The organism is Bradyrhizobium sp. MI1.4 (genome assembly GCF_055811315.1).
This window is the reverse complement of the sequence record NZ_JBVVPP010000003.1, coordinates 176,536-291,878: the sequence shown is the minus strand read 5'-3', so window position 1 is coordinate 291,878 and position 115,343 is coordinate 176,536. Positions and strand designations below refer to the sequence as shown.

Sequence of the window (115,343 nt, the reverse complement as noted above, 5' to 3'; positions counted from 1 at the left end):
TCGCCTGCTGTTTCGGCTGAAGGACAATCACGACCTCATCGAGGTCGCGACCGATCTCGATGTCGCGCAAGTCACGGCCATGGCAAAGGCGGTCTACCGCGACGAGCACAAGATGCATGCCTTCGTGCGCTTCCGCGAGATCGGCAGGGAACGCGAAGCACACTACGTCGCCTGGTTCGAGCCGGAGCATCATATCGTCGAGCTCGCCGCGCCGTTCTTCGCCAAGCGCTTCGCCGATATGCCCTGGTCGATCCTGACGCCGGATTTGTGCGCGCATTGGGATGGCCACGCGCTCTCGTTCACGTCAGGCGTCGGCAAGAGCGAGGCGCCGAGCGAAGACCGGCTGGAGGAAACCTGGCGGCGCTACTATGCCAGCATCTTCAATCCGGCCCGCCTGAAGGTGAAGGCAATGCAGACCGAGATGCCGAAGAAATATTGGAGGAACCTGCCCGAGGCTTCGATCATTAAGCCCCTGATTGAGGACGCCGAGCGCATGACCGGCGCCATGATCGCCAATGCCGCAACCGATCCGCACAAGCCTCAAAAGCGGCCGGAGGCTCCGATGAAACGCAAGACCGCTGCCGACGATCTCGAAGCGCTCCGCGAGGAGGCCGCCCACTGCCGCGCCTGCCATCTCTACAAGGACGCGACCCAGACCGTGTTCGGCGAGGGTCCGAAGTCCGCCAATATCATGCTGGTCGGCGAACAACCTGGCGACAAGGAAGACCTCGCCGGCCATCCCTTCGTCGGTCCAGCCGGCCAGATGCTCGACAAGGCGCTGCAGGAGGCCGGCGTCGACCGCAAGAAGGTCTATGTCACCAACGCGGTGAAACACTTCAAATTCGTGCCGCGCGGCAAGATTCGCCTGCATCAGAAGCCGAATACGCCGGAGATAAAGGCCTGCCGGCAGTGGTATGAGCGGGAGGTCTCCGTCATCCAGCCCGATCTCATCGTCGCGATGGGCGCGACCGCCGCGCAGAGCGTGTTCGGCAAGATCACCCCGATCGGAAAGAACCGCGGCCGGCTCATCGACCTGCCCGACGGTCACAAGGCGCTGGTGACGGTGCACCCGTCCTATCTGCTGCGGCTGCCCGATCCGGAAGCCAAGGTGCTGGAATATCGGCGCTTTGTCGAAGATTTGAAGATCGTCGCCGGGTTGCAGAAGAAAGCCGCGCGCGCCGCCTGAATACGGGCGGGAAAACCCCTTTCATGCCTCGCCTGTCATCCAGCCTTCAAATCCATCGCGGACAATAGCCCCTACAGAAAGTTAAGGGGCCTCCAGACATGACCGATGTTGCATTCGACCGCGCGGTAGCCGATCCCGCGCCGATCCAGCCGGCCTCGCGGCCAAATCTCGACAAGGGCTTCAATCCGCTGACGATGATCCTGTTCTTCGGCATCCTCGCCGCGGGCCTGCTCTATGTGGCCTACAGCATCTATTCGGATGTCGATGCGACCGGCACGCGGGTCACGAGCTATCTGCCCTACATCCTCTTGTTTGTCGCGCTGCTGATCGCGCTCGGCTTCGAATTCGTCAACGGCTTCCACGACACCGCCAACGCGGTAGCGACCGTGATCTACACCCATTCGCTGCCGGCCGAAGTCGCGGTGATGTGGTCGGGTTTCTTCAACTTTCTCGGCGTGCTGCTCTCGTCCGGCGCGGTCGCCTTCGGCATCGTCTCGCTGCTACCGGTCGAGCTGATCCTGCAGGTCGGCTCCAGCGCCGGTTTCGCGATGGTGTTCGCGCTGCTGATCGCCGCGATCCTCTGGAACCTCGGCACCTGGTATTTCGGCCTGCCGGCCTCCTCCTCGCACACGCTGATCGGCTCGATCATCGGCGTCGGCGTTGCGAACGCGCTGATGCGCGGCCGCGACGGCACCTCGGGCGTGGACTGGGGCAAGGCTACGGAGATCGGCTATGCGCTTCTGTTGTCGCCACTGGTCGGCTTCATCTGCGCCGCCGGCCTGCTTCTGCTGCTCAAGCTGATCATCAAGAACCCGGCGCTCTATGCCGCCCCCGAGGGTCACAAAGCCCCGCCGATGTGGATTCGCGGCCTGCTGATCCTGACCTGCACCGGCGTCAGCTTCGCCCATGGTTCGAACGACGGCCAGAAGGGCATGGGCCTGATCATGCTGATCCTGATCGGCACCGTGCCCACAGCCTATGCGCTCAACCGCGCATTGCCGGAGTCGCAGGTCGCCCAGTTCGCGAAGGTCTCGGATGCCGCCTCCAAGGTGGTTGCGGCCAAGGGCGCCGGCCATGCGATCATCGGCGATCCCCGTCCTGCGGTGACGCAGTACGTCACCTCGCATCACATCAGCGAAGGCACCTACCCTTCGCTGTCAGTGCTGGTGAAGGATGTCGGCGAGCAGGTCGCGAAATACGGTTCGCTGAACAAGGTGCCGGCGGAAGTCGTCGGCAACACCCGCAACGACATGTACCTGACTTCGGAAGCGATCCGATTCCTGATGAAGGACAAGGAAAACGACCTCAGCAAGGAAGAGGTCGCGACCTTGAACGCCTACAAAGGCGGGCTAGACAGCGCGACCAAGTTCATCCCGACCTGGGTGAAGGTCGCGGTCGCGATCGCGCTCGGTCTCGGCACCATGATCGGCTGGAAGCGCATCGTCGTCACCGTCGGCGAGAAGATCGGCAAGACCCATCTCACCTACGCGCAGGGTGCCTCCGCCGAGCTCGTCGCCGCCGCCACGATCGGCGCCGCCGACGCGTTCGGCCTGCCGGTCTCGACCACCCACGTGCTGTCGTCCGGCGTCGCCGGCACCATGGCCGCGAACGGTTCGGGCCTCCAGGTCGCCACCATCAGGAACATGGTGATGGCCTGGGTGCTGACCCTGCCCGTCGCCATCCTGTTGTCAGGCACGCTGTACGTGATCTTCTCGCGAATCTTCTGAAGCCGGTCGCATCACTCAAAGACAAAGGGCCCGTGCGATGCGCGGGCCCTTTTCGTTTGTGCCTTCGGCTAGATGTGCGCTTGGCCTTACGATGCCGCGAGCGATTCCTCGACCAGCTTGACCCAATACGACGTGCCGTAAACGATGGCGTCGTCGTCGAAATTGTAGGCGGGGTGATGCAGGCCGGCGCTGTCGCCGTTGCCGCAGAAGATGAAGGCGCCGGGGCGCGCTTCCAGCATATAGGCGAAATCCTCGCCACCCATCAGCGGCGACATCTCGAGCACATTGGCCTCGCCCGCAACTTGCCCGGCGATGCGACGCGCGATCTCGGTCTCCGCGGCGTGATTGTTCACCACGGGATAATTCCGCTTGTAGTGCAGATCGATCTTGGCGCCTGTGATCTGCGCCACGCCCGCCACAACCTCGTGGACGCGCTTCTCCACCAGCTTGCGCACCTCCGGCGACAGCGTGCGGATGGTGCCCCTCAGTGTCGCGGTTTGTGGAATCACGTTACGGGCATTGCCTGCGTGGAACTCGCAGATCGAAATCACGGCCGATTCCAGCGGATCGACGCTGCGCGCAACGATCGACTGCAGCGCCGTGATCACCTGTGCACCGACCAGAACGGAATCCACACATTTGTGCGGCCGCGCGGCATGGCCGCCGAGGCCCTCGATCATGATATCGACCTCATCGGTCGCCGCCATGATCGGACCCGGCCGGATCGCGAACGAGCCCACCGGAATGCCCGGACCGTTGTGCATGCCGTAGACCTGCTCGATGCCGAAGCGCTCCATCATGCCGTCCTTGACCATGGCCAAGCCACCCGCGCCGCCCTCCTCGGCCGGCTGGAAGATCACCACCGCATCGCCGGCGAAGTTGCGGGTCTCGGCGAGATAGCGCGCAGCACCGAGCAGCATCGCGGTGTGGCCGTCATGGCCGCAGGCGTGCATCTTGCCGGGGGTCTTCGAAGCGTAAGGCAAGTTGGTCTGTTCCTCGACCGGCAGGGCATCCATGTCGGCACGCAGGCCGATGGCCTTGAGGCCCTCGCCGGCCGGCTTGCTGCCCTTGATCACGCCGACCACGCCGGTCTGGCCGATGCCCGTCACGACCTCATCGCAGCCGAATTCGCGCAGGCGGTCCGCGACGAATGCTGCGGTGCGGTGGACGTCGTAGAGCAGTTCCGGATGCTGGTGGATGTCCCGGCGCCAGGCCTGAATATCGGGTTGAAGGTCGGCGACGCGGTTCACGATGGGCATGGAGGGTCTCAAGCTTTGTTGAAAATGCAGGCCTGTCTACCATGCAAGCACCAGTCCACCCAACTGGCAGGGATCTGGGTAGCTCTGTCCTCCCGTCATGGCCGGACTTGTCCCGGCCATCCACGTCTGACTATTAGAACGGAAAGTGCGTGGATGCCTGGGACAAGCCTGGGCATAATGCCTATTGGGTGGAAGCAGAATGCCAAGGCGGCTCGAAGGTGAGTTTGACTATATTGTCGTTGGGGCCGGCACGGCGGGCTGCATCGTCGCCAACCGGCTGTCGGCCAATTCCAGCAATCGCGTCCTCCTCCTCGAAGCCGGCGGCGACGACAACTGGATCTGGTTCCACATTCCCGTCGGCTATCTCTTCGCCATCGGCAATCCGCGCTCGGACTGGATGTTCAGGACCGAGGCCGAGCCCGGCCTGAACGGCCGCTCGCTCGCCTATCCCCGTGGCAAGGTGATCGGCGGCTCCTCGGCGATCAACGCCATGATCTCGATGCGTGGACAGGCCGCCGATTACGATCACTGGCGCCAGCTCGGCATGACCGGCTGGGGTTATGACGACGTGCTGCCGCTGTTCAAACGGCTCGAGGATCACTTCCTCGGCGCAAGCGAGCATCACGGCGCCGGCGGCGGCTGGCGCATCGAGGCGCCGCGGCTGTCCTGGGACATACTCGATGCCGTGGGCGATGCGGCCGAGGAGATGGGCATCAAGCGCATCCCGGATTTCAATACCGGCGACAACGAAGGCACCAGCTATTTCCACGTCAATCAGAAGCGCGGCCGGCGCTGGTCGTCGGCGCGCGGCTTTCTCAAGCCGGTATTGAACCGCCCGAACCTGCGGCTCGAAAAGCATGTGCTGGTCGATCGTCTGATCATCGAACAGGGCCGCGCCGTCGGCGTGCGCTTCATCCAGAACGGCGAGATCATCGAGGCGCGTGCTAAACGCGAGGTGGTCCTCTCGGCAGGCGCGATTGGCTCGGTACAGGTGCTGCATCGCTCCGGCATCGGACCTGCCGACTGGCTGTCGCCGCTCGGCATCGACATCGTGATGGACAAGCCCGGCGTCGGCCGCAATCTGCAGGATCATCTGCAGCAGCGCGCGATCTACAAGGTCGAAGGCGTGCGCACACTGAACGAGACCTATTACAACCTGGTTCGACGCGGCCTGATGGGCCTCGACTACGCCTTCCGCCGCCGCGGGCCGTTGACCATGGCGCCGTCGCAGCTCGGCATCTTCACCCGCTCCGATGCGACGCGCGCACGCGCCAACATCCAGTTCCACGTGCAACCGCTGTCGCTCGACAAGTTCGGCGATCCCCTGCACCGCTTTCCCGCGATCACGGTGAGCGCCTGCAATCTCCAGCCGACATCGCGTGGCACCGTACGTCTGCGTTCGGCGGCGCCGGACGAGAAGCCCATCATCGCGCCGAATTATCTTTCAACGGACGACGACCGTCAGGTCGGCGCCGATGCCATCCGCACCACCCGCCGCCTGATGCAGCAGAAGGCCTTGGCAAAATACCGCCCAAGCGAATATCTGCCCGGCCCCGCCGTCGGCGACGACGATGCCTCTCTTGCCAAGGCCGCCGGCGACATCGGCACCACCATCTTCCATCCCGTCGGTACCGCGAAGATGGGCGCAGCAAATGATCCGATGGCGGTGGTCGACGAACGCCTGCGCTTCTACGGTCTCGGCAGCCTTCGCATTGTCGATGCCTCGATCATGCCGACCATCACGTCTGGCAACACCAACACGCCGACCGCGATGATCGCCGAAAAGGGCGCAACAATGATTTTGGAGGATTCGAAGTGAATGCGTAGCCTGATGGGGCGTAGCGAAATCCGGGAGAGGACGCTCGATTGGTCCCGTATTCCGCTACGCTCCATACGGGCTACGCGTCCAACCACCTCACGAAAACGTCATCGCGTCCGGGAATAACACCCCCGCTCCCCCAATCACCTCCCCGAAGCCCAATTCCGGGCGGAGTGGAGCTGCGCGATGAGCGGACACGATCACGGTGAGGACGGCTTAAGCCGCCGCAAGGTGTTGGAATGCATGACCTGGGCGGGCACCGGTGTGCTCTGGACCGTCACCGGTGGCGTCCCGCGCTCGCTCGGCATCATCGATTCCGCGCAGGCTGCGACCGCGGCGGCGCCCGGAATGACCTTCCTCCAGATCAGCGACAGCCATGTCGGCTTCGACAAGCCGGCCAATCCCAACGCGCTCGGCACGCTGGAGGAAGCCGTCAACAAGATCAACGCGATGCCGGTCAAGCCGTCGTTCATGATCCACACTGGCGACATCACGCATCTCTCCAAGGCCGCCGAGTTCGACAATGCCGATCGCATCATCTCGCAGAGCAAGCTCGACGTGCACTACGTGCCCGGCGAGCATGATTTCCTCGACGAGGAGGTGAAGTTTTATCGCGAGCGCTACGGCCGCGGTACCAAGGGCGCAGGCTGGTATTCGTTCGACGCCGGCGGCGTGCACTTCATCGGCCTCGTCAATGTCGTCGACCTCAAGGCCGGCGGCCTCGGCAATCTCGGTGCCGAGCAGCTCGCCTGGCTCGAGGACGATCTGCGCGGCAAGTCGAAATCGACGCCGATCGTGCTGTTCGCCCACATTCCGCTCTGGACCGTCTACCCCGAATGGGGCTGGGGCACCGAGGACGGTGCTCGCGCGCTGGACCAGGTGAAAGGCTTTGGTTCGGTCACCGTGCTGAACGGCCATATTCACCAGGTGATGCAGAAGGTCGAGGGCAACGTCACCTTCCACACCGCACGCTCGACCGCCTTCCCGCAGCCGGCGCCGGGAGCTGCCCCCTCGCCTGGACCGATGAAGGTCGAGGACGCAAAGCTCCGCGCGATGCTTGGCGTTGCCAGCATCAACTTCAAGCAGAACGAGCAGCGGCTCGCGATCATCGACACGCCGCTCCAGGGTTGATGCAAGGCTAACGGAAGCTGACAATGAAGATTCTCAATCGCCGCGACTTCGGTGTCGCCTTCGGTCTCGCTCTGGCCGCGGCCATGCTATTACCCGTCACAACCGCCCGTGCCGAGGACATGGAGGTGCATATCGACAACTTCGTCTTCCAGCCGGCCGAGCTCAGGATCAAGGTCGGCACCACCGTGACCTGGACCAACCGGGACGACATCCCCCACACCGTGGTGTCGGCCGGCAAATTCAGGTCCAAGACCCTGGACACTGACGACAAGTTCTCGTTCACCTTCACCAATGCGGGCGACTACAAATATTTTTGTTCTCTGCACCCGCACATGACGGGGATGATCAAGGTTGAGTAACACCTCGAACCAAGGCATCAACGTCTTGCCCGGCCGGTGGTCCCACACCGGCCGAGCCCGTGTGCCTTCGGTCACACTCAGGGACGAAACGAATAGGGACGAGACGAACAGCGACGAAACCAAGCAACGAGCAGAACAAGAGGCAAAGCGAGGAGCGATGCCCGCCAACGACGATTTGCAGAAGGCGCAACGCTTCCGCGAGGCGGCGCTCCCCCATCTCGACGACGTCTACACGCTCGCGCGCTATCTCTTGCGTGACCCCTCCGATGCCGAGGACGCGGTGCAGGAGTGCTATCTGCGCGCGCTGAAGCATTTCGACAGCTATCGCGGGCCGGCGATAAAGCCTTGGCTATTCGCGATCCTGCGTAACGTCTGCAATGCCGAATATGCACGGCGCGCACACAGGCACAGCGCGATCGAGGATACGCCCGGCGCTGCCGAGCAGACGCCGATCTGGCAGGAGACCGAGGCCAGCCCCGAAACCGAAGTGCTGCGCAGCCGCGATGCGGGCGCGATCCGCAAGCTGATCGACGCGCTCGCCGAGCCGTTCAAGGAAACGTTCGTGCTGCGGGAGATCAACAACCTGTCCTATCGTGAAATCGCCGAGGCCGCCGGCGTGCCCGTCGGCACTGTGATGTCCCGCCTCGCCCGCGCCCGTGCCATGCTGCGCGCGGCCTGGACGGCGGATGAGGAGCAAGCAAGATGACCTGCGACGAAGCAAGAATCCTGCTTCACGCGCTGCTCGACAACGAGCTCGATGCCGGCCACGCGCGCGAGGTCGAAGCCCATATCGCCGGCTGCCCGGCCTGCGCTGCGGAGTTCGCCGCGCAGCGCGAGATGCAGCGCGTGCTCGCAGACGCCGATTTGCGCTACACCGCACCGGCGAGCCTGCGTGCGCGTATCGAGGCCTCGCTGCCGCAGCCGCAGCATCAACAGCCGAGCCGCCGCTCCGTGCTGCGCGGCTTTGCGATGGGCTCGGCAGTCTCCGCGCTCGCCGCCTCCGGCGTCGTCGCATTGGTGCTGCGCCAGGACGACCAGCAGCGCATCCTGTCGGAGGTCGTCTCCGCGCATCTGCGCTCGCTCCAGGCCGGCCACCTCATCGACGTGGTCTCGACCGACCAGCACACGGTGAAGCCGTGGTTCAACGGCAAGCTCGACGTCGCCCCGCCCGTGATCGACCTCACCGCACAAGGCTTTACGCTGGTCGGCGGCAGGCTCGATTATATCGACGCCCGCGCCATCGGTGCGGTCGTCTATAAGCGCCGGCAGCACGTGGTGAATTTGTTCGTATCGCAGACATCGAACGCGGAATACCGCGCACCCAGGACCGAAGCCATGCAGGGCTTCAACTGCCGGCGCTGGGGCAATCGCGGCCTGAACTTCTGGGCCGTCAGCGATCTCGGCGCAGACGAGCTTGCCGAATTCGTCGACAAGTTCGAGGCGGCGATGAACGGTTAGCTTCTGCGCATGCCGTCATTCGAGCGGAGGAAATCGTTCGAAGACGGGCAGTTCGTGAGCCCGCACCATCCAGCCAATCCGCTCGGCGACCTGAATGTGCATCGTCGCCGGAACGGCATCAGGGTCATCATAGGTGCCGCTCTGGATATCGATGATATCGGGCATCAGGTTTTCGTTGATGTAGAACAGCCCCGTGCCGCAATCGGCACAGAAGTGACGTCGTCCATGTTCGGATGATTGATAGATCTTCGGCTGACCGCGCACGACTTTGACCGCCTTGAGCGAATACATCACCCAGCCAACCATCGGTGCCCCGGAGTGACGGCGGCAATCCGCGCAATGGCAGAGCGCATGCACCATCATGTCGCCGTTCACTTCATAGCGGATGGCGCCGCAATGACAGCCGCCAGTCAAAGGCATCGCCCACTCCTCTCCCGGCCAGGTCAATGCCGGGAAATAAGCGTCGATTTGGAATTTCGGGAGACGGACTGCTTCAGCAGGTCGCACGTCGCGACATCAGGCCGCAGCAGAGGCCTTACGCAGACCTTCGCACCGCATTGTCCACCAGCGTCTTGCCGAGCGACCAAATCGCGCCGGGGACCTTGTGGCTGCCGGCGATGACGTCGTCGAAGGCGCGCTCGATCCAGCCGCAATCTTCCTCGGTGATGGTGAGCGGCGGCAGAAGCTTGATGGTGTGGCTGCCATGGCCGGCGACTTGCGTGAGGATCTTGTGGTCCTTGAACAGCGGCACGGTGATGAGCTGGCAGAACAGACCCTTGTTGGCTGCCTCCAGCACGTTCCAGGACGCCCGCAGCCGCAGCGATTTCGGCGGACCGAACTCGACGCCGATCATCAGGCCCTTGCCGCGGACCTCCTTCAACAGCTCGTAGCCGGGCACCATGCGCGTGAGCGCGAGGCGCAGCTCGGCACCGCGCTTGGCGGCGGACTCGATCAGCTTCTCGGACTCCATGATGTCAAGCGTGGCGATGCCCGCAGCCATCGCCAGGTCGTTCTTGGAGAAGGTCGAGCCGTGCACGACGGCGCGGTCCATCTGGTTGAATATCTTGTCGAAGATGCTTTTGCGCGTCAGCACCGCGCCGACCGGCACATGGCCGCCGGACAGCGACTTCGACAGCAGCACCATGTCGGGCTCGACGTTCCAGTGCTCGACCGCGAGGAAGCGGCCGGTGCGGCCCATGCCGGTCTGGATCTCGTCGGCGACGAACAGCGTGCCGTATTTCTTGCAGAGCGCAGCTGCACCCGGCAGGAACTCGTCGGTGGGCATGTTGACGCCCTTGCCCTGGATTGGCTCGACGACGAAGGCCGCCACCTCGCGCGAGGCCAGCGCCTTTTCGAGCGCGGCGAGATCGTTGAACGGGATCGAAGTGCATCCCGGCAGCAGCGGCTCGAAGCCGGTGCGGAAGTTCGAATCACCGGTCAGCGACAGCGCGCCATAGGTCAGGCCGTGATAGCCGTGGGCACAATAGACGATCCCCGGACGACCGGTGGCGCCGCGGGCGAACTTGATCGCCGCTTCGACGCATTCGGCGCCGGAATTGGCGAAGAACGCCTTATCAAGATAGGGGACGTATTTCAGGAGCCGCTCGGCGAGCACGCCGGCGAGCACCGAGACGTCGAACTGGACGAGGTTGGGCAGGTCGGCATCGAGCACGCTCTTGAGCGCCTCGCGCATGACAGGATGATTGCGCCCGATCGCAAACACGCCAAAACCGGACAAGAGGTCGAGATAGCGCGCCCCGTCGCGGTCGTAGAGATACTGTCCCTGCCCCTTCTGGAAGCCGACATCGTAGCCGATGGTCTTCAGAACCCGAACGAACTGCTCGTTCAGATGCCGATTATGCAGGGCGCTGCGCTGGGCCTGGCGGTCCGCGAACAGCTGAGACATGTCTGGATTTGGGCTGTGCATCCGCTACATACTTCGGTTGAGGGCCGTCTCGTCAACTGAAAACGGAACGTCGCTGAAAACGGTCTGTGCGGCCTTTTGCCCTTTTTCGGACCATCTTCGCAAGCAGAGCTTTAGACCATGTTGCACTGCCAAGGAACGATCATGCGTTTAGCCCTTTACACCGGACTAATACTGGCTGGCGGTTACACCTGCCTGAACCCGGCGCTCGCGGCCGATCCGACCGGCGACTGGCGGGTTGCCGACGGCGTCGCCAACATTCGTGTCGCCCAATGCAATGGCAGCATGTGGGGCGCGGTTTCCTGGGAAAAACAGCCCGGGGGCCGCGACGAGAACAATCCGGACGCGTCGAAAAAGACCCGGCCCACGCTGGGCATGGCGACCCTGATCGACATGAAGAAAAAGCCCGGCGCCGATCAATGGGAAGGTCAGGTCTACAATGCCAAGGACGGCCAGCTCTACAGCGCAACCATCACGCCGGTTGGCACCGACCAGCTCGAGATCAAGGGCTGCGTGATGGGGTTCCTGTGCGGTGGCGAGACCTGGACCCGGGTCAGCCCCCCGATTCCCTTGAGCTCCGCCAACGCCATGGCCAAGGGCGCGCCGAAGCCCACCGGCGCGGCGTCGAAAGCCCCGGGAACGACCGGCGCTACGGTGGCGCAGCCTGCGCCCGCAGCCCCGAAGGCCGCCGGCACCGCCAAACCCGGTCAGAAGGGCGCCGCCGACCAGGTCGGCGACATCTGCCTACTCCCTGAGATTGCGGGGTTTGCCCATTAGGGCAGGCTGAAACAGCAGCACGGCGGCGAGCGTCGTCACCAGCGACAACGCCAGCAGCTTGCCCATGCTGGACGTGCCGGGATGGCTCGACAGCCAAAGGCTGCCGAACGCGGTGGCCGTTGTCAGCGCGCTGAAAAAGATCGCGCGCGTCAGGCTGGTCTGGAGCAGGTTTGTCCTGCCCGAGCGCCAGGCCACGACATAGTAGATCTTGAAGGCCACGCCGACGCCGAGCAGCAGCGGGAACGCGACGATATTGGCGAAGTTGAGCGGCAAGCCGATCAGCACGCAGATCTCGAGCGTGACCGCGCCTGCCACCAACAGCGGCACCAGCGTCATCAACACGTCGACGAACCGGCGCAGCGTGATCCACAGTAATAGGCCGATCACCAGCAGCGCATAGATTCCGGCATGGATGAACGCCTTCACCACGGTGTCGCCGGATTTCAGGATCGAGACCGGACCGCCGATCGCGGTCGGCTCGGCAACGAGCACCGCCGCCGCAAATTTGCGTAGCGTGTCGTTGTCGTTGGGATCACCCTTCGGCAGCGCCTCGACGCGGATGATACCGTCCTTGCTCTTCCAGGCGCTGACGAGATCTGCCGGCAATGACTTCAGGGTGACCGGCTCGGCCTGCAACGCGTTCCGGAGCTGGTCGAACACGATCTTCATCGGCGCGACGAACACGTCCTGCGCCTTGTTCCGTGTGGCTTCATCGGCATTGGCGAGCTTTTCCAGCGCATCCGCGAGCCGACGCGAGGCAACCGCACCCGGGCCCTTCGCATCGCCTGCGGTCCGGCGCAGATTGTCGACCGACGATTTCAGCGCATCGACGTTTTCCTTGTCCGACGGCGCGGCGTCGATCTGGTCGGGATTGAGCGCGGGGTTCAGCACCTTGGCGCCCTGCGCGAGCAGCTTCAGCTTCGGCGGCTGGTCTTCAGGAACGAAGCTGTTGAGCGACATCACCCGCAACACCTCCGGCACCTTCTCCAGCTTCGCCTCCACCTGCCTTGCCTGCTCTTCCGACGTGGTCATCACGTTGATGGCATTGGCGCCGGTGTTGGGATCCTTGCGCAAGTCGAGGAAGGTCGCGATCGACTCTGCCTTCGGGTTGCGCAGATTCATCGGGTTGAAGTCGAACTTCATGAAATAGAGCAGCGGCAGGCCGGCGACCGCCAGAAACATGGTGCCACCGACGACCAGCACGCGGTGCTTCTCCAGGAAGTGATCGAGCGGCGCCAGGAAGGCATAGCCGACCGGCTCTTTCTCACCGGGCGGGTTCAACAGCTTCAGCATCGCCGGGAGCACGGTGATGCTAGTGAGGAACGCGACCAGCATGCCGACGCCGGCGATCTGGCCGAGTTCGGCGATACCCTTGTAGTCCGTGGGGATGAAGCAGAGGAAGCCAGCCGCGGTCGCCATTGCCGCCAGCGACAACGGAATTGCCGAGCGCTTGGCGGCCAGGATCAGCGCACCGGAGAGATCGTTGTGCTTGTAGCGCTCGGAGCGATAGCGGACGCTGTACTGGATGCCGAAATCGACGCCGAGGCCGACGAACAGCACGGCGAATGCGATCGACAGCAAATTGAGCGAGCCCACCATCATCAGGCCGGCGGCGGTGGTCAGCGCAAGACCGACGAAGAGATTGACGAACACCGCGAAGATGATCTTCGCCGAATGCAGCGCCAGCCACAGGATGAGCAGCACGACGAGGACCGTGCCGATGCCATTGACGACGGCGCCTTCCTGGACGGTTGCATATTCCTCGTTGGCGATCGGGACCGGCCCGGTCAGCCGGACTCGCGCCTGATATTTGGTGGCAAAATCCAGATCGGCTGCGGCCTTGCGGATCGCGTCGGTTGCGCCCTTGCCGGGCTCAAGCGCGTTGTAGTCGAGGATCGGCTTGAACTCGATGAAGGCGCGCTTGTCCGAATCCGTCAGCGGCTCGTCACTGACGAGCTGGCGCCAGGAGAACGTCGCATTGCCCTTGTTGAGCACGGTCTCGACCGTTTGCGCGATCTGGTTGAAGGGCCGTTCGGTGTTGTCGAGCTTGACCTGCCCGCGCTTGACGCCGGCAAGTCCCGTCTCGAGCGCGCCGGTCAGGCCGCGGATCGAGGGATCGCCCGCCATGATCTCGATCAGGGGTGCTGCGGATTCGAACTGGCCGGTGACCTTGGCAACTTCCTCTGTCGGCAGGAACAACAGACCATTCTTCTCGAAGAACTCGCCGGTGCCGAGCTGCTGCATCGACTGGAATTCGGTCTTGTTGTCCTTCAGCTTGGCATAGAGCGCGTCCGACGCCGCGGTCGCCATCTCCGGCGTCTTGGCTTCGACCACCGCCGTAATCGTCGCATCGCGGTCGAAGGCGCGATCGAACTGCTGGTCGCGTTGGCGCCAGTCCAGATTTTGGGCAATCAGCGAGTTGATGTCGGTGTTGATGGCGAAATGCTGGGACGTGTAATAGCCCGCCCCCACCGCCAGCAGGAGCCCGAGAACGACGACGAGGGAGGCAAACCGGGTGCAGGCCCTGACGATGGCAACGACGACGCTTTGCAGCACTACTTTTCTTTCTGCGGTTAACAGCTTGCCGGAAACGCCCGCTGTTTAACGGAGTTCCCGGCCGAAACCTATTGCTGTTTTGAGTGGTTATCGCCGTCAGAAGCTTCGAGGTAAACGGCGGAAGACCATGGCATTATCATGCGGGCCATCGGTATAGCCGAGGAGTTGAGGCGGGAAAGTGACGAAGCGTGCGCACAAATGTCGCCACGTTGCTGCCACGGGCACCCTCTACTATAATACCGCCAAACTGATCCGGCAGGGAACCAAAGTTCATTCCACCTTTCCTTACTGCCGATTTTTTGACACAAAGTACTGCACCTCCATGCACCGGGGCCCCGGCAGGGGTGGGCGGCTACCGCGTGCGCCGAACCGATGGTGCGGATATTGCAACTCATTGGTTCGTATCGGGGTGTCCCCTGAACTTGAGAGCGGATTGGTGCAACTTGCGTGATGGCCGTCCAATGGAAGTTTATCTGGCGCAACCGCGCGGCTTTTGCGCGGGGGTAGTGCGTGCGATCGAGATCGTGGAACGGGCGCTGGAGAAGTACGGCCCGCCCGTCTACGTGCGCCATGAGATCGTGCACAACAAGTACGTCGTCGAGAGCCTGAAGAACAAGGGCGCGATCTTCGTCGAGGAACTGTCGGAGGTGCCGCCGAAGGCGGTGACGGTCTTCAGCGCTCATGGCGTCGCCCGCAGCGTCGAGGAAGAAGCGGCCGCGCGCGACCTTCCGGTGCTCAATGCCACCTGCCCCTTGGTCACGAAAGTTCACAATCAGGGGAAGCGCTACATCGCCAGGGGCCGCACCCTGATCCTGATCGGCCATGCCGGCCACCCCGAGGTCGAGGGTACGATGGGCCAGGTTCCCGCCCCCGTACTGCTGGTCCAAAGCGTTGAAGAGGTTAAGGCCCTTGAGCTGCCGGCGGATACGCCAGTGGCCTATATCACCCAGACCACCCTGTCGGTGGATGACACAAAGGACATCATTTCGGCCCTGCAGGCCCGCTTTACAGATATTCAAGGCCCGGATATCCGGGATATCTGCTATGCGACACAGAACCGCCAATCTGCGGTAAGGGACTTGAGCAAGCTGGTCGACGTGATCTTGGTGGTGGGCGCTGCCAATAGCTCGAATTCGAACCGGCTCCGCGAAATCGGCACTGAGGCCGGTGTCGCGAGTTATCTGATTGCCGACGGCAGCGCGCTCAATCCGGAGTGGTTGAAAGATGCCAGAACCGTCGGTGTCACGGCTGGCGCTTCGGCGCCCGAGGTACTCGTGGATGACGTGATCGAAGCAATGCGGCGGATCGGACCGGTCAAGGTCTCGGTGCTCCCGGGCCGCGAGGAAAACATCGAATTCCGGCTTCCGGCCGAACTGGCTGCGAGCTGACCCACCCGAATTTCAAGCCCAGAAAGAAACTTGTAATGGCTATCCCCTTCTTCAAGGAAATGCGTATCGGCGGCTATTTGATCAAGCAGAAGCTGCTTGGCCGCAAGCGCTATCCGCTCGTGCTGATGCTGGAACCGCTGTTTCGCTGCAACCTCGCCTGCGTCGGCTGCGGCAAGATCGATTATCCGGATGCGATCCTCAACCGCCGCATGACGGCGCAGGAGTGCTGGGACGCGGCCGACGAGTGCGGTGCGCCTATGGTTGCCATTCCCGGCGGCGAGCCGCTGATCCACAAGGAGATCGGCGAGATCGTGCGCGGCCTCGTCGCGCGCAAGAAGTTCGTCTCGCTCTGCACCAACGCGCTGTTGCTCGAGAAGAAGCTCGATCTGTTCGAGCCCTCGCCCTACCTGTTCTTCTCCGTGCATCTCGACGGCCTGAAGGAGCACCACGACAAGGCCGTGTCGCAGAAGGGCGTGTTCGACCGCGCCGTCTCCGCGATCAAGGCGGCCAAGGCCCGCGGCTTCACCGTCAACGTCAACGCCACCATCTTCGACGGCCACCCGGCCGAAGAGATCGCCAAATTCCTCGACCTGACCGTCGAGCTCGGCGTCGGCGTCTCGATGTCGCCGGGCTACGCCTATGAGCGCGCGCCGGACCAGGAGCACTTCCTCAACCGCACCAAGACCAAGAAGCTGTTCCGCGACGTCTTTGCGATGGGCAAGGGCAAGAAGTGGAATTTCATGCATTCCGGCCTGTTCCTGGACTTCCTCGCCGGCAACCAGGAATACGAGTGCACGCCTTGGGGCATGCCCGCGCGCAACATCTTCGGCTGGCAGAAGCCCTGCTATTTGCTCGGTGAAGGCTATGCAAAAACCTTCAAGGAGCTGATGGACACCACCGACTGGGAGACCTACGGCACCGGCAAGTACGAGAAGTGCGCCGACTGTATGGCCCATTGCGGCTACGAGCCGACGGCGGCGACCGCCGCCATCAACAACCCGCTGAAGGCGATGTGGGTGTCGCTGCGCGGCATCAGGACCACGGGTCCGATGGCGCCGGAGATCGACATGTCCAAGCAGCGTCCTGCGCAGTACATCTTCTCCGCGGAAGTGCAGAAGCGCCTGTCGGAGATCCGCAAGGACGAGGCCGCCGCCGCACAGGAGAAGGCCGCACGGAAGGCGTCGACCGCCGCGTAAGCGCGCTAGTCCCACCAACAAGAAAAGGCCCGATCGCCAATGGCGACCGGGCCTTTTGTTTTTAGTGATCGCAGAACCCGCTCAGGCCGCCTCGGAGACCAGCGCCTCGCTGTCGACCAGTTCGGTGCCGATCAGGAAGTCGCGGCAGCCGCGCAGGCTGCGTAGCGCGCGGTTGAAGTCGAGGCCGGTCGAGACCAGTCCGTGCAGCGCAGTCGGGTTGCGCGCGATGCCGCGCAGCACGGCCAGCACGTCGATCTGGCCATTCGGCTTGATGGCGGCGCGGGCGAGCGCCGGCAGCGCGCGATGGGCGGGATCGCTGATGACGCGGACCGCGGCGAACGGCAAGCCGGCCTCGGCGGCGTAGGCCGCCGCGATGTGGCTTTCCATGTCGACGGCGGCCGCTCCCGTCTCCGAATGCAGCGCCGCCTTGCAGGAGCGCCCCGTGACCACTTCCTCGGCACCCGCGAGGCTGCCGCGCACAACGCGGCGGCGCCCCGACGTCAGGCGGTCGATGAGGTCGTCGCCGAGCGAGAGGCCAGCGGCCCAGCGGGTATCGCCCGCGAGCACCTCGGTCGCCAGCACGACGTCGCCGGAGCGCAGCGTCGGGTCGAGCCCGCCGGCCACGCCGAAGGAGATCACACCGCGAATCGTCTCGGGATCCAGCACCGTCAACAGCGCCCGCAACTGGGTGGGGCTGCTCGACGAACAGATGACCGCCATGCCAGGCCCGGCCGCTATGCGGGCCTCCTGAACCAGTCCAGTCACGATCAATATCGGCCGCGGATCAACGGTTTGACCCGCGGTAAGATAGTCCCCCGTCCCCAAAGTCACATTCCGACCCCTACCACCCTGCTGTTGGTGTTCCGCAAGTTCCGATACCGCGCCAACGCCCACAGCGGGAAGAACTTCGGATAACCATGGTACCGTAGATAGAATACACGGGGAAAGCCCGTGGCGGTGTACCGCTGTTCGTCCCACAGTCCTTTTTCGTTCTGTGTTGCAATCAGGTACTCCACCCCGCGGGCGACGGCCGGGTGATCAACCTCGCCAGCAGCCATCAAGGCAAGCAAGGCCCATGCCGTTTGCGAGGCGGTCGAGGGGGCGGCCTCCCAGCCCCGGTAGTCCAACCGGTAGCTGACGGCATCCTCGCCCCAGCCGCCGTCCTGGTTCTGGATCGAGGCCAGCCAGCCGGCGGCTTTCCGGATCATGGGATCGTCATGGCGGACGCCGGCCATGTTGAGGGCGCACAGCACCGACCAGGTTCCGTAGATGAAGTTCAGGCCCCAGCGGCCGTACCAGGACCCTTCGGAGTGCTGGGTCTTGCGCAGGTAGGCGATCCCGTCCGCGACATGCTTGCTGGTCTCCGCGGTCTCGCCGAGCTGGGCCAGCATCGAGACGCAGCGGGCGGTGACGTCCTCGGTCGGTGGATCGAGCAGTGCGCCATGGTCCGAGAACGGGATGTTGTTCAGGTAATATTCGAGATTGTTGACGTCGAAGGCGGCCCAGCCGCCGTCGTTGCTCTGCATGCCCTCGATCCACTCCCGGGCACGGTCGATCGCGGCGTCATAGCCGGCCGCACCGTGCTCCCGGCGCATCCGGTCCATCGACATCACGACCACCGCGGTGTCGTCGAGATCGGGATAATGGGCATTGTTGTACTGGAAGGCCCAGCCGCCCGGGCGTACGTCGGGCCGCTTCACCGCCCAGTCGCCCTTCACCTCGAGCTCCTGCTTCGGGATCAGCCAGTCGAGACCCTGCTTGGCGGCCGGCACCGCCTTGTCGCCGCCGGCTTCGAGCAGCGCGTGGGCGGTCAGCGTCGTGTCCCACACCGGCGAGACGCAGGGCTGGCAATAGGCTTCGTCGTCCTTGATCACGAGCAGCTTGTCGATGCCCCGGCGCGTGATCGCGCGCGGCGGGAAGTTCTCGTCCTTGCCGAGCGCGTCGTACATCATGACGATGTTGGCCATCGGCGGATAGATCGCGCCCATGCCGTCCTCGCCGTTCAGCCGCTCCTCGGTGAAGGCGAGCGCCGCGTCGATGGCGCGTTTGCGCAGGCTCTTGGGAAACATTGGCTCGACCACGCGCAAAATGCCGTCGAGCGCGCGGAACAGCACGAACCAGGCCATGCTCTGGTGCGGCGCCTTGGCGGTCATGCCGATCGAGCGCGGATCCTGCAGGAACAGCTCGTCGATGCCGACGCCCTTGGGATTCTTCGCCCGTGGCTTCAGCGCGGCGATGACCATCAGCGGCACCATGGTGGTGCGCGCCCAGTAGGAGATCTTGTTGATGTGGAACGGCGACCAGAACGGCAGCAGCACGATCTCGATCGGCAGCACCGGTACCGCGCGCCAGGTCACGACGCCAAACATCGCAAGCATGAAGCGCGTGAAGACATTGCTGTGAATGGCGCCGCCGCGGGAATGGATCGCCTCGCGCGCACGCACCATGTGCGGCGCGTCGATGGAATCCCCGATCATCTTCAGCGCGAAATACGCCTTGACGCTGGCGCTCATGTCGAACTCGCCGTCATGCACCAGCGGCCAGCCGCCATGGGCGCCCTGCACGCGGCGAAGATAATTGGCGATCTTGGCTTCGAGCACGGCATCGACCGGCTCGGCGAGATAATGGCGCAGCAGGACGTATTCGGCCGGAATCGTGCAATCTGCCTCGAGCTCGAACACCCAATGGCCGTCGGGTTGCTGGAAGCCGAGGACGCCTTCGGTGGCCGACGCAATGCTCGATTCCAAGTTCCTGAATTCTTGGGCTTCGCGGCTGGTCGCGTTCACGGAATCCATCTCGCTCGATTGCTCCGATAGTCGATTGAATGGGCCGAAATTGACTGGGACAAATGCCCGTCAGGGCCGCCTGTCACTATCGCTTGGCGGCCAGAACCAGATCGGCGGCGCGATCACCGGATCGGACCGATCCCTCGATGGTTGCAGGCAATCCCGTAGCAGTCCAATCGCCTGCAAGAAACAGGTTTTTCAGCGCAGTGACCGGCCCTGGACGCAGGGCATTCTGCGCCGGCGTCGCCGCAAATGTGGCACGGCGCTCGCGCACGATCTGCCAGGGGGGCAGCTCGCCGGAAACACCGCCCGCCTTGCAGACGTCGTTCCAGATCGCCTGCGCGAGTTCCTCGCGCGGCATGTCGACCAGACGGTCGCCGTTGCTGATGGTGACGGACAGCCGGTTCGGGAACGAAAACAGCCATTCCACGACGCCGCCGATCACGCCGAGGATCGGTGCCGATCCCGCCGGCGGCTCGACGCGGAAATGCGCATTCACGATGGCGCGGAATTCGGTCGGCGTCTTCAGGCCCGGCAGCAGGTTGGAGGCAGCGCGCGGCGGCACCGCCATCACGACGACGTCGCCTTCGCTGATCTGGATCACATCCTCGCCGCCGAAATTCAGCGCGCCGACCTTGCCGTCATGGGTCGCAAACGAGCGCAGCTCATGGCCGAGCTGAACGCTGTGCCCGCGCCCCTGCAGGAACGTCACGGCGGGCTCGATCAGTACCGCGCTGAGCCCGTCGCGCGCGATCAGGGGACGGCAGGCCTGCCCGCCGGCGAGCAGCGTCTCGCGCACGATCGCGCCGGCAAGCCCCGCCGAGCCTTCGGGTGGATCGACGTTGAGGGCCGCGAGCAGCAGAGGCTGCACCAGGCGCTGATAGAGAACGCCTTCGCACGGAATTGACTTGCCGACCAGCGTCTCTTCCGATGCCCAGATCAGCGGCGCCAGCTTCAGATAATCGGTCAGCGCAGTGTCGGGGACGCGGCGGCTCTCGTCGAGCACCCAGGTCGGGAGCCGGCCGTCGCCGAGGTCGATCTGCCAGCGCTGCCCGGTCTTGAGATCGACGAAGGGAAACTGCGCGCGCTCCGGACCGACGAGGCCCGCCTCGGTCCCGATCGAACGCGCATAGGCGCGCGCATGGCTATTGCCGGACAGCAGCAGATGGTTGCCGTTGTCGATGGTGAGATTGGTGGCGCCGTCGAAATAGGAACGGCAACGGCCGCCGGCCTGCTGCGTCGCTTCGTGCACGGCGACCTTGAAGCCGGCATTGGCAAGTCGCACGGCGACGGAGAGGCCGGAGATTCCAGCGCCAATGATGTGAGCTGTTTTTTGCATCAGATGAGAGCGTATCGGAGCAGGATGGCGATACGTGTGATCTTCGACACACGCACCGGCTCGCGCGGCGCGTTGAACCCGCGCGCGATCAGGAGATCCAGAATGGCATGATAGTATTTCGACATCATCCGCGGCGCGCGCACCGCGCGGCGCCGGTTGCGGTTCATGATCTCGTCCGACTTCTCGAAATACACCTTTGCGCGCTGCGCCAGTGGCAGGCAGACCTTCGGCAGCGCGCGCTCGACGATCACGCGGTCCGGATCGTTGGAGGTGATGCCGGCATGCAGCAGCGCTTCGCGCGGCAGATAGAGCCGGCCGAGGCCCGCGTCCTCGTCGATGTCGCGCAGGATGTTGGTGAGCTGGAGCGCGCGGCCGAGATGATGGGCAAGCTCGATGCCGTCTTCTTCTGGCAAGCCGAAGACCCGGACCGACAGCCGCCCTACGGCGCTCGCGACGCGATCGCAGTAGAGATCCAGCGTCGCCATGTCGGGCGCGCGGATGTCCTGCGGCACGTCCATCTCCATGCCGTCGACGATGGCGAGGAAATCCTCGCGCTTGAGGCCGAAGGTCTTCACCGAGGTGACGTAGTCCTTCAGCCGCGGCGGCGGATTGCCCTGGTAGAGCGCATCGATGTCGTTGCGCCACGCCTGAAGGGCGGCGAGCCGTTCGTCGCGCGGGCCATCGGAATCGGCGATGTCGTCGACCTGGCGGCAGAAGCTGTAGATCTGGAACATCGCTTCACGCTGGTCGTGCGGCAGGATGCGCATCGCGGCGTAGAACGAACTGCCGGATGCGGTCGAGCCATAATTGGCGCCGGGCGAGGTCGCCTCAAGCGTCATGTGCAGTCCCCGGTCTGGAAATGGCCTTGCGTCCGACCGTGCGGCGGCCGACTTCGCCGATCATGCCGGCGAGGCTGAAGGTGAGGAGCTCGAGCTTGTTCAGGTGCACGCGCTCGCGCAGGGGATCGCGCACCTTCAACAGGCGCACGATGCGGTCGGCATAGGCCTGGATCACCGAGACCTCGACGCCGAGGCGGAAATCCCGGATCTCCGCAGCTAGCGACCTGCCCTCGGCGAGCAGCGCTTCGTTGCGGACGGCGAGAGCCTGAAGGCAGGCCAGCATCGCCGGTGGCGACTGCGCCAGTCCGAGCTGCTCGACCGAGGCGCCACTCGCGGCCAGCGCATCGCGCGGCAGATAGACGCGGTTGAGCTCGCGGAAATCCTTGCCGCAATCCTGGAGGTGGTTGTTGATCTGCAGCGCTGCGCAGAGCGCATCTGACGCGGCCCAGGTCGAGGTGCTCTCACCATGGACGTCGAGCATGAAGCGGCCGACCGGCATCGCCGAGTAGCGGCAATAATGGATGACCTCGTCCCAATTCTCGTAGCGCAACTTGGTCACGTCCATACGGAACGCGATGAGCACGTCGAGCGCGTGGCGCGACGCCATGCCGCGTTCGGCCAGTGCGTGCCGCAGGCTGACGGCCTCGGCCTGGGTGTCGCCTTTGCCGAGCAATTCCGCCTCGAGCAGGTCGAGATAAGCGAGCTTCTCGTCCGGCGGCAGCGTGGCGTGGTCGGCGATGTCGTCGGCGGTGCGGACGAAATTGTAATACGCCAGGATCAGCGCGCGATGACGCGGATGAATGATCCAGGACGCGACGGGAAAATTCTCGTCGCGCTCACCCTTGCCGGATCGCAATTCGCTCGCAGAGGTCATCGAGGGCTGGTCTACAATCGTTTGGACAGGAAGGGCTTTTTCGCTCGCGCGAGCCCGTGCGGGCGATGCCGCCGCGGCCCCCATATAGGGGAATACGGCCGCAAAACCAATCCTGTCTCTCGATGGCTGCCCTTTGCGGATCAGGTCCGAAAAGGCGGCCCCGGGGCCGCCTTTTGTGGGCCAGTGGCCGAGCTTACTGGTTGTGGTTCTTCAGGACCTGGTCGCAGGCCTGAGAGATCTTGGCCCGGTTCTCCTTGAGGCAGGCCAGGATGGTGAAATCACCCTGGTCGATGACCGGACGGCAGAGCTTCTGCACATCGCGCGAGCAGGCCTTCTGCTCGGCGTCCGTGCCGCGCCCTTGCTGGGCGAACGCTGCGGTCGAGAGGGAGGCCGACAGCAAGGTGAGAGCGACGAGAAGCTTACGCATTGTATTCCTTCATTCTGACGGCAGAATCGCACCAATCCCGGACAGCACAGGGCGACGACCGGAGCGGATTGTTCTGATGGCAAGTCGCCGCGGGAGGAGCGGCCTCGGAGAAGGCACAAGCACTGGCAAATGCGGCCAAATTGGCGCCACGTCCACCAAATCAGGGCTTCCCTGCGTCTTCTCTGGCAAATGTAAGAGACTGATACTACGTCATAATTCAGGTGCGCCGCGTTTTGCTGCGCACCTGTTGCAGAGCTGCATCTCTCGATACCGCCTCGGGACCAAGAAACATGCCGAAATACGACAAATCGAGAGGTGGAAGCATGGCGCAAGGCGTCGTGAACTGCCATCTCTGGCAGTCGGGCATTGAACCTGTCACTGGCTCGGAACACTAAACTTTCGATGTGGCGAGACGTTCTTCGTGAGAAGCGGACGTCGTTCTAAACGGGATATTTTGAGATGAAATTCTTTGGACGGACTGAACTGGCAATCAAGGCGGCCGGCATCGGCGCTGCGCTGCTCTTCTCGGTTTCGACAAGTCAGGCTCAGTCGTCCGGACCGTTTGCAGGTTTCGAGGGCGCATGGACCGGGACGGGTACGGTGTCGCTGTCCGACGGCTCGACCGAGCGCATCCGCTGCAAGGCGGACTACAAGGTTGCCGGCACCGGTCTCAGTCTCAAGCAGGCGTTGCACTGCGCCTCCGACAGCTACAAGTTCGACCTCACCAGCGATGTGACCAGCCAAGGCGAGCGCATCTCCGGCAATTGGAGCGAGACCAACCGCAACATCTTCGGCAATCTCCAAGGCACCGCCGGTGGCGGCCAGATCGAGGTGTTCGTCGAGGCCAACGGATTTGCCGCCAATTTGTCGCTGCGCACCAACGGCACCAAGCAGACGGTGCAGATCTCATCCAAGGGCGAGATTCGCGGCGTCAACATCACGATGACGAAGGGCTGACAGCTCTTACCGCTTCGAAGCGACAAGCCCCGGTTCTCGCGAACCGGGGCTTGTTGTTTTTCGGAGGCGCGGCGCAATCGTCCGGACCGCGCCGATTCCGTGTCCGATGGATGCAGCCGCTCAGATCGCCGGCTTGTCGGTGCCCTGAAGCTTGGCGTGCAGATTGATCAACCACATCGCCGTCGGCCGCAGGATGAAGAGGTCGGCGACGAGCGCCATCACCATCGAGAAGGCGCTGAGCCAGCCGAACAGCCGTAGCGACGGCAGATCGGAGAACACCGTGACGACGAGACCGCAGGCCAGCACCAACGTGGTCAGGATCAACGCCGGGCCGACCAGCACGGTCGCGCGCTCCACTGCGAGCGCCGAGCCGACGCCCGGCTTGCTCTCGAGCCTGAGGCGGTTGAGGAAGTGGATGGTGGCGCTTAAGCCCAGGCCGAACGAAACGGTCAGAGCTACGACACTGGCAAATTGCAGTCCCTCGTCCATCGCCCACAGCACTGTTCCCGACATCACGACGGGGAAGATGCCCGGCAGGATGCAGGCGAACATCACGACCCAGGAACGGAAGGCAAGGCCGATGAAAATCGCGACCAGCGCGAATTCGACGGTGAGCCCGCGGTTGAGCTTCTCGATCATGCCGGCCGAATTGCGCGCGGCAATCGCGGCAAGACCCGTGACCGCCACTTCATAGCCGGGATGCTTCTTGCGGACGGCGTCGAGCTCGGTATCGAGCTTGTCGACGATCGGCAGGAGCTGGCTGGAATCCTTGTCCGGCACGCGACCTGCGACCACGACCGCGTCCTGCTCGGCATCGATGAACCGGCGCACCAGATGCTCCGGAATGACGCTGACATATTCCTTCAGGGTCGCGACGTCGGCGCTGCCGGCCTTGTCCGCGAGCCAGCGGCGCAGGGTCTCGACCGACCAGACATTGCCGACACCGGCGGCCTTCTCCACCGTCGCGTGCACGTCCGCGATGGTCTGCAGCGTCTCCGGCGAATAGAGCGATTCACCCTTGGGGAACTGGATCAGAACGTTGACCGGGTTGGCGCCGGTGAGCTTGGCGTCGAGCCGGTCGCTGGCCGCGACCGCTTGGCGCTTGTCCGGCACCTGGTCGGCGAGCCGGTAGCGCGGCTCCAGATTTGCGTAGATGACGCCGAGGCCCGCCACGAACACCACCGCGATCAGGCTGAACAGGCCGGGACGGCCCACCATGCGCACCGCGATCCAGTAGCAGAAATTACGCAGCGCTTGTACGCCGGCATCCGCGCTCTGGAACTTGGTCGCAAAGACCTTCTCGTTGCGCACGAGCAGCACGCCGAACACCGGCACGAGCGACAACACCGCAACCAGCGCGATGATGGTGGCGGCGAGACCCGCCTCGCCGAACTTGCGGATCAGATCGGAGTCGGAGAACTGGAGCGCGATGAAGGAAATGCCTGCGGTGCCGTGCGTCAGCACGCAGGCCGGTCCCACCACCAGCACCGCGTTCTTGAATGCGGTGAACTTGTCCTGGCCCGCGATCAGCCGGTCGCGGGCGGCGAAGGTGAGCTGCATCGAGTCCGAGAAGCTGATGACCATGATGAGCGGCGTCATCACGTTCAGGAACATGTTGAGATTGAAATTGGCCCAGCCGAGCGCGCCGAGCGCCAGCAGGATCGCGATCATCGGCGGGAACGCCGCCGCCACCATGAACGAGATTTTGCGGAAGAAGATGATGGCGATGACACAGCCGGCGAGAATGCCGAGGATGTTGTAGGTGAGCCCGTCGCGCTCGACCGCGTTGCGGATCTCGAGCTGCATCACCGGCACGCCGGAAAGCTGCACGTTGAGCCCGGTGTCACTGAGGTCTTCCTTTATCAGCGCGCGGATGTCGGCGACGGTCTTGGTCAGCTTGTTGGAGGCGACCACCTCCGGATCGAGCGACAGCACGATCAGCGCCAGCGTGCCGTCCTCGGACAACAGCTTGCCGCGGATGATCTCGTTGGCTTTGACGCCCTCGATGAACTTGTCATAGGCCTCGCCCTCGGGCAGCTCGGGCGGGAACAGTGCGGCGGGAAGCTTGCCCGGAGCGGGCGCCTGACGCGCGGAGAACAGCGAGACCAGTCCGCGCGTACCCTCGACCAGCTGCATGTCGGTGACGAAGTCGCGCAGCTTCTCGAGGTTGTTCCGGGCCAGCAGGGTCTTGCCCTCGACTACGACGAGGACATCGAATTCCTCGGCCGGGAACTTCTTGGTCACCGCTTCGTACTGGCGGAATTCCGGCGTGTTGGACCGGAACAGCTGCGACAGCGAATCGTCGATCTTGATCCGGTGGATGCCAAACACGGCGCCGACGATCAGCACGAGCAGGACGACGCAGGAGACGATGGGCGCCCGGACTGCGATCAGCCCGATGCGCTCCAGCCCGAAGGCGATCGAGGACGCAGGTCCCTGCTCGACCTTGTCGACATGAACCTCACTCTCGCTGTGCTTTTCGAGCATGCCTTGTCCAGTTCCTAAATCGGCTCGGGTCTGTGAGCTTGTCGCGCCCCGCGAACGGCTTGAAAATGCCATACCAATGGGAGGCTTGCCCTTTGAAAATGCGCAGAAAATCGCTGCGAGGGGTTTAGCAGGTCAATCGCCCTTCTCGCAAGCAGGCGGAGTGTGGCCGAATCGATCAAGATGTGGCGATTTTGCCTTAATGCCCTTCATCCGGGCAAAGCCGTGCCAATTCGACGCGGCGCCCGGTCTGCGCTCTCGTCCTTCAGCGCCACACCGCTCACTTCCCGCGCGAGCCCCTCGCGGACCAGCCAGGCGATCTTGAAGGCAGCCTCGTCATAGCTCAACCCGGCCTTGTGGATGTTCGACACGCAATTGCGCTCGGCATCGGTACGGCCCGGCTTCGGGGCGAACGTCAGATAGGCGCCGAGACTGTCGGGCGCCGACAGGCCCGGCCGCTCGCCGATCAGCATCACGACCATGCGCGCGCCGAGAATGGCGCCGATCTCGTCGCCGAGCGCGACGCGCGCGCCTGAGGCGACGACGACATGGCCGATCGCGACACCATCGTCGGCCGCGAGCAACGGCAGCAGGCGCATCACCAGCGCGGCCGCATGGGCGTGGACCGCCGCCGCCGACAGGCCGTCGCCAATCACGAGTGCGAGTTGGCACGGCTCCGAGGCGCTCCGCGCCAAGGACTCGGCTGATCCGGCATCGAGCCGTCTGCCCAGATCGGGCCGCCGCAGATAGTCCCCGCGGTCGACCGCCCGGCTGTTCGCCTCGGTGACGACGAGGCCAAGCGCGCAGAGATCCGCGACCAGCCGCGGCGCATCGAACACGGCGTGTACGGCATCGCGGGCGCGGGCGTGGTCCAGTGTGAAATCGAGCAGTGCCCGCGTCGGCAGGCTCGCGCCGCTGCGCCCCAGCGCCACGCGCGCGGGCGTGAGCGAACGCAGATCGAGGGTCGGACGACGCGGGATGGCCGGATCAGACATGTTGTGTCATTCGGCGGGAACGGAGGCCTCGCGTAGCCGGATCGAATAGTTCGAGGCGTTCTGCTGGCCGGTCGAGGCCGCCCGCGCAAAGGTGATGAGATGGTGCGCGATCAGGGTGCAGCCGATCAGGCCTTCGAGATCGCCGCGCTTGATGCGGCCCAGCGCGAACTTCCAGAACACGCGCTTGTAGTCGCCGAGCACGCCGACCTTCCAGAAGATGTTTCGCAGCATGACGAGGCCGCGCCTGATGTTGGTCCAGGTCTTCATCTCGTCCGGCGTTGGCATCTTGAGGCGGTGCACGTAAACGTGGTCGCATTGATACTGGAAGCGCCCGTAGACCTTCTCGGGCTCGTAGGCGACGGCCATGGCGTGCTTCCAGGACGCAACGACGTCGTCGTAGGGCAACAGGAAGTCAACATTGGAATCGCGCCCGTCGTCCTCGACCAGGCGCCCCTCGCGCTCCAGACGGTCCCACAGCGGCGTCTTCGGCAACGCCTGAAGCAGGTTGATCGTGAGCAGCGGAATTCGGGACTCCTCGACAAAGGCGAGCAGCGCCTCCGAAGTGTTCGGCTTGTCGGTGTCGAGCCCCATGATGATGCCGGACACGACCTCCATGCCGTAGGAGTTGATGGTTTGCACGCCCTCGAGGATCGGGACCATCATGTTGTGGTCCTTGTGCATCGCCTTCAGCGCATCGGGGTCGGGCGTCTCGATGCCGCAGAAGATGGTGACGAAATAGGCCTCGCGCATCTTCTCGAGGATTTCCGGCCGCTTGGCGATGTTGAGCGTCGCCTCGCAGGCGAGCCGCACCATGTAGCCGGTCCTCTTCTGCCATTCGATCAGATGCGGCAGGAGGTCGAGCGCCGCCTTGCGGTTGCCGATGAAATTGTCGTCGACGAAATAGACCGTGTCGGTCATGCCGCATTCCCGCAGGCGGTCGAGTTCGGCGATGATCTGCTCCGGCGACTTGAGGCGCGGGTTGCGGCCATAGAGGCCGGGGATGTCGCAGAACTCGCACTGATACGGACAGCCGCTGGAATACTGGATGCTGCCGAGGAAGTATTTCTTCACGTCGGCGAGCTCGTAGGCCGGGATCGGAAACTCCGTCATCGGCACGCGGTCCTTGGTGGTCAGAACCACCTGGGTCTCGGGACGCGAGATGTCGCGCGACAGTATCTCGAGCAGCTGATTGGTGGCGTCGCCGAGCTCGCCGACATGGAGATAGTCGAAGGATGGATAGTAGTTCGGGCAGGCGCTGACGGAGGGGCCGCCGAGCGCGACCGGCAGATCGAACTCGTGAGCGCGGCGGCAGATATCGTTCATCTGCTGGCGCTGGATGTGCATGCCGCTGACGAAGACCGCCTCGGCCCATTCGAACTCTTCTCTGGTCGTACGGCGAAGGTTCTCGTCGACGAATTTGACCTGCCATTCCTCGGGCAGATAGGCCGCGAGCAGCAAAAGTCCCTGCGGCGGCATGAAGGCGCGGACGCCATCGGTTAGTGGGTAGGAATGCTCGAACGTCCCGAACGACGATGTGTATCGCGGAAACACGCAGAGAATCCGCCGGGACGTCCCGTTACTTTCAGCTCGCATCAAAGCTCCCCCGCCACGCTCGACTTAGCTGCGGAAATTGCCAGACAGCTACATAGCGTAATGCTGCCGCCGGAATTTCTCAATATTGTGGCAGAGCTTAATTCCCTTGGGCACCAATGGTTTCCTCGGGCCACCGGGTGCTTCCGCCACGTCACGCGATCAACCGTGAGGCAAAATCGGGCAGCAGGCCTGCATCGCCGGCAAGACGGAAGTCAGCGCCCGCAATGCCCGACTGCGCCAGCCAGTCGTCGAATTCCGGCGCACGACGCAATCCGAAGACGTCGCGGACATAGAGCGCGTCGTGAAAAGACGTGGATTGATAGTTCAGCATGACGTCATCGGCGCCGGGGACACCCATGATGAAGGTAACGCCGGCGGCAGCGAGCAGCGTCAGCAGATTGTCCATGTCGTCCTGGTCCGCCTCGGCGTGGTTGGTATAGCAGATGTCGATCCCAAGCGGCAGGCCGAGCAGCTTGCCGCAAAAGTGATCCTCCAGCCCGGCCCGGATGATTTCCTTGCCGTAGTAGAGATATTCCGGGCCGATGAAGCCGACCACGCTGTTGACCAGGAGGGGCGCAAAGGCGCGGGCCACCGCATAGGCGCGGGCCTCGCAGGTCTGCTGGTCGACGCCGTGATGGGCATTGGCCGATAGCGCCGAGCCCTGCCCGGTCTCGAAATACATCACGTTCTGCCCGACCGTGCCGCGCTTCTGCGACAGCCCGGCCTCTTGGGCCTCCTTGAGGAGCGCGAGGTTGACGCCGAAACTGCGGTTGGCGGCCTCGGTGCCGGCGACCGACTGGAACACGAGGTCGACCGGCGCCCCCTGCCCGATCAGCGACAATGTCGTGGTGACATGGGTCAGCACGCATCCTTGGGTCGGGATCTTGAGCCGCGCGATGACCTCGTCGAGCAGCCGCAGCAATTGGCCGATCACGGCCGGGTCGTCGCTCGCCGGGTTGATGCCGATGCAGGCATCGCCGGCGCCGAGCAGGATGCCGTCAAGGATGGAGGCGGTGATGCCCCTGGCGTCGTCGAAGGGATGGTTGGGCTGGAGCCGGGTGCTCATCCGGCCTTTCAGGCCGATGGTGTTGCGGAAAGCGGTGGTGACCTCGCATTTCCGCGCCGCCAGGATCAAATCCTGGTTGCGCATCAGCTTCGAGACCGCGGCGGCCATCTCCGGAGTGATGCCGCCGGCCAGCTTGCGCAAGATTTCGGGCGTCGCGGCGTCCGATAGCAGCCAGTCGCGAAAGGCGCCGACCGTCAGCGAAGCCACCGGCGCGAACGCCTTGGCGTCGTGGCTGTCGATAACGAGGCGGGTGACCTCGTCGGTCTCATAGGGGATGACGGCTTCCTGTAAGAACTGCCCGAGAGGGACGTCGGCCAGCGCCATCCGCGCCGCGATCATCTGTTCGGCACTGGCGGCGGCGATCCCGGCCAGCCGGTCGCCGGAGCGCGGCGGCGTCGCCTTGGCGAGCAGATCGCGCAGATCAGGGAATGCGTACGTCGTGGCGTCGATGGTGTGGCGGTAGACCAAGGGTCTCTCCGGGGTTCGTCGGCCAAAGGCCGACTCCAGGGCAATCCCAAGACTATACCTTCAGATCAAGACGCTGAAATATCGACCTTTCTTTCGACCGAGGGCGAAGGAGGCCAAACCCGGCGTTAACGCTGCGTCCATCTTCATTCTGCATAGTTTTGCATCGATTTGTTACGACCGCGCTCTCCGGCCGCTCCCGGCCATTCGGGCCCCTGAAACCATGAAAACCGACCAATCTGGGAATGCCGCCGGCCTCGCCGGCCGCTTCACGCTTGCCAACAAGCTCTACGCGATCTTCGCGCTGTTCGCGCTGCTCACGGCCGCGATCGCGATGCTGTCCGACTACAACAGCCGCCGCGGCGCCGAGCTGACAAGCGCGATCGAGACCGCGAACGCCGCCGCGCTGAACGTCGAGCGGGTCAACTCGCTGGTCTATGCGGTCGTGATGGAATCGCGGGGCGTCTACATGTCGACCGAACCGGCCGTGGTGAAGAAATACGGCGAGGGCCTGCTCAAGTTCAACGCCCAGATCCTCGACGTCGTGAAGCGCTGGGAGACCATCGTCAAGGCTGACGATGCCGAGCAGTTCGCCACCTTCAAGAAGCGCATCGAGCAGTTCGTCGAGTTTCGCAAGGAGCTGGTGCGCCGCGGCGTCGAGATCAATGCGGCCGCGGGCCGCGAATGGGGCGACAACGACGCCAACCGCGCCGTGCGCTCGGCGCTGAACAAGGATCTCGAGGCGCTGTCCAAGGTCTATGCCGAGCGCGCGAGGCAAATCGCGCACGAGACCGAGACCAATCGCATCCTGTCCTTCGTCCTGACCTGCCTCGCCGGCGTGGCGCTCGCCCTCGTCGTGATCGGCATCGTCATCATCGCCCGCTCGATCGCACGCCCGCTCTCCGCCATCACCGCGACCATCAAGCAGGTCGCTGACGGCGCCGAGAACATCGTGGTGCCCCACTCTGACCGCGCCGACGAGATCGGCGCACTGGCGCGCGCGATCCAGATCTTCCAGGACGCAATGGGGCGCAACCGCAACCTCGCCTCGCAGGTCTCGCAGGACTCCGCCGCGCGCGAGGAGCGCGCCCGCCACATCGAGCAATCCGTCGACGCGTTTCGCGAGGCGATCGGCGCGATCATGCGCGGCCTCAGCGACAACGCCTCCGTCATGCGCGAAACGGCGCAGACCATCACCCGCGTTACCGCGGACGCGAGCAGCCGCGCCGGCACGGCGGCGAACGCCACCGAACAGGCATCGCACAACGTCACGGCGGTGGCAGGCGCGGCCGAGGAGCTGTCTGCGTCGGTGGTGGAGATCGGCCGGCAGGTGCGGCAATCCGCCAGCGCGGTCGAGCAGACCGGGCAGCGCACCGAGAAATCGATTGCCGAGATCGAGAGCCTGGCGGCCGCCACGCAACGCATCGACGGCGTGCTCAGCCTGATCCAGGCGATCGCCGAGCAGACCAATCTGCTCGCGCTCAATGCCACCATCGAAGCGGCGCGCGCGGGCGACGCCGGCCGCGGCTTTGCCGTCGTCGCACACGAAGTGAAGGCGCTCGCGGGGCAGACCGCGAAAGCGACCGCCGACATCAGTGAAAACGTCTCGATGATCCAGTCCTCCACCCGCAACGCGGTCGACGCCGTCCGCGAGATCGGCGGCGCGGTGCGCGAGATCAACGACGTCACCTCGGCGATCGCCGGCGCCATCGGCCAGCAAGACGCCGCCACGCGCGAGATCTCGTCCAACGCGCAATCGGCTGCCCAAGGCAACGAGACCCTCGTCGCCAACATCAGCTCGCTCCGCGACGCCATCGGCGAGACCGATACTGCGGCCTCCTCGGTGCTGAGGGCTGCGAGCAGCGTGACCGAGACGGCGGAGACGCTGTCGCGCGAGGTGGAGAAGTTCTTCCAGAACCTGCGCGCAGGCGCGGCGGACGGCCGCATCGCCAAGGCCGGGTAGCCGCACGTCCATCGCCAACAGAGCCGGCGGTGGGGTCGCTCCATCAAAAAACGCGAAAACAACCCCATGCACAGTAGCCGGGGACAGCAATTTCAATGGCTTGGCTACCGCCCCCGTCTTCTGCGGATTTGACGAATCTACTTGCTCCGTCGGGCAAAACAGGAGCATGATGTCAATGTTGGAGCTTTCCGCGCTGGGCCGGCAGGATCTCGAAGCCGATCTTCACAGAGACCGCGCGATGCCTCTCTCCGCAATCCCATCTTCCAGGTCATGATCGCCAATCATGGCGAGTTCACCTGTCTTTCGGGCAGGGAATGCCTGCGAACAGAATGGCGGCAGCTGACGATATCTGTTCAGCCATGGAACCATTGGGTTCCCAGTCTATTGCCTCACTGACACATCACATTTGGGAGAAACACGATGAAATTTTTCACAGCCGCTCTGGCGGCCGCAGCAAGTACCCTTCTCGTGACCGCCGCTGCTGCAGCCCCGCTGTCTCCCACCCTGTCTGTCGCTCCGGACAGCAACATTCAGAACGTGCGCATGGTCTGCAACGAAGACGGTCGTTGCTGGCGTGAGCGCGGCGAACGCCGTGTCATCATCCGCGAAGGGCGCGATTCCTACGGATATGCGCCTCGCGAGCGCTACATCGAGCGGCGCGGCTATGAAGAGCGCAGCGGCATCGGCTTCCGCGCTCCCGGCGTGAGCGTCGGGATCGGCACCGACCGCTACTGAGATACGAATCCTGTGAATGCAAAAGCCGCGGAGCAATCCGCGGCTTTTTTGAACTCACTGGACGTCAACAAACTCGCCGCTTTTCCCGGCCTAGCGAGGAGCTGTGATCAGGCAGCCATTCAAAGCACGAACACCGGAAGAATTGATTTCGCTATTGAGCGCCGTGGCGATGGCCATTCTCGCCGCGATCATTGTCATGGTGCTGTATTATGGTCGCGAGATCATCATCCCCATAGCGCTGGCCGTCTTGCTCAGCTTCGTGCTGGCGCCCCTGGTTCGACTGGTTCAGCGTCTGCGCATTCCACGCAGTTTGGCTGTGGTGAGCGTGGTCGTGATCGCCTTCGCATTCATATTTGCGATGGGCAGTCTCCTTGCTACCCAACTCACGCAGCTGGCTGGCGATTTGCCGCGATATCAGTCCACAATAAGCGAGAAGATCCAATCCTTCCGTGAGACCACCGCTGGTCGAGGCACGCTCGAGCGGGCTTCGAGCATGTTGAAGGACCTCAGCAAAGAACTCGACAAGCCCAAGGAGGCCGCGAATTCGTTGGGGACCATAGCAGCTCCGAAAGCGGCCGCGCCGAGGCCCGTTCCTGTGGAAGTGCTTCAGCCCGATCCCGGCGCGCTGGAGAGCTTGCAAACGCTGATTTCACCCTTGCTTCATCCGCTCGCAACGACCGGGATCATCGTCATATTCGTGATCTTCATTTTGCTTCAACGCGAGGATCTTCGTAATCGTCTGATCAGGCTGGCCGGTTCGGATGACCTGCAGCGCACCACGGCTGCCCTTGATGACGCGGCGAGCCGCCTCAGCCGGCTTTTCCTTATCCAGCTTCTCGTGAACGGCAGCTTCGGCATCGTCATCGGAATGGGTCTCTGGCTGATCGGCGTTCCAAGCGCGATCCTGTGGGGTATTCTGGCAGCAGTGCTGCGCTTCGTGCCCTACATCGGGGCGGTCATCGCCGCCGCCTTTCCTCTCGCTCTCGCGGTCGCGGTCGATCCAACCTGGACGATGCTGCTTTGGACGATCGCGCTGTTCGTGGTGGTGGAGCCCGTCGTCGGCCATGTGCTGGAGCCGATGGTCTATGGACACAGCACGGGACTGTCGCCGGTGGCCGTTGTGGCTTCTGCGACGTTCTGGACGGCGCTCTGGGGTCCGATCGGCCTCGTTCTGGCGACACCACTCACGGTGTGTCTCGTCGTACTGGGCCGCCATGTCGAGCGGCTGGAGTTCCTGGACGTCATGTTTGGAGACCGACCAGCACTCTCTCCGCCTGAGATATTCTATCAGCGGATGCTCGCCGGCGACCCGACAGAAGCATCTGCAAAAGCCGAGGAGTTCTTGAAGGAGCGATCTCTCAGCTCCTATTACGACGAAGTCGCCCTGCGAGGACTGCAACTGGCTCAAGCGGATGCCGAGCGCGGCGCTCTGGATCCCGACCGGCTGACCAAAATCAGGGATGCGGTCCAGGAATTTGCCAATAACATTTCGGAGCAGGATGAGCGTCCGCCGCCGAAGGTCGGCCCGACCACAGATGTCGAAGCTACATCTGCCATAGAGGGCGTGGCTGAGGACGCGCCTTATGAGAGTCTGCGGGTTCTGCGCAAGGAGGACTTGCCCACTGGATGGCAAGGCGAACATCCCGTCCTCTGTGTGGCCGGGCGAAATCCGATCGACGAAGCCGCTGCGATCATGCTGGCTCAACTGACCGGTGCGCATGGCTTGTCGGCACGAGTTGAAGCAGCGGAAGCGCTATCGACGGCGAATATCTTCCGGCTGGAGACCACCGGGGTCGCCATTGTCTGCCTCGTCTATATGGATGCAAGCAGCCCCGCCCACATGCGTTACTCGGTGCGACGCCTTCGCCGTAAATTGCCGAAGGCCACAATCATTCTGGGTTGCTGGATGAAGGACATCGACCCAGCGGCGCTGGAAAGCCTGCGGGAAGGTGCCAAGGCGGATCTGGCTGCTGCAACTCTGGGCGGGGCGCTTAAACTCTGCATAGAGGCGACGGGTGTGGACTCCCTTGGCACTGGAGCCGAAGGCCCGGCTTCGAAGATCACGGCCGCTTAGCAGTTTGTACGCTAGACATGGCTGCTTTCAGCCAACGAGGCGCCGCGTCTCCACGCGTCAGGCGCGCTTCCCGCCGATCGAAACAAACGCCATGAGGCAGGGTTCGGGCAATGGGTTGCGCCAGCGATGGCGCGTTCCGTTTTGCACGATGCAATCACCCTGACGCAAATGGACCTTCTGGCCGTCGTCCAATTCCAGCGTCATCTCGCCGCGAACCACGACTCCGTAGTCTATTGTATCCGATGTGTGCATCCCTGGAGCGCCGCGCTCAAAATGATCTCCCATGCCGGGGATCTTGTCCGACATTTCTCTAAGCCCACTCTCGAACGTGACGCCAGGCGGCGGCTTCCAACCTTCAGGACGCTTCGGCGGATACGAGATCAATCGAAAGATGGTCCCCGCAGGCCCCGGAAACGCCTTCGTTCCTGCCGACATCGGATCCGGCTCCAGGCCAGTCAGTCCTGGCACTCCCTCAGTCATATACAGTTCATAGAAAGTCAGTCCTGGATTGGCATCGATTTCCACCAGCTTTGGAGTCACCTCAAAAGACTTCAACACCGACTTGCCGGCTTCATCGCGGCCGGTCAGTGCACGCCTTGGAGGTGGCAAATCACTGGAGTCTTTTGCTTCGGCGGGGTTTGACATCTCCCCCAACGCGCTGCCGGCGGCGAAGACGGACAGCGCCTGCAGCAGGTGTCGCCGACCCCCGCCTTCGAACTGTTCGGACGAAGGCTCCACCTTGTCCGAAGGAGGCTCCGCACGATCCAGCGATTTGTTCTTGTGCTTTTGCCACAAGGGCCAAGGGAAGCTGCTCATCTGCGTTCTCCGCGGTTGCGTGCAATCGCACACCGCTCCAGTGGCACTGCCTCGCAATGACATCGATACTGGCGAACATGCGTGGGCGTAGAACGCTGATAAAAACCGTCGGAAAAAAGCAAGTTGATGAGACCGCCGGAGCAACGGCTGCCCGCCCCACTTGCCTTTCCATTCTTTCAATCTAGACGCGCAGATTTCACTCCGCTATTCGGCTTTGGTCGAGCATGGAGATATGTCGGTTTTCCCAAACATCCTACCACCGTCGCGCCGGTGGGCAACGCCTCGCCGACCGCATGGAGAGCCATCGAAGCGTTTCGCCTATTGTGGAAGGGCCGTGCTGCGCGACCTCCTGGTGCGACGGTTCAGCCAACCGGTCCGGGGGTCCAGTCGCCGCCGGCAAGCGGTCGGACTTTGACGTCAGGAATGACCCCGCGCTCCAGGCTCGGATCGAAATGGCGCATCGTCCGCTCGTTGAAGTCGATGATGCGGCCAGGCCTTAGCGGTCCCACGTCATTTATCCTGACGATGACCTTCTTGCCGACGGCCTCGACGAGGGCGTATTTCGGCTTCGCGCCAAACTGGACTCCACCGAATTTCTTGCGCAAGCTCGTCTTGATGGCGGCCGACCAGACCGAGGGGTCATAGCGCTCGCCGGAAGCCGTCTTCGGGCCGCCCTCCTCTTTGCCTGGTTTGAACGGATTGTACATGGATGCCGCGCCAACGATCGTTTCCCCGGAAGCGGCGTTGTCGACAGCGCTTGAGTGAACCCCACCAGCTTCACATCGCGCAATAGAAACGGAAACGGCAAGTGCAATCACGGCGCCGCAGATTGCGGCGCTCGATCGGAACCCCATTATATCTCCTGTGATTTTCGATTGTTCGGTTCCGATGCCGCAAATCGTTTTGCGGATCGAGCCAACCCTTGGCTCCGGAACCGTTTGTAGGAACCCCAACAGTTCCAGCACGTGTTTTACTTGTCGCCGTCTAAGACAGACATTGCGTCAACAGCATGACGACGAGTGCGGCAGTGAAATCGCGCGACGGCATGACTCTACGGCGCCACCAATCAGGCCAATCGATGCGCTCGCCTGCCTGACCGTGTTTTCATCCTTATCGGCGTTGGTTTTGGCAGAAGCGATCATTGCTGCGGCGGAGGCAGCCACCTAGCGTGAGAAGGCTTGCTTGCGCGATGTCGCAGAGAGAGAGAGTTTGCGATGTCCTTGCGCAGCGAGGCCCGCTGCTGAACGCGTTCCCGGACAACGAGCCGACGCACAGATCCGATCAGCTTGGCTACTCTATCCAAGGCAGCGGCATGGGACAGCAATGCTGAGCTTGTCTTCCCTCACCTTCAGCGGCCGCAAACGCTCACAGCATTTAACAACGGCTAACGAGCCGTTGGCCAGCTTTTAAGCCATGTTCGAGAGCCAGACGAAGGACTGCCCTGCTCCGCAGGCTCCGATCGCCTGAGGCCAGGAGGCAGTCCCATGCCGGTGCCATACAATTCCGAGAACACCATCGACAGAAGCCGGCGCGCGCTTTTGAGCACGGCAGCGGTTGGAATTGCGGCGGTGATTTCCACGAGCGTGTTTCCGCTGCGTGGAGCGGCGGCCGCGGGCGAAAGCACAATTCGCCCCTTCCACATTGCCGTGCCGGAGGAGGACTTGGTCGAGCTTCGGCGGCGCGTGTTGGCGACGCGATGGCCCGATCGCGAGACTGTTTCCGATCACTCCCAAGGTATCCCGCTGGCGAAGCTCCAGTCCCTCCTCAACTATTGGGGGACGGCCTACGACTGGCGAAAGATCGAAGCGAAGATGAATCGACTTCCGCAGTTCATGACCAACATCGACGGCATCGACATCCACTTCATTCATGTCCGCTCCAAACATCCCAATGCCCTGCCTGTCGTCATAACCCATGGCTGGCCGGGATCGGTATTCGAGCAGCTCAAGCTGATCGATCCACTCACCGATCCAACGGCCCATGCGGGCCGGCCCGAGGACGCGTTCGACGTCGTGATCCCCTCGATGCCCGGCTATGGCTTCTCCGGCAAGCCGGTCGATACCGGTTGGGGTCCCGACCACACAGCGCGCATCTGGGCGGAACTGATGAAGCGCCTGGGCTACACCCACTATGTCGCGCAGGGCGGCGACTGGGGCTCGCCGGTCTCGAGTGCGATGGCACGGCTGGCGCCGGCAGGCTTGCTCGGCATCCATATCAACTTGCCGGCGATCGTCCCGCCCGCTATCGCCGCGATCCTCGCGGCCGGCGGGCCTGCTCCGGCAGACCTCTCCGCCAAGGAACGCGCGGCGTTCGATGCATTCAGTGCGGCCGGCAAGATGGGCAACCGGTCCTACGCGCTGATGATGGGAACGAGGCCGCAAACGATCGGCTACGGCTTGACGGATTCTCCCGCGGGCCTGGCAGCCTGGATGCTCGGACATCCCGGCTTCTCGCATTGGAAGTTCGACGACACCGACTCCGAAAAATCCCGCGACGAGGTGCTGGACGACATCACGCTGTACTGGTTGACGAACAGCGCCACCTCCTCGGCGCGACTTTACTGGGAATATAGCGGGCGCAGTCCCGCCCTTGCAGGTCCGGAGAAGACTGCGGAGATCTCACTGCCGGTGGCCATCACGGTCTTCCCGGGCGAGAGCTATCAAGCCCCGGAGACGTGGGCCCGGCGCGCCTATCGCAACCTGACCTACTTCCACGAGGTCGACAAAGGCGGTCATTTTGCTGCCTGGGAGCAGCCTGCGCTTTTCTCCGCCGAGCTGCGCGCCGCATTCAGGCCCCTTCGGCCCGCACATCTGGTCCAGTGACGGTGGTCAAGGCGCCGCCGGCAAGGTGTTCATGCCGCCTTGCTTTGCGCGGGAAAGAAGAAATGGGGCCGTCAGTGATGGCGTTTGCTAGCCCATCACCCCGCCACGCTTGATCAGCTCCTTCCCCACCGCGGCCAGATGCACCTGATCCGGTCCGTCGCCGATGCGGATGAAGCGGGCGTAGACGTAAGCACGCGCCAGGAACGTGTCCTGCGAGACGCCGGCAGCGCCGTGGATCTGGATGGCGCGGTCGATAACGCGGGCGGCCATGCTGGGCACCACGATCTTGGCGGCCGCAATCAGGTCGCGCGCGATCTTGTTGCCCTCGCGGTCCATCCTGTCGGCGGCTTGCAGCGTCAAGAGCCGCGCCTGCGCGATCTCGCAGAATGAGTGCGCGATGTCCTCACGCACCGAGCCCTGTTCTGCGAGCGGCTTGCCGAAGGCCGTGCGGGAGACCGCGCGCTGACACATCAATTCGAGCGCGCGCTGGGCGCAGCCGATCAGCCGCATACAATGGTGGATACGGCCGGGGCCGAGCCTGCCTTGCGCGATCTCGAAGCCGCGGCCCTCGCCGAGCAGGATGTTCTCCGCGGGCACGCGAACGTTCTCGTAGACGATCTCGGGATGGCCGACCGGCGCGTCGTCATAGCCGTAGGTCAGCATGTCGCGGACGATGCGCACGCCAGGCGTCGCTCTCGGCACCAGGATCATGGATTGCTGGCGGTGGCGATCGGGATCGTCGGGCGCGGTCTTGCCCATCACGATCAGGATCTCGCAATCCTCGTTCATCGCGCCCGAGGTGAACCATTTGCGGCCGTTGATGACGTAGTCGCCGCCGTCGCGCCTGATCTCGCACTGGATGTTGGTGGCATCGCTGGAGGCAACCTGCGGCTCCGTCATCGAGAAGCCGGAGCGCATGCGCCCTTCCAGCAGTGGCTTCAGCCAGCGCTCCTGCTGCGCCGGCGTACCGTAATTGGCCAGCACCTCCATGTTGCCGACGTCGGGCGCCGAGCAATTGAACACCTCCGGCGCCCAGAGGATGCGGCCCATGATCTCCTTCACCGGCGCGTATTCGAGATTGGTCAAGCCAGTGGTGTTGGGATCCTGGCCGTGCTCGCCGGAGAGGAACAGATTCCAAAGCCCCTGCTCGCGCGCCAGCCGCTTCAGGTCCTGAAGGATCTGCGGCGTCCTGTAGCGTGTCGCTTCCGGCTTCACCTGCTCGTAGTAGAGCTCCTCGACCGGCTCGACATGCGTCCGCATGAACCGGCGGACCCGCTCCTGCAGCTCCAGCGAACGTTCGGAGTGTTGAAAATCCATGGGGTCCTCCTGTTCCCTTCTCCCCTTGTGGCAGAAGGTGGCGCGAAGCGCCGGATGAGGGGTTGTATCCGCGAGTTCAAATGTAGAGACGACTCGCGGAGAGATACCCCTCACCCGGCTCGCCGCTTCGCGGCGATCCACCCTCTCCCGCAAGGGGAGAGGGTGCACTGTCTATGCTGCCGCTCGCGTGCCCCTCACGTGCCGCGCAGCAGCTCGCTGGCGACGATCCAGTCGTTGCCGTTGAACTGGAGCATATAGCCGTCCTTGATCGGGCGGAAATCCTGCGGCGTGGTGTTGAGGGTGATGCCGGGCATCAGTAGCGATAGCGGCACGTTCTTCAAATTGGCCGCCTGCGCCATGATGTTCTCGCGCGTCAGATTGTCCTTGCACTGCTTCAGCAAGACCACCAATGCCTCGGCGACGGTGTAGCCGTAGAGACCCGCGACGTTGTTGACGTCGGCATTGGGCAGGCGCTTCTTCATGAAATCGATATAGGCCGTCATCGCCGGATCGTCCTTCGGCGCCTCGACGAACGGCTTGAGCGAGCCGAGCGAGAGCACGCCCTTGCCGGCATCGAGGCCGGCCGGGACCATCACGGTCGCCTTGTTGGCACAGCCCGAGGCGAGGAAGCGCGTCGCCTGCCAGCCGACCTCATGCGCTTTCCGAATCGCCTGGGCGCAGGCGCGCGGCGTCACCGAATAGATCATGAACACGTCGGCCTTGGTGTTGGCGAGCGTCAGCACCTGGGAATCGACGGTGGGGTCGGCGACCTCGAAGCTCGACGCCATCGCGATCGCCTTGTCGGCGTCGGCACCAAGCGCTTCCTTGACGCCGCGCAGATATTCCTTGCCGGCGTCGTCGTTCTGATAGAGCACCGCGAAGCGCGCGTTCGGGTTCTTGGCGCGGGCATAGGCGACGTCGATGGCGGCCTCGCTGGTGTAGTTCGGCGCCCATGGCAGTGCCATCGACCAGGGCATGTTGGCGGGATCGTTCCACTTCGAGGCCGAGCTGATCAGAAACAGCTGCGGCACCTTGTTGCTGTTGAGATATTTCGCGATCGCCGAGCTCGGCGCCGTGCCCATGGTCGCGAAGATGAAGGCGACGCCGTCGCCCTCGACCAGCCGCCGCGCCGCTTCCATGGTCTTCGGCGGCGAGAAGGCGTCGTCGAGCGACAGGAGATTGAGCTTGCGGCCGTTGATCCCGCCCTTCTCATTGACCTCGTCGAAATACGCCGAGATCACCCTGCCGGTGATACCGAGGGGCGAAGCGGGACCGCTATAGGGCATGGTGTTGCCGATCTTGATCTCGGTGTCGCTGATGCCGGGACCGTAGGATTTCTGCGCGGAGACAGGCGTGGACAGGCAGGCAGCCAAGGCTGCAGCCAGGACCAAAGCGGCTTTCATGGTTTCTCCCCGGTGATGATCGCCGCGCGACTCGGAAGGCGCGCGGCGTGCTGCTTTTTGCCAGCACGTCAGATCAGCGGAGTTCCGCAAGGCGGTCTTGCGTCGAGTTGCTGATCAGCCGGTGCACAGCCGCCCTCGCGGGCAGCACCATTGACGCAAATCGAGACCGGATGCGCGCCTCAGCCGCGTGTCCGCTCCATCTCCAGCTCGGCCTTGAGATTGTCGAGATCCCTATAAATTGAAGCAACCGCAAGAACGCGGTCGCCCTTGCTATACTTCAGCAGGCTGTCCTTGCCGGAAATGCTACCGTCGATCGCGATGTCGTCGAAGCTCTCGGCGTGGCCGACATAGTTGATCGGCACGTCATAGTGCTGCGACCAGAAGAACGGCACGGCCTCGAAGCGCTCGCGCTTGCCGAGCATGTTGCGCGCCGCGGTCTGGCCCTGCCGCTCCGCCACCACCCAATGCTCGACGCGGATGGTTTGCCGCGAATGCGGATCGGGCCAGCGCGCGATGTCGCCGGCCGCGAAAATGCCGGATACGCTGGTCTCCAGATATTCGCTCACGCTGACGCCCCGATCGGCCGCAAGCCCCGCCTGCTCGGCAAGCGCAAGGCGCGGCTTGACGCCGATGCCGACCACGACCAGGTCGGCCTCGATCACGCCGCCGCTCTTCAACGTGGCGCGCGTGCCGTCCAGCTTTTCCACGGTGTCCTCGAGATGGAAGTTGACGCCGTTCTCCTCATGCAGCGCGCGCACGAAGTCGCCCATCTCGGGACCGAGCACCTTCTGCATCGGCCGTTCGTCCGGCGCGACCACGTGCACCTCGATCTTGCGTGCCCGCAAAGAGGCCGCAACTTCGAGGCCGATGAAGCTGGCGCCAATCACCAGCGCCCGCTTGGCGCTGCCCGCCGCCTTGATGATGGCGCGGCTGTCGGCGACCGAGCGCAGGGTGTAGACATGGGGCTGGTCGGCACCCGGAATCTGCAATCGGACCGGCTCGGCGCCGGTCGCGAGTAGCAGCCGGTCGAACGGCAGCCTGTCGCCGTTGCCCAGCGTCACGCTGCGCGTCTTCGCCTCGATCGCGGTGACATTCGTGTTGAGCCTGAGATCGATGCCGGCGTCCTGATAATAGTCCTCGCCCCGCAGCGGCAGCCAATCCTCCGGCGCGTTGCCCGCGAGGTAATCCTTGGAAAGATTGGGCCGGTCGACCGGCATCGCGCTGTCATTGCTGAGCATGGTGATGGCGCCGGCAAAGCCCTCGCGACGGAGCGTCTCCGCCGCCGCGAAACCCGCCGCGCCGCCACCGATGATGACGAATTTTTCCGACGCTGGCGCTGTCCGGTGAGGTGCCGGAGGCTTCGGCATCTCGCGCTTGCGCTGGACGACGATCTTGTCCTGATCGCGCGAGACCTCCCACACCGCCAGCGCATTCAGCGCCGGCGGACGGGTCGCCTCGCCTGACCGCAAGGAGAAGCAGGCGTGATGCCAGGGACAGCGGATGGTGTCGCCAACCACCAGTCCTTCTGCGAGCGGACCGTGATAGTGGCTGCAGGCCGGCTCGATCGCGAAGATCTCGCTGCCGGCCTGCACCAGCAGGACGTCTTCCTCGCCGACATGGCCGAGCAATTTGCCGTCCTTGAATTCGGCGAGCGTCACGCCTCGGCTCAGGTCGGGCCCGCTTGGCTTCTTGTCTTCGGTCATGGCGTTGCCTCCTTGAGCCGTCGCGGATCAATCGTCCGAATTGGCCAGCCCCAGCAGTTCCTGGCGTGTCAACGCATTGTCGCGGAACACGCCGAGCATGCGGCTGGTGACGAGATCTGTCCCGGGCTTATGTGCGCCACGCGTGGTCATGCAGTGATGCGTCGCCTTGATGATGACCCCGACGCCTTCGGGCCTCAGCACGTCGTTGATCGTGTTGGCGATCTGCGCGGTCATCTTCTCCTGGATCTGAAGCCGCTTGGCGTAGATGTCGACGAGACGCGCGAGCTTGGAGATGCCGACGACGCGCCCTTGCGGGATATAAGCGACCCAGGCGCGGCCGACGATCGGTGCCATGTGGTGCTCGCAATGGCTTTCGAAGCGAACGCCGCGCAGGACGATCATCTCGTCATAGCCTTCGATCTCCTCAAAGGTCTTTTGCAGGATTTCGGTCGGATCCTGCGCATAGCCGGAGAAATACTCCTCGAAGGCGCGCGCGACCCGGTCCGGCGTATCGCGCAGACCGTCGCGCGCGGGATCGTCGCCGGCCCAGCGGATCATGGTCCGGATCGCCTGCTCGACCTCCGCCCTCTCAGGCCGCTCGCTCGGCGCCTGCGCGACCGCGACACGTTCCAGCCTGCGCGTTTGCGTCTTCATCGAAAACTCCCCTGCAACGAACCGCATACAGAAGGCGGCCCACAGCTTGGACGGCTGCGATCGGAAAAGGTTCCCAGGAAAAATTGGAAGCTGTGAGAGCGGCAAGACAGCGGGACGAGAAATCCGGCGCTATGAGGCCGCTTTCCGTACATCGAGCACGGCCTGGGCCCATTCGGCCGGCCGCTCCTGCGGTAAATTGTGGCCGGCCCCTGTAAAGACGCGCCGCTCGAAAAAGCCCACGAATTTGCCTGCGTGGTGAGCGGTGCCGGAATTGACGCCGTCGCTGTCACCGTCGATCGCGATGGTCGGTACCCGAACCGGGGGCTGGGCGGCGAGCTTCGCCTCGATCGCGGCATAGGCGGGATCGCCCGCGACCAGCGCGTAACGATGTCGATAGGAGTGGATCACGACATCGACGAAATCAGGATTTTCGAACGACATGGCGCTGGTCTCGAACGTCGCGTCGTCGAAGGCCCATCTCGGCGACCACATCGACCAGAGCTGGCGCGCAAAACCGCGCCGGTTGCGCTCCAGCGCGCGGCGGCCGCGTTCGTTGTGGAAGAGATATTGATACCAGAGCGCCGCCTCCTCCGGTGGCGAAGCCGGCTCCATCGAGCGCGCGATGTTCTGGATGTTGTAGGAATTGCCCGAGAGGAGGCCGATCACGCGCTCCGGATGCAGCACCGAGACCACGCAGGCTGCGCGCCCGCCCCAGTCGTAACCGCCGACGACCGCGCGCGCAATTCCAAGCGCATCCATGAAGGCCAGCAGATCGGCGCCCAGCGCCGCCTGCTCGCCGGAGCGCAACGTCGCAGCGGAGCGGAATCGCGTCGGCCCGTAGCCGCGCAGCCAGGGCACCAGCACCCGGGCGCCCGCTTGCGCCATGATCGGCGCGGTCTCGGCATAGGCGTTCACGTCGTAGGGAAAGCCGTGACCCATGATGCAGGGCCAGCCGTCCGGCGCGCCGTATTCGCGATAGGCGATGTCGAGAATATTGGTGGCGACCGTTTTTTGTTGCATTAGAAAGCGGAGCTATTTTTGCGGCCCGGACAACGTGATGTCACGCTCGGCGCGGAACACGTTGCTGTAGAGGTTGGCGATCCACTGCCGACCGATCTCGGTCTTGTTGAGGTAGCCGATCTCGGTCTGGATGTGCGGCGCGACGCTGTTCCAATAGAATTGCGGATAGCGGTTCACGATGTCGGCAGGCGAATCGTAGCCGAGCTGGCGGTTGATGCCGACTTCCTCGAACTCGTAGTAGAGCGCATTGGCCTTGCGCAGATAATTGGGGTCGCCGAGCTGGCCGATGAAGTCGGCCGCGCGCAGGATCGAGGCCTCGTCGTCATAGTCCTGGCCTTCCCGGGCCGGAAACCGGGTGCCCTCGATGGCGCGGGCGATGCGCTCCGGATCGAGCCCCGGAATGTGTCGCAGCCGCCGCGAGACATAAAGCTTGGAACGGTCGACATGATACATCATCAGGCTTGCATCCGAGGCGCCGCGCGGCAGTGACACCTTGGTGCCGGCTGCATCGATGACGAAGCCATCGGTGTCATCCTCCTCGAACAGGCCGCGCACATAGCCGATGTCATGGGCCAGGCAGGCGATCAGGACATGGACATAGTCTTCCGCCGACAGATGGGCGTGAAGATATCGGCCGCTGAGGATGGAGTGACCCGCCAGCGTCACCAGCATCGTATGCTCGATATTGTGATAGAGCGCGTCGCTATTGCCGATGCATTCCATCGCCGTGCGGGTTGCGCTCTCGACGATGCGCGCAGAGGGCTCGTCGAACCGGCGACGCATGAACGAGCCCAGCAATTTTTCAAGGGAGTCCGCCGCCAGTTTCGGTAACGTCATCATGGATGCAGCCCCGTCTGTCGGTGGTTTTCCACGCCAATTCCCGACGTCTCATTCTCGTCCTCGAGCAGGCGCCAGCATAGCCCATCTTGGCCGACTGGCCAAACCCGGGGGCGCAAACTCGGAAATATGTTGCGGTTTGTGCCCCGCGATATCGCGGTTGCGGTGCAGACCCGCCACACCCGGGATGGGTGTCGCGGGCAGGACCCGCAATCATTCCACCAACAGCACGTCGACGGCGACGTCGAGCTTCTGCTTCGGCGAGCCGACGATGATGCCGTCGACCGGCGAAACGTCGGAGAAGTCGCGGCCGACTGCGAGCACGATATGGTCGCCAGCAACCATAAGATCGTTGGTCGGGTCGAAATCGACCCAGCCAAGCTCGTCCCCGCACCACAGCGACACCCAGGCATGGGTGGCGTCGGCGCCCTGCAGGGGCGGCTGGCCCGCCGGCGGAATGGTGCGCAAATATCCGCTGACATAGGCCGCGGGCAGGCCCAGCCCGCGCAAGCCCGCAATCATGACATGGGCAAAATCCTGACAGACGCCATGGCGCTTGACGAAGACCTCGTTGAGCGGCGTCGAGATCACCGTCGCCTTGGGGTCGTAGCGAAATTCGGTGCGGATGCGATGCATCAGATCGACCGCCCCGGCAAGGATGCCCGCGCCGGGCGCAAAGCTTTCCGCCGCATAGGCGCTGACCGGTCCCAGCACCGGCACTAGCGGGCTCGCAAAGACATAGCCGACCGGCGAGGACGGCCCGAGGCTCGTCGCCTCGAAGGCGATGTCGCGAATGTTCTCCCAGGCCGGGCTGACAGCGGCGCGCGCCGGCGGCTGGCGCGACACCTTCACGCGAGAGCGGGAATCGATGCGCAGGGTGCGATGCGCGGCCTCGATCACGACACTCTCGGTCAACGTGCCGAAGAAATCGCGCCGGACGCTACGCTCCGCAGGGCGCGGACGGATCTCGACCTTATGCGAAATCAGCTCCTGGCCATTGCCGCTCCTCGGCTCCAGCCGCAGCGTGCAGCGCGCGAAGCTAACCGGGCTCTCGTATTCGTAGGTGGTGACGTGACGGATATCGTAGATCACGCCAGCCCCGTCAGCTTTTCCGGCCGGCTCGCATTGGGACCGTGCGGGAAATAGTGCTGCCCGACCGCCTCGGCGAGGCTGAGCAGATCCTGCTCCAGGGCGAACAGCGTCTTGACCTCGAGCTTTTCGGCCTGCGCGGTCGCGAGCATCGCCTGCAGCGCGACCGCAAGCCGCTGCGGCTTCTCGATCAGGCCGTGCTCCTTCAGGCTCGGCAGTGCGGCGATGTGTTCGTTCAGCGTCGTCACCTGGAACGCCACGGAACGCGGATTGTAATTGTCGAGCACGGCGAGGTCTCGCACCGGCGCCAGGATCGGCGCCAGCAGATAGCGCGAGCGGTAGGTGATTTGGCAATCCACCAGCGTCAGCAGGATATCGAGATCCTCGTCGCCGGCCTCGTCATAGGCAAACTGCCGGGCAAAGCGCGTGGTGTTGATGGCGCGCTCGGTGCGCCGACCGATATCGAGGAAGCGCCAGCCGGCGGCGCGGTTCATGTTCTCATGCGCAAGGCCGGCAAAGCTCGCGAGCTCCTGCAAGGTCAACTCGGCCGCGCTCAGCACGCTGTCGTCGTCCTCGACCTCGACGGCCAGCCGCTCGACCATCTCCGTGATGACTTGCCAGGCATCGGGCGACAGCCGCTCGCGCAAGGAGGTCGCCGTGCGCTGGGCCGCGCGGACCAGCGACAGTGCCGAGCCGAAACGCTCCGGGCTCTGCAGCGCTTCGGCAACGATGCGGCCGGGCGCCGCGCGCGAGGTCTGCGAGATCGCGCCCCAAGTCACCAGCAGGCGCTGGATACGTTCCGCCGATTGCAGTGAGGCCGCGGTGCCCTTGTTGGGCCCGCTCGGCGAGCCCAGCGCCCGCACCAGCCGCAGCGTCGCCTCGGCGCGTTCGAGATAGCGGCCGAGCCAGAACAGATTGTCGGCGGCGCGGCTCGGCAGCACGCCGGCGATACGGCGGATGCGCACCTTGTCGATCGCAGGCAGCAGCGTCGCGGTCGAGACCTGCTTGTCCGAGACCACCCAGACGTCGGCGGAGCGCGCGCCGTCGCCCATCGACACCGCGCGCGCATCCGGCTGCTCGGCGATCCGGCAGAAGCCGCCGGGCATGATGGCCCAGCCGTCCGGCGTCGCGGCTGCGAACACGCGCAGCACGAAGGGACGCGGCGTGATTTGCCCCTGTTCCCACACCGGCATGGTCGAGAGCCGCACCACCTCCTGGCCGACATAGTCCATGCCGCGCGCAGCGATGGCGTCGCTCAGGCGCCGGCGCCCGGCGGCGTCGAGTTCGCTCGCGAGCACCGGACCGTTGCTGTCGAAACCGGGAACGCCGCGCCGATACGCGCCTTCGATCGCGACCTCGTCGAGCCGCGACAACACTTCGTCGCGCGCCGAGCGCTGGCCGCACCACCAGGTCGCGATGTGCGGCATCTTCAGCTCTTCGCCGAGCAGCCGGCGGCTGAGCGCCGGCAGGAAGCCGAGCATCGCGCGCGCCTCGAGGACACCCGAGCCCGGCATGTTGGCGACGACGACGCCGTCCTTGCGCAGCACGTCGATCAGGCCGGGGACGCCCAGCCGTGACGAGGCATCGAGCTCGAGCGGATCGAGCGAATTGGAATCGACACGGCGCAGCAGCACGTCGAGGCGCTTGAGGCCTGCAACCGTGCGGATGTGGATATGATTGTCGCTGACGGCGAGATCGTCGCCCTCGACCAGCAGGAAGCCGAGATAGCGCGCCAACGTCGCGTGCTCGAAATAGGTCTCGCTGAAGCTGCCCGGCGTGAGCACGCCAATCCGCGGCTCGTCGCGGTCGGCGCGCGCCCGAAGACTGTCGCGAAACGCCTCGAAGAACGGCGCGACGCGCGGCACGTTCATCGACTTGTAGAGGTCCGAGAAGGCGCGCGAGAGCACCAGGCGGTTCTCCAGCGCATAGCCCGCACCCGACGGCGCCTGCGTGCGATCGCCGAGCACCCACCAGCGTCCGTCGGGCCCGCGGCCGACATCGGCGGCATAGAGCGAGAGATAGCGCCCGCCCGGCGGCGGCACGCCGCAGGCGGGACGGAGATATTCGGGGCTCCCCGCGATCGCGGCCGCCGGCAGCGCGCCTTCGGCGACGAGGCGGCCCTCGCCATAGATGTCACGCAGCACGAGCTCGAGCAACTCGGCGCGCTGGGTGATGCCGTCGGACAGCTGCTTCCAGTCGGCCTCGTCAATCAGCAGCGGCAGATGGCTGATCGACCAGGGCCGGTCGGCGCTCTCGCCGGGCGCGCGATAGGTGACGCCGGCCTCGCGGAGATGACGGTCGGCCATGCCAAACCGCCGCTCAACCTCATCGGGCGCGAGCGCACCGAAGGCATCGAAGAAGCGGCTCCAGACCGCGCGGGGCTTGCCGTCCGGGCCGAGAAACTCGTCGGGGATGTCGGGCAGGCGCCTGTAGTCGCGGACCCATTGCGCGAAGCGGCGCTGGCCTTCGCGCTGGCCATCACGTTGACCTTGCGCCTGACCCGCCCTGTCGTCCTCTTCGGCTGCGCCCTCGGCCATGCGCCACTCCCTGCCCCGGCATCATACTCATTGCAGGAGCGGGGTCCGCAAGTCGAGGGTCAGCGGAAACTCATTTGTGCGTTCCTCGGGCGGCGGCTGCATCGGACCCGGCGTATGGCCATGGTCCTGGAAGCGCGCCAGCCGCCGCGCCTCGGCCTCGTAGGTGTTGACGGGCTTGGTGTCGTAGCTGCGGCCGCCCGGATGGGCGACATGATAGACGCAGCCGCCGAGCGAGCGGCCGTTCCAGGTGTCGATGAGGTCAAAGGTCAGGGGCGCATGAACGGGAATGGTCGGGTGCAGGCCTGAGGCCGGCTGCCAGGCCTTGAAGCGGACGCCGGCCACGGCTTCACCAGAGCGGCCGGTGGCGGTCATCGGCAGGCGGCGGCCGTTGCAGGCGACGATATGGCGGCCCGCGACGAAGCCTTCCGCCTTGACCTGAAGCCGCTCGACCGACGAGTCGACATAGCGCACGGTGCCGCCGGCCGAGCCCTCCTCGCCGAGGACGTGCCAAGGCTCCAGCGCCTGCCGCAGCTCCAGCGTCACGCCGCCATGATGGATGCGGCCGAACGCGGGGAAGCGGAATTCGAGCTGGGCCAGATACCATTCAGGCTCGAACGGATACCCGGACTGCTTCAACTCGGTGAGCACTTCGAGGAAATCCTCCCAGATGAAGTGCGGCAGCATGAAGCGGTCGTGCAGCGCGGTGCCCCATCGCACGAACTTGCCTTGTTGCGGCTCGCGCCAGAATTTTGCGATCAGCGCGCGGATCAGTAGCTGCTGCGCCAGCGACATGCGTGGATCCGGCGGCATTTCGAGCGCGCGGAATTCAACGAGACCGAGGCGGCCGGTCGTGCCGTCCGGTGAATAGAGCTTGTCGATGCAGATCTCGGCGCGATGGGTGTTGCCGGTGATGTCGACGAGGAGATGCCGGAACAAGCGATCTACCAGCCACAGCGGCGCCTGAGTGCCCGGCGGCGGCACGTGCGTAAGCGCGACCTCGAGCTCGTAAATGCTGTCGTGGCGGGCTTCGTCGATGCGCGGCGCCTGGCTGGTCGGGCCGATGAACAGGCCGGAGAAGAAATAGGACAGCGACGGATGCCGCTGCCAGTGCAGCACCAGGCTCTTCAACAGATCAGGCCGGCGCAGGAACGGCGAGTCCTGCGGGCTCGAGCCGCCGACCACGACGTGATTGCCGCCGCCGGTGCCGGTGTGGCGACCATCGACCAAGAAGCGATTGGCACCGAGGCGTGTCTTGCCGGCATCCTCATAGAGCCCGACGGTGATGTCGACCGCCTCGCGCCAGTTCTTTGCCGGCTGGACGTTGACCTCGATCACGCCGGGATCGGGCGTCACCTTGATCACGTCGACACGCGGATCGAATGGCGGCGGATAACCCTCGACATGGACCTGGAGCTGCATCTCCTCGGCAGTCGCTTCGAGCGCCGCGATCATCTCGAGATAATCCTCGATCTTCTCGACCGGCGGCATGAAGGCGCAGAGCACGCCGTCGCGGACCTCGACCGACATCGCGGTGCGGACGGGGACCGAGGTGTTGAGCTGTTCGGGCTCGAGCCGCTCCGGCGCGGCCGGACGCGCCGGAAGGCTGAACACCGGCAGTTTGCCGCGGGCCTCCATCGGATCCCGCTCGACGATGTAGGGATATTGATCGGGCGGGACATAGCCGAGCGAGTCCAGCGGCAAGCGCAGGCCGAGCGGCGAATCGCCCGGCATCAGGAACAGATGACTGCGCCGGAGCTGCCAGCGCTCGCTGCGCCAGCGTGGCGCCGCATTCCAGCGCTGCACCGGCAGCACGAAGCCGCGAGGGTTGTTGAGCCCCTGTTCGAACACCCGCGCCATCCGCGCGCGGGCCTCCGGATCGGACAATTTGGAATCGGAAGGATCGACGTTGACGGGAAGCTCGGATTCCTTCTGCAGCCAGTACGCGGTGTCCTCATAGGCTGGCATGATGTAGCCGGGATCGAGCCCGAGCCGCAGCGCCGTGCCCTCCACGAACGCCTGGACGTCCTTGGCCTGCGCCGACCGCGGATTTTCGATGCTGGCGATGAGGTCGGCATTCTTCCAGATCGGCACGCCGTCCTTGCGCCAGTACAGGCCAAACGCCCAACGCGGCAGGCTTTCGCCGGGATACCATTTGCCTTGCCCGAAGTGCAGCAGGCCGCCGGGTCCGAAACGCGCGCGCAGGCGGCGGATCAGATCGTCGGCGAGCCCGCGCTTGGTCGGGCCGACGGCGTCCGTGTTCCACTCGGCGCCTTCGAGATCATCGACGGAGACGAAGGTCGGCTCGCCGCCCATGGTCAGACGCACGTCGTGGGCCGCAAGATCGCCGTCGACCTGCTCGCCGAGATCGTTCAGCCGTATCCAGGATTCGTCGGAGAACGGCTTTGTGATGCGCGGCGCCTCGCGAATGCGCTTGACGCTCATGTCGAAGGCGAATTCGACCTCGGCGAAGCCTGCGCCGCCGGAGATCGGCGCCGCCGAGCGGTAGTGCGGCGTCGCGGCGACCGGGATGTGGCCCTCGCCCGCAAGCATGCCCGAGGTCGCGTCGAAGCCGATCCAGCCCGCGCCCGGCAGGTAGACCTCGGCCCAGGCGTGCAGATCGGTGAAATCGTTCTCGACCTCCGGCGGCCCCTCGATCGGATCGATGTCGGGACGGACCTGGATCAAATAGCCGGAGACGAAACGGGCGGCGAGACCGAGGTGACGGAAGGTCTGGATCAGAAGCCAGGCGGAGTCACGGCATGAGCCGGCCGCGGAGGAGAGCGTCTCCTCCGGCGTCTGCACGCCCGCCTCCATGCGGATGACGTAGCCGATCCTTTTCTGCAACTCCCTGTTGAGATCGACCAGGAAGTTGACGGTGTTCGGGGCTTCGTGCGGGATCGTATCGAGATATTTCGCGAACAGCCGATCGGGCTTGACGGTCTCGAGATAAGGCGCGAGTTCCGTCTTGAGATCTTGCGTATATTCGAACGGAAAGCTGTCGGCATAGGGCTCGACGAAGAAGTCGAACGGATTGACCGTGGTCATCTGCGCCGTGAAATCGACCTCGATCTTGAGCTCGGTCGTCTTCTCCGGGAAGACGTAGCGCGCGATCCAATTGCCTAGCGGATCCTGCTGCCAGTTCACGAAATGATTGGCCGGCGTGACCTTGAGCGAATAGCTCAGGATCGGCGTGCGGGTATGCGGCGCCGGCCGCAGACGGATGGTCTGCGGGCCGAGATCGATCGGGCGGTCGTATTTGTAATGCGTGACGTGGTGTAATGCGACGTAGATCGACACGGGGTGCGGTACTCCAGCAGCTTTTTTGAGCAGAACACCGCTGGTGACCTCGATCAAGCACTAACAACGGGCAGACCGTGCCTACGGCACGGGCTACGCCTTTGCTACATCGTCGCGCCCAGCACCCAGGGCGCGAACTCGGCGCCGCCGAAATCAAAACTCTCGCTCTTGGTCGGCTGTCCGGACGCGGTCTTGAGGATGAGATCGAAAATGCGCTGGCCGCACTGCTGGACGCTCTCCTCGCCTTCGAGGATGGTGCCGCAATTGACGTCCATGTCCTCTTCCATGCGCTTGTACATGGGCGTGTTGGTCGCGAGCTTGATCGAAGGCGCCGGCTTGCACCCGAACACGCTGCCGCGACCCGTGGTGAAGCAGACCAGATTGGCGCCGCCGGCGACCTGCCCGGTCGCGGCAACGGGATCGTAGCCAGGCGTGTCCATGAACACGAAACCCTTCTTGGTGATGGGTTCGGCGTAGCGCAGCACCTCGACGAGATTGGTGGTGCCGGCCTTCGCCATCGCGCCGAGCGACTTCTCCAAAATGGTGGTGAGACCGCCGGCCTTGTTGCCCGGGCTGGGATTGGCGTTCATCTCGGCGCCTTCGCGCGTCGTGTATTCGTCCCACCAGCGCATGAGATCGACCAGCTTCTCGCCGACTTCGCGGCTGACGGCGCGGCGCGTGAGCAGATGCTCGGCGCCATAGGTCTCCGGCGTCTCCGACAGGATCACGGTGCCGCCGTGACGTACGATGAGATCGCTGGCCGCACCCAGCGCCGGATTGGCGGAGACACCGGAATAGCCGTCCGAACCGCCGCATTGCAGCGCCACGGTCAATTCGCTCACCGGAACGGACTCGCGCTTGACCTTGTTGGACTCCGCAAGCGCCTCGCGCACGAAGGCGATGCCGGCTTCCACCGTCTTGCGGGTGCCGCCGACCTCCTGGATGTCCATCGCGCGCAGGCGGCCGGCGAGCTTCTGCTCTTCCATCAGGCCGCCGATCTGGTTCACCTCGCAGCCGAGGCCGAGCACGATGACGTGGGAGAAGTTCACGTGCCGCGCATAGCCACCGAGCGTGCGGCGGAGCAGCGCTAAGGGCTCGTTCTGCGTCATGCCGCAGCCGGTCTTGTGGGTCAGCGCAACCACGCCGTCGACATTGGGGAAGTCGGCCAGCGGATTATCGCCGGTGAAGGGATTCTTCTTGAAGACGTCGGCGACGAGGCTTGCGACATGCGCGCTGCAATTCACCGAGGTGAGGATGCCGATATAGTTGCGCGTGGCGACGCGGCCGTCCGGGCGGCGGATGCCTTCGAAGCTCGCCGGCAGATCGAAATTCGGCGTCGGCTTGACGTCGGCGCAATAGGCATAGTCCTTGGCGAAATCGCCCATGCCGCAGTTCTGCACGTGCACGTGCTGGCCCGGCGCGATCGGCACCGTCGCAAAGCCGATGATCTGGCCGTAGCGTATCACCGGCTCGCCCAATGCGATCGGCTTGATCGCGACCTTGTGGCCGGAAGGAATGCGCTCGACCGTCGTCACGCCGTCGGCCACCAATGTTCCCGGCGGCAAGCTCGCGCGCGCGATCAGCACGCCATCATCGGGATGCAGGCGAATGACGGGGCTGATGGTCATGGGAGGTCTCCTTCAGACGAATAGTGAGTAGCGAGTGGCGAATGGAAAAGGGGAGCAGCTCATTCGCTACTCCCCATCGCCATTCGCGAGTTCTCAGGCCTTGCCGCCGGAATCCTTCCGGGTGGCGTTGACCTGCATCTTGGCGTAGGTCGTCATCAGGCCGACCTCGTTCGAGAGCGTCACCAGCTTGAAGCCCATGTTGATGGCGCGCGCGGCACCTTCGGCGCCGCTGCAATGGATGCCCGGATTGAGGCCGCGCTTGCCGCACTCCTTGATGATCTTCTCGTAGATCGCAAGGATCTCGGGCTCGGTGCGATCGAGCTTCGGTTCGAGGCCGTAGGAGAAGCCGAGGTCGGACGGGCCGATATAGACGCCGTCGATGCCTTCGACGTCGAAGATCGCTTCCATGTTCTCGACCGCGGTTTTGGTCTCCATCATCGGCAGCAGCACGATGTCGTCGTTGGCCGTCTTCTGGTAGGAGCCCGCGGTGCCGTACATGCCGGCGCGGATCGGGCCGTTGGAGCGGACGCCCTTCGGCGGGTACTTGGCATAGGAGACGAGGTTCCTGGCTTCCTGCGGCGTGTTGACCATCGGGCAGATCACGCCATAGGCGCCGCCATCGAGCACCTTGCCGATGATGCCGGGCTCGTTCCAGGGCACGCGGACCATCGGCGTGATCGGATGCTTGTCCATCGCCTGGAAGCACTGCACCATCGACAGATAATCCTGCACGCCGTGCTGCATGTCGACGGTGACGCTGTCGAAGCCGCATTGCGCGATCATCTCGGCCGAGAAGCCGGAGGGAATCGCGAGCCACGCGTTGACCACGGCCTTGCCCGACTTCCAGATTTCCTTGACCTTGTTCGCCACGTTGCCTTCCTTCTTTGTTTTGGACCTTCGTCACCATGACGAGCGCCGCGACAGCACGATGCCGTTATTAGCGCGAACCCGACCGCCGCGCTACGCTCGCGATGACGCAAGCTGTCACTGGCAAAGGCGGCGCAATCCGTCCCGGCGCGCCGATTTTTGCGCATCGGCTGCGGGGCACTTTGAGCGAAAAAATGCGGCGATGTCCATGATTGTTGCCGCGCGCTCGCGCATATCTGCTTTCACTCCTCGGCACTTGCCTCCTCGCCCGCGCCGAGCCCTGCGAGACTTTGTTCGAGCTCGCTGAGCATCTCCTGCAATTCGACGAGCTTGCGTGCGCCAAAGCGGCGCGTGATTTCGGCATAAATCGCTTCGGAGGACGGCGCGACGGAAGCCATCAGCTTCACGCCCTTTTCCGAGATCGAGACCATGCTGCGGCGCTGGTCCGCCTTGGCGGTCTTGCGCTCGATCAGATTGCGCGCCTCGAGATCACGCAGGATGCGCGACAGGCTCGGGCCGAGCAGGAACGCGGTGCGCGCGAGTTCCGTGACCTCGACCGTGTCGATCGCCGCGAGCGCGCGCAGGATGCGCCATTGCTGCTCGGTCAGGCCATGCGTGCGCAGCGAGGGACGGAATTGCCGCATCACCGCCTCGCGTGCCCGCAGCAACGACATCGGCAGCGAACGCGAGAAGTCGCGCATCGGCACCTGCCGCACGGCGGGCTCACTTCCGTTCGCAGGATCAGCCGGTCTCTTCGTCATGACGCCCTTTCAAGCCGCGAAACGTTTGCAGTGCAGCAAGCCAATTTGCGATTGACGCATTCACTTAACATGTTAAGCATCTTCCGGCACGACGATTTGTAAGATTACACATGGCGCTTTCAAACGACGATATCCGAGCTTGCGCGAACCGTCTGCACCAGGCGGAAAAGACCCGTACGCAGATCCGGCAGCTCTCGCAGGACTTTCCCGACATCAGCATCGCTGACGCCTACGCGATTCAGAAGGCCTGGGTCGACGTCAAGGTCGCCGAGGGGCGCATCGTCCGGGGACACAAGATCGGCCTGACCTCGAAGGCGATGCAGAGCGCGCTTGGCATCAACGAGCCGGATTCCGGCGTATTGCTCGACGACATGTTCTTCGCCGATGGTGGCCTCGTCCCGACGGAGCGCTTCATCGCGACGCGCGTGGAAGCCGAGCTCGCCTTCGTCATGAGCAAGCGCCTCGCGGGCCCCGACTGCACGCTGTTCGACGTGCTCAACGCCACCGACTTCGTCGTGCCGGCGCTGGAGATTCTGGACACGCGCATCGAGCGCGTCGATCCCCAGACCAAGGCGACCCGAAAGATCTTCGACACCATTGCCGACAACGCGGCCAATGCCGGCATCGTGCTCGGCGGACGGCCGATCCGCCCGCTGGACGCGGACCTGCGCTGGATCGGCGCGCTCTGTTTCAAGAACGGCCAGCTGGAAGAGACCGGCCTTGCCGCCGGCGTGCTCAATCATCCCGCGACTGCAGTCGCCTGGCTCACCAACAAGATCGCACCGCTCGGCCTTGCGCTCGAGCCCGGGCAAATCGTGCTCGCCGGCTCCTTCATCCGTCCGATCGAGACCCGCAAGGGCGACACAATTCAAGCCGATTATGGCGCCTACGGCTCGGTGAGCTGCTACTTCGCTTAGACGACCAAAAAGACAGGGAGTGAAACCGCGATGCCGCATTTCACGATCGAATATTCGGCCAATCTCGACGACCGCCTCGACATTGGCGCGGCGTGCGAGGTGGTGCGCAAGGCGGCGGTCGAGACCGGCATCTTCCCGCTCGGCGGCATCCGCGTCCGCGCTGTCAAATGCGAGCATTATGCGATTGCGGACGCGCGGCAGGATTACGGCTTTCTCGACATGGTGCTGCGCATCGGCGAAGGCCGCGATCTGCCAACCCGCAAGAAAGCCGGCGAACAAATCTTCCAGGCGCTCTCCCGCCATCTTGATCCCGTCTTCGCAAGCTCGAAATTCGCGCTCTCGTTCGACATGCAGATCAACGACAAGGATACGAGCTGGAAGCGCAACAACATCCACGACGCCCTGAAAGCGGAGGCCGCCTATGGATAAGCCCACGCCGAAAACCGACGTATTCCAGGCCAATCGCGACCGCATCGCACCGCTGCTGAAGACGCTGCGTGCCGACGGTATCGGCCACATGATCGACGGCAAGATCGTGCCGTCGATCTCCGGCGAGACGTTCGAGACGAAATCGCCGGTCGACGGCGCGACGCTGGCGAGCGTCGCCCGCGGCAATGCCGAGGATGTCGATCGCGCCGCCACCGCTGCCGCACTCGCCTTCAAATCCTGGCGCGACATGGGGCCGGCGATGCGGAAGAAGCTGCTGCATCGCGTGGCCGACGCCATCGAGGACAATGCCGAGGACATCGCGGTGCTCGAATGCATCGACACCGGCCAGGCCTATCGCTTCATGGCCAAGGCCGCGATCCGCGCCGCCGAGAATTTCCGCTTCTTCGCCGATCGATGCGGCGAGGCGCGCGACGGCCAGAACACACCGAGCGACGAGCATTGGAACGTCTCGACGCGCGTGCCGATCGGCCCGGTCGGCGTGATCACGCCGTGGAATACGCCGTTCATGCTCTCGACCTGGAAGATCGCCCCTGCCCTCGCGGCCGGCTGCACCGTCGTGCACAAGCCGGCGGAGTGGTCGCCGGTCACGGCGGCTATCCTCGCGAAGCTCGTCAAGGAAGCCGGCGTGCCCGACGGCGTGCTCAACACCGTCCACGGTTTTGGCGAAGAGGCCGGCAAGGCATTGACCGAGCATCCCGCCATCAAGGCGATCGGCTTCGTCGGCGAAAGTTCGACGGGCTCGGCGATCATGGTTCAGGGCGCGCCGACCTTGAAGCGCGTGCATTTCGAACTCGGCGGCAAGAACCCGGTGATCGTGTTCGACGACGCCGATCTCGACCGCGCGCTCGATGCGGTCGTGTTCATGATCTACTCGCTCAACGGCGAGCGCTGCACGTCGTCGAGCCGCTTGCTGATCCAGGCCGGCATCGCCGAAAAATTCGTCGAAAAGCTGACCGCACGGGTGAAAGCGCTGAAGGTCGGCCATCCCCTCGATCCCGCCACCGAGATCGGGCCGCTGATCCACGAACGTCATCTCGCGAAGGTCTGCTCCTATTTCGACGTCGCACGCCAGGACGGCGCGACGATTGCCGTCGGCGGCAAGGCCTATGATGGCCCGGGCGGCGGATATTATGTCGAGCCGACCCTGGTGACCGGCGCACACGGCAAGATGCGCGTGGCGCAGGAAGAGGTGTTCGGCCCCTTCCTCACCGTGCTGCCCTTCAAGGACGAAGCAGACGCGATCGAGATCGCCAACGACATCCGCTACGGCCTGACCGGCTATGTCTGGACCAACGATGTCGGCCGCGCGTTGCGTGTCGCGGATGCGCTGGAAGCCGGCATGATCTGGCTGAACTCGGAAAACGTCCGCCATCTGCCGACGCCGTTCGGCGGCATGAAGGCCTCCGGCATCGGCCGCGACGGCGGCGATTACTCGTTCGATTTCTACATGGAAACCAAGCACGTCTCGCTGGCGCGGGGCACGCATAAGATTCAGAAGCTGGGAATCTAACGCCCGCGGTTCCTCGGCGCGCGGAGCGCCAACGAGGAATGGCTGGGTCTAGAGAGGGGAAACGCAATGCCCGTACCGCAACATATCTTCGAGCCGCCGTTCAACATCATCCGCTCCAGCCACGCCGTGCTGGACGTCACCGACCTGAAGCTCAGCCGCGAGTTCTATGAAAGCGTTGTCGGCCTGCATGTCGAGGACGCCGACGACAAGGTCGTCTACTTGCGCGCCGCCGAGGAGCACCAGCATCACTCGTTGGTGTTGCGCAAGGCGGCGGCGCCTGCCTGCAACCGCCTCGGCTTCAAAGTCGGCAATGACGGGGATCTCGACAAGGCCGCGAAGTTCCTGTCCGAGAACGGCCTTGGCTACGCCTTCGTCGATCAACCGTTCCAGGGCCGCACGCTGCAGTTCACCGACCCCTTCGGCTTCCAGATCGAGCTGTATGCGTCGATGGACCGGCGGCCGCATCTGCTGCGCCGCTACGATCTCTACAGGGGCTGCCACCCGCAGCGGCTCGACCATTTCAACGTGTTCGCCGCCGAGGTGCAGGACACCGTCGAATTCTATGCCCGGCTCGGCTTTCGCCTCACCGAATACGCCGAGGAGGACGGGCCGAACGGGCGCATAGCCGCGGCCTGGATGCATCGCAAGGGCAATGTCCACGATTTCGCCATCACCAACGGCAAGGGCCCGCGGCTGCACCACTTCGCCTACTGGACGCCGACGGCGATGAACATCATCCACCTCTGCGACGTCATGGCCTCGCAGGGCTTCGTGAAGAACATCGAGCGTGGCCCCGGGCGCCACGGCATCTCGAACGCATTCTTTCTCTACGTCCGCGACCCCGATGGACACCGTCTCGAGCTCTACACCAGCGACTATTTCACCGGCGATCACGACCACGAGCCGCTGCGCTGGTCGCTGCGCGATCCGCGCCGCCAGACATTGTGGGGCGCGCCCGCCCCGCGCTCCTGGTTCGAGCAGGGCTCGCCGTTCTCCGGGCAGACCGTGCGTGAACCGAAGTTCGTGGCCGACGTGCTGGTGGCGGATTAAGCAATGAATCTCCCTCGCCTCGCCACCTATTCCGTCAACGGCGCCGTCAGCTACGGCGCCGTCGTCGACGGCGGCATTGTCGATCTCTCCGCGCGCCACGCCAAGGATTATCCGACGCTGCGCGAGGTGATCGCCGCAGGAAAGCTCGCGAGCCTCGCCGAAGAGGCCGCCGGCCGCACGCCCGATCACGCGCTCGGTGACATCATCTGGCTGCCACCGGTGCCCGCGCCGGAAAAGATCATCTGCATCGGCGTCAATTATCCCGACCGCAATGCCGAGTACAAGGACGGCCAGGACGCGCCGAAATATCCGAGCATGTTCATGCGCTCGCCGCGCTCCTTCGTCGGCCACGACACGCCGCTGGTGCGCCCGCGCGCCTCCGCGCAGCTCGACTATGAGGGCGAGATCGTGCTGGTGATTGGCAAGCAAGGCCGGCACATTCCGGAAAGTTCGGCGCTCGATCACGTCGCCGCGCTGACGCTCTGCAATGAAGGCTCGGTGCGCGACTGGCTGCGCCATGCCAAGTTCAACGTCACGCAGGGCAAGAACTTCGATTCCAGCGGCAGCCTCGGCCCGTGGCTGGTGCCCTACACGCAGGAATCGCAGGTCGCCGACATCCGCCTCACCACGCACGTCAATGGCGAGCTGCGGCAGGACGACCGCACCAGCCGATTGATGTTTCCGTTCCGCTATCTCATCAGCTATATCTCGACCTTCGCGACGCTCGTTCCCGGCGATATCATCGTCACGGGCACGCCGACCGGCGCCGGCGCGCGGTTCGATCCGCCGCGCTATCTGAAGCCGGGCGATGTTATCGAAGTCGCGGCCGATGGCATCGGGACCTTGCGAAACGGCGTCGTCAACGAAGCCTGAACACCGATTGAAATGGAATAATGCCATGACCACCCTCACCGGCGGCGAAGCGATCGTAAGCGGCCTTGTCGCTCATGGCGTTGACACCGTGTTCGGCCTGCCCGGCGCGCAGGTCTACGGCCTGTTCGACGCCTTCCACCAGGCCCAGCTCAAGGTGATCGGCGCGCGGCACGAGCAGGCCTGCGGCTACATGGCGTTCGGCTATGCCCGTTCCAGCGGCAGGCCCGGCGTGTTCAGCGTGGTGCCCGGCCCCGGCGTGCTCAACGCCAGCGCCGCGCTGCTCACCGCCTTCGGCTGCAACGAGCCGGTGCTGTGCGTCACCGGCCAGGTGCCGACGCAATTTCTCGGCAAGGGCCGCGGCCATCTGCATGAGATGCCGGACCAGCTCGCGACCTTACGCACCTATGTGAAATGGGCGGACCGGATCGAATATCCCGGCAACGCGCCGACCACCGTCGCGCGCGCCTTCCAGGAGATGACGTCCGGACGGCGTGGCCCCGCTTCGGTCGAGATGCCCTGGGACGTCTTCACCCAGCGCGCCGACACCGCGGCTGCGCAAGTGCTGGAGCCGCTGCCCGCGCCGCAGCCCGACCCTGACATGATCAAGCAAGCGGCCGCGCTGATCAGGAACAGCAAGGCGCCGATGATCTTCGTCGGCAGCGGCGCGATCGAGGCGCGCGAGGAGATTCTCGAACTCGCCGAGATGATCGACGCCCCTGTTGTCGCCTTCCGCAGCGGCCGCGGCATCGTCTCCAACGCGCATGAGCTCGGCCTGACCATGGCGGCAGCTTACAAGCTGTGGCCGACAACCGATTTGATGATCGCAATCGGCACGCGCGCCGAACTGCCGGCATCGGGCTTCCGCTGGCCGTATCAGCCGAAGGGGCTGAAATCCATTCGTGTCGATATCGATCCGGCCGAGATGCGCCGGCTCGCCTCCGATGTCGCTATCGTCGCCGATGCCAAAGCCGGCACCGCCGATCTGGTCGCAGCCGTGAAGAAGGCCGGCTATGCCAGGACCAGCGGCCGGCGGGGAGCGATCCGCGAGGCCACTGCGACAGCGCACGCCGAGATCCAACGCATCCAGCCGCAAATGGCGTATCTCAACATCCTGCGCGAGGTGCTGCCGGCGAACGCGATCGTGACCGATGAATTGTCGCAGTTCGGCTTCGCCTCCTGGTACGGCTTCCCGATCTACGAGCCGCGCACCTTCATCACATCCGGCTATCAGGGCACGCTCGGCTCGGGCTTCCCGACCGCGCTCGGCGCCAAGGTCGCCAATCCCGACAAGCCGGTGGTGGCGATCACTGGCGACGGCGGCTTCATGTTCGGCGTGCAGGAGCTCGCCACCGCCGTGCAGTTCAACATCGGCGTGGTGACGCTGGTGTTCAACAACAACGCCTATGGCAATGTCCGCCGCGACCAGCGCGAGCGCTTCGACGGCCGCGTGGTGGCGTCCGATCTGGTCAATCCGGATTTCGTCAAGCTGGCGGAGTCCTTTGGCGTCGCATCCGCGCGCGTCACCGCGCCTGACCAGTTCAAGGCGGCGATGGAGAAGGCGCTCGCCCATGGCGGGCCGTATCTGATCTCGGTGGAAGTGACGCGGGATTCGGAAGTGAGCCCGTGGGCATTCATCCACCCGCCGAAGCCGTAAACGAAGCATCGTCGTTCCGGAACTCTTTCCTTCTCCCCTTGCGGGAGAAGGTGGATCGCTGACGCGCAGCGGCGGCGAGACGGATGAGGGGCTGTCTCCGCGGATGGAGACCCCTCATCCGCCTTCCCTTTCGGGAAGGCACCTTCTCCCAAAAGGGGAGAAGGAAGATCAGCGCGTCCTGCGAAACGTCAGATTGATCCGCTTAGGCCCGAGCAACGCATGTTCACCATCGGCGAGCGGCGCGACGCCATGATAGGCGAGCCTGCTAGCCCCGCCCCAGACCACGACATCGCCATGGACGAGCCGGAACCGGCGCGGCTTGTCGTTGCGTGCCAGGCCGCCGAACAGGAAGGTCGCAGGTAGCCCAAGCGAGACCGAGACGATCGGCGCCGAATAATCCAGCTCGTCCTTGTCCTGATGCAGCGACAGCCGCGTGCCAGGCTCATAGCGGTTGACGAGGCAGGCATCGGGCGCAAAGCCAGTAAAGCCGCCCTGGTCCGCCGCGCGGCGGGCGAGATCGCGGAGCACGGGTGGCATCGCCGGCCACGGCGCCCCGGTCCGCGGGTCGATGGGATCATAGCGATAGCCGGTATGATCGGTGATCCAGCCGCGCTCGCCGCAATTGGTCATGGCGACCGACATCAGATGCCCGCCGGGCGTGGTCATGCGCCGGAACGGCGACTGCGCCACGATGGCGCGCACCGCATCGATCAACTCGCTTTCGATCGGCTTGACGAAGCCGCGCAGCAGCACGGCGCCGTCGGCGATCTTCTCGCGCGACGGCTGAGCTTCGGCGACATTATCGAACAAATCCCCCATCAGCGGCAGCGTTTATTTCGCATCGTGAAAGATCACACCCAGCGTGTAGCGCTGGCCAGAGCGAATCCGGCTGACGCCATGGCGGAGATTAACGCGGTAGGTGCCGCGTGTCCCCTGCACTGGACGATGATGCACAGCGAAGGCAACGGCGTCGCCCTGCGCGAGCGGAACCACTTCGGCGCGGGACTGCATGCGCGGGCGTTGCTCGGTCAGCACGAACTCGCCGCCGGTGAAATCGCGTCCCGGCTCGGACAAGAGGATCGCGACCTGGAGCGGGAACACGTGCTCGCCATAGAGATCCTGATGCAGGCAGTTGAAATCGCCGGCCTCATATTGCAACAGCAGCGGCGTCGGCCGCGTTTGGCCTGCCTCGTGGCATCGTTTCAGGAACGCGGCGTGAGTGGCGGGATAGCGAATGTCGATCCCCATCGCCTCGTTCCAGCGATTGGCGACGCCCTGGAGATGCGCGTAGAGCGCCGGGCGCAACTGCGCGATCAGATCGGGCAGCGGATAGGAGAAATATTTGTATTCGCCGCGGCCAAAGCCGTGGCGGCCCATGACGATACGGCTGCGGAAGTTGGTGTCGTCGGGATAGAGCGCGGCGACGGCGCGGCACTGCTCCGGCGTGAGCAGGCCCTTCAGGACGGCGGAGCCGTGGGTGTCGAGCTCGCCGGTGATTTGCGGCCAGTCGAGGGCATCGACATGGGCGGCAGTATCCGCTGACGGGGATTGAGGCGATTTGCGTGCTGTTGCTGTCATGGCTCTCTGACCTTCGCAGGACCGCCCCGTCCTCTACCACCCGATTTCCGTCTCTCTCCCCGTCATTGCGAGCGGAGCAAAGCAATCCAGAATTCCTCCGCGGAACCAGTCTGGATTGCTTTGTCGCAAGAGCTCCTCGCAATGACGAAGGAGAGACTTTAGCCCCGCACCGGCAGCGTCACCACGTCATAGCCGTGCTTGATCGTGCGCTTCAGCACGGGGTCCTCCAGCTCGAAATCGAAGCGATCGGCGGGACGGATGCCGCCCTTCGCCGCAAACGTACCGCCGAACATGGCGCAGCCGTCGGGGAATTTCCCACCGTCGAAGCCACGCGCGATGAGGTCGACGACCGGCAGCATCGCGTCGAGCGTGCCCTCCTGGTAGAGCACGCGCTCGCCCTTGATCGTGGCCCAGGAGCGCAGGATCATCCTGTCCCAATGGCCGATGACGTCCTCGAGCTCCCACACGGTGGATGCGATCGGCTTGTCGCACATCTGCTTGGACACCGTGACGTTGTAGGCTTCGACCTTGCGGTCGGTGTGGTCGGAACCGCAGCCGACGAAAATGCGACCCTGCCAGCCGATCAGCACGAACTCGACCTCGCCGGAGGAATCGCCGCCGGTGCATTCGATGCTGTCCTCCTGCGTCAGCCGCCGCGCCGAGGCACGGTAGTAGATCGGCGTCGAGGCCGGCGGCGCGATACCCATCTCCTGCAGCTCGGCAATGTGCTTGTCGCGCGCGACCGGATCGCGGCCGGTCCAGCCGGCGATGACCATCTGGTCGATCGCCAGCGTCAGCGGCGTGGTGGTGTCCTGGGTGTCAACGGTGAAGGTCAGGTCAAACACGAATTACGGCCTCCATGCCGGCAGCAAGCTCGAAGATACAGCGGTCCGATCCGCCCGCGCCCGCCAGCATCAGGCCGACGGGAATTTCGCCCTCGCGATGCGCCGGCAGCGAGATGGCGCAACCGTCGATCATGTTGATCAGGGTGCAATTGCGGAGCGCCCGCAGGTTTTCCCTGGTGAACTCCTTGTCGTCGGCGAGATCGGCGATTTTCGGCGGCGTGTTGGCGGTGGTCGGCAGCACCAGCGCGTCATAGGGCGCGATCCGCGCATTGACGCGGGCGATCAGCGAGCGGCGCTCGTGGAGAAGATCGATGTAGTCCGCCGCGCTCTGCGCCTCGCCGCGCATGATGCGCACGGAGACTCGGGGATCGTAGACGTCACCCTTGGATGTGAGGAGGTAGCGGTGCCAGGCGTAGCTTTCGGAAGCCGCAAAGCCGCCCTTGGCGTTCATCGGTCCGATGTCGTGGAATTCGGCCATCTCCATGCGCTCGATGATCGCGCCGTGATCGGCAAGGCTCTTGAGCGCACGCTCGAATGTCCCGGCCACAGCCGCGTCGAGGTCATCGAGCGCGATCGTGGTCGGCACCGCCAGCCGCATGCCCTTGACAGGTCGCGGCTTCAGCGGGCCGATCAGCTCGTTGGCGAGCACGGCATCGAGAATGGCACAGCAACTGACCGATCGTGCCAGCGGCCCGATGCTGTCGAGCGAGAACGACAGCGGCACAGCCCCGTCGAGCGGCACGCGCCGCTGCGTCGGCTTGTAGCCGACGATGCCGTTATAGGCCGCCGGAATCCGGCAGGAGCCGCCGGTGTCGGTGCCGAGCGCGCCATGCGCCATGCCGTCGAGCACGGACACCGCGGCACCCGAGGACGAACCGCCGGGCACGTGGCCCTCGGCCCGGTTCCAGGCGCCCTTTGGCGTGCCGTAATGCGGATTGATGCCGATGCCGGAATAGGCGAACTCGGTCATGTTGGTGCGCCCGATCACGACGAAGCCGGCCTTGCGCAGCCGCGCTACCGTGGGGGCATCCTGCTCGGCCGGCGAGGAATCATCGAGCGCGCGGGAGCCGGCGCGCGTCACCTGGCCCTTGATGTCGAAGAGATCCTTGATCGAGACCGGGATACCGGCGTAGCGCGACGGCGCCGCCTTCACCTTGCGCAAACCGTCCATCGCATCCGCCGCCACAAGCGCGGCGTCCCTGTCCACATGGATGAAGGTACGCTGCCCCTCGCCGGCCGGATCGGCGATTTTGGCGATGCAAGCCTCGACCAGCTTGCGGGAGCTGGTGCGGCCGCTTTCGAGGTCTTCGGCGAGCTTCTTCAGTGTCGAAAAATCGGGCATGTCTGTCTCACGGAATATTTGCGCGCAATGTATAGCGCTGCCTCACTTCGACACAAGCATTGTGCGCATGATGGCATGCATGCGCATTGCTGGACCGTTGACGCGCCATGGTCGATTGTCGCATCAAGATCGCAACAGCTGGGCTTCGCTTGGCCTTGGGAGGACCTGCCGAGATGGCCGAACCGCATCGCGCGCGACCGAAACCGACGCCGGAGACCCAGCATTTCTGGGACGGCACCAAGGCGGGCGAGTTGCGCCTGCAGCGCTGCGACGCCTGTGCGCATGTCTATTTCCCGCCGCGCCCGTTCTGCCCGTCCTGCGCCTCGCGCAAGGTCAGCATCTTCAAGGCGAGCGGCAAGGGCTTTCTCTACAGCTACGTGATCAACCACCGTCCCGCCGCGCCCGGCTTCACGCCGCCTTACGCGATTGCGGTAGTCGAGCTCGAAGAGGGACCGCGGATGATGAGCAACATCATCGACTGCCCGCAGACACCGGAGGCGCTCGAACTCGACATGAAGCTCGAGGTGGCCTTCGAGGCGCTCGACGACAAGATCACCCTTCCCGTATTCCGTCCGGCGAAGGGGTAAGCCCATGCGCAGCAATCAGGTTGCCGTCGTCGGCGCGGCCGAGACCACCGAGCTCGGTGTCATCCCCAACGCCTCGCAGCTCCAGCTTCACGCGGATGCGGCGCTCAATGCCATTGCCGATGCCGGGCTGAAGCTGTCCGACATCGATGGTTTCGCCACCGCCGTCGAAACGCCGCAGCAGGTCTGCCACTATCTCGGCATCAAGCCGACCTGGGTGGACGGCACCTCGGTCGGCGGCTGCTCCTTCATGCTGCACGTCCGCCATGCCGCCGCAGCGATCGAGGCCGGCCTGTGCAAGACGGTGCTGATCACCCATGCCGAGAGCGGCAAGTCGATGATCGGCAAGGCGCCGCGCTCGATTCCTGCCGACAGCCTGCAAGGCCAGTTCGAGGCGCCGTTCGGTGTCTACGGCCCGCCCAGCATGTTCCCGATCCCCGTGCTTCGCTTCATGAAGACCTATGGCATCACGCACGAGCAGCTCGCCTCGGTCGCAGTGGTGCAGCGGGAGTGGGCGGCGAAGAATCCGCGCGCGATGATGAAGGATCCCATCACGGTCGCGGACGTCCTCAACTCGCGCATGATCGCCTATCCGTTCCGCCTGCTGCAATGCTGCCTCGTCACCGACGGCGGCGGTGCGCTGATCCTGACCTCGGCGGACCGTGCCAGGGATTTTCCGCGCAAGCCCGTCTACATCATGGGCACCGGCGAGAGCGTGGAGACGCCGATGGTCAGCCAGATGGAGACGTTCAACTCCTCGCGCGCGTTCAAGACCGCGGGGCCCCTCGCCTTCAAGGAGGCCGGCATCGCGCATAAGGACGTCGACCATCTCATGATCTACGACGCCTTTGCGCATCTGCCGCTGTTCGGCCTCGGCGACCTCGGCTTCATGCCGCACGAGGAGACCGGAAAGTTCATCGCCGACGGCAACACGCGGCCCGGCGGCAAGCTGCCGCTCAACACCAATGGCGGCGGCCTGAGCTACATGCATTCGGGCATGTACGGCATGTACGCGCTCCAGGAGAGCGTGCGGCAGATGCGCGGTATCGCGCCGGCGCAGGTCGCCAACGCGAAGATTTCGGTGTGTCACGGCGTCGGCGGCATGTTCGCCGCGTCGGGCACGATCGTGTTTACGAACGAGAGGTAATCCACATGACGAAATCACTGCAAGACAAGGTCATCATCGTCACCGGCGCAGGCCGCGGCATCGGGCGCGAAATCGCGCTGCTCTGCGCCGGCGAGGGCGCCAAGGTCGTCGTCAACGATCCCGGCGTCGCCGCGGACGGCGCTGGCACCAGCGCCGCGCCCGCCGAGGAAGTGGTCGAGGAGATCAAGAAGCGCGGCGGCACCGCCGTCGCCAATTTCGAGTCGGTGGCCGAAGCCATCCCCGCCAGCAAGATCGTGAAGACCGCGACCGATCATTTCGGCCGGCTCGACGGCGTGGTCAACAATGCCGGCATCCTGCGCGACATGATCTTCCACAAGATGAGCGTGGAAGCGTTCGAGGCCGTCATCAAGGTGCATTTGATGGGCTCGTTCTACGTCAGCCACGCCGCGGCGCGGATTTTTCGCGAGCAGGAGTCCGGCTCGTTCGTGCACTTCACCTCGACCTCCGGCCTGATCGGCAACTTTGGACAAGCCAATTACGCCGCCGCCAAGCTCGGCATCGTCGGCCTGTCGAAGTCTATTGCGCTCGACATGGGCCGCTTCAACGTTCGCTCCAACTGCGTCTCGCCGTTCGCCTGGACCCGCATGATCGGGACCATCCCGACCGAGACCGAAGCCGAGAAGGCGCGCGTCGAGAAGATCAAGCAGATGGGCCCGGAGAAGATCGCGCCGGTCTGCGCCTATCTGCTCTCCGATGCCGCCAAGGACGTGTCCGGGCAGATCTTCGGCGCGCGCATGAACGAGCTGTTCCTGTTCAGCCAGAACCGTCCGCTGCGCTCGGTGCACCGGAGCGAGGGCTGGACGCCGCAATCGATCGCGGAACACGGCATGCCGGCGCTGAAGGGATCATTCTACAAGCTCGACCGCTCCGCCGACATCTTCCCGTGGGATCCCGTGTAAGGATCCCGTCGAGCCGCACTTCCGGCATTCCTGCTCTGCGATCTCCGGCTGCCTTGTCCGGAGATCGCTCCGCTTTACGCCCGATTGCTGGCGGATCATTTCCTCCCAACACAACTTTGGGAGGAAACCATGACAAGAATGCTGACCGACTCCGACGACACGACTGCAGGCAGCGGCCTCGCCCGCCGCACGCTCCTCAAGGGCGCCGCGACCGTTGCCGCATCCGCCCTGCTCGCCTCACGCGCGGACGCCCGCGACTTCGGCGCCAATGCCGAGCCGCAGCGCTATCCCGATCCTGACATCATTGCCATCGATCCCAAGCGCTTCAAGGCGAAGGTCGGCAACACCGCAATCAAGCGGCTCTATACCGGCTGCCTGTGGGCGGAAGGGCCAGCGTGGAATGCGCAAGGGCAATATCTGGTCTGGAGTGACATCCCCGCCAACCGGCAGCTGCGCTACCTCGATGACGACGGCCACATCTCCGAGCAGTTCCACAAGCCGTCGAACGAGGCCAACGGCAACTCGTTCGACACCGAGGGGCGCCAGCTCAGTGCCGAGCGCACCCGGCTCGTCCGCTACGAGCACGACGGTTCGGTGACGACCCTGGCCGAGCAGGCCGGCGGCAAGCCGCTCAACGGCCCCAACGACATGGTGATGCATCCCAACGACAAGGCGATCTGGTTCACCGATCCCGGCTACGGCGCGATCAGTATCTACGAGGGCAAGCTTGCCAATACCGGCTCGCTGCAGCCCCATCAGAAGGAAGCGGTTTATCGCATTGATCCGCAGAGCGGCCAGGTCGCGAAGGTGGCCGACGAGCCGTTCAAGCCGAACGGCATCGCTTTTAGTCAGGACTACAAGAAGCTCTATGTCTGCGACACCGGCATCACGCATTATCCTGAAGCCAAGAACGTGGTGTGGTCGTACGACATCGATGGGGCGAAGCTTTCGAACCCGAAGAAGCTGATCGACATGACGCTCGACGGCAAATCAGGCTTCCCCGACGGCCTGCGCGTCGACACCGAAGGCAACATCTGGGTCGGCGCCGGCTGGGTCGGCCCCGGCTATGACGGCGTGCAGGTGTTCGCGCCAAACGACGGCGCGCGCATCGGGCAGATCCTGTTGCCCGAGACCTGCGCCAACGTCTGCTTCGGCGGCAAGAAGCGCAACCGCCTGTTCATGACCGCGAGCCAGTCGCTCTATGCGGTGTATGTGGAGACGCAGGGCGCGCATTTCTGTTGAGTGCAGCGAATGGTGAGTGGCGAATCGATTCCACTCGCCACTCACCATGTCTCTACCCCGTATTCCTCAATCCCGCCGAGATCCCGTTGATCGTCAGCTGGATCCCGCGCAGCACCTGCTCGTCCGGGTTCTGCGCGCGGTGCTCTTTCAAGAGTTCGACCTGCACGTGGTTGAGCGGGTCGAGATAGGGGAAGCGGTGGCGCACCGAGCGCTCCAGCAGCGGGTTGCCTTGCAGCAGACGGTCCTGGCCCATGATGTCCAGCAGCGTCTCGATGCAGGAATGCCATTCGCGGCGGATGCGGCCGAAGATTTTTTCGCGGAGCGCCTCGTCGGGCACGAGCTCGGCATAGCGCGAGGCGATCGCGATCGAACTCTTGGCCAGCACCATGTCCATGTTCGACAACAGCATGCGGAAGAACGGCCATTCCTTGTAGAGCTCTTTGAGGAACGGCATGCCCTTGTCGGGATGCTCCGCGATCCACTGCTCGACCGCGCTACCAAAGCCGTACCAGCCGGGCAGCATCAGGCGGCATTGCGCCCAGGAGAACACCCAGGGGATCGCCCGCAAATCCTCGATCGCGCGGGTCTTCTTGCGCGAGGCCGGGCGGCTGCCGATGTTGAGCGTCGCGATCTCGTTGATGACCGTCGAGGCCCAGAAATAATCGACGAAGCCGTCGGTCTCGTAGACGAGGCCCCGATAGGCCTTGAAGGCGAGGCTTGAAAGCTCGTCCATCGCGGTCAGATATTCGCGGCGCGGCGCGCTCTGGCGCGGATGCAACAGGCTCGCCTCCAGCGTTGCGGCTGCCAGGATCTCCAGATTGTTGCGGCCGACTTCGGCGTTGGAGTATTTCGACGAGATGATCTCGCCCTGCTCGGTGATGCGGATCTGGCCGTTCACCGCGCCGCCGGGCTGGGCGATGATGGCATCATAGCTCGGTCCGCCGCCGCGGCCGACCGAACCGCCGCGGCCATGGAACAGGCGTAGGCGCACGCCGTGGCGCTCGAACACGTCGACGAGGCCGATCTCGGCCTTGTAGAGCTCCCAGCCCGAGGTGACGAAGCCGCCATCCTTGTTCGAGTCGGAATAGCCCAGCATGACCTCCTGCACGCTGCCGCGGCTGTCGACCAGCCGGCGGTAATCATGCAGCGAGAGCATGCGGTCCATGATGGTGGAAGACGCCTGCAGATCCTCGATGGTTTCGAACAGCGGCACGATGTTGATCGCGCTGCGCCCGGAGGGATGGACGAGACCGACCTCCTTCAGGAGCACCGCGACCTCGAGCATGTCGGACATGCCCTTGCACATCGAGATGATGCATTGGGGAATGGCGTCCGAGCCGAACTTCGCATGCGCCTCGGCGGCGGCATGGAAGACGTTGAGCTCGCCCATGGTCTCGTCGCTGTATTTGACGAATGGCGACACCAGCGAGCGCGTCGAGCGCAGCTCGTTGGTGAGCAGGGAGATGCGCGCGTCCTCGCCGAGCGCGAGATAGGACATGCCGGGGTTGGCGGCGTCCATCAGCTCGGCGATGGTGCGCTCGTGCACTGCCGAGTTCTGGCGGATGTCGAGCCGGGCCAGATGGAAGCCGAAGCAGTCCACCGCACGGCGCAGCAGCCGCAGCCGGCCGCGGGCGATGACGCCGGCGTTGTTGGAGATCAGAGAGCGGTGCAGCACGTCGAGATCGGCCTTGAGCTCCCCGACGCTGTCATACGGCGCGCCCTTGCCGACCGGCCGGCGCGTGATCTCGACCTGAAGCATTTCGGCCGTTGCAGTCAGGCGCGCATAGATGCCAGAGACCGCAAGACGATACGGCTCGCCGCTCCGGTGCGGCGAGGTATCGGGCGAGCGCTCCGCCAGCGTGCGCAGCTCCTCGGAGACGTCGGCGAGATGGGCCGCGATCGACAATTCCGAGCCGAGCACGTGCAGCTCATTCAGATAGAACTGCATCACCCGGCTCGACTGCAGCCGCAGCGTGCCGCGCATCACGTCGGCGGTGACGAAGGGATTGCCGTCGCGGTCGCCGCCGATCCAGCTGCCCATGCGCAGGAACGAGGCGAGCTCGCCGGCCGCCTGCTCGCCGCCCTCCTCCAGCCGGTCCTCCAGCGCGTTGACCAGCCGCGGCACCTCGCGGAGAAACGTGTAATCATAGAACGACAGGCCGTTGGCGACCTCGTCGAGCACGGTGAGCTTGGTCCGGCGCAGCAGATTGGTCTGCCACAGCGTCAGCACCTCGCGGCGGAGCTGCTCGTCGCTGGCGGCGGCCTCCTCCGCCGTCAGCGCGACGCGCTCGCGACGATCGAGCAGGCTAGCTACCTCCATCTCGCGGTCCATCGTGCTCTTGCGGCGGACCTCGGTCGGATGCGCCGTCAAAACCGGGCTGACCAGCGCGCTCTTGAAGAAGTTGCGCAGGGCATCGGCACCGATGCCCGCAGCCCTCGCATGGGCGAGCGTCTCGGCCAGCACGCCGGAGCCGCCGCCCTTGTTGGCGCGCATCTGGCGGATGTTGTTCTGGTCCTCGGCGATGTTGGCGAGGTGGGAGAAATAGCTGAAGGCGCGGACGATCCGCACCGTCTCGGAGGTCGACATGCTGTCGAGGATCTGCTCGAGCTCGCGGCGGGCGAGCCGGTCCTCGTCGCGGTGGAATCGGATCGAGGTCTGCCGGATGCGCTCGACCAGATCGAACAATTCAGGCCCCTCCTGGTCGCGCACCGTGTCGCCGAGAATGCGCCCGAGCAGGCGGATGTCGTCCCGCATCCGCGCGTCCGCCTCCATCGCCTGGACGTCCTCGGGGCGGTTGGGGCGCTGATCGGCGGTGTCGGATGATATGGTCTGGAGGGACATTGGCTCGCTCCGCTGTTCGAGCTCGCTTGGCTGCCCGGCTCAGCCGAGTGTGCAAGTTTTTTGCCGCAGCGCAAGATGAAGTTGGGGGCGGCGCGGCAACATCACCTATCATGGGAGAAATGCGCCTTGCCGACGGACGCGCGCACACGTCCGCGGTCTCGCGGCGCCGGGCCCGAGTTTTGCTGTCGTTTCGCCCTCATCGATAAAAAAGGGCGCAGGGAAGGCCGGGCGCCGGCTGGCACCCAGGGTCCGCAAGCGAAAGACGCACGCGGGGGTAACCACAGGTGATGCCGGAACATCCCGGCCTTCCCTGCGCAATGGTTTACGGCTTATGGCGCGCTCTCGCCGGGCAGCGATGCACTATTGCCCCCGTCGCCTCGCAGATGATCGATGCGCCCACCCGGTCGGGCCGCACATCACCGCAAGCCTTGACGCACAGACCCCGGGCGTCAGGACCACACGCTTTTGCCGTCCGCGGACGTCCCTCCCCGGACATCCGGAAGCTCGCGCGTGCTCGCCACCGAAGCCGAAAAGAACCGCTGTGACCGCGCCGGGTCGTTCGCGCGGATCGCGATGGCTCACAGGCGTAGCCCGCCCTGCCATCTCGTCACGCGCCGGCGCTGCCGCGTCCATCGCATCCCGGCTCACGTATCGTGACGATCGCGAAACGCCCTTTTTAGCGGGCCGGAATAGTTGCGGTTTACCCGAAGAAGCGAATTCGGTCAATCAGAATATTGGAGAACCGATCGATTGACCTGCATGTGGCGGGTTTTGCCCGTCGGGCAACGCGAGGGATTGTGGGTCGGAAGCATTGAGCGGCCACCCGACTCCAATCTCGGGACAATAGTGACGCTTACCAGTGGCGATGGTGCCGCCAGCCATAGTGATGGCCTCGGCCTCTGCCCCAGCCGTAATGATGACCACGGCCGCCGCGATGACCCCACCCGTGGCCACCGCCATGTCCGTGGCCGCCCTTGACCTCGATGGTGTCAGTCTGAGACGCGCCCAGTGCGTCCGGCTTGGCAACGGGCATCGCCGAAGCAGAAGGTGTGGGTGTTAAAGCAATGGCCCCCGCCACAAAGCCCATCAAGCAAAGCCACTTCATGCAATCGCCTCCCGATAAGAATGAACCAAGGGCCAGCCGCGGCACGTTGCGGCCGCGTTCGCTCCCGCTCGTCAACAATGAAGTCGGGAAAAAGTTGCAATGAAATGTGACGCATTGCGGAGGGGCAGGATACTTATGCCACGTTGAAAGCAGTCGTGGTCCACTTCGAATCAGCGCGCAGGATCGGTTGAGCGCTTGCGAAACCCATCATGCTTCGTCATCAGCGGACGGTTTGATGGGTTTCGCTGGCGCTCTACCCATCCTACGAGTTTGCCTTAAGCCGGCACGATCACCTTGCCGATCGGCCAGAGCGCGATGCCGGCGAGCTTGAGGTGGGCCCAGGCGAAGGGAATGCCGATGATGGTGATCGCGAGGGCCACGGCGGTGAAGAGGTGGCCGAGCGCCAACCACCAGCCGGCGAGCACGAACCAGATGATGTTGCCGATCACCCCGAGCGGGCCGGTGCCGACATCCTCGACACCGGTGACCTCATAGCGGCTGACCGCCCGCGAGCCGAACGGCATCAGCGTGTAGACGGCGATATTGAACGCCGCCCGCGCCCAGGGCAGGCCGATGATGGTGACCGCCATGATGACCGCGGCGACCAGCCAGCCGAGCGCCATCCAGGCGCCGCCAATGAGAATCCAGAGCAGGTTTAGCAGGATGGAAACGGGAGCCATGGGATGATCCGAAGGTCAATGATCCCGTGAGTATAGCACGATGCGCGAGGTTGCGATCGATAAAGCCGCTCACGTATTCGCGTGCTCGTGTAGCCCGGATGAGCGAAGCGACATCCGGGTCTTACTGGTTGTTATCCCGGGTATCGCTTCGCTCACCCGGGCTACGCACCGCTAGATCTTCCGCCCCGCCTGCTCCCAATAGGGATCGCGCAGGCGCCGCTTGAAGATCTTGCCGGAGTCTTCGCGCGGCAGCCCGGTGCGGATCTCGATGTGCTTTGGGACCTTGTAGTCGGCAAGCGAGGCCTTCAGGCGGGTGCGGATTTCGGCGGCACCCAGCGTAACGCCGGCTTGCGGCTCGACCACCGCCATCAGCGCTTCGCCGAACTCGGCATCGGGGATGCCGAACACCGCGCAATCATGCACGCCGGGCACCGCGTGCAGCACGGACTCGATCTCGGCCGGATAGATGTTGACGCCGCCCGAGATCACCATGTCGCGCTTGCGGTCGCAGATGAAGACGTAGCCCTCTTCGTCGATATAGCCGACGTCGCCGGAGGTGATGAAGCCGTCGCGATCGATTTCGGCGCGCTTCTCCGGCTTGTTGTGGTAGGTGAAATCGGCCATCCCGGCCATGCGCGAGTAGATCTCGCCGATCTCGCCTACACCCAGCACGCGTCCGTCCTCACCGATGAAGCGCAGCTCGGCGCCGGGCGAAATCCTGCCGACGGTGCCGGGCTTCCTCAGCGCGTCCTCGGAGGTCGCGAAGGTGACGGCGCTGGATTCGGTCGAGCCGTAGAATTCATAGATCACCGGCCCCCACCATTCGATCATGGCGCGCTTGACGTCCGCCGGACAGGGTGCTGCGGCGTGAATGATGTGGCGGAGCGAGGAGACGTCGTATTGCTTGCGCACCTCCTCCGGCAGCTTCATCAGGCGGATGAACATGGTCGGCACCATGAAGATGGTGTCGATCTTGTAGCGCTCGATCAGCTCGAGCAATTCCTCGGGCTCGAAGCGGGGCATCAGCACCAGTGCGCCGCCGAGTTTTCCCGCGCGAATGCCGAACGAGTTCGGCGCGGAGTGATAGAGCGGGCCCGGCAGGATCGTGCGGGCGCCGGGCTTGAGCCCGTAGATCATCGCGCGCATGCGCTCGCCGGCAGCCGCCTGCTCCGGCGTCGGCGCGTTGCGCCGTACGCCCTTGGGGTGGCCTGTCGTGCCCGAGGTGTAGATCATGTTCATGGGCTGCGGCACGACCGGGCCGTCATAGGGCTGGTGCTCTGCGAGCCAGGATTCGAAATCGATCGCGAAGTCCGGCGTCTTCAGATGATCGGGATCGATCTTGTAGCTGGACAGGATCTCCGGGGGCGTCGGCACGCTGAGCACGGTGACGCCTTGGGGAATCGCATCGCGCAAGGCATGCAGCATGTCGGCATGGCCGATCAGCACGGAGGTGCCGGTGTCGTTCAGGATGTAGTTGATCTCCTCCGGCTTGAAGTGCCAGTTGATCGGCACGCCGTAGGCGCCCAGCCGCATGGCGGCATAGGCGGCTTCGATGAAGGCGATGTCGTTGCGCATCAGCATGCAGACGCAATCGCCCTGCCTGACGCCGATCTGGCTGAGACCGCTCGCGATGCGGTCGGCACGATCAGCGACCTCGGCATGGGAGCGGCTGCGCCCGCCGGAGACGATGCCGAGGAAATTTGAGGTTTCGCTCATTGTTGTTTTTCTTTGTTGTTGAAGTTGCCCCTCATGGTGAGGAGGCGCAAGGCGCCGTCTCGAACCATGAGAGCCCGTGGCCCATCCCTCGAGACGCCGCTTCGCGGCTCCTCGGGATGAGGTCTGCGCTAATCCGCAAACTTCGGCGCGCGCTTCTCGAGATTGGCACGCACCGCCTCGGTCTGGTTCGCGCTGCCGATCAACTTCTGCTGCTCGACGGACTCGGCGAGTAGCGCGGGGCCCGGATCGACCGAGAGATTGTTGAGCATGCGTTTCGCGGCGCGGATCGCATCGGGGCTTTTTCCCGCGATCTCGCGCGCGACGTCGAGCGCGGCAGCGCGCGGGTCGTCGCAGATGCGCGTGGCGAGACCGTAAGCCATCGCCTCCTGCGCGGAGAAGATGCGGCCGGTGTAGGTGAGATCGCGCAAGATGTCGTCGCGCACGAGCGAAGCCAGGATCGGCGTGCCCGCCATGTCGGGTACCAGACCCCATTTGATTTCCATCACCGACATTCGCGCATCGGGCGTGAGGAAGCGCATGTCGGCGCCGAGTGCGAGCTGGAAGCCGCCGCCGAAGGCGACGCCCTGGATCGCCGCGATCACGGGGACCGGAAGCTGGCGCCAGCCCCACACGGCCTGTTGCGCAAAATTCGCCTGGCCGTGCGTGCGTTTGGTGAGGTCGCGATTTTCGCCACCCGGAATTCCATTGCCCCCCTTTTCCTTCATGGCGGCAAAACGCCCCATGTCGAGACCGGCACAGAAGGCGCGGCCCTCGCCGGACATCACCACGACGCGCACGCCTTTTTCCTTCGAAAGCCGATCCGTTGCGGCCACAAGGGCCTCGAACATGGCCTGATCCAGCGCATTCATCTTGTCCGCGCGCACCAGGCGCACGTCGGCGACGCCTTCCGAGATCGAGATCGAGACGCGCTCTTCCATGGATGAATTCTCCCCTGGTTCCCGGCTGTTCTTGTTCGGTGCCGCTTTACAGGAAGCCGGCGGCCGGATTTAGTCAATCGATCAATTAACCGACAATCGCGACGGGGGAAACAGCCATGTTCAAGGAAAATCTTCTGGCGGGGCGGCGCATCCTCGTGACCGGCGGCGGCACCGGGCTCGGCAAGTCGATGGCGGCGCGCTTTCTCCAGCTCGGCGCGGAAGTCCACATCTGCGGCCGGCGCAAGATCGTCTGCGACGAGACCGCGACCGAGCTGATGGCCGAGCATGGCGGCCGCGTCACCAGCCACGGCGTCGACATCCGCAACGCGCTCGCGGTCGAGGAGATGATCGAGACCATCTTTCGCGACGGCCCCCTCACCGACCTCATCAACAACGCCGCCGGCAATTTCATCTCGCGCAGCGAGGAGCTGTCGCCGCGCGGCTTTGACGCCGTCGCCAACATCGTCATGCACGGCACGTTCTACGTGACGCAGGCGGTCGGCAAGCGCTGGATCGCGTTGAAGCAGCCCGGCAACGTCGTCTCGATCACCACGACCTGGGTACGCAACGGATCGCCTTACGTGGTGCCGTCGGCGATGAGCAAGTCGGCGATCCATGCCATGACGATGTCGCTCGCCACCGAATGGGGCCGCTACGGCATCCGGCTGAACACGATCGCGCCGGGTGAGATCCCGACCGAGGGCATGAGCAAGCGCATCAAGCCCGGTGACGAAGCCGGCGCGCGCACCAAGGCGATGAACCCGATGGGCCGCGTCGGCACCATGGAGGAATTGCAGAACGTCGCCGTGTTCCTGATCTCCGGCGGTTGCGACTGGATCAGCGGCGAGACCATCGCCATGGACGGCGCGCAGGCGCTCGCGATGGGCGGCAATTTCTACCAGCTCCGCGACTGGAGCGACGACGACTGGAAAACCGCACGCGAGAGCATCATGGCGCAGAATGAAAAGGACCGTGCGAAGCGGGGCTGAGGCTCTCTCCGTAGTCGTCCTGGCGAAAGCCAGGACCCATTATCACCGAATGTTCTTTGGCGAAGATTGGCCATGGCCAGTCTTCGCCGAATTGCGTTTTGTGGCTATGGGTCCTGGCTTTCGCCAAGACGACGACGCTGAAGCCATGGCGTACCCTCTCCCATCTTGTCTTCGCCCGCGGATGACGCCACACTCCGCGGCATAAGAACAAGACGTCACGGGAGAGACATGTCCACCACACAGCCATTGGCTGACCTCGCCGACATGGTGCGCGAGCGCGCCAAGAGCCGCGGCAATGCCATCGCCTTCGAGTTCGAAGGTCGTGTCACCAGCTTCGCCGAGTTCGACATCAAGACGAATCGCGTCGCCAATGCGCTGATCGCGATGGGTGTGAACAAGGGCGAGCGCATCGCCTATCTCGGCAAGAACAGCGACAACTATTTCGAGCTGCTGATGGGTGCCATGAAGGCCGGCGTGGTGATGGCGCCGGTGAACTGGCGGCTCGCGGGCCCCGAGGTCGCCTTCATCGTGAGCGACTGCAAAGCGCCGGTGCTGTTCGTGGGACCTGAGTTCATCACCCAGGTCCGCCAGATCAAGGACCAGTTGCCGGGCGTGCGCAGCGTCATCACCACCGAAGGCGGCGCGCCGGAATGGCAGGATTTTACAGCTTGGCGCGATGCACAGAGTGGCGACGATCCCAAGGTGCCGATCGACACTAAGGACATCGCGATCCAGCTCTATACCTCGGGTACGACAGGCAAGCCGAAGGGCGCGATGCTGTCGCATGCGAACTTCCTCAACCTGGTGCAAACAGGCAATGCCGAGGACAAGCCGGAGTGGAACCGATGGTCGACCGACGACGTGTCGCTGGTCGCGATGCCGATCTTCCATATCGGCGGCTCCGGCTGGGGCGTGATGGGGCTCTACCACGGCGCCCGCGGCGTGATCGCGCGCGAGTTCGATCCGACCAAGGTGCTGGATTTCTTCGAGCAGTCCGGCATCACAAAGCTGTTCATGGTGCCGGCGGCGATGCAGTTCGTGGTGCGGCAGCCGCGCGCGAAGACAATCGATTTCTCCCGGTTGAAATACATGCTGTACGGCGCCTCGCCGATACCGGCGGCGCTGCTGAAAGAATGCATCGAGATCTTCAAATGCGGGTTCGTGCAAATGTACGGCATGACCGAGACCACCGGCACCATCGTCGCGCTGCCGCCGGAGGATCATATCGAGGGCTTGGAGCGGATGCGCTCGGCCGGCAAGGCGCTGCCGGGCGTCGAGATCGCGATCCTAGACGTTGACGGCAAGCCGCTGCCGCCGCGCGAGGTCGGCGAGATCGCGACGCGCTCGGGCTCCAACATGGCCGGCTACTGGAACCTGCCGGAAGCGACCGCCGCGACGCTGCGCGGCGACGGCTGGCTGCGCACGGGTGATGCCGGCTACATGGACGAAGACGGTTATCTCTACATCCACGACCGCATCAAGGACATGATCATCTCCGGGGGCGAAAACATCTACCCGGCCGAGGTCGAGAGCGCGCTGTGCGATCATCCCGACGTCGCGGAAGCTGCCGTGATCGGCATACCCGACGACAAATGGGGCGAGGCGGTGAAGGCCGTTGTGGTGATGAAGCCCGGCAAGCAGGCGACCGCCACCGACATCATCAACTTCACGCGCGAGCGCATCGCCGGCTTCAAGACGCCGAAGAGCGTGGAGTTTTTGCCGGCGCTGCCGCGCAATCCCTCAGGCAAGATTTTGCGACGGCAGTTGCGGGAGCCGTATTGGGCGGGAAAGGATAGAAGGGTGAATTAGCACCACTCCAGCCACATCGTCGTCCCGGCGAAGGCCGGGACCCATAGCCACAGGATTGGGTTTTGCGAAAACTCGGAGTTGCCGTCTCGCGCAACGACTTCTCCGTGGGGTAATGGGTCCCGGCCTTCGCCCGGACGACTCCGGGGAGAGACTGCGCGCAACAATCCCTCAATGCTTCCCCGGCCCCATATAGCCGAACAAAAATCCCGCTACCTTGCGGATCTGGATCTCCTCGCTGCCCTCGGTGATGCGATAGCGGCGGTGATGGCGGTAAATGTGCTCGAACGGCTTGTGGCGTGAATAGCCCATGCCGCCGTGAACCTGCATGGCGCGGTCGGCAGACTCGCAACACAGGCGGTTTGCCCAGTAGTTGCACATCGAGACGCGGTCGGAGAGCGTGCGCTCGATCTGCTCCTCGGTGAGCTTGTCCATTTCCCAGGCGGTCTTGCGGATCAACAGGCGCAGCATCTCGGCCTGCGTCGCAAGCTCGACCAGCGGGAATTGGATCGCCTGGTTCTCGGCCAGCGCCTTGCCGAACGGTTTTCGCTCGCGCGCATACTTCACGCTCTCGTTGATGCAGTAGACCGCTGCCCCCAACGAACTCGCTGCCTGCCGGATGCGGTTTTGATGGACAAAACATTGCGCCAGCGACAGGCCGCGACCGTCCTCGCCGAACAGCGCATCCTCCGGCACGAACACGTCCGTAAAGCTGACGCGGGGATGATCGGTCGGCATGTTGAAGGTCCACATATACTCTTCGATCTTCACGCCATGGCTCGTGGCCGGCACCAGGAAGCAGGTGATGCCGCGGGCATCGCCGTCATTGCCTGACGTGCGCGCGAACAGCGCGCAATGCGTGGCGACGTGCATGCCGGTCGTCCACATCTTCTCGCCGTTGATGATCCAGCCCTTGACGTTGTCACGGGTCGCGGGCACCGCGCGCGCTTCCATATGGGTGGCGTCGGAGCCGTGATTTGGCTCGGTCAGGCCGAAGGTGATGCGGTACTTGCCCTTGATCGAGCCGTCGATCATCGCCTTCTGGTCGTCGCGTCCGTAGCGATCGAGCATGGTGGCGACGGGGAAGTTGCCGACGATGGAATGCTCGTTCTGGAGGTCGTTGTGCAGGCCGAGCCCCTTGGCGGCAAAGTGCTCGCGGATGACCGCCATCCAGAGGTTGGAGCCATTCTTGCCGCCATATTGCTTCGGCACCGCAAAACGCAAATGACCGGCGGCGTCTGCGAGATCCTTGGCCTTGCGCAGCAGCGCCTCCCATTCGTGGCGCGGCAGGCCGCCATTCTCGAAATCGGTGCGCGCCCATTCGCGGCGGTGATCGAAGAAGCGGATGTTATCGTCGACCGCCTCCAGCGGCTTGATCTCGCGTTCGATGAAAAGGTCGAGCTCTGTGAGATAGGCGACGAGATCGGCAGGCAGCGAGAAATCCACGGCTCTCTCCCGGATGATTTTTTCGTTTTGCGTTAAGGCGCTGGGCGCAGCTTTGCTTCGCACGATTAAGGTGAGAAGAGCGCCGCCAAGTCAAGCAATGGGAGACGTGTGAGATGCGCAAGGCGCATTGCGCAATTCGATGGTGCTCCAGCGCGGAGGCGCGGTAGTATTCCGGCAATATTCCTTCACGAGAAACTGCGGGAGCGCACGATGGAGCTGAAATTTTCCAAGGTGGAACGCAAGGGGCCGATCACGATCGTCACGCTGTCGCGGCCCGAGGTCTACAACGCGCTGCACACCGACGCGCATTTCGAGCTCAACAAGGTGTTTGACGATTTCTCCGCCGATCCCGAGCAGTGGATCGCGATCGTCACCGGTAGCGGCGACAAGGCGTTCTGCGCCGGCAACGATCTGAAATGGCAGGCCGCCGGCGGCAAGCGGGGCTGGGACAAGGGCGGCTTCGCCGGCCTCACCGCGCGCTTCGACTGCGACAAGCCGATCATCGCCGCGGTCAATGGCGTGGCGATGGGCGGCGGTTTCGAGATTGCGCTGGCCTGCGACCTGATCATCGCCTCGGAGAACGCGACCTTCGCCTTGCCCGAGCCGCGCGTCGGGCTGGCCGCACTCGCCGGAGGCCTGCACCGGCTGCCGCGCCAGATCGGGCTGAAGCGCGCCATGGGCATGATCCTCACCGCGCGTCATGTCAGCGCCAAGGAGGGTCTCGAACTCGGATTCGTCAACGAGGTGGTGCCGCAGGGCGAAGCGCTCACGGCCGCGCTGCGCTGGGCCGAGATGATCACCAAGAATTCGCCGATGTCGATCCGCGCGTCAAAGCAGGCGATCCAGAAGGGCCTCGGCGTGTCGCTGGAGCAGGCGATCGAGGAGCAGCGGGAATATCCGGCCGTGAAGGCGATGGTTGCGTCCCAGGACTACATCGAGGGTCCGAAGGCGTTTGCGGAGAAGCGGCCGCCGAAATGGGTGGGGAAGTGAAGGGTCGCTCGGCTCATCACCGCCGTCATGCCCCGGCTGGACCGGGGCATCCAGTACGCCGCGGCTTCTCGGCTCAATCAATGCCGCCTCTGGAATACTGGATTGCCCGCCTTCGCGGGCGATGACAGCAGAGAGTGTAGTACCGCCTACCCGCTTCGCGAGAGTTCGCGTTTGTACGACGCGTAATTCGGCTGGTCCACCGCAAGCTTGTCCATGGTCGTTTGCCACAGATGCTCGGCAAGGCCGGGCGTCGCTAGATCGACCTCGCCCTTGGCGATGCGCTCGGCCAGCGTGCGGTTGAGATCGGTCACCGAGCCGTCCATGCCGAGCAGAGCACGCAGCCGCTCCACCTCCGCGGCGTCGCTCCCCTCCTCCCGCGTCAACTGCCTTGTCACGAGATCGAGGATGTTGATGGCCACGCGCAGCTTGAAGGCCTGGTGGCCGGAGATCAGCGGCGCGATGTCGTTGCGGAGGAAATCGGCGACCGACTTCGTCAGCTCGATCGGGGTCGGCTCGTCCTGCATGGTCAACTCCCCCGCGGCGCCAGCAGCCGCAACAGATCGATCTCGGTCTCGGAAGCGCGACGGCCGATCATGGCGCGTTCCATCGAATGGTCCGGACTTTCGCGAAAGCGCTGCATCATGCCGCCGCACATGATGCCCCAGCGCAGCGTGCCCATCACTTCCCAGAATTTGACACGCGATGGATCGACCTTCCGCCCAGCCGCCTCATAGCCGGCGAACAGCTCCTCACGCGAGCCAAAGCCGCCGACCGGCTTGTCGATCTCGCCAAAGCGCCAGGAGTTGACGCAAACCCAGCCGAGATCCTCCATGGGATCGCCGAGATGGGCGAGCTCCCAGTCCAGCACCGCGCGCACGCCGTCGGCGCCAATGATGAGATTGCCGTTGCGGAAATCGCCATGCACCAGCGTCGTCTCGGCCGAAGGGCCCGGATCGTGGTCGCGGAGCCAGCGCAGCGCCAGCTCGAAGACGGGTTTGGGCCAGTCCAGGCTGCGATAATCGCGTTCGAACTCAGAGATCTCCTCCGTCGCGGACCGGCTGCGCAGCTCGGGCAATTTGTCCCGCGGTAGCCCGTGCAGCTTCGCGAGCACGCCGCCGATCTGCCGTGCGAGACGCGGCCGCGCCGCCGCAAACTCGTCGTCGCGCAGAATCTTGCGCGCGATGGTTTCGCCCTCGACCCGCTGCATGATGAAGCCGGTGCCGAGATCGTCGTCCGGCGGGAGCACATGCATCACGCGCGGCGACGGCACGCCGGCCTCATAGGCAAGCTGCATCAGCTGCGCTTCCGCGCCGAGACCTGCCGCGCGCGTCGGCGCCGCGCCATACCCCTTCGGCGAGCGGCGCAGGATCGCACCGATCGGCCCGTCGGGATGCACGATGTCGAAGCGCCAGGTCTCCTGGCTGGCGCCGCCGGACAGCTTGGCCGCGCCGGTCACGCCGGCGGCCCCCTCGCACCAGCGCGCAACGCTGCGGGAAAGCTCAGCCTCGATCATTTGCCCTTGAACTGCGCCGGACGCTTCTCCAGGAAGGCGCCAACACCTTCGCGGAAATCATCCGTGTCGCCGGCACGGAGCTGGCACTGAAATTCGAGATTGAGCTGATCCTCGAAGGAATTCTCGGGGCTGTCCCAGTACAGCTTGCGGATCAGCGACAGCGCGACCGTCGGGCCGCTGGCGAGGTCGCGCGCAAGCTTCATCGCCTCCTCCATCAGCACGCCGTCATCATAGACGCGGTTGACGAGGCCCCATTCCAGCGCCTTCTCGGCCGGGAGCCGCTCGCCCATCAACGACAATTCGATCGAGCGTGCCTTGCCGATCAGCCGCGGCAAGAGCCAGGTCGAGCCGCAATCCGGCACCAGACCGATGCGGCGGAACGCTTGCAGGAAATAGGACGAGCGCGCGCACAGGATCATGTCGCCGAGCAGCGCGAAGCTCATGCCGGCGCCGGCCGCCGGGCCGTTGACCGCGGTCACGATCGGGCAATGCAGATTGCGAATGCGGCGCAGGAAGGGATGGAAGCCGGTCTCGAGCGTCAGGCCGGCCTTGGTCTTCTTCGACTGGTTGTTGCGGCCCTGGAGATTCGCCCCGGTGCAGAACGCCCGCCCTGCGCCCGTCAGCACCACGCAGCGCACCTCGTCCTTCTTCTCCTCGATCGTGTCGAGCGCTTCTGAGAGACCGCCCAGCATGTCCACGGAGACCGCGTTCATCACCTCCTGATGGTCGAGCTTGAGGATCGCGACCGAACCATCGAGATCGAGCGTGACGTGTTTGAACTGCATGGTTTCCTCGTGAGTTGCGGCCTGTGCCAGTTTCGCAGACCGGAATTGATTTGCCGGGGCGCATATTTGATTTTTGGCGCGGTCTTGTCCATGGTGATCGGAGCCTAGCAAGCAATCTTGCGCGCAGCGGCTGATGCGCACGAAGCAAAAACAGGAAACGCGCCATGAACCTTTTCGACCTTTCGGGACGCGTCGCCGTGATCACCGGCGGCAATGGCGGCATCGGGCTGGGCATCGCGCAGGCGCTCGCCGGCCAGGGCTGCAACGTCTCGATCTGGGGCCGGAATGCTGACAAGAACAAGGCCGCTGCCGCGAGCCTGGCCGGGCTATCAGGCAAGGTCGACACGCGGGTCTGCGACGTCACCGACCCGGCCTCGGTCAATGCCGCGATGAAGGCCACGCTCGACACATTCGGCCGGGTCGACGGCTGCTTCGCCAATGCCGGCATCGGCGGCGGCGGCCGGCGCTCCTTTATCGAACGCACCGAGGAAGAATGGCGCACGATGTTTGCGACCAATCTCGACGGCGTGTTCCACGCGTTCCAGGCTGCCGCAAAACACATGACCGCGCGCGCCGAGGCCGGCGATCGCTTCGGCCGGCTGGTGGCGACTTCGAGCCTCGCCTCGATCTTCGGCACCGCGCGCAACGAGCACTATGCCGCGACCAAGGCCGCGATCAACGCGCTGGTGCGTGCGCTCGGCGTCGAGCTGGCGCGTCACGGCGTCACCGCGAACGCGATCCTGCCGGGCTGGATCAAGAGCGACATGACCTCGGGCCTGATGGCCAACGAGAAATTCGTCGCCAACGTGATGCCGCGAATTCCGGTGCGGCGCTTCGGCGAGGCCAGCGACTTCGGCGGCATCGCGGTGTATCTGATGAGCAAGGCCTCGTCGTACCACACGGCGGATACGTTCGTGATCGACGGCGGTTATACGGCGTTTTGATTTTCATAATGAGGGGAACGGGCACATGTTTTCACACGTCATGATCGGCACCAACGACCTCGACAAGGCCAAGGCCTTCTACGACAATTTGCTGTCCACGCTCGAGGTGCGGCCGGCGCGGGTCGACGGCCATCGCATCTTCTACATTACCAAGACCGGCGTGTTCTCGGTCACAAAGCCGATCAACGGCGAAGCGGCGACGCCTGCGAATGGCGGCACCATCGGCTTTGCCGCCAACTCGCCGGAACAGGTCAATGCATGGCATACGGCCGGCATCGCCGCCGGCGGCGTTCCTTGCGAAGATCCTCCTGGTATCCGTCAAGGCCCGGGCGTCAACCTCTATATTGCCTATTTGCGTGACCTCGACGGCAACAAGATCTGCGCGATGCACCGGATGGCAAGCTAGGCCGGCCGCAACCACCGCTGTCATGCCCCGGCTTGACGGGGGCATCCAGTACGCCGCAGCTTCTCGATAGATCACATACGCCTCGGAGTACTGGATCGCCCGATCAAGTCGGGCGATGACAGCGAGAATGCCGCCCATTCAAACAACATTTCAAACGTCCGCGATATTCCATCGCATGGCATGGCTCGCGTTGAAAAAAAGCGCGCTCGCACTTTGGCGACGCTGCGACTATTCTCCGGCGCAACGCGATCTCAGCGACCCCGGGAGGAACAATGACAAAACACACCTATATTCCCCGCACCACCAACTACACCCTCAATCCCGGCGACGAGCTCAACGACCTCAGGATGTCGGACCAGGTCCGGCCGCTCTACGATCACGTCAGGAAGTTCATCCGCGACACCGTCGAGCCGATGTCGACCGAATTCGCCAAGGCCGGCGAAGGCAAAGAGGATCGCTGGAGCTTCACGCCGAAGCAGCTCGAGGTGCTGGAGAAGGCCAAGAACAAGGCCAAGCAGGAAGGCCTCTGGAACTTCTTCCTGCCCGACGACGAGACCGGCCAGGGCCTGAAGAATCTCGACTACGCCTATATCGCATCCGAGCTCGGCAAGAGCCCACTGGCATCGGAGAGCATGAACTGCTCGGCGCCTGATACCGGCAACATGGAGGTGCTGGAGCGCGTCGGCACCAAGGAGCAGAAGGAGAAGTGGCTGAAGCCGCTGATGAACGGCGAGATCCGCTCCGCCTATGTCATGACCGAGCCGAACGTCGCCTCCTCCGATGCCAAGAACATCTCGACGAGCGCAAAGCTCGTCGGCGACGAATGGGTCATCAACGGCGAGAAGTATTACATCTCCGGCGTCGGCGATCCCCGCTGCAAGATCCTCATCGTGATGGTGAAGACCAACCCGGATGCGGCGCCGAGCAAGCAGCAGTCGCAGATTCTGGTGCCGCGCGACACGCCCGGCGTCGAGGTGCTCGGTCCCATGTACGTGTTCGGCCAGGACCACGCGCCGCGCGGCCACATGCACATGCGCTTCAACAACGTGCGCGTGCCCAAGGAGAACATTCTGCTCGGCGAAGGCCGCGGCTTCGAGATCTCGCAGCTTCGGCTAGGCCCGGGCCGCATCCATCACTGCATGCGCACTATCGGCAAGGCCGAGAAGGCGCTCGATTTGATGGTGCAGCGTGGCCTCACCCGCGAAGCCTTCGGCAAGAAGATCGCCCATCTCGGCGGCAACATGCAGATCATCGCGCAGGCGCGCTGCGAGATCGAGGCGATGCGGCTGATGGTGCTGAAGGCCGCCAAGGCCATGGACGTGCTCGGCAACAAGGAGGCTCGCGTCTGGGTCTCCATGGTCAAGGCCATGGTGCCGGAACGCGCCTGCAAGATCATCGACCAGTCGATCCAGATGCACGGCGCCACCGGCATCTCGCACTGGACCCCGCTCGCGGAGATGTATCAGGACGTGCGCCATCTCCGCTTCGCGGATGGTCCGGACGAGGTGCACTGGATGGTGGTGGGACGCCACGAGCTGAGCATGGCGTGATCAACTGCCTCTCTTCCCCTCTCCCCGCACGCGGGGAGAGGCGAAGGGGCTACGACGCGGCCACCTCGCCGATCTTGTCCTGCGTCTTGGTCTCGAAATCGCTAGCGTCATGCCGCTCGTGAAGCTGGCTGGCGGGATCTCCGGAGACACGGTTGACCATGCGGCCGCGCTTGACGGCCGGGCGCTTGGCGATCTGGTCGGTCCAGCGCTGCACGTGCTTGTAGTCCTGCACGGACAGGAATTCGCCGGCGCCGTAGACCAGCCCCTTGGCGAGCGCGCCGTACCAGGGCCACACCGCCATGTCGGCGATGGTGTATTCGCTGCCGGCGAGATATTCGTTGTCGGCGAGCCGGCGGTCGAGCACGTCGAGCTGGCGCTTGGTTTCCATCGCGAAACGGTCGATGGCATATTCGATCTTGGTCGGCGCGTAAGCGTAGAAATGGCCGAAGCCGCCGCCGAGATAGGGCGCGCTGCCCATCTGCCAGAACAGCCACGACATCGCTTCAGTGCGGCTCTTGATGTCCTTCGGCAGGAAGGCGCCGAACTTTTCGGCGAGGTAGAACAGGATAGAGCCGGACTCGAACACCCGGATCGGCTCCGGGCCGGAGCGGTCCATCAGCGCCGGGATCTTGGAATTCGGATTGATGTCGACAAAGCCGCTGCCGAACTGGTCGCCGTTACCGATTCTGATCAGCCAAGCGTCGTATTCCGCGCCCTTGTGGCCGAGCGCCAGAAGCTCCTCCAGCATCACGGTGACCTTGACGCCGTTCGGCGTCGCCAGCGAATAGAGCTGGAAGGGATGCTTGCCGACCGGCAGCTCCTTGTCATGGGTGGGACCGGCGATCGGGCGGTTGATGCTGGCGAACTGTCCGCCGTTCTCCTTGTTCCAGGTCCAGACCTTGGGCGGCACGTAGGCGGGGGTGTCGGTCATGCGAGGGCTCCGGCAAAAAGATGCGTCTGCATTAATTAGCCCGCGGACGGCGGATGGCAAGCCCTGCCGGCCCTGCGTCCGGCGCGGGCCTCGCGACCGCGTCATGCGTCCGACGTTGCCGAGGACGGCCATCACGAGAAGCCGCATCTGTCGAGCCGGGCGTACGGCTTCGCGCAACACGGCGTGTGCACGCAAGATGCGCCGCCAAATCCGGATTGGCATAGCGCAAGACGATGGTCTAGCGTCGATGAGCCTTCGCTCAAGATTGCGACAACAGCAACGCGAGGCCGCCGGGAGAGAACGATGAAATCGCCGATCTGCGACATGCTGGGCATCGATTTCCCGCTGCTCGCCTTCAGCCATTGCCGCGATGTCGTCGCGGCTGTCAGCCGCGCCGGTGGGTTTGGCGTGTTAGGTGCGACCGTGCACACGCCGGATACGCTCGAACGCGAGCTGAGATGGATCGACAAGCACGTTGACGGCAAGCCTTACGGCGTCGACGTGCTGATCCCCGAAAACATCTCGACTGCGGGCGAGAAGGACGTCACCTGGAAGAGCCTTGAGGCGCGCGTGCCACAGGAGCACCGCAACTACACGCGCAATCTCCTGAAGAAATACGACATCGAACTCACGACCACCGAGGTCGCCGACAACCAGCCGCAGCCGTTCGATGGCAGGACCGCGCTGGAGCTGCTGGAGGTCTCGTTCAACCACCCGATCCGCCTGATCGCCAATGCGCTCGGCGTGCCGCCGAAGGCCATGATCGAGATGGGCAGGAAGCACGGCGTGCCGGTCGCGGCCCTGGTCGGCGCCAAGGAGCACGCGCTGCGCCAGGTCGCGGCCGGCGTCGATATCCTCGTGGTCCAGGGCACCGAAGCTGGCGGCCATTGCGGCGAGGTCTCGACCATGGTGCTGGTGCCCGAGGTGATCAAGGCGATCAAGAATATCCGCGACGTGCCGGTGCTGGCGGCCGGCGGCATCATGACGGGACGACAGATGGCGGCCTGCATGGCGATGGGTGCCGCGGGCGCCTGGACCGGCTCGGTGTGGCTTGCGACCGTCGAGTCCGAGACCACGGAGATCTTTCGCGAGAAGATGATCGCGGCATCGTCGCGCGATGCGGTGCGCTCTAAGGGCCGCACTGGAAAGCCGGCACGGCAACTTCGTTCGGTCTGGACCGACGCCTGGGACCGCGCAGCCGAGAGCCCCGGCGCATTGCCGATGCCGCTGCAAAGTATCGTCAGCCGCGACGCCTTCAACTCGATCGACCGCGCCGCGGCGGGCGGCAACGCCAAGGCGCGCGATCTCGTGAGTTACTTCGTCGGCCAGGGCGTCGGGCTGATCGACAGCGTGAAGTCGGCCGGTGCGGTGGTGCAGGAGTTCAAGGAAGAGTTTGCCGAAACCGTCGAGCACATGAATGCGCTGGTGGCGGAGTGATTGCCACACACCGTCATTGCGAGCGCAGCGAAGCAATCCAGACTACCATCGCGGAAAGACCCTGATTGCTTCGCTACGCGCGCAATGACAAAAAACTGACATCGTGAATTGAAGCATGACAGATAAGAAGCATACCCCCGAAGACCGCATCCCCGTCATCGTCGGCGTCGGCGAGATCGTCGACCGTCCCAAGGAGGTCACCGATGGCCTCGAGCCGCTCGACCTGCTCGAACAGGCGCTGCGGCGCGCGGAAGCAGATGCCGGCGCAAAGCTGCTCGACGAGGTGCAATCGCTCGATATCGTCAACTTCCTGAGCTGGCGCTATCGCGATCCGGAGCAGCTGCTGGCGCAACGGCTCGGCATCACGCCTTCGCATTGCTATTACGGCCCGGTCGGCGGCGAGAGCCCGATCCGCTACATCCACGAGGCAGCAAAGCGCATTGCGCGCGGCGAATGCAGCGTCGCCGCGGTTTGCGGCGCGGAGGCACAGTCGACGGCGACCAAGGCGGAGCGCGCCGGGGCAAAGCTGCCATGGACCCCGTTCGCCCATGACGTCGAGGAGCCGAAGCGCGGCGCGGCGTTCCAGAAGCCGCTGGCCGTGAAGCTCGGCGTGTTCCGCCCCGTCACCGTCTATCCGTTCTACGAAGCGGCATCGTCCGCCCATTGGGGACAGACGCCGCGCGAGGCGATGGCAGAGTCGGGTACACTATGGTCACGCTATTCCGAGGCCGCCGCGCAGAATCCCAACGCCTGGCTGAAGCGGCGCTATACGCCTGACGAAATCACGACGCCCACCGCGGACAACCGTCTCATCGCGTGGCCTTACAACAAGCTCATGGTTGCCAACCCGAGCGTCAACATGGGCGGCGCGCTGCTGCTGACCAGCCTCGCCAAAGCGCGTGCGGCCGGCATCGCCGATGACAGACTGGTCTATCCGCTCGGCGGCGCCTCGGCCGAGGAGCCGCGCGACTATCTCTTGCGCGACCAGTTTTACGAGAGCCATCCGCAGAACGCCGTTTTGAAGGCCGTGATGGATCTCGCCGGCGGCGACGGCAGGAAGTTCGACGCGATCGAGCTCTATAGCTGCTTTCCGTGCGTGCCCAAGATGGCGCGGCGGACGCTGGGTCTAGGTGCGGACGTGCAGCCGACCGTGACTGGCGGCCTCACCTTCTTCGGCGCGCCGCTCAACACCTACATGACGCACGCGGCCTGCGCGATGGTCCGGCGCGTGCGCGACGGCGCAAAGCTCGGCCTGCTCTACGGCCAGGGCGGTTTCGTCACCAAGCATCATGCGCTGGTGGTGTCGAAGGTGCCGCCGCGCGAAGCATTGGCACAGGAGACGAGCGTGCAGGCGGCGGCGGACAGCAACAAGCGCGCGGTGCCGGAGTTCGTCACGGATGTCTCAGGCAAGGGCAAGGTGGAGAGCTTTACGGTGCTCTACGGCCGCGGCGGCGAGGTCGAGCATGGCGTGGTGATGCTGCGGACGGAAAACGATAGGCGCACGCTGGCGCGGATTCCCGCGAGCGATGCGGCAACGCTGGCGCATCTGCTCGACATGGATCGCACGCCGGTGGGTTCGCTCGGCGAGATCACGATGACGGTAGATGGCGTGCCGGAATGGAGGGTGGCGTAGCTCTCGTAGGGTGGGCAAAGGCGCTCTTGCGCCGTGCCCACCAATCTTTTTTAGGATCGCAGAGAGATGGTGGGCACGCTTCGCTTTGCCCACCTACGAAATCGAGGCTACCCCTTCGGCGCCTGCTTCTCCGACGCCGTCGCGGGCTTGCCCTTGGCGCCGGCGCCGGTCACGCGGACCTGGTCGCCGTCGGAGAGGCCGTCCGGTGGTGCCGTGATGACGCGGTCATCCGCTGCAATTCCCGAGGCGAGCTCGATCTCCTTGCCAAGATCGCGGGCGATGGTCACGGGCTTGAACAGGACCTTGTCGTCCGGACCGACGGTTGCGACGCGCAGGCCGCTGCCGTTGAAGATCAGCGCACTGGCGGGAATGCTGAGCGGCGCGGCGTCGCGCTGCAGGCTGAGCTTCACGCTAGCATAGCCGCCGGGCATCAGCTCGCCTGAGGAATTGTCGAGACCGAGCTGCATGCGCGTCGTGCCGGAGGCGACGTCAACCGCCTGCGAGGAGGCCTCCACCGTCGCCTGGAAGGTCCGGTTCGGATACTCCGGCAGCACGATGGCGGCCTTGGCGCCGATCTTGATCGCGGGCACGTAGTTCTGGGGCACGTTGATGTAGACGCGCAGCTTGGTGATGTCGGAGACCACGAACATTGCCGGGCCCGAGCCGCCGCCTGAATTGATCAGCGCACCGACGTCGGTGTCGCGCGCCGTGACCACACCGTCAAACGGAGCGGTGATCTTCTTGTAACCGGCCAGCGCTTCGAGGCGCTCGACGTTGGCCTGGCCCGAGCGAACCGCCGCGTTCTTGTTGGAGAGATCGGCGGTACGCTCGTCGATCTCCTGCGCGGAGACGAAGTTGGAGGCGACCAGCGTCTTGCGGCGGTTGAGGGTGGCTTCCGACAGCCTGGCGCTGGACTGCTGGCTGGCGAGGTCGGCGCGGGCCTGAAGCAGTTGCTGGTCGAGGTCGGGCGCCTCGATCTCGGCGATCACCTGACCGGCCTTCACCCGCGCACCGATGTCAGCGCTCCAGCTTTTGAGATAGCCGGGAACACGGGCAAAGATCGGCGCGCGATAATAGGCTTCGAGACGGCCCGGCAAGTCGATGGTCGCATTGAGAGCCTTGGCATTAGGCAGCGTCACCGCGACGCTGGGAACAGCCTGATCATCGGTCCATGCCTTCAATTTGGAGCCCTGCTCCTCGCGGGCGCGGATGCCGGTGCCCACGACCAAGCCGGCCGCGATTAGCGCCACCACGCCGAAAATGCCCAGTTTCCGGTGCGACACCGGGGAGCGGGGTTCATGGGGCGACATGCGGGGGCTCCAGGGAGGCGGCGCCTTTGGCGCCTTGCTTCTTGTGTACCATACTGAACACCACGGGAACGAACATCAGCGTGGCGAAGGTTGCAAAGATCAGGCCGCCGATCACGGCACGGCCGAGCGGCGCATTCTGCTCGCCGCCCTCGCCGAGCCCCAGCGCCATGGGCGCCATGCCGATGATCATGGCGAGCGCGGTCATCAGCACCGGGCGGAACCGGACGAAGCCGGCTTCGAGCGCCGCGGCGATGGGATCGCCGAGCTCTTCGTAGCGCTCGCGGGCGAACGAGATCACGAGCACGCTGTTGGCGGTGGCAACGCCCATGCACATGATCGCGCCGGTCAGCGCCGGCACCGACAGCGTCGTCTCGGTGGCGAACAGCATCCAGACGATGCCGGCGAGTGCTGCGGGCAACGCCGTGATGATCACGAAGGGATCGGACCAGGACTGGAAGTTCACGACGATCAGGAAATAGATCAGGACGACCGCGCCGAGCAGGCCGAACAACAAGCCGGTGAAGGCGCTGTTCATGGTCTGCACCTGGCCGAGCAGCACCACGGAAGAGCCTTTCGGCACCTCCTTGGCGGTGTCGGCGATCACCTGGCGGATGTCGGTCGCGACCGCACCGAGATCGCGGCCCGAGGTCGTGGCGAAGATCTGCACCATCGACTGGATGTCGTATTGCGAGACCACCGCGCTCGAAGTCGATCGCTTGATATCGGCGATGCCGCCGAGGATCGGCGACTGCGAATTGCCGGCCGCCGTGATCGGCAACGTCTGAAGCGCGCTGAGCGAATCCATCTGGTATTGCGGCGTCTGCATCACGATCGAATAGGATACGCCGTTGTCCGGATTAAGGTAGTAGGTCGGCGCCACCTGCGAGGAGCCGGCAAGGTTGACCACGAGACTGTTGGTGACGTCACGCTCGGTCAGCCCGACATACTGCGCGCGGGTGCGGTCGACATCGATATTGAAGGTCGGATTGTTCGGTGACTGCTGGATGCGCGCATCGGCGACGCCGGGAATCCTGCGAACCTTGGCCAGCAGATTGTTGGCATAAACGAAGTTGGCGCTGATATTGGCGCCGCGGATCTGCAGGTCGATCGGCGCCGGCGCGCCGAAGTTCAGGATCTGGCTGACGATGTCGGCCGGCAGGAAGGCAAAGCTGACGCCGGGGAACAGCCGCGGCAATTGCTCACGCAGCACGCGCACATGCTCTTCGGTCGGCTTGTGGCCTTCCTTCAGCTTGATCTGGATGTCGCCATCCTGCGGGCCGATCACGCCGGTGTTGTTGTAGGTCATGTTGATGCCGGAGATCGGCATGCCGATGTTGTCGGTCAGCGTTTCGATCTCACCCGGGATCAGCTTGCGGATCGCCTTCTGCACGTCGGCGAGCTGGTTCGCTGTCTCCTCGACGCGGGTGCCGACCTGGGTGCGGACGTGCATCAGGATGTTGCCGGCATCGACCGCGGGGAAGAAGTTGCGTCCGAGGAACGGGACCAGCGCGAAGGACGCGCCGACCACGCAGAGGAAGCCGATCACGAACACCGGACGGTGCGCGAGCGCGAGCCCGAGGAAATTGTGGTAGCCGCCGCGAATGCGCTCGAAGCGAGCCTCGAAACCGCGCTGGAACCAGACCAGTGGATTGCGCGACTTCGGCGGACCGTTCTCGTGATGGACATGCGCCTGCAATAAATAGTTCGCCATGGTCGGCACCAGCGTGCGCGACAGCAGGAACGACCAGATCATCGCGAACATCACCGCTTCCGCCATCGGCACGAACAGGAAGCGCGCCACGCCGGTGAGGAAGAACATCGGCACGAACACGATGCAGATGCAGAGCAGCGAGACGAAGGCCGGCGTCACGATCTGGTTGGCGCCGTCGAGGATCGACTGCTCGACCGGCTTGCCCTGCTCCAGATGGTAGTTGATGTTCTCGATGGTGACCGTGGCATCGTCGACGAGGATGCCGACCGCGAGCGCCAGGCCGCCGAGCGTCATGATGTTCAGCGTCTCCCCGATCGCCGACAGCATGATGATGGCGCCGAGCACCGAGAGCGGGATCGAGACCGCAATGATCACAGTCGAGCGCCAGCTGCCGAGGAACAGCAGGATCATGACGCTGGTGAGCAGCGCCGCGATCACGCCCTCGAACGCGACGCCTTCGATGGCGCCGCGGACGAACACCGACTGATCGCCGATGAAGCCGATCTTGAGCGCGTCCGGCAGCTGGTCCTTGACGTCGATCACCTTCTGCTTGATGCCCGCGATGATGTCGAGCGTCGAGGTCGCGCCCGCCTTCAGCACCATCATCAGCACCGAGCGGTTGCCGTCGACATGGACGATGTTGGTCTGCGGCGGGTTGCCGTCCCTGACGGTCGCGACGTCGCGCACATAGACCATCGCGCCGTTGACGGTCTTGATCGGCAGATTGCCGAGCTCCTCGATCTTCAGCGGCGAGTTGTTGAGCTGGATGATGTATTCGAACTGCCCGATCTTCTGGGTGCCGACCGGCGTGATCAGGTTCTGGGCCGCGAGCGCGTTGGCGACGTCCTGGCCGGACAGGCCGCGGGCCTGGAGCGCGGTCGGGTCGAGATCGATCTGGACCTGGCGCTGCTTGCCGCCGAATGGGTACGGGATCGCGGCGCCAGGCACGGTGACCAGCGGCGTACGGAGCTGGTTGATGCCGATATCGGCGAGGTTCTGCTCGGTCAGCCCGTCACCCGACAGCGCCACCTGGACGATCGGCACGGTGGAGGCGGAGTAGTTCAGGATCAGAGGCGGCGTCGCGCCCGGCGGCATCTGCTTGATCAGCGTCTGCGAGATCGCGGTGACCTGCGCGTTGGCGGTGCGGATGTCGACGTTCGGCTGGAAGAAGATCTTGATGATGCCAAAGCCATTATAGGAATTGGCGGTGATGTGCTCGATGTCGTTGACCGTTGTCGTCAGCGCGCGCTGGAACGGCGTGGTGATGCGGCCCGACATCTGATCGGGCGGCAGGCCGGTGTATTGCCAGACCACGCCGATCACAGGGATGCGGATGTCCGGGAAGATGTCGGTCGGCGTCCGCAGCGCCGCCAGCGGTCCGATGATCAGGAGCAGGAGCGCGAGCACGACAAATGTGTAGGGCCGGCTCAGGGCAATACGGACCAGAGCAATCATTCGTTGGGCAATTCCAGATCAGGGACAGGAAACACCGCCCCCGCGGGTTTCTCGGTTGATTTACCTGAAGACCGCCCAAATGGCCAACGGCACTGCGTCACGAGCGGTCAATTCCCTGCTATCGCACTGCGAAATAGCATTCCAGATATGCACCTCGCGCCCCGAAAGATGACAGATGCCGCGGTCCATCCATAAAAAAAAGCGGCGCCCGAGGACGCCGCTTTCAGCAACTCCGTGCCTGCCCGGCCTAAGCCGCGCGAACGTTGGTCAGGAACTTGCTGACCTCGGTCTTGAGCCGGCCGGAGTCGTTGGAGAGCATCTGTGCCGCCGACAGCACCTGCGAGGAGGCCGTGCCGGTCTCGGTTGCGCCGCGCTGCACGTCGGTGATGTTGGAGGAGACCTGCTGGGTGCCCTGCGCCGCCTGCTGGACATTGCGGGCGATCTCCTGGGTTGCCGCGCCCTGCTCTTCCACGGCCGCGGCGATCGCCGACGAGATCTCCGACAGACGCTCGATGGTCGAGGAGATCTCCTTGATGGCGCCGACCGAGTCGTTGGTCGCCGCCTGGATGCCGGAGATCTGCTGGCCGATCTCACCGGTCGCCTTCGCGGTCTGCTCGGCGAGCGCCTTCACCTCGGAGGCGACGACCGCAAAGCCGCGGCCGGCTTCGCCGGCACGTGCGGCTTCGATGGTCGCGTTCAGCGCCAGAAGGTTGGTCTGGCCGGCGATGGTGTTGATGAGCTCGACGACGTCGCCGATGCGTGAGGCTGCCTTCGAGAGCTCGCTGACGCGTTCGGTGGTGGCGCGGGCCTGGCCGACGGCATCGCCCGCCATCCGCGCAGATTCCTGCACCTGACGGCTGATCTCGCCGACGGACGAGGCCATCTCCTCGGTCGCCGAGGCCACCGACTGCACGTTGGTCGAGGCTTCCTCCGACGCTCCGGCAACGGTGGTCGCCAGCCGCTGCGAGCGGTCGGCGGTCGAGGTCAGCGTCGAGGCCGAGGCCTCCAACTGGGTCGAGGCCGACGACACGGTCTGGACGATCTCGCCAATCATCGTCTCGAATTCGCGAGTGATGTTGTCGACGCGGCGGCCGCGCTCGATCTTGGCTTCTGCATCGGCAGCGGCAGCCTCGTCCGCAGCCTTCTTGGCGATCAGCGCTTCCTTGAAGATCTGGAGCACGTCGGCCATGGCGCCGATCTCCGTCTTCTCACCGCGATGAGGGACTTCGGCGGAAAGGTCGCCCTTGCCCAGCGCCTGCATCGGCTCGGTAATCGAGTTGATGCCGTTCGAGACGTCCTGGACCAGGTAGAAGCCAACGCCGGAGCCGACAAGGACGGCGGCGCCGAGAATGATCGCGACCAGCATGAAGGCATAATAGTAGCTGTTGGCGGCATCCTGCGCGGCCTGGTCGCCACCTTTGGTGTTGAGCTCGATGTCCTTGCGCAGGACCTCGTCGGCCTGAAGCCCGATCTTGTTGACCGTCTTGGTGTTCAGCTCATGCGCCTCGTGCGGGACCTTGCCGGCCTCCTTGCGCGACAGCGCCATGACCTCCTGGGTGCCCTTCTTGTACTCCTCCCAGAGCTTCGACCATTCACCGTAGAGTGCCCGTTCTTCAGGCGAGGTGATCATGTCCTCGTAAGTTTTGCGGAATTTGGCATTGGCCTCGATCACGGTCGCGAGCGTCTTTTCCATCGCGAGCTTCTCGTCCAGCGTTTCCGACAGCATGTGCTCTCGAATGACGTTGCGGTAAGTGATCACGCCGGCACGCAGGTCGCCGAGCACGCGCACGCTGGGCATCCAGCTCGTGGTGATGTCGACGGTGTTGGCATTCATCGACCGCATCTTCATGACGGCGAGCAGGCCCATGCCGGCCATCGCGACCAGCAGGAACGCCACGACACTGATGATCTTGGCACGAATGGAAATGGTGGCGAGCATAATCGGTCTCTTTGCGTTGGCGCGGCGGCGTCCGGAACTTTTACGAATCAACCTAAGGGAGCAGAACCGACATCCAACACGAGAGCACCTGAGCAGATGTTAACGACGACTCCATACGAGTACGGAAGCCTGAAAGAAATGAACAGGCAGCTAAAAATGCCCTGCGCTCAGCGCATGAGCCCAAGCGCGTCGGAGAAAAACTCCGCGCCGCCGAAATTTCCGGACTTCAAGGCGAGCAACATGTCGCCTTTTTCAGCACCGACCGCGCGCAGCACCGGAACGCCCGCGGCGATCTCTGCTCCCACGAGAAATCCGGGAATCTTCAACCGGTCGACCACGGCGCCGGATGTCTCCCCGCCGGCGACGACCAGGCGCTTCACGCCGGCCCGCACCAGACCCTCGGCGATATCGGCCATCGCCTGCTCGATGGCGTGACCGGCCGCGTCGCGGCCGTGGCGCGCCTGGAGGGCGGCGACCTGATCGGGCGTCGAGCTCGATGCGATCAGGACCGGACCGTCCGCCAGCCGCGGCTTTGCCCAGGCCAGCGCGCGCTGCGCCTCGTCCTCGCCCGTAGTAATACGGTCCGGGTCGAGATGCAGCACCGGCATGACGCGCTCGGCATTGGCGATCTGCTGAAGCGTCGCCTGCGAGCAGCTTCCGGCCAGGCACGCCGCCGGTCCGCCGACCGCTGCCCCCGCCTCGCTGCTCGCCGCGGTCGATGTGACCTTGCCTGTGGACACCAGCGCCCGCGCCAGCCCAAGACCCATGCCGGAAGCGCCGACCGACAGCCGATGCTGGGCAGCGACGAGGCCGATGGTCTCGAGGTCGCGGTCGAACACGGCGTCGATGATCGCCGCGCCGATGCCCTTGCCCGCGAGCTCGGCCAGCCGCGCCCGCACGGCATCCGCGCCGCGCGTGACGGTGGCGAGGTCGACGAGGCCGATTTGCGTCTTGCTCTGGCGCGCCAGCACGCGCACCAAGTTGGAATCGTGCATCGGGTTGAGCGGATGGTCCTTCAGCGGGCTCTCGTTCAGCGGCACGGCGCCGACGAACAGATTGCCCTGGTAGACGGTGCGGCCGGTCTCCGGAAAGGCCGGCGTCACCAGCACGGCCGCCTCGCCGCAATCGGCGCGCAGCGCATCCATCACCGGGCCTATATTGCCCGCATCGGTGGAATCGAAGGTGGAGCAGATCTTGAACAGCACGTGGCTTGCGCCGCGGCCGCGCAGCCATGTCTCGGCCGCGCGCGAGCGCGACACGGCAAGGTTGGCCTCGATCGAACGGCTCTTCAAGGACACCACGACGGCGTCGACCTCGGGCAGCGCGAGATCGTCCGCGGGCACGCCGATGGTCTGCACCGTGCGCAGGCCGGCGCGCGTCAGCGTGTTGGCGAGGTCGGAGGCGCCGGTGTAGTCGTCGGCAATGCAGCCAAGGGATATTTTCGCTGCAACTGTCACGGCTTCACTCCCGCATAAGGCTTGAACCAGGCAAGGCCGTCGGTGGTCTTGCCGCGCGGATTATATTCGCAGCCGACGAAACCGGCATAACCGAGCCGGTCGAGTTCGTCGAACAGGAACGGATAGTTCAGCTCCTCGCCATCAGGCTCGTTGCGCGAGGGGATGCTGGCGATCTGGATGTGGCCGATGACCGGCATCATCTCACGCAGCCGCATCGTAACGTCGCCATGGATGATCTGGCAGTGATAGATGTCGAACTGGAGTTTCAGGTTCGGAAGCCGCAGCTCCTGGATCAGGTCGCGCGCGAAGCCGAAATCGTTGAGGAAATAGCCGGGCACGTTGCGTGCATTGATCGGCTCGAGCACGATGTCGATGCCGTGCGGCGCAAAGAACTCGGCGGCCCACGCCACCGATTTGTAGAACGCCTCGATAGCAACCCGCTCGCCGCGGTTGGCGATGCCCGCCATCAAATGCAGCCGCTTGACGCCGGTCGCCTTGGCGTAGGGCAGCGCGGTCTCCAGGCTCGCCTTGAGCTCGGGGAATCGCGACGGGAGTGCCGCAAAGCCCTTCTCGCCGGCATTCCAGTCGCCCGGCGGCAGGTTGAACAGCGCCTGAGTCAAGCCGTTGCGCTTGAGCCGCTCGCCGACCGCCTCGGCCGAATGCTCATAGGGAAAGAGAAACTCGACTGCGGTGAAGCCGGCTGCGGCAGCGGCGTCGAAGCGGTCGAGGAACGGCACCTCGGTGAACATCATCGAGAGATTGGCGGCAAAACGGGGCATCGGAATCCTCTTATCCTTTACTTGTCGCCGGGCAGTTTCACGCCGGTGACCCGCGCATACATCCGCGCCACCGACGCATCATCGTCGCGGCCCATGCCGGAGGCTGCCGTCATCAAGAACATCTGAAGTGCTGCGGCGGAGACCGGAACCGGAAATCTGGCATTGCGTGCCATGTCCTGGATGATGCCGAGGTCCTTGACGAAGATCTCGACCGCGCTGCGCGGGGTGTAATCGCCGTCGAGCACGTGCGGCATGCGGTTCTCGAACATCCAGGAGTTTCCGGCGGACGCCGTGATCACCTCATAAACCTTGCGGATGTCGAGACCCTGCTTGGCCGCGAATGCGATCGCCTCGCTGGCGGCGGCGATATGCACGCCGGCGAGCAACTGGTTGATCATCTTGAAGGCGGCGCCCTGGCCTGCGGCATCGCCAAGTTCGTAGAGCTTTGCGGCCATGGCATCGAGCGCGGGCCTTGCTTTCTCGAACGCAGCTGGGCTGCCGGAAGCGAGAATCGTCAGCTCGCCCTGCGCTGCGCGCTGCGCCCCGCCGGAGATCGGCGCATCCAGATAGTGCCGGCCGGTCGCCTCCAACTGCTTGGCGAGACGCCGCGCCACGTCGGGATCCATGGTCGCCGACGACAGAAAGACGCTGTCCTTGGCCATGGTTTCCGCGACGCCATCCTTGCCGAACAGGATGGTCTCGGTCTGCGCCGCATTGACGACGACGCTGACGACGATGTCGGCGCCCTTGGCAGCTTCGGCCGGCGTCTTGGCGCCCGCGCCGCCCTCCGTCACGAAACGCGCCACCGCATCAGCCGAGACGTCGCAGCCGGTGACGACATGACCGGCGCGCTTCAGCGAGGTCGCCATGCCAAACCCCATCGAGCCGAGCCCGATGACGGCGATGCGCTGATTCTGTGACGTGGAGGCAGACATGCAACTGATCCTTGCGACGTTTCCCGGAGGGCCACCCTTTGCGGCAGCTTGGCAACCGAATAACACGGCTTGGCCGCGCTGCCAAAGCGTGAGACAAATGGACATGACGGGCATGAGCAACGAGACATTGCTGCGCGAAGACATTTGCCGCTTCGGACGGTCCCTGTTCGAGCGTGGGCTGACGCCCGGCTCCTCCGGCAATATCAGCGTCAGGCTGGACGGCGGCGGCTGGCTGGTGACGCCCACCAATGCCTCGCTCGGCTTCCTCGATCCCGCAAAACTGTCGCGGCTGGACGATCAGGGCCGACTGGTTTCGGGCGATGCGCCGACCAAGGAAGTTCCGCTGCACAATGCACTCTACGCCACGCGCGGGAGCGCAAGGGCGATCGTGCACCTGCATTCCACCCATTCGGTCGCGCTGTCGATGCTCCCGGAGATCGACCCGCGCGCCGCGCTGCCGCCGATGACGGCCTATTATCTGATGAAATGCGGCGCCACCGCGCTCGTCCCCTATTATCGCCCCGGCGATCCCGCGGTCGCCGATGCGATCAAAGGGCTGGCGGGAAAATACTCATCCATGCTGCTCGCCAATCACGGCCCGGTCGTCGCTGGCGACACGCTGGAAGCAGCGGTGTTCGCGACCGAGGAGTTGGAGGAGACGGCGAGGCTGTACCTGCTGCTGCGCGGGATGAACCCGCGCTACCTGTCGCCGGCGCAGGTGAATGATCTGGTGAAGGTGTTTGGGGTATCGCTGCCGGAGCATGGGCATTGAGCCTCGTGCAGCCGTGGGCGAACTAACACCGCCCTACTCACCGCTGTCATTCCCCGCGAAGGCGGGGAATCCAGACGCCGCGGCTTCTCGGCTCAATCACAACGGCTTCTGGAATACTGGATCGCCCGCCTTCGCGGGCGATGACGCCGAGTGTGTTGCGCGACGTGCCCAACGCTTCGCGGCTACAGCCCCAGATACGCCTTGCGCACGTCGGGATTGCCCTTGATCTCGCTTGCCGCACCCTGCATCAGCACGCGGCCGGTTTGCAGGATGTAGGCGCGGTCAGCAATTTCCAGGCACTCCGCCATGCGCTGCTCGACGATCAAGACGGTCATACCGGCATCGCGGATGCGCTTCACGGCCTGGAAAATCTCGTCGACCAGCTTCGGCATGATGCCCTGCGAGGGCTCGTCCAGCATCAACAGCCGCGGGCGCGTCATCAGCGCGCGGCCGATCGCGAGCATCTGCTGCTCGCCGCCGCTTAGCGTCTCGGCGCGCTGTTCGAGCCGTTCCGAGAGGCGCGGAAACAGCTGGAACACGAGATCGAGTGGGCTCTCGCGGTCGGCCTCGCCGCGGTAGAGATAGCTGCCGAGGCGCAGATTGTCGCGCACGGAGAGGCGCGGAAACAAGCGGCGGTTCTCCGGCACATAGGCGATGCCGGTCGCCGTGATGTGGTGCTGCGCCATGCCGTCGAGGCGTTTGCCGTCGAACGTCACCGTGCCCGAGCGCGGGCGCTCGGCGCCGGCGATGGATTTCAGCAGCGTCGACTTGCCCGCGCCGTTGGCGCCGGCGACGCAGACGATCTCGCCCTTGGCGACTTCGATGCTGACCCCGGAGATCGCGACCAGGCCCTGATAGGCGGTCGTGACTTCATGCACCGACAGCATGACGATCTCCCAGATATGCGCTGATCACCTTGGGATCGCGGACGATTTCAGTGGGCTTGCCCTCGACCAGCACCTTGCCGAGGTCGAGCACGATGGCACGATCGACCAGCGGCATCACGATCTCCATGACGTGCTCGACCATCAGCACGGTGATGCCGGCGTCACGCACCTTGCGCACCAGCGCGACACCGGTCTGCGCCTCGGTCGGCGTAAGACCAGTGAGGACTTCGTCGAGCAGCAGCAGCTTTGGTTCAGTCGCAAGCGCGCGCGCGACTTCGAGGCGGCGCTTTTCGGCCGGCACGAGGTCGCTCGCGAGCACGTTGGCGCGCGCAGCAAGGCCGGTGAATTCGAGCACCTCATGCGCCTTGCGGCGTGCCTCGCGCATCACGGTGTTGCGCACCAGCGCACCGACGATGACGTTGTCGATCACCGTCATGGTCTCGAAGCTCTTGACGACCTGGAAGGTGCGCCCGATGCCGCGCTGGCAGCGCTCGGCGGCCGGCATGCTGGTGACATCCTCGCCGTCGAACCAGATCGAGCCTTGCGTCGGCGGCAGCACGCCGGCGATGAGATTGAACAGCGTCGACTTGCCGGCACCATTCGGGCCGATCAGGCCGACGATCTCGCCGCGACCCACAGAGATCGAGACGTCGCTGTTGGCGACGAGGCCGCCGAAACGCTGCCAGACGCCGCGGGTTTCAAGCAGCGGGGTCATCGCGTGGCTCCCTTCCGCTTCGCACGAGAGAACAGGCTCACCAGACCCTGCGGCAGGGCGAGCGAAATCAGCACGATCAGCGTGCCGTAGACAATGAGGTCGACGCCGCGGCCGGAGCCGCCGATATAGGAGCGCGTCAGCTCCGTCATCGGGATCAGGATGGCCGCCCCTAACACGGGTCCCCAGAGGGTGCCGATGCCGCCAAGCACGGCGGGCAACGCCATCAGCAGCGAGAACTGGAAGCCCATCACGCTTTCAGGATCGATATAGGCGAGAAACTGGGCATAGAAGGCGCCGCCGATGGCGACGAGGAAAGCGGAGACGGCGGCCGCGCCCATCTTGGAGTTGAACACGACGACACCGAGGCTCTCGGCCGCTTCCGCATTGTCCTTTACCGCGCGCCACCAGAAGCCCCATTTGGAGTCCTCCAGCCACCAGGTGACGAACCAGGCGAGGCTGCACAGCACCAGCGCGAAATAAAAGTAAGGCAGCTTGCTGCGCATGAACTGGAACTTCAGCCAGCTGTCGCCGCGCACCGGAATGGTGATTCCCATCGCAGCCCCCGCCCATTCCCAATTCTGGAACAACAGCAGCCCGATCTCGGCGATAACGATGGTCGCGATCACGAAGTAATGGCCGCGCAACCGAAAGAAGGGATAGCCGAGCCCCATCGCAATCGCGGCCGCGACCGCGCCGCCGGCGAGCATGCCGAACCATGGCAGCACGCCGAACTTGGTGAACAGGAGTTCGGTGGTGTAGGCGCCGATGCCGAAATAGAGCGCATGTCCCAGCGAGATCTGCCCGCAATAGCCAGAGAGAATGTTCCAGCTCTGCGACAGCGCCGCATACATCAAGGTCAGGATCAGGATGTTCTGGACGTAGACGTCCTTGATGAACAGCGGAGCGAGCGCCGCCAGGGCGGTCAGCACCGCGGCGATGATGAGGTCGCGGCGGCGCCGCGCGGCAAAATCCTTGTCCATCACATCGATCCGAACAGGCCACGCGGCCGGATGAAGACGACCAGCAGGTAGACGGCGTAGATGCCGACCGATTTCAGCGACGGCGGCAGCACCAGCGCGGTGGTGGCCTCGACGAGGCCCACGATGATCCCGCCGGCGAACGCGCCGAACACGCTGCCGAAGCCGCCGAGCGCGACCGTGACGTAGGCGATCAGCGCAAAGGACGCGCCGACGTCGGGATAGATATAGAAGAAGCTTGCCATGATCGCTCCGGCGAGGCCGACCAGCGCGGCACCAAGCCCCCAGCCGAGCGCGAACACGCGGTTCTTGTCGATGCCGACGAGGGCCACCGCGCCGGGATCTTCACGGGTGGCCTCCAGCGCGCGACCGAAATCGGTGCGATGGATGAAGAAGTAGAGGCCAGCAAAGGCCAGGATCGAAACCAGCGCACCCATGAGCTGCGGCTCCGGCAGGAAGACGCCGGCGATCGAGATCGTCTTGCCGCCGAGCCAGGACTGCGGAACGCTGCGATAGTCAGGCGTGAAGAAGAACTGCGCGAGGCCGCGCATCACGATGGCGAGGCCAAAGGTGGAGAAGATCTGCACCATGCCCGCGTTGGCCTTGGCCCGCATGGCGAAGCGCACGATCAACAGATAGACGACCGCTCCGAATACGAACAGCGCGGCGGCCACGAGCGGCGCCGACAGCAAGGGGTCGATGGCGAAGAACGTGAACAGGAAGAAGCTCACATACATCGCGATCATCAGGAACTCCCCGTGAGCGAAGTTCACGACGTCCATCAGGCCGAAGATCAGCGCGAGGCCGACGGCGATCAGTCCGTAGAGCAGGCCCATGAGGAGGCCGCTCGCGAGACTTTGGATAATGGTTTGGGCTGTCAAAAGTCTGTCCCCCGAACTACGTCCTCATCCTGAGGAGCGCGCACCGCGCGCGTCTCGAAGGATGGCCCAGCCCTCGTCCTTCGAGACGCGGGTTGCGCCCGCTCCTCAGGATGAGGGCGGGAGCTACGATCTGTGCTCCCGCAGCGCTCACTTCATCGGCCAGATCGCCTCGGCAATCGCGGCCTGCGGCGGGAAGATGGTGACGAACTTGCCGCCGACATATTGCAGCAGCACCGGGTCGGCGTCGTTGTTCTGGCCCATCTCGTCGAACTTGACGCGCTTCCAGGGCATGATGGTCTGCTCGCCCGGGATGTCGGTGGCGGCCAGCGCGTCGCGGATCTTCTCGCCGTCGGTCGACTTGGCGCGGCTGATGGCATCGGCGAGGATGATCAAGCCCATGAACTGACGCGAGGTGAGATCGTTGAAATCCTTGCCCGACCGCGTCTTGAACATCTCGTTGATCTTGCCGACCATCGGGCGCTTCTGCGCGAGATCGAGCGAGAAGGTGCCGCGCGAGATCACGCCTTCCAGCTTGTCGCCGACAGCGTCGTAGAGCGCCTTCTCGGAGAAACCGGCGTCCTGCGCCACGATCGCGTTCGGCTTGTAACCAAGCTCGCCCATGGTCTTCACCAGCAAGATGCCATCAGTGGTGTAGCTCGAGGGCATCAGCACGTCGGCGTTGGCGCTCTTGAGCTGCTGCACCTCGGCCGAGAGCGAGGGCGAGTTGGCGCGATACTTGATGTCGGAGACGATCTTGTAGCCGCGCTCGCCGGCGATCTTGGCCTGGGCGTTGCCGGAATCGGTGCCGAAGATGGTGTCCTCGTGGAACAGCGATAGCGTCTCGATCTTGGTGCCCTTCTTCTTCAAGGCATCGAAGAAGTCGAACATGGCGGCCGAGTACATCTCGTCATGCGGCGCGGCGCGGAAGTAATATTTCAGGCCACGGCGATGCAGGCTGGGCGAGGAGTTGTCGGCCGAGACGAACGGGATCTGGTAGCGCTCGCAGATCTGGCTGACGGTGACGGCGACCGCGCTCTGATAGGTGCCGATGATGGCGGAGACCTTCTCCTGCGTGATCAGGCGCTCGGCCTCGGCGCGGCCCTTCTGCGGATCGGCCTGGTGGTCGGCGAAAACGAGGCGGACCTTTGCGCCGCCGAGACCCGGCAGGCCCTCGCCCTTCGCCAGTGGCAGGTCGAAATCGGTGTCCTTGTTGATGACCTCGAGCGCGGTTTCATAGGCCTTCTGCGCGTCGACGCCCTGCTGTGCGCTGCCGCCGGAGAACGGATAGATCACGCCGATCACGACTTCCGAAGTCTGTGCGCGCGCTGCCAGCGGCACTAGCGCGGCCGTAGCGGTGGCTCCCAACAATACGTCGCGGCGAGTGATCGTCATGGCAAAGTCCCCTGTTACTGAATTTCAGCCGATCGAATGAAGCGATTGATGGATGCGGTAAAGCTCGAAGAAGCAGCAAACGCTGCCCACTAAATCACGGCCATGGTCCTGTTCTTGAGATCCGTCACCAGCATCAGGCCGGGCGAATGCGTGATCGCAAACGGCAGCTTGGCAGCGTTGATGACCGATTGCGGTGTCACGCCGCAGGCCCAGAACACCGGGATCTCGTCGTCGGCGACCGGCACCGGATCGCCGTAATCGGGCTTGGCGATGTCCTTGATGCCGATCAGGTGCGGATGGCCGAGATGCACGGGCGCGCCGTGCACGGCCGGATAGCGCGAGGTGATCTGCACCGCACGGATCGCATCCGCCGGCTTGAACGGACGCATCGACACCACCATGGGACCGGCAAAGGGACCGGACTCGCCGCAAGCGATGTTGGTGCGATACATCGGCACGCGGACGTTCTGCTCGATGTGGCGGATCGGCATGCCCTCGTCGAGCAGCGCCTCTTCGAACGAGAACGAGCAGCCGAGCACGAAGGTCACGAGATCGTCGCGCCAGTATTGGGTGACGTCGGTCGGCTCGTCCACGACTTCGCCATCGCGCCAGACGCGGTAGCGCGGCACGTCGGTGCGGATGTCGAGATCGGCGCCAAGCGCGGGGATGTGCGGACTGCCGACATCGGACATGCCGATGATCGGGCAAGGCTTGGGGTTGAGCTGGCAGAAGCGGTGAAAGGCGCCGGCATACTCCGCCGGCAGGATCGCCAGATTGCCCTGGACGAAGCCGGGGGCGACGCCGGCGGTGGAGGCGACCAGCCCCTCGCGGTAGGCAAGCCGCGCCTTGCGGCTCGGGAGCGTGTCGGGCGTCTGCACTGCCACCAAAACAGTCATGAGATCGACCTGCCTATAAACTCGACAAAGACAAGCCAACACCACGCGTGCTATAAAGTCTAATCTTCCTTTCTAATCAATATCGATAAATTTCATTTATCGGACGGGAAAATCCTTCCAATGCTGGACTTCAGATCGATCGAGACGTTCCTTTGGGTTGTGAAGCTCGGCAGCTTTCGCGGCGCCGCAGCACGCCTCAACACGACTCAGCCGGCGATCTCCCAGCGCATCGCCCAGCTCGAGCGCGAGATGGGGGTGAAGCTCCTAAATCGCGACCACCGCGTGGCCTCGCCGACACCGAGCGGCCGACAGATGATGGTCTATGCGGAGAAGCTGATCGGCCTGCGCGCCGCGATGATCGCCGAGATCGGCGACCGCTCGGCGATGCGCGGCGTGATGCGACTCGGCGTCGCCGAAACCATCGTGCACACTTGGCTGCCGCGGCTGGTGAAGAGCATGAACGAGGTCTACCCAAACCTGTCGCTGGAGATCGAGGTCGACATCACGCCGAACCTGACCGCGCGCCTGCTTGCGCAGGAGATCGAGCTTGCCTTCGTCGTCGGTCCGCTCTCGGCCTCCGGGGTGCACAATCGCGTCCTCGCCGACTATCCGATCGGTTTTCTCGCCAGCCCCTCGCTCGGCCTCGGCGATGGACCGGTGACGCGGGCTGAGCTCGCGCGGTTTCCGATCATTACCTTCCCGCGGAAGACGCGTCCCTACGAGGTCGTGCGCGAAGTGTTCGACCGGCCGGAGCTGCCTCCGATCCGGCTGCACGCCTCCGCCTCGCTTGCGACCGTCATCCACATGGCGGTCGAGGGCCTCGGCATCGCCGTGATCCCCGACGCCATCGTCGAGAACGAGCTCGCAGACGGGCGGTTGCAACTGCTCGACACCGATCTCAAAATCGCGCCGCTGACATTCACCGCGAGCTGGCTCGCCTCGCCCGATGTCGTGGCGGTGGAGCGGGTCGCAGAGCTTGCATGTCAGATTGCGCAGAGCAGCCTCGCAGTTGACGCGCCCGCGCCGGCGCGTCATTGAAACAGGCGCCGGACAATTGAGAGACTGACCGCATGAGCCGAGCCGCCACCAATTTGCAAATCGATTCCGCCCGCCTCTGGGGCTCCATCCACGAGACCGCGCAGTTCGGCGCGACGGCCAAGGGCGGCGTGCGGCGGCTGACGCTGAGCGCGGAGGACAAGCTGGTACGCGACTGGTTCCGCAAGGCCTGCGAGGACGCCGGCTTGGAGGTGCACACCGATGCGCTCGGCTCGCAGTTCGGGCTGCGCAAGGGACGCGACATGTCGAAGCCGCCCGTCGGCATCGGCTCGCATCTCGACACGCAACCGACCGGCGGCAAGTATGACGGCATTCTGGGAACGCTCGGTGCGCTCGAAGTGATCCGCACGCTGAACGACGCCGGGATCGAAACCGAGGCGCCGATCTGCGTCGTCAACTGGACCAACGAAGAGGGTTCGCGCTTCGCTCCCGCGATGATGGCCTCCGCTGCCTATGTCGGCGACTTCACCACCGATGACATCTTGTCGCGCAAGGACGCTGATGGCACCACCGTCGGCCAGGCGCTCGATGGCATCGGTTATCGCGGCGACAAGCCGGTCGGGTTCCAGAAGCTCGGTTCCTTCGTCGAATTGCACATCGAGCAGGGCCCGATCCTGGAGGCCGAAGGCAAGACCATCGGCGTGGTCGATTCCGGCCAGGGCGTGCTTTGGTACGACGGCAAGATTTCCGGCTTCGAGAGCCATGCCGGATCGACGCCGATGCCGCTGCGGCGCGACGCGTTGGCGACGCTGTCCGAGATCGTGCTGGCGATGGAGGCCATTGCGAGGAAGTACGGGCCGAAGGCCGTCGGTACCATCGGCGAGGCCGTGATCGCAAACCCCTCGCGCAACGTCATTCCCGGCGAGATCGCCTTCACGATGGATTGCCGCAGTGCGGATGGCGCGATCATGGATGCGCTAGATCGCGATCTGCGCAGCGCGATTGCCGAGATCGCCGCACGCCGCAAGGTCGAGGTGAAGATCGACCTGGTCTGGCGCAAGCCGCCGACGCATTTCGATCCCAAATTGATTGCCGCAGTCGAGAACGCGGCGAAGACGCTCGGCTACTCCTCTCGCCGCATCACCTCCGGCGCCGGCCACGACGCCTGCAATCTCAACACAATCATGCCGGCCGCAATGGTGTTCGTGCCCTGCAAGGACGGCATCAGCCACAACGAGCTGGAAGACGCCACGCAGCCCGATTGCGCCGCGGGCACCAACGTCCTCATGCACACGGTGCTGGCGATCGCCGGCGTCGCATCCTGACCGGAGAGAACCATGCGCGGAGTTTTCGTCGACGCCAATGAAACTCTCGCCGTGATCATGGAGCGGCTGGAGCAGCCCGGCGATCCCAAGGTGCGGATCCACAGGGATCCCGACATCAAACCCGAACAATATCCTGAAATCCTCGACGGCGCCGAGATCGCGATCGTCGACCACACCGCGCTGCCTACCGACGTCGCAAAGAAGTGCACAGGGTTGAAGCATGTCGTGTTCCTCGGCACCGGCGCGCGCAGCTACATGAACCCGGAGGAGCTCGCTGAGCTCGGCATCTCCGTGCACCTGATCAAGGGCTATGGCGACACGGCGGTCGCGGAATGCGCGATCACGCTGATGTGGGCTTCGGCCCGCGTCATCGCGATGATGGACCGCGAGATGCGCGGCGGAAACTGGCTCCGCGAAGACGGCATGCAACTCACTGGCAAGACGCTCGGCCTGATCGGCTTCGGCGGTATTGCCGCGGAGGTCGCGCGCATTGCCTTGGGCAGCGGCATGAAGGTGATCGCCTGGAACCGCTCGCCGAAGAGCTATCCGGGCGTGGAATTCGCCGATCTCGACACGGTGTTGGCGAGAGCAGACGTCGTATCGCTGCATCTGCTGCTCAACGACGAGACGCGCGGCATGATCACCCGCGAGATGATCGCGAAGATGAAGCCGGGCGTCATCCTCATCAACACCGCCCGCGCCGCCGTCGTCGACGAGGCCGCCATGATCGATGCCCTGAAGTCGGGCCACATCCGCCATGCCGGCCTCGACGTGTTCAATATCGAGCCATTGCCCGGCGATCATCCGCTGACAAAACTGCCGAACGTGACGTTGTCGGCGCATTCGGCGTTCCGGACCCCGGAGGCGAGCGAGAACCTGATTGGCGCGGCATGGGAGCACTGCCGCCGGATCGTGAAGGAATAAGAGCAACAACAATGGCCGATTACCGCACCATCAAGGCACAGCCGCTCATCGAAGCTATCAGCGCCATCGTCAAGGCCGGCGGGTCTACGGACCGCGAGGCCGAGCTCGTGTCCACCAATCTGGTCGAGGCCAACCTCAAGGGACACGATTCGCACGGCGTCGGCATGATCCCGCGCTATGTCCAGAGCGTCACCACGGGCGGCCTCGCCGTGAACCAGCACGTCAAGGTCGTGCTCGACACCGGTCCGCTTCTCACCCTCGACGGGCTCACCGGCTACGGCCAAGTGATCGGCCATGAAGCGATGGAGCTGGCAGCCGAGCGCGCCAAGCGCAACGGCGTGTGTCTCGTCGGCCTCTCAAACTCGCACCATATCGGCCGCATCGGCCACTGGGCCGAGCAGTGCATCGACCATGGGCTGGTCTCGATCCACTTCGTCAACGTGATCTCGCGTCCCATCGTGGCGCCCTGGGGCGGCAGCGATGCGCGCCACGGCACCAACCCGTTCTGCGTCGGCATCCCGCGCGCGGGCAAGGACCCCATCGTGCTCGACTTCGCCACCAGCAGGATCGCGCAGGGCAAGACCCGCGTCGCCCACAACAAGGGCGTCGAGCTGGAGCCCGGCACGATCATCGACAATGAGGGCAAGCCGACCACCAACCCGCGCTACACCGTGATCCCGCCATACGGCGCCATCCTGCCGTTCGGCGAGCACAAGGGTTCAGGGCTCGCGCTGGTTTGCGAAATCCTCGGCGGCGCGCTCTCCGGCGGGCAGGTGGTCAAGGGTCCGTCCGATGGCAAGCACAACGTCCTCAACGGCATGCTCTCGATCATCATCGACCCCGGCAAGCTCGGCACCGCGGAGAATCTCGCGCGCGAAGTCGAGAGCTTCGTCGCCTGGCACACCGGCTCACCTCCGGCCCCAGGCGTCGACAAGGTGAAGATCGCGGGTGAGCCCGAGCGCGCGACGAAGAAGAAGCGGCTCGCGGAAGGCATCCCTGTCGATCCGACCACCTGGCAGGAGATTCTGGAGGCCGGAAAGAAGTTCGGGCTGGATCAGGCGGCGATCGAGAAGATCGCGGGGTAGTGAGGCGGAGCACGGTGCTCTTCCCTTCTCCCCTTGTGGGAGAAGGTGGCGCGAAGCGCCGGATGAGGGGTTCTGTCCGCGAAGGGAAATGCACAATTGAGAGGTCTGTCTCCGCGGAGACAACCCCTCACCCGTCTTCGATGCTTCGCATCGAAGCCACCCTCCCCCACAAGGGGGGAGGGAAAGCAGCGCTCTAATCCACCATATCCGCGACCGCCTTGCCGCAAGCCGTAGTGTCGGCATTGCCGCCGAGATCCTTGGTGCGGAGCGTGCGCTCTGCCAGCGTGCGCTCGATCGCATCGACGATCGACTTGCCGGCTTTCTTCTCGCCGAGATGCTCGAGCATCATCGCGCCGGACCAGATTGCGCCGATCGGATTGGCGATGCCCTGCCCCGCGATGTCGGGCGCCGAGCCGTGCACCGGCTCGAACACCGACGGGAAATTGCCGTCGGGGTTGATGTTGCCGGACGGCGCGATGCCGATGGTGCCGGTGCAGGCCGGGCCGAGATCCGACAGGATGTCACCGAACAAATTGGAGCCGACCACGACGTCGAACCAATCCGGATGCAGCACGAAGTTCGCGGTCAGGATGTCGATGTGATACTTGTCCCACTTCACGCTTGGATACTTCTTCGCCATCGCCTCCACGCGCTCGTCCCAATAGGGCATGGTGATGGAGATGCCGTTCGACTTGGTCGCCGAGGTCAGGTGCTTCTTCGGCCGCGACTGCGCGAGCTCGAATGCGAACTTCAGGATGCGATCGACGCCGATGCGGGTCATCACCGTCTGCTGCGTCACGAATTCACGGTCGGTGTCCGGGAACATGCGGCCGCCGACGGAGGAATATTCGCCTTCGGTGTTCTCGCGCACGACCCAGAAATCAATGTCGCCGGGCTTGCGGTTGGCCAGCGGCGACGGCACGCCCGGCATCAGCCGCACCGGGCGCAAATTCACATATTGGTCGAACTCGCGGCGGAATTTGATCAGTGAACCCCAGAGCGAGACGTGATCCGGAATCTTGGCCGGCCAGCCGACCGCGCCGAAATAGATCGCATCGTGCTTGCCGATCTGATCCTTCCAATCGTCCGGCATCATCTGGCCGTGCTTCTCGTAATAGTCCCACGACGAGAAGTCGAAATGATCGAAATGAAGGGACACGCCGTGCTTCTTCGCCGCGGTCTCCAGAACGCGCAGGCCCTCGGGCATCACTTCCTTGCCGATGCCGTCGCCGGGAATGACCGCGATCCGGTATTGTTTCTTGCTCATCGAGAACGTCCTTGATTGGTCCGGCAGCCGCCGTCTTTTTGACCGCACTGCAATGGACCAAACGCGACGGCAGTGCAACGCTGCACTGCAATGTTGACCATGGCGCGGCCGACCGCCTACTGATTTTATTCCCGTTCCTCTCCTGCGAGTAACTCCCATGGATCTGCACCTGCGTGGCAAGCGCGTCCTGATCACGGGCGCGTCCAAGGGTATCGGCGCAGCCGCCGCCGAGGCCTTTGCCGAGGAAGGCTGTCATCTCCTCCTCGCCGCCCGCAATGGCGATCAGCTCAAGGCTTTGGCCGAGCGCTTGCGCTCGGCGCACCAGATCGATGCCGCCACGAGCATTGTGGATTTGCGCAGGAGCGAGGATTTGACGCGGCTCGCCAAGGAAGCCGCCGACATCGACGTGCTCGTCAACAATGCCGGCGACATTCCCGCCGGCTCCATTGACAAGATCGACGAGGCCACCTGGCGGCACGCCTGGGAATTGAAAGTGTTCGGCTACATCAACCTCACGCGTATGATCTATGCGCAGATGAAGGCGAAGGGCGGCGGCGTGATCGTCAACGACATCGGCGCCGCCGGCGAGAAATTCGACGCCAACTACATCTGCGGCAGCGCCGGCAATGCCGCGCTGATGGCCTTCACCCGCGCGCTCGGGGGCAAGAGCCTCGCCGACAACATCCGTGTGGTCGGCATCAATCCCGGCCCGGTTGGCACTGACCGTCACGTCACCCTGCTGAAGATGCGGGCAAACCACCAGTTCGGCGACGAGAGCCGCTACAAGGAATTCCAGAAGAGCCTGCCGCTCGGCAGGCCTGCGCATGCGCGCGAGATCGGCGATCTCATGGCGTTCCTGGCGTCGGATCGCGCGGGCTATACGTCGGGGGTCATCTATACGGTGGATGGCGGAATCAGCGCAGGATGGGGTTAACTTTATCCTCGTCATTGCGAGCGCAGCGACTTGTCCGCCGAAGCTTTAGCGAAGGCGGAAGCGATCCAGGAATGTATCTGCGGCAAAAGTCTGGATTGTTTCGTCGCTTCGCTCCTCGGCAATGACGGAGCCTAAAACAAGCACAGGAGTAGAATAGTTGTCTCAGGACCTGATCCGCGAATCCGCTTGCGCCGTCGTCGACAAGCTGCGCTCCGGCGACGTCTCGCCGCTGGAGCTCTTGGATGTGCTGCAGAAGCGCATCACCGAAGTCGATGGCAAGGTCAACGCGCTGCCGACGCTGTGCTTCGATCGCGCGCGGGATAGCGCAAAGGCGCTGATGCGGAAGCCGGCCGGTGCGCGCGGATTGCTCGCAGGCCTGCCGGTGCCGATCAAGGATCTGACCGATGTTGCAGGTGTGCTGAACACTCAGGGCTCGCCGATCTTCAAGGACAACATCCCTGCGACGTCCGACATCCTGGTCGAAAATCTCGAGGCCAACGGCGCGGTCGTCTATGCCAAGTCGAACACGCCGGAATTCGGTGCGGGCGCCAACACCTTCAACGAGGTCTTCGGCGCAACCCTCAATCCCTGGGATACATCCAAATCGGCAGCCGGCTCGTCAGGCGGAGCGGCGGTGGCGCTCGCGACCGGCATGGCCTGGCTCGCGCAAGGCTCCGACATGGGCGGCAGTCTGCGCAGTCCGGCAGCTTTCTGCGGCGTCGTGGGCATGCGGCCGAGCATCGGCCGCGTCGCGC

Annotated in this window: 94 protein-coding genes (2 of these 94 only partly in view); 40 read left to right on the top strand and 54 right to left on the bottom strand. The window is 64.3% G+C overall.

What is annotated here, in order from left to right; translation table 11 throughout:
• Positions 1 to 1,186, top strand: partial view of a UdgX family uracil-DNA binding protein gene (locus AC0L23_RS05555; RefSeq protein ID WP_085362352.1) — the 3' portion only. It extends 257 nt beyond the left edge of the window; 1,186 of the gene's 1,443 nt are visible here — the last part of the coding sequence; its start codon lies beyond the left edge, outside the window; the stop codon is at positions 1,184 to 1,186.
• Positions 1,187 to 1,284: 98 nt separating this feature from the next.
• Entirely contained in the window at positions 1,285 to 2,913 is a 1,629-nt protein-coding gene (locus AC0L23_RS05550) for an inorganic phosphate transporter (protein ID WP_085385867.1), read from the top strand.
• Between the two features lie 86 nt (positions 2,914 to 2,999).
• Here AC0L23_RS05550 and AC0L23_RS05545 read toward each other — a convergent pair whose 3' ends face one another.
• Positions 3,000 to 4,172 carry a M20 aminoacylase family protein gene (locus AC0L23_RS05545; RefSeq protein WP_018456909.1) on the bottom strand — a complete coding sequence of 391 codons (1,173 nt, stop codon included), beginning with the start codon at positions 4,170 to 4,172 and terminating at the stop codon, positions 3,000 to 3,002.
• Positions 4,173 to 4,371: 199 nt separating this feature from the next.
• On the opposite strand from AC0L23_RS05545, the gene AC0L23_RS05540 reads away from it, so the two are divergent.
• From AC0L23_RS05540 to AC0L23_RS05520, 5 genes are all read left to right on the top strand, one after another.
• Positions 4,372 to 5,991, top strand: a complete 1,620-nt coding sequence (locus tag AC0L23_RS05540; RefSeq protein ID WP_018456910.1) for a GMC family oxidoreductase — start codon at positions 4,372 to 4,374, stop codon at positions 5,989 to 5,991.
• Positions 5,992 to 6,177: 186 nt separating this feature from the next.
• Positions 6,178 to 7,122 carry a metallophosphoesterase family protein gene (locus tag AC0L23_RS05535; RefSeq protein WP_085362350.1) on the top strand — a complete coding sequence of 315 codons (945 nt, stop codon included), beginning with the start codon at positions 6,178 to 6,180 and terminating at the stop codon, positions 7,120 to 7,122.
• Between the two features lie 23 nt (positions 7,123 to 7,145).
• Positions 7,146 to 7,481, top strand: a complete 336-nt coding sequence (locus tag AC0L23_RS05530; protein WP_085362349.1) for a cupredoxin domain-containing protein — start codon at positions 7,146 to 7,148, stop codon at positions 7,479 to 7,481.
• Between the two features lie 157 nt (positions 7,482 to 7,638).
• Entirely contained in the window at positions 7,639 to 8,187 is a 549-nt protein-coding gene (locus AC0L23_RS05525) for a sigma-70 family RNA polymerase sigma factor (protein ID WP_018456913.1), read from the top strand.
• Positions 8,184 to 8,939 (top strand): anti-sigma factor family protein, encoded by a 756-nt coding sequence (locus AC0L23_RS05520; RefSeq protein WP_085362348.1) that lies wholly within the window; start codon positions 8,184 to 8,186, stop codon positions 8,937 to 8,939. Before AC0L23_RS05525 ends, AC0L23_RS05520 begins: the two co-directional genes overlap by 4 nt.
• A 15-nt stretch (positions 8,940 to 8,954) precedes the next feature.
• On the opposite strand, the gene AC0L23_RS05515 is transcribed toward AC0L23_RS05520, so the two are convergent.
• Complete coding sequence (locus AC0L23_RS05515; RefSeq protein WP_085362347.1) at positions 8,955 to 9,359, bottom strand: GFA family protein; 405 nt, start codon at positions 9,357 to 9,359, stop codon at positions 8,955 to 8,957.
• A 115-nt stretch (positions 9,360 to 9,474) separates the two neighbouring features.
• A complete protein-coding gene (gene hpnO / locus AC0L23_RS05510; RefSeq protein WP_026233264.1) occupies positions 9,475 to 10,866 on the bottom strand; it encodes an aminobacteriohopanetriol synthase HpnO in 1,392 nt (463 codons plus the stop codon).
• Between the two features lie 141 nt (positions 10,867 to 11,007).
• Between hpnO and AC0L23_RS05505 the strand changes: the two genes are divergently transcribed.
• Positions 11,008 to 11,640, top strand: a complete 633-nt coding sequence (locus AC0L23_RS05505; protein WP_018456917.1) for a DUF2147 domain-containing protein — start codon at positions 11,008 to 11,010, stop codon at positions 11,638 to 11,640.
• Here AC0L23_RS05505 and hpnN read toward each other — a convergent pair.
• A complete protein-coding gene (gene hpnN / locus AC0L23_RS05500) occupies positions 11,608 to 14,196 on the bottom strand; it encodes a hopanoid transporter HpnN (protein ID WP_018456918.1) in 2,589 nt (862 codons plus the stop codon). The genes AC0L23_RS05505 and hpnN overlap by 33 nt on opposite strands.
• A gap of 461 nt (positions 14,197 to 14,657) precedes the next feature.
• Between hpnN and ispH the strand changes: the two genes are divergently transcribed.
• A complete protein-coding gene (gene ispH / locus AC0L23_RS05495; RefSeq protein WP_035993095.1) occupies positions 14,658 to 15,584 on the top strand; it encodes a 4-hydroxy-3-methylbut-2-enyl diphosphate reductase in 927 nt (308 codons plus the stop codon).
• Between the two features lie 35 nt (positions 15,585 to 15,619).
• Positions 15,620 to 16,780 (top strand): adenosyl-hopene transferase HpnH, encoded by a 1,161-nt coding sequence (gene hpnH / locus AC0L23_RS05490; protein ID WP_007593619.1) that lies wholly within the window; start codon positions 15,620 to 15,622, stop codon positions 16,778 to 16,780.
• A gap of 81 nt (positions 16,781 to 16,861) precedes the next feature.
• Here the strand turns inward: hpnH and AC0L23_RS05485 are convergent, their stop codons facing one another.
• The 6 genes from AC0L23_RS05485 to AC0L23_RS05460 form a co-directional block, all read right to left on the bottom strand.
• On the bottom strand, positions 16,862 to 17,611 hold the full coding sequence (locus tag AC0L23_RS05485) for a phosphorylase (protein ID WP_026233265.1): 750 nt from the start codon (positions 17,609 to 17,611) through the stop codon (positions 16,862 to 16,864).
• The gene (gene shc / locus AC0L23_RS05480; protein WP_085362345.1) at positions 17,608 to 19,575 is read right to left on the bottom strand and encodes a squalene--hopene cyclase; all 1,968 of its coding nucleotides are present in this window, start codon (positions 19,573 to 19,575) and stop codon (positions 17,608 to 17,610) included. The genes AC0L23_RS05485 and shc overlap by 4 nt, the downstream gene beginning before the upstream one ends.
• Before the next feature lie 76 nt (positions 19,576 to 19,651).
• Complete coding sequence (gene hpnE, locus AC0L23_RS05475) at positions 19,652 to 20,905, bottom strand: hydroxysqualene dehydroxylase HpnE (protein ID WP_085362344.1); 1,254 nt, start codon at positions 20,903 to 20,905, stop codon at positions 19,652 to 19,654.
• The gene (gene hpnD, locus AC0L23_RS05470; RefSeq protein ID WP_018456923.1) at positions 20,905 to 21,744 is read right to left on the bottom strand and encodes a presqualene diphosphate synthase HpnD; all 840 of its coding nucleotides are present in this window, start codon (positions 21,742 to 21,744) and stop codon (positions 20,905 to 20,907) included. The genes hpnE and hpnD overlap by 1 nt, the downstream gene beginning before the upstream one ends.
• Positions 21,734 to 22,618 carry a squalene synthase HpnC gene (hpnC, locus tag AC0L23_RS05465; RefSeq protein WP_018456924.1) on the bottom strand — a complete coding sequence of 295 codons (885 nt, stop codon included), beginning with the start codon at positions 22,616 to 22,618 and terminating at the stop codon, positions 21,734 to 21,736. Before hpnC ends, hpnD begins: the two co-directional genes overlap by 11 nt.
• Before the next feature lie 193 nt (positions 22,619 to 22,811).
• Complete coding sequence (locus tag AC0L23_RS05460) at positions 22,812 to 23,045, bottom strand: hypothetical protein (protein WP_007593627.1); 234 nt, start codon at positions 23,043 to 23,045, stop codon at positions 22,812 to 22,814.
• 459 nt (positions 23,046 to 23,504) lie between these two features.
• Here AC0L23_RS05460 and AC0L23_RS05455 point away from each other — a divergent pair, with 459 nt between their 5' ends.
• The gene (locus AC0L23_RS05455; RefSeq protein WP_018456925.1) at positions 23,505 to 24,002 is read left to right on the top strand and encodes a hypothetical protein; all 498 of its coding nucleotides are present in this window, start codon (positions 23,505 to 23,507) and stop codon (positions 24,000 to 24,002) included.
• Positions 24,003 to 24,122: 120 nt separating this feature from the next.
• Here AC0L23_RS05455 and AC0L23_RS05450 read toward each other — a convergent pair whose 3' ends face one another.
• From AC0L23_RS05450 to AC0L23_RS05435, 4 genes are all read right to left on the bottom strand, one after another.
• Positions 24,123 to 26,489: an efflux RND transporter permease subunit gene (locus AC0L23_RS05450; RefSeq protein ID WP_018456926.1), complete on the bottom strand. Its 2,367-nt coding sequence runs from the start codon at positions 26,487 to 26,489 to the stop codon at positions 24,123 to 24,125.
• A 206-nt stretch (positions 26,490 to 26,695) separates the two neighbouring features.
• Positions 26,696 to 27,481: an ethanolamine ammonia-lyase subunit EutC gene (eutC, locus tag AC0L23_RS05445; RefSeq protein WP_085362342.1), complete on the bottom strand. Its 786-nt coding sequence runs from the start codon at positions 27,479 to 27,481 to the stop codon at positions 26,696 to 26,698.
• A gap of 6 nt (positions 27,482 to 27,487) precedes the next feature.
• Positions 27,488 to 29,074 carry a B12-binding domain-containing radical SAM protein gene (locus AC0L23_RS05440; protein ID WP_085352431.1) on the bottom strand — a complete coding sequence of 529 codons (1,587 nt, stop codon included), beginning with the start codon at positions 29,072 to 29,074 and terminating at the stop codon, positions 27,488 to 27,490.
• Between the two features lie 151 nt (positions 29,075 to 29,225).
• Positions 29,226 to 30,608, bottom strand: a complete 1,383-nt coding sequence (locus AC0L23_RS05435) for an ethanolamine ammonia-lyase subunit EutB (protein WP_085362341.1) — start codon at positions 30,606 to 30,608, stop codon at positions 29,226 to 29,228.
• Between the two features lie 220 nt (positions 30,609 to 30,828).
• Between AC0L23_RS05435 and AC0L23_RS05430 the strand changes: the two genes are divergently transcribed.
• The 3 genes from AC0L23_RS05430 (at position 30,829) to AC0L23_RS05420 (ending at position 35,377) form a co-directional block, all read left to right on the top strand.
• Positions 30,829 to 32,568 (top strand): methyl-accepting chemotaxis protein, encoded by a 1,740-nt coding sequence (locus AC0L23_RS05430; protein WP_085362340.1) that lies wholly within the window; start codon positions 30,829 to 30,831, stop codon positions 32,566 to 32,568.
• Between the two features lie 420 nt (positions 32,569 to 32,988).
• Positions 32,989 to 33,303: a hypothetical protein gene (locus tag AC0L23_RS05425; protein ID WP_018456931.1), complete on the top strand. Its 315-nt coding sequence runs from the start codon at positions 32,989 to 32,991 to the stop codon at positions 33,301 to 33,303.
• Positions 33,304 to 33,406: 103 nt separating this feature from the next.
• Positions 33,407 to 35,377, top strand: a complete 1,971-nt coding sequence (locus tag AC0L23_RS05420; RefSeq protein WP_410706078.1) for an AI-2E family transporter — start codon at positions 33,407 to 33,409, stop codon at positions 35,375 to 35,377.
• Between the two features lie 57 nt (positions 35,378 to 35,434).
• Here AC0L23_RS05420 and AC0L23_RS05415 read toward each other — a convergent pair whose 3' ends face one another.
• Both AC0L23_RS05415 and AC0L23_RS05410 read right to left on the bottom strand, forming a co-directional pair.
• Positions 35,435 to 36,193, bottom strand: coding sequence for a cupin domain-containing protein (locus AC0L23_RS05415; RefSeq protein ID WP_018456933.1), 759 nt, complete (start codon positions 36,191 to 36,193; stop codon positions 35,435 to 35,437).
• 362 nt (positions 36,194 to 36,555) lie between these two features.
• Positions 36,556 to 37,047 (bottom strand): septal ring lytic transglycosylase RlpA family protein, encoded by a 492-nt coding sequence (locus AC0L23_RS05410; protein WP_085352210.1) that lies wholly within the window; start codon positions 37,045 to 37,047, stop codon positions 36,556 to 36,558.
• 630 nt (positions 37,048 to 37,677) lie between these two features.
• Between AC0L23_RS05410 and AC0L23_RS05405 the strand changes: the two genes are divergently transcribed.
• On the top strand, positions 37,678 to 39,015 hold the full coding sequence (locus AC0L23_RS05405) for an epoxide hydrolase family protein (protein WP_085362338.1): 1,338 nt from the start codon (positions 37,678 to 37,680) through the stop codon (positions 39,013 to 39,015).
• An 87-nt stretch (positions 39,016 to 39,102) separates the two neighbouring features.
• On the opposite strand, the gene AC0L23_RS05400 is transcribed toward AC0L23_RS05405, so the two are convergent.
• From AC0L23_RS05400 to hpaR, 12 genes are all read right to left on the bottom strand, one after another.
• Positions 39,103 to 40,332: an acyl-CoA dehydrogenase family protein gene (locus AC0L23_RS05400; RefSeq protein ID WP_473356778.1), complete on the bottom strand. Its 1,230-nt coding sequence runs from the start codon at positions 40,330 to 40,332 to the stop codon at positions 39,103 to 39,105.
• Between the two features lie 194 nt (positions 40,333 to 40,526).
• Positions 40,527 to 41,735 (bottom strand): ABC transporter substrate-binding protein, encoded by a 1,209-nt coding sequence (locus tag AC0L23_RS05395; protein ID WP_018456938.1) that lies wholly within the window; start codon positions 41,733 to 41,735, stop codon positions 40,527 to 40,529.
• A gap of 179 nt (positions 41,736 to 41,914) precedes the next feature.
• Positions 41,915 to 43,438, bottom strand: a complete 1,524-nt coding sequence (locus tag AC0L23_RS05390; RefSeq protein WP_085352208.1) for an FAD-dependent oxidoreductase — start codon at positions 43,436 to 43,438, stop codon at positions 41,915 to 41,917.
• A gap of 27 nt (positions 43,439 to 43,465) precedes the next feature.
• Positions 43,466 to 44,092, bottom strand: coding sequence for a GTP cyclohydrolase I FolE (gene folE, locus AC0L23_RS05385; RefSeq protein WP_018456940.1), 627 nt, complete (start codon positions 44,090 to 44,092; stop codon positions 43,466 to 43,468).
• Between the two features lie 129 nt (positions 44,093 to 44,221).
• Positions 44,222 to 45,112, bottom strand: a complete 891-nt coding sequence (locus AC0L23_RS05380; RefSeq protein WP_085362336.1) for an alpha/beta fold hydrolase — start codon at positions 45,110 to 45,112, stop codon at positions 44,222 to 44,224.
• A 12-nt stretch (positions 45,113 to 45,124) separates the two neighbouring features.
• The gene (locus AC0L23_RS05375; protein ID WP_026233269.1) at positions 45,125 to 45,952 is read right to left on the bottom strand and encodes a metal-dependent phosphohydrolase; all 828 of its coding nucleotides are present in this window, start codon (positions 45,950 to 45,952) and stop codon (positions 45,125 to 45,127) included.
• A 210-nt stretch (positions 45,953 to 46,162) separates the two neighbouring features.
• Positions 46,163 to 47,041: a transglutaminase family protein gene (locus AC0L23_RS05370; RefSeq protein WP_085362335.1), complete on the bottom strand. Its 879-nt coding sequence runs from the start codon at positions 47,039 to 47,041 to the stop codon at positions 46,163 to 46,165.
• Positions 47,038 to 49,575, bottom strand: coding sequence for a circularly permuted type 2 ATP-grasp protein (locus AC0L23_RS05365; RefSeq protein ID WP_085362334.1), 2,538 nt, complete (start codon positions 49,573 to 49,575; stop codon positions 47,038 to 47,040). The genes AC0L23_RS05370 and AC0L23_RS05365 overlap by 4 nt, the downstream gene beginning before the upstream one ends.
• 27 nt (positions 49,576 to 49,602) lie before the next feature.
• On the bottom strand, positions 49,603 to 52,872 hold the full coding sequence (locus tag AC0L23_RS05360; RefSeq protein WP_473356777.1) for a transglutaminase family protein: 3,270 nt from the start codon (positions 52,870 to 52,872) through the stop codon (positions 49,603 to 49,605).
• A 104-nt stretch (positions 52,873 to 52,976) separates the two neighbouring features.
• Entirely contained in the window at positions 52,977 to 54,500 is a 1,524-nt protein-coding gene (locus AC0L23_RS05355; protein WP_007608034.1) for a UxaA family hydrolase, read from the bottom strand.
• Between the two features lie 93 nt (positions 54,501 to 54,593).
• A complete protein-coding gene (locus tag AC0L23_RS05350; protein WP_018456947.1) occupies positions 54,594 to 55,370 on the bottom strand; it encodes an HpcH/HpaI aldolase family protein in 777 nt (258 codons plus the stop codon).
• Between the two features lie 239 nt (positions 55,371 to 55,609).
• Positions 55,610 to 56,128, bottom strand: coding sequence for a homoprotocatechuate degradation operon regulator HpaR (gene hpaR, locus AC0L23_RS05345; protein ID WP_018456948.1), 519 nt, complete (start codon positions 56,126 to 56,128; stop codon positions 55,610 to 55,612).
• A gap of 110 nt (positions 56,129 to 56,238) precedes the next feature.
• On the opposite strand from hpaR, the gene hpaH reads away from it, so the two are divergent.
• The 6 genes from hpaH (at position 56,239) to AC0L23_RS05315 (ending at position 62,582) form a co-directional block, all read left to right on the top strand.
• A complete protein-coding gene (gene hpaH / locus AC0L23_RS05340; protein WP_085362332.1) occupies positions 56,239 to 57,045 on the top strand; it encodes a 2-oxo-hept-4-ene-1,7-dioate hydratase in 807 nt (268 codons plus the stop codon).
• 30 nt (positions 57,046 to 57,075) lie between these two features.
• Positions 57,076 to 57,474 carry a 5-carboxymethyl-2-hydroxymuconate Delta-isomerase gene (locus AC0L23_RS05335; protein WP_085362331.1) on the top strand — a complete coding sequence of 133 codons (399 nt, stop codon included), beginning with the start codon at positions 57,076 to 57,078 and terminating at the stop codon, positions 57,472 to 57,474.
• A complete protein-coding gene (hpaE, locus tag AC0L23_RS05330; RefSeq protein ID WP_085352200.1) occupies positions 57,467 to 59,005 on the top strand; it encodes a 5-carboxymethyl-2-hydroxymuconate semialdehyde dehydrogenase in 1,539 nt (512 codons plus the stop codon). Before AC0L23_RS05335 ends, hpaE begins: the two co-directional genes overlap by 8 nt.
• A 66-nt stretch (positions 59,006 to 59,071) precedes the next feature.
• Positions 59,072 to 60,055: a 3,4-dihydroxyphenylacetate 2,3-dioxygenase gene (gene hpaD, locus AC0L23_RS05325; protein WP_085352199.1), complete on the top strand. Its 984-nt coding sequence runs from the start codon at positions 59,072 to 59,074 to the stop codon at positions 60,053 to 60,055.
• 3 nt (positions 60,056 to 60,058) lie between these two features.
• Positions 60,059 to 60,928 (top strand): fumarylacetoacetate hydrolase family protein, encoded by an 870-nt coding sequence (locus AC0L23_RS05320; RefSeq protein WP_085362330.1) that lies wholly within the window; start codon positions 60,059 to 60,061, stop codon positions 60,926 to 60,928.
• Positions 60,929 to 60,953: 25 nt separating this feature from the next.
• Complete coding sequence (locus tag AC0L23_RS05315) at positions 60,954 to 62,582, top strand: thiamine pyrophosphate-dependent enzyme (protein WP_085362329.1); 1,629 nt, start codon at positions 60,954 to 60,956, stop codon at positions 62,580 to 62,582.
• A 168-nt stretch (positions 62,583 to 62,750) separates the two neighbouring features.
• On the opposite strand, the gene alkB is transcribed toward AC0L23_RS05315, so the two are convergent.
• The 4 genes from alkB to AC0L23_RS05295 form a co-directional block, all read right to left on the bottom strand.
• Positions 62,751 to 63,404, bottom strand: a complete 654-nt coding sequence (alkB, locus tag AC0L23_RS05310) for a DNA oxidative demethylase AlkB (RefSeq protein WP_198957675.1) — start codon at positions 63,402 to 63,404, stop codon at positions 62,751 to 62,753.
• A 9-nt stretch (positions 63,405 to 63,413) separates the two neighbouring features.
• The gene (locus AC0L23_RS05305; protein ID WP_085352195.1) at positions 63,414 to 64,160 is read right to left on the bottom strand and encodes a 2OG-Fe(II) oxygenase; all 747 of its coding nucleotides are present in this window, start codon (positions 64,158 to 64,160) and stop codon (positions 63,414 to 63,416) included.
• Positions 64,161 to 64,318: 158 nt separating this feature from the next.
• Positions 64,319 to 65,005, bottom strand: coding sequence for a DUF2848 domain-containing protein (locus tag AC0L23_RS05300; protein WP_085362327.1), 687 nt, complete (start codon positions 65,003 to 65,005; stop codon positions 64,319 to 64,321).
• The gene (locus tag AC0L23_RS05295) at positions 64,998 to 66,347 is read right to left on the bottom strand and encodes an amidase (protein WP_085362326.1); all 1,350 of its coding nucleotides are present in this window, start codon (positions 66,345 to 66,347) and stop codon (positions 64,998 to 65,000) included. Before AC0L23_RS05295 ends, AC0L23_RS05300 begins: the two co-directional genes overlap by 8 nt.
• 173 nt (positions 66,348 to 66,520) lie before the next feature.
• Between AC0L23_RS05295 and AC0L23_RS05290 the strand changes: the two genes are divergently transcribed.
• The 4 genes from AC0L23_RS05290 to AC0L23_RS05275 all read left to right on the top strand — a co-directional run bounded on the left by AC0L23_RS05290 (position 66,521) and on the right by AC0L23_RS05275 (position 70,240).
• Complete coding sequence (locus tag AC0L23_RS05290) at positions 66,521 to 66,934, top strand: Zn-ribbon domain-containing OB-fold protein (RefSeq protein WP_026233272.1); 414 nt, start codon at positions 66,521 to 66,523, stop codon at positions 66,932 to 66,934.
• Positions 66,935 to 66,938: 4 nt separating this feature from the next.
• Entirely contained in the window at positions 66,939 to 68,078 is a 1,140-nt protein-coding gene (locus AC0L23_RS05285; RefSeq protein WP_085362325.1) for a thiolase C-terminal domain-containing protein, read from the top strand.
• A 5-nt stretch (positions 68,079 to 68,083) separates the two neighbouring features.
• A complete protein-coding gene (locus tag AC0L23_RS05280; RefSeq protein ID WP_007593675.1) occupies positions 68,084 to 68,998 on the top strand; it encodes an SDR family oxidoreductase in 915 nt (304 codons plus the stop codon).
• Between the two features lie 129 nt (positions 68,999 to 69,127).
• Positions 69,128 to 70,240 (top strand): SMP-30/gluconolactonase/LRE family protein, encoded by a 1,113-nt coding sequence (locus AC0L23_RS05275; protein ID WP_085362324.1) that lies wholly within the window; start codon positions 69,128 to 69,130, stop codon positions 70,238 to 70,240.
• A 52-nt stretch (positions 70,241 to 70,292) separates the two neighbouring features.
• Here AC0L23_RS05275 and ppc read toward each other — a convergent pair whose 3' ends face one another.
• From ppc to AC0L23_RS05255, 4 genes are all read right to left on the bottom strand, one after another.
• Positions 70,293 to 73,082 (bottom strand): phosphoenolpyruvate carboxylase, encoded by a 2,790-nt coding sequence (ppc, locus tag AC0L23_RS05270; RefSeq protein ID WP_085362323.1) that lies wholly within the window; start codon positions 73,080 to 73,082, stop codon positions 70,293 to 70,295.
• A gap of 1,380 nt (positions 73,083 to 74,462) precedes the next feature.
• Entirely contained in the window at positions 74,463 to 74,867 is a 405-nt protein-coding gene (locus tag AC0L23_RS05265; protein ID WP_018456965.1) for a YccF domain-containing protein, read from the bottom strand.
• Between the two features lie 171 nt (positions 74,868 to 75,038).
• A complete protein-coding gene (locus AC0L23_RS05260; RefSeq protein ID WP_085362321.1) occupies positions 75,039 to 76,583 on the bottom strand; it encodes an acyl-CoA synthetase in 1,545 nt (514 codons plus the stop codon).
• Positions 76,584 to 76,711: 128 nt separating this feature from the next.
• Positions 76,712 to 77,521 (bottom strand): crotonase/enoyl-CoA hydratase family protein, encoded by an 810-nt coding sequence (locus tag AC0L23_RS05255; RefSeq protein ID WP_085362320.1) that lies wholly within the window; start codon positions 77,519 to 77,521, stop codon positions 76,712 to 76,714.
• A gap of 116 nt (positions 77,522 to 77,637) precedes the next feature.
• On the opposite strand from AC0L23_RS05255, the gene AC0L23_RS05250 reads away from it, so the two are divergent.
• Both AC0L23_RS05250 and AC0L23_RS05245 read left to right on the top strand, forming a co-directional pair.
• Positions 77,638 to 78,510, top strand: a complete 873-nt coding sequence (locus AC0L23_RS05250) for an SDR family oxidoreductase (RefSeq protein WP_018456968.1) — start codon at positions 77,638 to 77,640, stop codon at positions 78,508 to 78,510.
• A 228-nt stretch (positions 78,511 to 78,738) separates the two neighbouring features.
• Positions 78,739 to 80,319, top strand: coding sequence for a fatty acid--CoA ligase (locus AC0L23_RS05245; protein WP_026233274.1), 1,581 nt, complete (start codon positions 78,739 to 78,741; stop codon positions 80,317 to 80,319).
• A 168-nt stretch (positions 80,320 to 80,487) separates the two neighbouring features.
• Here AC0L23_RS05245 and AC0L23_RS05240 read toward each other — a convergent pair whose 3' ends face one another.
• Positions 80,488 to 81,762 carry an acyl-CoA dehydrogenase family protein gene (locus tag AC0L23_RS05240; protein WP_018456970.1) on the bottom strand — a complete coding sequence of 425 codons (1,275 nt, stop codon included), beginning with the start codon at positions 81,760 to 81,762 and terminating at the stop codon, positions 80,488 to 80,490.
• A 210-nt stretch (positions 81,763 to 81,972) separates the two neighbouring features.
• On the opposite strand from AC0L23_RS05240, the gene AC0L23_RS05235 reads away from it, so the two are divergent.
• Positions 81,973 to 82,752 carry an enoyl-CoA hydratase-related protein gene (locus AC0L23_RS05235; protein ID WP_085352188.1) on the top strand — a complete coding sequence of 260 codons (780 nt, stop codon included), beginning with the start codon at positions 81,973 to 81,975 and terminating at the stop codon, positions 82,750 to 82,752.
• A 146-nt stretch (positions 82,753 to 82,898) separates the two neighbouring features.
• Here the strand turns inward: AC0L23_RS05235 and AC0L23_RS05230 are convergent, their stop codons facing one another.
• Genes AC0L23_RS05230 through AC0L23_RS05220 form a run of 3 tightly spaced genes read right to left on the bottom strand, consistent with a single transcriptional unit; the run spans position 82,899 to position 85,050 of the window.
• Positions 82,899 to 83,276, bottom strand: coding sequence for a DUF6285 domain-containing protein (locus AC0L23_RS05230; RefSeq protein ID WP_085352187.1), 378 nt, complete (start codon positions 83,274 to 83,276; stop codon positions 82,899 to 82,901).
• 2 nt (positions 83,277 to 83,278) lie between these two features.
• Positions 83,279 to 84,265: a phosphotransferase family protein gene (locus AC0L23_RS05225; protein WP_085352186.1), complete on the bottom strand. Its 987-nt coding sequence runs from the start codon at positions 84,263 to 84,265 to the stop codon at positions 83,279 to 83,281.
• Positions 84,262 to 85,050 carry an enoyl-CoA hydratase/isomerase gene (locus tag AC0L23_RS05220; protein ID WP_085352185.1) on the bottom strand — a complete coding sequence of 263 codons (789 nt, stop codon included), beginning with the start codon at positions 85,048 to 85,050 and terminating at the stop codon, positions 84,262 to 84,264. The genes AC0L23_RS05225 and AC0L23_RS05220 overlap by 4 nt, the downstream gene beginning before the upstream one ends.
• A 164-nt stretch (positions 85,051 to 85,214) precedes the next feature.
• On the opposite strand from AC0L23_RS05220, the gene AC0L23_RS05215 reads away from it, so the two are divergent.
• From AC0L23_RS05215 to AC0L23_RS05205, 3 genes are all read left to right on the top strand, one after another.
• The gene (locus AC0L23_RS05215; protein WP_085352184.1) at positions 85,215 to 85,994 is read left to right on the top strand and encodes an SDR family NAD(P)-dependent oxidoreductase; all 780 of its coding nucleotides are present in this window, start codon (positions 85,215 to 85,217) and stop codon (positions 85,992 to 85,994) included.
• 25 nt (positions 85,995 to 86,019) lie between these two features.
• Complete coding sequence (locus AC0L23_RS05210) at positions 86,020 to 86,400, top strand: VOC family protein (protein WP_007593712.1); 381 nt, start codon at positions 86,020 to 86,022, stop codon at positions 86,398 to 86,400.
• Positions 86,401 to 86,672: 272 nt separating this feature from the next.
• Positions 86,673 to 87,950: an acyl-CoA dehydrogenase family protein gene (locus tag AC0L23_RS05205; RefSeq protein WP_018456976.1), complete on the top strand. Its 1,278-nt coding sequence runs from the start codon at positions 86,673 to 86,675 to the stop codon at positions 87,948 to 87,950.
• Positions 87,951 to 87,999: 49 nt separating this feature from the next.
• Here the strand turns inward: AC0L23_RS05205 and yghU are convergent, their stop codons facing one another.
• Complete coding sequence (gene yghU, locus AC0L23_RS05200) at positions 88,000 to 88,881, bottom strand: glutathione-dependent disulfide-bond oxidoreductase (protein ID WP_085362319.1); 882 nt, start codon at positions 88,879 to 88,881, stop codon at positions 88,000 to 88,002.
• 303 nt (positions 88,882 to 89,184) lie between these two features.
• On the opposite strand from yghU, the gene AC0L23_RS05195 reads away from it, so the two are divergent.
• Both AC0L23_RS05195 and AC0L23_RS05190 read left to right on the top strand, forming a co-directional pair.
• On the top strand, positions 89,185 to 90,318 hold the full coding sequence (locus AC0L23_RS05195; protein ID WP_085362318.1) for a nitronate monooxygenase: 1,134 nt from the start codon (positions 89,185 to 89,187) through the stop codon (positions 90,316 to 90,318).
• A gap of 115 nt (positions 90,319 to 90,433) precedes the next feature.
• On the top strand, positions 90,434 to 91,951 hold the full coding sequence (locus AC0L23_RS05190; RefSeq protein ID WP_085362317.1) for an acetyl-CoA acetyltransferase: 1,518 nt from the start codon (positions 90,434 to 90,436) through the stop codon (positions 91,949 to 91,951).
• A gap of 107 nt (positions 91,952 to 92,058) precedes the next feature.
• On the opposite strand, the gene AC0L23_RS05185 is transcribed toward AC0L23_RS05190, so the two are convergent.
• The 6 genes from AC0L23_RS05185 to ltnD form a co-directional block, all read right to left on the bottom strand.
• Entirely contained in the window at positions 92,059 to 93,261 is a 1,203-nt protein-coding gene (locus AC0L23_RS05185; RefSeq protein WP_085362316.1) for an efflux RND transporter periplasmic adaptor subunit, read from the bottom strand.
• Positions 93,248 to 96,427 (bottom strand): efflux RND transporter permease subunit, encoded by a 3,180-nt coding sequence (locus AC0L23_RS05180; protein WP_018456981.1) that lies wholly within the window; start codon positions 96,425 to 96,427, stop codon positions 93,248 to 93,250. The genes AC0L23_RS05185 and AC0L23_RS05180 overlap by 14 nt, the downstream gene beginning before the upstream one ends.
• 247 nt (positions 96,428 to 96,674) lie before the next feature.
• Positions 96,675 to 98,366 carry a methyl-accepting chemotaxis protein gene (locus AC0L23_RS05175; protein ID WP_085362315.1) on the bottom strand — a complete coding sequence of 564 codons (1,692 nt, stop codon included), beginning with the start codon at positions 98,364 to 98,366 and terminating at the stop codon, positions 96,675 to 96,677.
• A gap of 167 nt (positions 98,367 to 98,533) precedes the next feature.
• Positions 98,534 to 99,823, bottom strand: coding sequence for a 3-oxo-tetronate kinase (gene otnK, locus AC0L23_RS05170; RefSeq protein WP_085362314.1), 1,290 nt, complete (start codon positions 99,821 to 99,823; stop codon positions 98,534 to 98,536).
• Positions 99,820 to 100,602, bottom strand: coding sequence for a 2-oxo-tetronate isomerase (otnI, locus tag AC0L23_RS05165; protein ID WP_018456984.1), 783 nt, complete (start codon positions 100,600 to 100,602; stop codon positions 99,820 to 99,822). The genes otnK and otnI overlap by 4 nt, the downstream gene beginning before the upstream one ends.
• A 17-nt stretch (positions 100,603 to 100,619) precedes the next feature.
• Positions 100,620 to 101,537, bottom strand: a complete 918-nt coding sequence (ltnD, locus tag AC0L23_RS05160) for an L-threonate dehydrogenase (protein ID WP_085362313.1) — start codon at positions 101,535 to 101,537, stop codon at positions 100,620 to 100,622.
• 103 nt (positions 101,538 to 101,640) lie between these two features.
• Between ltnD and otnC the strand changes: the two genes are divergently transcribed.
• Entirely contained in the window at positions 101,641 to 102,309 is a 669-nt protein-coding gene (gene otnC, locus AC0L23_RS05155) for a 3-oxo-tetronate 4-phosphate decarboxylase (RefSeq protein WP_473356776.1), read from the top strand.
• 182 nt (positions 102,310 to 102,491) lie between these two features.
• Here the strand turns inward: otnC and AC0L23_RS05150 are convergent, their stop codons facing one another.
• The 6 genes from AC0L23_RS05150 to AC0L23_RS05125 form a co-directional block, all read right to left on the bottom strand.
• Positions 102,492 to 103,196: an ABC transporter ATP-binding protein gene (locus AC0L23_RS05150; protein WP_085352174.1), complete on the bottom strand. Its 705-nt coding sequence runs from the start codon at positions 103,194 to 103,196 to the stop codon at positions 102,492 to 102,494.
• Positions 103,180 to 103,911, bottom strand: coding sequence for an ABC transporter ATP-binding protein (locus tag AC0L23_RS05145; protein ID WP_018456988.1), 732 nt, complete (start codon positions 103,909 to 103,911; stop codon positions 103,180 to 103,182). Before AC0L23_RS05145 ends, AC0L23_RS05150 begins: the two co-directional genes overlap by 17 nt.
• Positions 103,908 to 104,891: a branched-chain amino acid ABC transporter permease gene (locus tag AC0L23_RS05140; RefSeq protein ID WP_018456989.1), complete on the bottom strand. Its 984-nt coding sequence runs from the start codon at positions 104,889 to 104,891 to the stop codon at positions 103,908 to 103,910. Before AC0L23_RS05140 ends, AC0L23_RS05145 begins: the two co-directional genes overlap by 4 nt.
• Positions 104,891 to 105,769 (bottom strand): branched-chain amino acid ABC transporter permease, encoded by an 879-nt coding sequence (locus AC0L23_RS05135; RefSeq protein WP_026233279.1) that lies wholly within the window; start codon positions 105,767 to 105,769, stop codon positions 104,891 to 104,893. Before AC0L23_RS05135 ends, AC0L23_RS05140 begins: the two co-directional genes overlap by 1 nt.
• Before the next feature lie 147 nt (positions 105,770 to 105,916).
• Positions 105,917 to 107,161, bottom strand: a complete 1,245-nt coding sequence (locus AC0L23_RS05130) for an ABC transporter substrate-binding protein (RefSeq protein ID WP_018456991.1) — start codon at positions 107,159 to 107,161, stop codon at positions 105,917 to 105,919.
• An 89-nt stretch (positions 107,162 to 107,250) separates the two neighbouring features.
• Positions 107,251 to 108,057, bottom strand: coding sequence for a putative hydro-lyase (locus AC0L23_RS05125; RefSeq protein WP_085362311.1), 807 nt, complete (start codon positions 108,055 to 108,057; stop codon positions 107,251 to 107,253).
• Between the two features lie 120 nt (positions 108,058 to 108,177).
• On the opposite strand from AC0L23_RS05125, the gene AC0L23_RS05120 reads away from it, so the two are divergent.
• From AC0L23_RS05120 to AC0L23_RS05105, 4 genes are read left to right on the top strand one after another with little or no spacing between them, the layout of a single operon-like run.
• Positions 108,178 to 109,095: a LysR family transcriptional regulator gene (locus AC0L23_RS05120; protein WP_018456993.1), complete on the top strand. Its 918-nt coding sequence runs from the start codon at positions 108,178 to 108,180 to the stop codon at positions 109,093 to 109,095.
• Positions 109,096 to 109,127: 32 nt separating this feature from the next.
• Positions 109,128 to 110,378: a Zn-dependent hydrolase gene (locus AC0L23_RS05115; protein ID WP_018456994.1), complete on the top strand. Its 1,251-nt coding sequence runs from the start codon at positions 109,128 to 109,130 to the stop codon at positions 110,376 to 110,378.
• A 12-nt stretch (positions 110,379 to 110,390) separates the two neighbouring features.
• Positions 110,391 to 111,302: an NAD(P)-dependent oxidoreductase gene (locus AC0L23_RS05110; RefSeq protein ID WP_018456995.1), complete on the top strand. Its 912-nt coding sequence runs from the start codon at positions 110,391 to 110,393 to the stop codon at positions 111,300 to 111,302.
• Between the two features lie 11 nt (positions 111,303 to 111,313).
• Positions 111,314 to 112,387 carry a malate/lactate/ureidoglycolate dehydrogenase gene (locus AC0L23_RS05105; protein WP_018456996.1) on the top strand — a complete coding sequence of 358 codons (1,074 nt, stop codon included), beginning with the start codon at positions 111,314 to 111,316 and terminating at the stop codon, positions 112,385 to 112,387.
• Between the two features lie 193 nt (positions 112,388 to 112,580).
• Here AC0L23_RS05105 and AC0L23_RS05100 read toward each other — a convergent pair whose 3' ends face one another.
• A complete protein-coding gene (locus tag AC0L23_RS05100) occupies positions 112,581 to 113,654 on the bottom strand; it encodes a tartrate dehydrogenase (RefSeq protein WP_085362309.1) in 1,074 nt (357 codons plus the stop codon).
• Between the two features lie 157 nt (positions 113,655 to 113,811).
• On the opposite strand from AC0L23_RS05100, the gene AC0L23_RS05095 reads away from it, so the two are divergent.
• Positions 113,812 to 114,588 carry an SDR family oxidoreductase gene (locus AC0L23_RS05095; RefSeq protein WP_018456998.1) on the top strand — a complete coding sequence of 259 codons (777 nt, stop codon included), beginning with the start codon at positions 113,812 to 113,814 and terminating at the stop codon, positions 114,586 to 114,588.
• Positions 114,589 to 114,745: 157 nt separating this feature from the next.
• Positions 114,746 to 115,343: the 5' end (the start) of an amidase gene (locus tag AC0L23_RS05090; protein ID WP_085385873.1), read on the top strand. It continues 821 nt past the right edge of the window; the window shows 598 of its 1,419 coding nt (coding positions 1-598); its start codon is at positions 114,746 to 114,748; the stop codon falls past the right edge of the window.

What these genes read in the sequence shown, in the direction of transcription:
- AC0L23_RS05550 (WP_085385867.1), top strand. Translation starts at nt 1,285, where the DNA reads ATGACCGATGTTGCATTCGACCGCGCGGTAGCCGATCCCGCGCCGATC.
- AC0L23_RS05545 (WP_018456909.1), bottom strand. Translation starts at nt 4,172, where the DNA reads ATGCCCATCGTGAACCGCGTCGCCGACCTTCAACCCGATATTCAGGCC.
- AC0L23_RS05540 (WP_018456910.1), top strand. Translation starts at nt 4,372, where the DNA reads ATGCCAAGGCGGCTCGAAGGTGAGTTTGACTATATTGTCGTTGGGGCC.
- AC0L23_RS05535 (WP_085362350.1), top strand. Translation starts at nt 6,178, where the DNA reads ATGAGCGGACACGATCACGGTGAGGACGGCTTAAGCCGCCGCAAGGTG.
- AC0L23_RS05530 (WP_085362349.1), top strand. Translation starts at nt 7,146, where the DNA reads ATGAAGATTCTCAATCGCCGCGACTTCGGTGTCGCCTTCGGTCTCGCT.
- AC0L23_RS05525 (WP_018456913.1), top strand. Translation starts at nt 7,639, where the DNA reads ATGCCCGCCAACGACGATTTGCAGAAGGCGCAACGCTTCCGCGAGGCG.
- AC0L23_RS05520 (WP_085362348.1), top strand. Translation starts at nt 8,184, where the DNA reads ATGACCTGCGACGAAGCAAGAATCCTGCTTCACGCGCTGCTCGACAAC.
- AC0L23_RS05515 (WP_085362347.1), bottom strand. Translation starts at nt 9,359, where the DNA reads ATGCCTTTGACTGGCGGCTGTCATTGCGGCGCCATCCGCTATGAAGTG.
- hpnO (WP_026233264.1), bottom strand. Translation starts at nt 10,866, where the DNA reads ATGCACAGCCCAAATCCAGACATGTCTCAGCTGTTCGCGGACCGCCAG.
- AC0L23_RS05505 (WP_018456917.1), top strand. Translation starts at nt 11,008, where the DNA reads ATGCGTTTAGCCCTTTACACCGGACTAATACTGGCTGGCGGTTACACC.
- ispH (WP_035993095.1), top strand. Translation starts at nt 14,658, where the DNA reads ATGGAAGTTTATCTGGCGCAACCGCGCGGCTTTTGCGCGGGGGTAGTG.
- hpnH (WP_007593619.1), top strand. Translation starts at nt 15,620, where the DNA reads ATGGCTATCCCCTTCTTCAAGGAAATGCGTATCGGCGGCTATTTGATC.
- shc (WP_085362345.1), bottom strand. Translation starts at nt 19,575, where the DNA reads ATGGATTCCGTGAACGCGACCAGCCGCGAAGCCCAAGAATTCAGGAAC.
- hpnE (WP_085362344.1), bottom strand. Translation starts at nt 20,905, where the DNA reads ATGCAAAAAACAGCTCACATCATTGGCGCTGGAATCTCCGGCCTCTCC.
- hpnD (WP_018456923.1), bottom strand. Translation starts at nt 21,744, where the DNA reads ATGACGCTTGAGGCGACCTCGCCCGGCGCCAATTATGGCTCGACCGCA.
- hpnC (WP_018456924.1), bottom strand. Translation starts at nt 22,618, where the DNA reads ATGACCTCTGCGAGCGAATTGCGATCCGGCAAGGGTGAGCGCGACGAG.
- AC0L23_RS05460 (WP_007593627.1), bottom strand. Translation starts at nt 23,045, where the DNA reads ATGCGTAAGCTTCTCGTCGCTCTCACCTTGCTGTCGGCCTCCCTCTCG.
- AC0L23_RS05455 (WP_018456925.1), top strand. Translation starts at nt 23,505, where the DNA reads ATGAAATTCTTTGGACGGACTGAACTGGCAATCAAGGCGGCCGGCATC.
- AC0L23_RS05450 (WP_018456926.1), bottom strand. Translation starts at nt 26,489, where the DNA reads ATGCTCGAAAAGCACAGCGAGAGTGAGGTTCATGTCGACAAGGTCGAG.
- eutC (WP_085362342.1), bottom strand. Translation starts at nt 27,481, where the DNA reads ATGTCTGATCCGGCCATCCCGCGTCGTCCGACCCTCGATCTGCGTTCG.
- AC0L23_RS05440 (WP_085352431.1), bottom strand. Translation starts at nt 29,074, where the DNA reads ATGCGAGCTGAAAGTAACGGGACGTCCCGGCGGATTCTCTGCGTGTTT.
- AC0L23_RS05430 (WP_085362340.1), top strand. Translation starts at nt 30,829, where the DNA reads ATGAAAACCGACCAATCTGGGAATGCCGCCGGCCTCGCCGGCCGCTTC.
- AC0L23_RS05425 (WP_018456931.1), top strand. Translation starts at nt 32,989, where the DNA reads ATGAAATTTTTCACAGCCGCTCTGGCGGCCGCAGCAAGTACCCTTCTC.
- AC0L23_RS05415 (WP_018456933.1), bottom strand. Translation starts at nt 36,193, where the DNA reads ATGAGCAGCTTCCCTTGGCCCTTGTGGCAAAAGCACAAGAACAAATCG.
- AC0L23_RS05410 (WP_085352210.1), bottom strand. Translation starts at nt 37,047, where the DNA reads ATGGGGTTCCGATCGAGCGCCGCAATCTGCGGCGCCGTGATTGCACTT.
- AC0L23_RS05405 (WP_085362338.1), top strand. Translation starts at nt 37,678, where the DNA reads ATGCCGGTGCCATACAATTCCGAGAACACCATCGACAGAAGCCGGCGC.
- AC0L23_RS05400 (WP_473356778.1), bottom strand. Translation starts at nt 40,332, where the DNA reads ATGGATTTTCAACACTCCGAACGTTCGCTGGAGCTGCAGGAGCGGGTC.
- AC0L23_RS05395 (WP_018456938.1), bottom strand. Translation starts at nt 41,735, where the DNA reads ATGAAAGCCGCTTTGGTCCTGGCTGCAGCCTTGGCTGCCTGCCTGTCC.
- AC0L23_RS05390 (WP_085352208.1), bottom strand. Translation starts at nt 43,438, where the DNA reads ATGACCGAAGACAAGAAGCCAAGCGGGCCCGACCTGAGCCGAGGCGTG.
- folE (WP_018456940.1), bottom strand. Translation starts at nt 44,092, where the DNA reads ATGAAGACGCAAACGCGCAGGCTGGAACGTGTCGCGGTCGCGCAGGCG.
- AC0L23_RS05380 (WP_085362336.1), bottom strand. Translation starts at nt 45,112, where the DNA reads ATGCAACAAAAAACGGTCGCCACCAATATTCTCGACATCGCCTATCGC.
- AC0L23_RS05375 (WP_026233269.1), bottom strand. Translation starts at nt 45,952, where the DNA reads ATGATGACGTTACCGAAACTGGCGGCGGACTCCCTTGAAAAATTGCTG.
- AC0L23_RS05365 (WP_085362334.1), bottom strand. Translation starts at nt 49,575, where the DNA reads ATGGCCGAGGGCGCAGCCGAAGAGGACGACAGGGCGGGTCAGGCGCAA.
- AC0L23_RS05355 (WP_007608034.1), bottom strand. Translation starts at nt 54,500, where the DNA reads ATGACCATCAGCCCCGTCATTCGCCTGCATCCCGATGATGGCGTGCTG.
- hpaR (WP_018456948.1), bottom strand. Translation starts at nt 56,128, where the DNA reads ATGACGAAGAGACCGGCTGATCCTGCGAACGGAAGTGAGCCCGCCGTG.
- hpaH (WP_085362332.1), top strand. Translation starts at nt 56,239, where the DNA reads ATGGCGCTTTCAAACGACGATATCCGAGCTTGCGCGAACCGTCTGCAC.
- AC0L23_RS05335 (WP_085362331.1), top strand. Translation starts at nt 57,076, where the DNA reads ATGCCGCATTTCACGATCGAATATTCGGCCAATCTCGACGACCGCCTC.
- hpaE (WP_085352200.1), top strand. Translation starts at nt 57,467, where the DNA reads ATGGATAAGCCCACGCCGAAAACCGACGTATTCCAGGCCAATCGCGAC.
- hpaD (WP_085352199.1), top strand. Translation starts at nt 59,072, where the DNA reads ATGCCCGTACCGCAACATATCTTCGAGCCGCCGTTCAACATCATCCGC.
- AC0L23_RS05320 (WP_085362330.1), top strand. Translation starts at nt 60,059, where the DNA reads ATGAATCTCCCTCGCCTCGCCACCTATTCCGTCAACGGCGCCGTCAGC.
- AC0L23_RS05315 (WP_085362329.1), top strand. Translation starts at nt 60,954, where the DNA reads ATGACCACCCTCACCGGCGGCGAAGCGATCGTAAGCGGCCTTGTCGCT.
- AC0L23_RS05305 (WP_085352195.1), bottom strand. Translation starts at nt 64,160, where the DNA reads ATGACAGCAACAGCACGCAAATCGCCTCAATCCCCGTCAGCGGATACT.
- AC0L23_RS05295 (WP_085362326.1), bottom strand. Translation starts at nt 66,347, where the DNA reads ATGCCCGATTTTTCGACACTGAAGAAGCTCGCCGAAGACCTCGAAAGC.
- AC0L23_RS05290 (WP_026233272.1), top strand. Translation starts at nt 66,521, where the DNA reads ATGGCCGAACCGCATCGCGCGCGACCGAAACCGACGCCGGAGACCCAG.
- AC0L23_RS05285 (WP_085362325.1), top strand. Translation starts at nt 66,939, where the DNA reads ATGCGCAGCAATCAGGTTGCCGTCGTCGGCGCGGCCGAGACCACCGAG.
- AC0L23_RS05280 (WP_007593675.1), top strand. Translation starts at nt 68,084, where the DNA reads ATGACGAAATCACTGCAAGACAAGGTCATCATCGTCACCGGCGCAGGC.
- AC0L23_RS05275 (WP_085362324.1), top strand. Translation starts at nt 69,128, where the DNA reads ATGACAAGAATGCTGACCGACTCCGACGACACGACTGCAGGCAGCGGC.
- ppc (WP_085362323.1), bottom strand. Translation starts at nt 73,082, where the DNA reads ATGTCCCTCCAGACCATATCATCCGACACCGCCGATCAGCGCCCCAAC.
- AC0L23_RS05265 (WP_018456965.1), bottom strand. Translation starts at nt 74,867, where the DNA reads ATGGCTCCCGTTTCCATCCTGCTAAACCTGCTCTGGATTCTCATTGGC.
- AC0L23_RS05260 (WP_085362321.1), bottom strand. Translation starts at nt 76,583, where the DNA reads ATGAGCGAAACCTCAAATTTCCTCGGCATCGTCTCCGGCGGGCGCAGC.
- AC0L23_RS05255 (WP_085362320.1), bottom strand. Translation starts at nt 77,521, where the DNA reads ATGGAAGAGCGCGTCTCGATCTCGATCTCGGAAGGCGTCGCCGACGTG.
- AC0L23_RS05250 (WP_018456968.1), top strand. Translation starts at nt 77,638, where the DNA reads ATGTTCAAGGAAAATCTTCTGGCGGGGCGGCGCATCCTCGTGACCGGC.
- AC0L23_RS05245 (WP_026233274.1), top strand. Translation starts at nt 78,739, where the DNA reads ATGTCCACCACACAGCCATTGGCTGACCTCGCCGACATGGTGCGCGAG.
- AC0L23_RS05235 (WP_085352188.1), top strand. Translation starts at nt 81,973, where the DNA reads ATGGAGCTGAAATTTTCCAAGGTGGAACGCAAGGGGCCGATCACGATC.
- AC0L23_RS05230 (WP_085352187.1), bottom strand. Translation starts at nt 83,276, where the DNA reads ATGCAGGACGAGCCGACCCCGATCGAGCTGACGAAGTCGGTCGCCGAT.
- AC0L23_RS05225 (WP_085352186.1), bottom strand. Translation starts at nt 84,265, where the DNA reads ATGATCGAGGCTGAGCTTTCCCGCAGCGTTGCGCGCTGGTGCGAGGGG.
- AC0L23_RS05220 (WP_085352185.1), bottom strand. Translation starts at nt 85,050, where the DNA reads ATGCAGTTCAAACACGTCACGCTCGATCTCGATGGTTCGGTCGCGATC.
- AC0L23_RS05215 (WP_085352184.1), top strand. Translation starts at nt 85,215, where the DNA reads ATGAACCTTTTCGACCTTTCGGGACGCGTCGCCGTGATCACCGGCGGC.
- AC0L23_RS05210 (WP_007593712.1), top strand. Translation starts at nt 86,020, where the DNA reads ATGTTTTCACACGTCATGATCGGCACCAACGACCTCGACAAGGCCAAG.
- AC0L23_RS05205 (WP_018456976.1), top strand. Translation starts at nt 86,673, where the DNA reads ATGACAAAACACACCTATATTCCCCGCACCACCAACTACACCCTCAAT.
- yghU (WP_085362319.1), bottom strand. Translation starts at nt 88,881, where the DNA reads ATGACCGACACCCCCGCCTACGTGCCGCCCAAGGTCTGGACCTGGAAC.
- AC0L23_RS05195 (WP_085362318.1), top strand. Translation starts at nt 89,185, where the DNA reads ATGAAATCGCCGATCTGCGACATGCTGGGCATCGATTTCCCGCTGCTC.
- AC0L23_RS05190 (WP_085362317.1), top strand. Translation starts at nt 90,434, where the DNA reads ATGACAGATAAGAAGCATACCCCCGAAGACCGCATCCCCGTCATCGTC.
- AC0L23_RS05185 (WP_085362316.1), bottom strand. Translation starts at nt 93,261, where the DNA reads ATGTCGCCCCATGAACCCCGCTCCCCGGTGTCGCACCGGAAACTGGGC.
- AC0L23_RS05180 (WP_018456981.1), bottom strand. Translation starts at nt 96,427, where the DNA reads ATGATTGCTCTGGTCCGTATTGCCCTGAGCCGGCCCTACACATTTGTC.
- AC0L23_RS05175 (WP_085362315.1), bottom strand. Translation starts at nt 98,366, where the DNA reads ATGCTCGCCACCATTTCCATTCGTGCCAAGATCATCAGTGTCGTGGCG.
- otnI (WP_018456984.1), bottom strand. Translation starts at nt 100,602, where the DNA reads ATGCCCCGTTTTGCCGCCAATCTCTCGATGATGTTCACCGAGGTGCCG.
- ltnD (WP_085362313.1), bottom strand. Translation starts at nt 101,537, where the DNA reads ATGTCTGCCTCCACGTCACAGAATCAGCGCATCGCCGTCATCGGGCTC.
- otnC (WP_473356776.1), top strand. Translation starts at nt 101,641, where the DNA reads ATGACGGGCATGAGCAACGAGACATTGCTGCGCGAAGACATTTGCCGC.
- AC0L23_RS05150 (WP_085352174.1), bottom strand. Translation starts at nt 103,196, where the DNA reads ATGCTGTCGGTGCATGAAGTCACGACCGCCTATCAGGGCCTGGTCGCG.
- AC0L23_RS05145 (WP_018456988.1), bottom strand. Translation starts at nt 103,911, where the DNA reads ATGACCCCGCTGCTTGAAACCCGCGGCGTCTGGCAGCGTTTCGGCGGC.
- AC0L23_RS05140 (WP_018456989.1), bottom strand. Translation starts at nt 104,891, where the DNA reads ATGGACAAGGATTTTGCCGCGCGGCGCCGCCGCGACCTCATCATCGCC.
- AC0L23_RS05130 (WP_018456991.1), bottom strand. Translation starts at nt 107,161, where the DNA reads ATGACGATCACTCGCCGCGACGTATTGTTGGGAGCCACCGCTACGGCC.
- AC0L23_RS05125 (WP_085362311.1), bottom strand. Translation starts at nt 108,057, where the DNA reads ATGACTGTTTTGGTGGCAGTGCAGACGCCCGACACGCTCCCGAGCCGC.
- AC0L23_RS05120 (WP_018456993.1), top strand. Translation starts at nt 108,178, where the DNA reads ATGCTGGACTTCAGATCGATCGAGACGTTCCTTTGGGTTGTGAAGCTC.
- AC0L23_RS05115 (WP_018456994.1), top strand. Translation starts at nt 109,128, where the DNA reads ATGAGCCGAGCCGCCACCAATTTGCAAATCGATTCCGCCCGCCTCTGG.
- AC0L23_RS05110 (WP_018456995.1), top strand. Translation starts at nt 110,391, where the DNA reads ATGCGCGGAGTTTTCGTCGACGCCAATGAAACTCTCGCCGTGATCATG.
- AC0L23_RS05105 (WP_018456996.1), top strand. Translation starts at nt 111,314, where the DNA reads ATGGCCGATTACCGCACCATCAAGGCACAGCCGCTCATCGAAGCTATC.
- AC0L23_RS05100 (WP_085362309.1), bottom strand. Translation starts at nt 113,654, where the DNA reads ATGAGCAAGAAACAATACCGGATCGCGGTCATTCCCGGCGACGGCATC.
- AC0L23_RS05095 (WP_018456998.1), top strand. Translation starts at nt 113,812, where the DNA reads ATGGATCTGCACCTGCGTGGCAAGCGCGTCCTGATCACGGGCGCGTCC.